This window comes from Cryobacterium arcticum (assembly GCF_001679725.1).
Classification (GTDB): Bacteria; Actinomycetota; Actinomycetes; order Actinomycetales; family Microbacteriaceae; genus Cryobacterium; species Cryobacterium arcticum_A.
Genome location: NZ_CP016282.1, coordinates 3257989 through 3373331, shown reverse-complemented (window position 1 = coordinate 3373331; position 115343 = coordinate 3257989). Strand labels below are relative to the sequence as shown.

Genomic DNA, 115343 nt, shown 5'->3' with positions numbered 1-115343 from the left:
CGCCGTAAGAAAGTGTCATTCGAAAAATCGAGCGGGTCGCCGGCATCGAGTCGTACTCGTGCTCGCGCGGCCATCGATAAGAAGAGGGCGTTCTACGACGCAGTGAGCGCAACTACGAACTCACAAGTACGTCTACTCTAGCGGATGCTGTCAAGCAGACAGCAAAAAACCCCCTCAAACAGGTGGTGACCGGGTCTTTCGGCCCTAGCCCCGCGGAGTGTAGAGCTCGCCGACCGGGATGTCGACGGTAACGATGTTGCCCGCCTGCGGCAGCGGGCACGCCCACATCGGGTCGTACGCGCAGGACGGGTTGTAGGCGAAGTTGAAGTCGAGGATCAGGCTGTCGTCGCCGACGCCGGGGCCGAGGTCGGCGCCCTTGATGGTGTCGAGCAGGTAGCGGCCGCCGCCGTAGGTGCCGCCGGACTTCCCCGCGAGGCCGTCCTTGAGTGGCAGGAACAGGCCGCCGCCGTAGCTGGCGAGGCGCCAGACGTCGAGCGAGCCGATGTAGGGCAGCCGCACGGTGCCCACCAGGTCGAACGGCACGACGCCGTCGGTGCCGGTCTCCACCTTCATGCGCAACGGCTCCTCGGTGCGGTGCACCTCCACCTCGAACCGCCAGTCGGGATCGTACGCGGCGATCGTGAGGCCCGTGAACGCGGCCCGGTCGTCGGGCAGCAAGGGCGAGGCCGGATGCCCGGCGAAGAGTTCGTCGCGCCCGGAGCGCCAGAGTTCGTGACCGGCCGAGGGCTTGCGCACACTGAGCTGGCGCACCCCGCCGTAAAGCCCGAAGACGCGGCGGCGCCAGTCGGCGATCTGCAGGGCTCCGATGGATGAACTCATGTGCTCAGGCTAACCCGTCCTCCCGGTCGGACGGCTCGGCGGCGCGATCGGCGGGCTCGGCGGCGTGCTCGCCCGCGCCCGCGCCCGCGGCCACGAAGGCGGGGTCGTCGGCGCCCAGGTCGTAACGCCAGGTCGGTGCAAGGGCCTTGAGCCGCAGCATCCGCAGCTGCCAGAACGCCCAGAGGCCCGGCCACACGGCCAGGGTCGCCGGCCCTGCGGAGAAGATCAGCTGGTCGCGGTACAGGGTCTTGCCGGTGCCGGCCGGGTCGGGCGAAATGGCCATGCTGTGGTCCCAGTGAGTGACGGCCTTCATGGCGCCGGAGACCCCGTTGCCGGTGTCGTGCACGATCCGCACGCCGTTCTTGGTGGTGCGCATGTTGAGCCGGATCATCTGTTCACCGAGCGGCACCAGGCCCAGGCCGCTCATGGTCACCGGGTGTTCGCCGGGGGACCAGGTGGTGGGGAAGCCATCCGTCTCGAGGGATTCGACGCTCATCAGCGGCGCGCTGACCTCGCGGAACACGGCGGGGCTGGCCAGCGCCCGCCAGGCGGCGTCGGGGGTGCAGTCGAGGATCTCTTTGAGCAATACACGCATGCCCTCAGTCTGTGCTGTCAGAGCAATGCACTACAACTAGTACGTGGCGATTCGGTACTGGCTCGGGGTGGTGCAGCAGGAGTATGTGCTGCGCAGCGTCGCTATGGGCCTGGCCCAGGTGAACTTCGCCGCCCGCGAACTGCTCGAAGACATGAATGAATCCGACGGGCTGGTCTACTACTCGCCGAAGACGCAATTCGAAGGCGACCGGCTGCGCGAGTTCACGGCCATCGGCTACGTGAGCGACAACGCCGTGGTGCAGGTGGGCGTCTCCGGCAGCGAGTACCGGCCCTGGCGGCGCAAGGTGGCCTACGACCCGGATGCCGAGCCCGCGTCGATCCGGCCCCTGCTCAAGGTGCTCGACCTCACCCGGGGCGACCCGAACTGGGGTCTGAAGCTCCGCCGCGGCCTATTGGAGATCAGCCGGCACGACTTCGAGCTCATCCGCGCCCAGATGCGCCGCCCCAGCGCCGACGACCGCCGCCGCTAGCCACGACGCGCCCATCCCGCTGCTCGAGCCGATTCCGGTGCGACCCCGTCTCGCTGGTCGAGCTTGTCGAGACCCGGTGAGCCGATCCCGGGTGCGTGCCCATCTCGTCGGTCGAGCTCGTCGAGACCCCGCGAGCCGATCCCGGGTGCGTGCCCATCTCGTCGGTCGAGCTCGTCGAGACCCCGCGAGCCGATCCCGGGTGCGTGCCCATCTCGTCGGTCGAGCTCGTCGAGACCCGGTGAGCCGATCCCGGGTGCGTCCCCATCTCGTCGGTCGAGCCTGTCGAGACCCCGCGAGCCGATCCCGCTGCGCCCCGAAAGACCCCCGGGACCGGCCTGCCACCAGCCCTTCCACCAGCTTCGCTCAATAGGATGGCGGCATGACTGATGCTTTGTGGTGGCTCCCGTCCGTCATCGTCCTCGGCGTGGTCGTGGGCGTCATCTGGCTGTTCGTGTCGGCATCCCGGCGCAAGGGTCGCAGCATCCGTGCCGCCGAGACCGCGGAGACCACCGAGCGGGCGCGCACCGCGGCGATCAGCCTGGTGCGGGCCGACGACCTCATTGAGGCCGCCACCGACGAGCTCGGTTTCGCCCAGGCGCAATTCGGCGAGCGGGCCACCGCCGACTTCGCCGCCGCGCTCGACGTGTCCAAACGGCAGCTGCGCGAGGCTTTCGCCCTGCAGCAGAAGCTCGATGACGGCGTGCCCGACACCGACACTCAGATCCGGCAGTGGACCGAGCAGATCACCCGACTCGCCGACGAGGCCACCGGCCGCCTGAACGCGCAGACCCGCGAGTTCGACAGCAAGCGCGTGGTGGAGCAGAACGCGCCGGTGCAGCTCGAGCAGCTGCGTCGCCGCCTCGACCGGGCCACCGACCGTCTCGCCGGCGGCGCCGCCACTCTCGACCGCCTCGCCACCACCTACTCCGCGTCTGCGCTGGCCGCCATCAGCGGCAACGTCGAGCGGGCCCGCACAGCCATCGACGAGGGCCGCCGGGCCGCGGATGCCGCCGACGCGCGCCTCGCCACCGGCGCCACCGACCCCGTCGGCGACCAGGTCAGCGCCGCCGAGCACGGGCTCTTCACCGCGACCACGCTGCTGGACGCCATCGAAACCGGCGAGGACCAGCTGCACGTGGCCTTCGCCAGCCTCGGCACGGCCCTCGCCGGGGCCGAGACCGAGCTGGCCGAGGCCCGCGCCCTGCGCGACCGGCACGAGGAATCCGAGGCCAGCACCGAGCTGAACCGGGTGATCGCCGCCGCCGATGCCGTGGTGGCGGAGTTGCGCCGTCCCGGCCGGGTGAGCGATCCCGCCGCCGACCTCGCCCGGTTGCGCGAAGCCCTCGACGGGCTCGACGTCACCCGCTCCGAGGCCCGCAACCGGCAGTTACGACTTGACAACGCCCGCGAGGCCTTCGTGGGCGCCCGGCTGGCCGCCCGCAGCCAGATCGGCATCACCCGCGACTTCATCACCGCCAACCGGGGCCGGGTGGGCGCCGACGCCCGCACCCGCCTGGCCGAGGCCGAACGCCAGCTCGCGCTGGCCGAGGCCGAGGCCGACCCGGTCACCGCGCTCGACGCCGCCCGCCGGGCCATGACCCACGCCACCGACGCCGACGCCCTGGCGCACTACGACGCCCGGTGACGGCTTTTCCCGCCGCCGGAGCCCGCCGGCCGGTATTCTGAACGGGTGAGCGACGCCCAGCCCCAGATCAAGTACCAGGTCCGATTCGACTGGGGTCTCGCGGGCTTCCATGCCCTCGCGGCCGAGGCCGACGTGGTCGTGCTCGCCGACGAATTGCCTCCGGTGGATGCCGCGCACAGCTTCCCCACCCCGGTCGCCTCCCACACCGTCATCGTGGCCGACCTGGCCACGAGTGCACTCGTGGCCGACTGGGCGCTGGCCCGCCAGACCGAGAAGGGTGACCGTTTCTCCGTGGCCGTCATCGCCGTGGGGGAGCGCCGCGCCGACGGCAGCATCCGCTTCGCCATGGAGGACCAGCTCGCCGCCGGCGCCGTGATCGATGCCCTCGCCGAACGCGGCATCGACCACTGCTCCCCGGAAGCCGCGGCCGCCGCGGCGAGTTTCACGGGGCTCAAGCGCGCCGTGAAACACCTCGTGAAGGCGTCCGAAACCGGGCAGGCCCTCGTCGCCGCCGAGGCCACGGCCCCCACGGATGCCCCCGCCGCGACGGCGACCCCGGCCGTCACCGTCGTCACCGATTTCGTCTTCCCCGCCTGACTTCGTGCGGCGTCGTCGGGAATGCTCGCCGGCTCGCCCGCGTTGCACCCGGCACGCGCGTGCCTGATTGCGCGGCCCCGCAGCATCCGCTGCACCACCCAGTGAAGGAGCCCCTCATGAAGGCAGTACTCAACGGCACGGTCGTGGCCGAAGCCCCCGAGAACGAACTCATCAAGATCGAGGGCAACTGGTACTTCCCGCCGTCGAGCGTCAAGGACGAGTTCCTGGCGCCCACCGACACGCCCTACACCTGCTCCTGGAAGGGTGAATGCCAGTACTTCACCGTGACCGACGGCGTCTCCACGGTGGTCGACGGCGCGTTCAGCTACCCCACGCCCACCCCGAGCTCGTTCGACCGGGTTGGCCAGGACTACAGCGGCTACGTCGCCTTCTGGAAAGACCTCAAGGTCATCGACTAAGAGCCCCCGTCGCACGGCCCCGCGCCGTTAGCGTTTCGGCACGCCCGCGGCAAGCGGATGCCTGGACCCGTCGGCCACCCGGCACGGATGCGCCCGGCAAGGATGCACCCAGCACGGATGCGCTCACCCGGGTGCGCGGCCGCGCTCAGAACCGCACGAACCGCTTGAGGGCCTCGTTCGCGAGCCCGTAGCCGAGCACCATCGCGAACAGGGCCAGCAGTAGCGCCGGCGGCACCGCCACGAACTGCGCCAGCGCGCCCAGCGGGGTGAAGGTGAGCGTCACCGTGGCGGCCGCCACGAGCAGGCTCACCCAGAAGAACACCCCGTCCGGGCGGCTGCGCCACGCCGGGCGGCTGGTGCGCAGGGTCATCATCGCCACGAACTGGGTGAGCCCGGACTCGATGAACCAACCCGTGCGGAAAGTGGCGGCATCCGTGTGGAACACCCAGCGCATCAGCGCGAAGGTGGCCAGGTCGAACACCGTGCTGAGCAACCCGAACATGATCATGAACCGGGTCACCTGGCGCATGTCCCACACGCCGGCGATCTCGAGCCGCTCGTGGTCGACGTTGTCGCGTGACACCAGGGTGTTGGGAATGTCGGCCAGGAAGTTCAGCAGCAGGATCTGACCGGGCAGCATCGGCAGGAACGGCAGCGTCGCCGCGGCGACGACCATGCTCAGGATGTTGCCGAAGTTGGCGCTCGACGCCACCCGCACGTACTTGAGCGTGTTGGAGAAGGTATGCCGGCCGAGCCGCACCCCGGTGGCCACCACCGCGAGTTCCTTGGTGAGCAGCACCACCGCGGCGGCCTTCTTCGCCACGCTCGCCGCGGTGTCCACCGAGATGCCCACATCCGCGCCGTGCAGGGCGGTGGCGTCGTTGATGCCGTCGCCGAGGAACCCCACGGTCTCGCCCGCATCGCGGAGCGCCGCCACGATGACCTCCTTCTGGCTGGGCTCGACCTCGGCGAAGATGCTCGTGCGCGACACCAGCTCGTGCACCTGCGCCTGGCCCAGGCCCGCCAGGTCGGCGCCCACGGCCACCCGGCCGGCGTCGATGCCCAGCTGCGGGGCGAGCGTCGCGGCCACGTACCGGTTGTCGCCGGTGAGGATCTTGGTGCGGATGCCCAGCGCCGCCAGTTCCGCCAGCGACGCCCGGGCGTCCTCCTTGACCGGGTCGAGGAAGGCGAGGAACCCCTCGAACACGAGGTCGTGTTCGTCGACCACCTGCAGCGGCCGGTCCGAGTCGACCGGGGCCGTGGCCAGCCCGATGACCCGGTAGCCGTCGGCGCTCAACCGGCGAAAGCGGTCGGCGATTTCCGCCCGGATCGGATCGAGCGGGCGGATGCCGTCGGCCGTGTCCACGCGGGAGCAGCAGGCCAGCACCCCGTCGAAGGCGCCCTTGGTGATCATGGTGCGCTGCCCGGCGACCTCGGCCACCACTGTGAGGCGTTTGCGGGTGAAGTCGTAGGGCACCTCGTCGAGCGACACCGCGCCAGGCGGCAGCGGCCGGCGGGCCAGCACGGCCAGGTCGAGCGGGTTGGGGTACCCCGACTGCAGGCCGGCATTGAGCGCCGCGAGGTCGAGCATCCGTTCGCTGGGCTGCCCGGCGGCGTCGAGGGCACGGTCGACCCGCACGCTGCCGGCCGTGATGGTGCCGGTCTTGTCGGTGCACAGCACGCTCATGGAGCCCAGGTCTTCGATCACGTCGAGGCGCTTGACGATCACGTCCTGCCGCGCCATCCGCCGGGCGCCGGCGGCCAGGCTCACCGAGACCACGACGGGCAGCATCTGCGGGGTGATGCCCACCGCCAGGGCCAGCGCGAAGAGCAGGGAGTCGATCAGCGGCCGGCCGAGCACCAGGTTGATCAGGAGGATCGCGGCGACCATGACGACCATCACGCGCAGCAACAGCATGCCGAACGCCCGGATGCCCGTTTCGAAGCTGGTGGGCTCAGCCCGCGTCTCCAGCGCCGTGGAGATGTGCCCGAAGGTGCTGTCGGCGCCCACCAGCACCGCGATGGCCACCGCCTTGCCGCTCACCACGCTGGTGCCGTTGAAGAGGATGTTGCTGCGTTGCGCCAGCGGGGTATCGACGGGGAGCGGGCCGCCGGCTTGTTTGGCCACCGGGAAGGATTCCCCGGTGAGCGACGATTCGTCCACCTGCAGGTCGTCGGTCTCCACGAGGCGGCAGTCGGCGGGCACTATGTCGCCCGCACCGAGCACCACCCGGTCGCCCGGCCGCACCGCATCGGTGGGCAGGTCCACCAGGGCATCGCCGTGTTGCACGCGGACGGTGACCGCGACGCTGGCGAGCAGGTTCGCCACGGCGTCGGCGGCCCGGCCTTCCTGCCAGGCGCCGAGCGCAGCGCTGAGCACCACGATGAGCAGGATCACCCCGCCGTCGACGTTGTCACCGGTTGCGGTGGCGATCAGGGCCGCCACGAGCAGGATCATCGTGATCGGGCTGGACAGCTGACGGAGCACGATGCCGGCCCAGGACCGCAACCGGGAGTGACCGCGGGCGCGGGCGAGGGCGAGGGGTGCGGCGATCGCATCCGGAGCCGGGAACAGCCTCGCGACCTCGTCGACGGTGAGCGCCCAGAAGCTGGCCGCCGCGGGGTCCGGCGGGGTGCGCCGAGGAGTGTGGGTGGGGCGGGTTGTTGTCACTCGAGGCTCCTGACGGATGCGGACATGCTCAGCGTACGCTCGCCCCGGCCCCGCGCCCGGGGCGGTGGCTCCCGCGGAAGCTGCCCCATCGCAGCGACAGCCAGGCGGCCAGGCCCAGTGGCAGCGGCAGCCAGTACTCCAGCAGCCGCCAGCCCAGCACCCCCAGCAGCGCGGCCTCGCGCGGGGCGCCGTACGCGATGAGGGCCGGCACCATCACGGCCTCGACGATGCCCAGGCCTCCCGGGGTGAGCGGCAGCATCGCGACGATCGTGCCGAGCCCGTAGACCGTGAGCAGCGGACCGAACGCCAGCGGATAGCCGAACGCGGCCAACAGCACCCATAGGGCGGCCGCATCCAGCAGCCAGTTCGCGGCCGACAGCAGCACCACCACGAGCAGGCGGCGCGGATGCGTGGCCAGCAGCCGGATCTGACCGCCCAGGGTGCGCACGAACGACTCCGCTCCGGACTCGGTCACGAGCGGCAGTCGATGTGCCACGGCGCGGGCCACCGTGACCGATCGGGCCGGGTGCCGGGTGAGCAGCCACACCCCGAGAGCCGCGGCGGCCAGCAGGGCGAGCACCGCGATGCCGGCGACCCGGTAGTAGAGGTTGTCCGAGAGGGTGCGTAGCGACAGGGCCACACCCAGGGCGAAGAGGGCGCCGAGGGCCAGGTTCGACCCGGTGAGCTGGATGGTCGCGGCCGTCAGCGCGTTCTCCGGCCGCACGCCTGCTTGGCGCAGAAACCGGTACCGGGCCGCCGCGGCCGTGGCGCCGCCGCCGGGCACCGCGTTCCGGATGCTCAGATCGGTGAGGTCGATGCGCAGCAGCGTGCGGAAACGCGGCGTGGGCGGCCCGATCATCTCGGCCGACAGGGCGCTGTAACACAGCAGCGAGGCCAGCTCGAGGGTGAGCGCGGCCAGCACGAGCGACGGCGAGATCGAGCCGAACGACTCCAGCGCCCGTACCCCGCTGGCATACTGCGGCACGAGCACGACCCCCACGATGACGAGCAGCAACAACACCGAGGCGACGATGACCAGCGGATGCCGGCGCCGCGCGGTTGCCGCCGGGTGGGGCGTCTCGGTGCCGGGGCCGTGCGCATCCTGCTCGGGCCCGCCAAGTTGGGGGTCGGCAGGCTCGGGCTCGCTGGGTTCGGGCCCGCCAGGTTGGGAGTCGGCGGGCTCGGGCACACCGGGTTCGGGCACCAGGTCCGCGTCGTCGGTCATGGCCCACTCCCACGCACACGGTGGCGGTCGGGATGCGGCTCGCACGCGTGTGCTCACGTCACAGTCTCCACCCGCGCGCGCCCCGCCGCATCCGTTGCGAACTGTTGCCCGTGCGGACTTTTCCGCCCGGTGCGCCCGGGCACATTTGTCCGCAGTGGCACCAGTTAGACCCAGAACGAGGTGGGGCGGATGCCGGCGCCTCGGCGAGCGACGCGGCTCAGCGCGCCGCGGCGGCGGCCTTGCGGCGGGCTGCGGGGGTGATCTCGCGCCGCACCCAGGTGATCACGTGCGCGGCGGTGAAGCCGCGCCCGCAGAGGCCGCAAGCCAGCGGCCGGGTGGGCTTGCGGTACCGGTAGTGCGTGTGGCCAGCCGAGCAGGTGCCCACCCAGGGGGCCAGGTCGTCGGCGATCTCCCCGTCGTGGGTGCGTTTGCCGTCGTAACCGAGGCCGGCGGCCACGCTGCGCCAGGCCGGACCGTGGCCGGCCCGGGCACCGGCCAGGGCATGCGCCACCTCGTGCAGCAGGATCTGGTGGATCTCGTCGTCGCCGTACCGGGCGGCGAGGTAGCGCGACACCGTGATGCGCTTGAGGGTGAAGTTGCACAGCCCCGCCCGCTTCTTGGCGTTGTCGAAATCGAACGTCCAACTGGGGTCGAGGTGCAGGGCGATCAGCGCGTCGGCCCAGCGGCGCACGCGCACGAGGTCGGCCATCAGGGCGCCACCTGCACCTGGTAGAGGCGGTCGTCGCCGGGGGAGGGGGAGCCGCGGCCATCGGTGTTGTTCGTCACGAACCACAGTGTGCTGCCGGGGCCCGACACCACGTCGCGCAGCCGGCCGAAGCTGTTCACAAACCAGTCGTCCACGGTGCCTGTGGAGGAGTCGACCCGCCACATCCGCTCACCGCGCAGCGCGGCCAGGAACAGGGTGTCGCCGACGCTCGCGAGCCCGCTCGGGCTGGCCTCGTCGGTGGACCACTGCTGCACCGGGTCGGTGAACCCGGCCGTCTGGCCGATGCCCTCTACCTCGGGCCAGCCGTAGTTGGCGCCCGCGGTGATGAGGTTGAGCTCGTCCCAGGTGTTCTGGCCGAACTCGCTGGCCCAGAGCTGCCCGGTGGAATCCCAGGCCAGACCCTGCGGGTTGCGGTGCCCATAGGAGTACACCAGGGTGCCGAACGGGTTGTCCGCCGGCACCTCGCCGGTGGGCGTCATCCGCAGGACCTTGCCGCCCAGCGAGTCGAGGTTCTGCGCGTTGCCGGTGTTGCCCGCGTCGCCGGCCGTGGCGTAGAGCATGCCGTCGGGTCCGAACCCGAGCCGGCCGCCGTTGTGGTTGCCGGCCGCGGGGATACCGGTCAGCACGGTCTCCGGCTCGCCCAGTCCGAGACTGCCCGCGGCGCCGGTGACCGGCATCCGCACGATGCGGTTGTCGGATGCGGCGGTGAAGTACGCGTAGACCCACCCGGAGTCCTCCGGCAGGTACGCCAACCCGAGCAGCCCGCCCTCGCCGTTCGGCACCACCCCGGCCACGGTCGCGGCGTCGCGCAGGCTGCCGTCGGGCAGCAGTTCCCGCACGAGCGCGGTGTCGCGTTCGCTGATCAGCGTGGCCCCGTTGGGCAGCCGCAGGATCGACCACGGGACGTCGAGGCCCTCGGCGATCACGACCGGGTCGCCCACCGGATGCACCGGCGCGGGCGCCGCATCCGGGGCCGTGCTGCTCACCTCAGGAGTCGGCTGCGCCGGGGTGCTCGAGCTGACGCTGGGACGTGGGGCGCTCGCCGCGCAGGCGCAGAGCAGCGCGACCGTACTCGCGGCCACCAGGCCGCCCCAAACTCGTCTGTGATGCATCACCTGAAGAATGCCATGAAAGGCAGGGAAACCACCAAAATCAGGGCTACCTCGGATGCAGGACCGTTCGCTGCACCTCCTGTGGCCGGCTGCGCCCCTATAGCGGGCGCGGTGGCCCACACGGGGTGCAGCGAATGTGCGGGCGACGCCATCCGGCGCATCCGGGCAGCGGTGCAGCGAGTGCCCGCGCGAGGCGCGGCGCGAAGCCGCGACTCAGCGGTCGGTGCGGCGCTCGCCGATGAAGGACTCCACCACGGCGACCGCGATCAGCGCGCTCTCCAGCTCGTCGGGGGATGCGCCGGCCTTCTCGCGCAGGAAGACCGCGGCGGTGAAGTCGGTGAGGGCTCCCTCGAGTTCGTCCTGCTCGAACTGCACCTTGCCCCGGGTCTCCCGCGCGAACGCGGCCGTGAGGTTCCACTCGTGGGTCTCCGACTCGAGCACGCACTGCGTCAGCTCGGCGGCGGCCTCCTCGAGCTTGCCCTGAAACTGCATCACCTGGGCGCGACGGATGCGGCACAGCACGAAGTCCTGCCGGTCACCGGTGAACCGCGCCTGGCGCAGCGCCTGGTTGGCGATCTCGAAGGCCTCGTCCAGGCGGTCGAGCAGGCGTAGCAGCGTGACCTTCTCGTTGAGGGCAGACAGGCTGCGGAGTTTGCCGAGATCGTCGAGTCGTTCGGCGGCGGCGGGGAGATCGACTTTTTCCCGGAGGGTGACGGCGTCGTAGCCAGTGATGATGGTCAGGATGATGTCCTTGACTGGGCGGCCGAGGGGTGCCGCGGGTGAGATCGGGTTCCTTTCAAGGGTAACCGGCTCCGGGCGCACCAGCTTCCGCCAGCGGGGTGTGCCGTGATGTTTCCCTCCCGGAACGCCCGGTTCGCAACGCGCACAGGGGCTCGGATTCATCCGCTTCGATCATCGGCGCAATCGGCCGTTGACTGCCGACGCGCACGTTGTCCTGCCCGGCCCCAGAACCTGAGAAAAACTCAGGTTAGGCGTAGGGTGTGCACGCAGACGGGCGACGTCATCGACGTTGGCACTCTGTGCGCCCGTCCCGGTGGGATAACGAAAGGCCGAACCATGCACACACTGTCACGGGAGGGGCTGGGACTGCGCGCGATGGTCCTCACGATGGCCGCCGCCCTCACCATCACTCTCGTCAGTGCGGGCGACCTGCCTCACGCCAACGCCGCGCCACAGACCTCGAACCTGCCAACCCTGAACATCACCCTGAGCGACGCGGATGCCTCGCACAACACTCTGAGTTACGTGCACGCCTCCAAGGACAACAAGGTTGCCACAACGATGACGGTCGAGGACCCTGCCGGGGTGAACAGCATCTCGGTCCCCGCTGTGGGCGAGATCAAGGGCCGGGGCAACCACACCTGGAAACTCGACAAGAAGCCGTACCAGATCAAGTTCGCGCAGAGTACGGCACTTCTGGGCATGGCCTCCGCCAAGACCTGGATTCTTCTCGCGAATGCCGCCGACGCCTCCCTGATGCGCAACAAAGCGGCCTTCGAACTGGCCACTGCCATCGGGCTGGCCTACTCGCCGGAGTCGAGGTGGGTCGACCTCCGCGTCAACGGCACGTACCTGGGCAACTACCTGGTCAGCGAGAAGACCGAGGTCAAGGCGAACCGCGTTGACCTGGCCGACCCGATGGGCGTCATGGTCGAGTTGGACAACAGCTATGGACAGGCGGAACCATTCAAATTCCAGACTGCGACCAGCAAGTCCCTCTTCGTCCTGAAAGACGCCAAGGCCGGCGTTCCGGATGCGGGTTCGCTTCCGGCCGAGACCCTGACCGGCTGGAACGACATCCAGAACACTCTGAACAAGGTGGATGCGATCCTCGCCGCGCCGCAGGTCGACTGGGGTGCGTTGAGCGCCCTGATCGACGTGGACTCGTTCGTCAAGTTCTACTTCGTGCTCGAACAGACGGCGAATCCCGAGATCACGATGTCGAGCATCTACTTCTACAAGGACGGCCTGGCCGGCAAGCTGTTCGCCGGACCGGTGTGGGATTTCGACACCGCCTTGGGCAACTTCGACCGCGCCCGGCACCTGGGTTCGGACCCGCAGGCCGACTACGCGAAGAACGCGCAGTTGCTGCAACAGAACGGCAACGGGTTCTTCTTCGACCTGTTCCGTTCCAAGGACTTCGTCAAGCGCGCCAACGAGCTGTGGCAAGCGGGCATCTCCAACGAGGTTGGGCTCATGCCGGCCAAGATCACCCGCTGGGAGAGTGAGATCTCGGCCTCTGCCGCGCAGAACTTCGCCGTCTGGCCCATTCTCGGCACGCCGACGCTCCTGATCCCCGGCGGCAAGGACTATCACAGCACCTACGCCGGCGAGGTCGGCTACCTCCGCGACTGGGTCACCACGCGAACCACGATGATGATCAAGGAGCAGGGCCCCACCCCGATGCTCCGATTGCGGGCTCACCTGCAGGACATCGGCTGGCAGCGGAAAGTGAACACCGGCCAGGTCGCCGGCACGATCGGCCAGGCCAGGCGGATGGAAGCGTTCATCCTCGAAACACCGGACTCCCCGGCCGTCGCGAACATCCAGGCCACCGCGCACGTGGAGAACATCGGCTGGACGGGGTGGAGCGATACGTCCAACATCGGCACGACCGGTCGGGGCTTGCGGATGGAGGCGATCCAGTTCCGCCTGACCGGTGATCTGGCTGCCCAATACGACATCTCCTACCGGGCGCACGTGCAGAACGAAGGCTGGCAGTCGTGGGTGACCAACGGTGCGACAGCAGGCACGACGGGTCAGGCGAAGCGGGTCGAGGCGATTCAGGTGCGGTTGCTGGCCAAGGCGACACCGACGCTTCCAGCGCTTCCGTAGTCACCACAGTCTCCACCTGAAACACGCATCGGTGATGAGCACATGAAGATGATGAAGAAGGTCCGCGACCGCCGTACCCGCCGCACTTCCGCGGGCGCTGCGGCGTGCGCGGCAGTCGTGCTGGCACTGGCCGGTTGCGTCGCGCCCCCGCCGGCTCTTTCCGACCCCAGACCCTCCGACATCCCGCAGCCGTCCCCGCCGGCGGCGACCCGGTTGGCGCTGATCTCCGACTTCGGCACGTGCGACGCCGGCGAACAATGGACGGCGGATCAAGCCGTCTCCTGGGGCGTGGACGCCATCGTGACGGCCGGAGACAACAGCCAGGGCGTCGAAGGCTGTGCTCCCTACACCGAATCGGTCTGGGGCTACTTCGACCGGGGACGGGACGGGCAGGGCATCCCCCCGCTGTGGCCCACCCTCGGCAACCACGACTACACCGATGAGGGTGCCGGGCTCGACGCCTACCGAGCGGCGTTCCCCTATCTCGACACCACCGCAGACGCCGAGCAGCGCTGGTACACGCAGGATGTCGGAGACGTCACCCTGTTCGTGCTGGACAGCGAGACCACCCCAGCGGAGCTGGACACCCAACGGGCCTGGCTGCGGGAGGAGCTGACCGACCAGCGTGCCAGCCGACCGGATGCCTGGAACGTGGTGTTGTTCCACCGCCCCGCGTACACCTCCGGCGTGCACGAGGACAACCGCGAGATGCGACCCACCGCCGGCTGGGACTACGCCGGGTGGGGTGCGGATATCGTGATCGCGGGCCATCAGCACATCTACGAGGACGTGGTGGTCGACGGTCTGCACTACCTCACCGCCGGCCTCGGCGGCACGGCCAACTACCGTGAATGTCCGGCCGAACTGCGAGAGGGCAGCCGACTGTGTCTGGACGGGACCGGGGCGAGCGTGATCGAGGCGACTGGCGACCAGTTCGTACTCCAGTACTTCCAGCCCGATACGGAGGGCACGGCCACGCTGGGGGACACCATCCGGCTGAACCGCTAGCGCGAGGGTAACTGTTACCGGTGCGGGCAAGTGCACCCGGTGTGCGGGGTGCAGTAGTCCGCACCGGGACCAGTCGGGGACCGTCAGTTGCCGATTTGGAAGACCGTTCGGCCGGGCAGCGGGGACGGCGTGGCCGTCGCATCCGTCGCCACCGACGCTGTCGCCATGAACTGGGCGAGCTCGGCGCCCTCGACCACTTTGGCCGGATGCGGGCCGCCCGCGAGCAGCCGCGGCACCCAGTGCAGGTCGAGCGGGGTGTGCGCGGCCACGAAGACGATGTTGCCGAACCGGCGCCCCTTGAGCACCTGGGTCTCGGCCAAGCCGATGACGTGCCCGAACACTGCCGACAGGGTCGCGGCCTGGGCGCGCGCGAAAGCGAGCCCGGGACCATCCGCCACGTTCACGGCCAGAACGCCGCGCGGCGAGAGCAGCGGAGCGGCCAGCTCGTAGAACTCCCGGCTGGTCACGTGCGCCGGGGTGCGGGCGCCGGAGAAGATGTCGACCACCACGAGGTCCACGGATCCATGCAGCCCGGCGGGCAGTTTGCCGAGCACCTCGCGGGCGTCGCCGTGCCGCACCCGCAGGTTGGCGCGCTTGTCCCAGGGCAGCTCGGCCCGCACGAAATCGATGAGATCGCTCTCGATCTCCACCACCTGCTGCCGGGACCCTGGCCGGGTCGCCTCCACATAGCGGGGGAGTGTGAGCGCGCCGGCGCCCAGGTGCACGGCCGTGATGGCCTCGCCCGGGTCGCCGATCAGGTCGATGACATGCCCGATGCGCTGGATGTACTCGAAGAACAGCTCGTCGGGGTTGTCGATGTTCACGTGCGACTGCGGGGTGCCGTCGACCACGAGCTGGTAGCTGCCCGGCGTGAAGCGATCGGGCTCGAGCACGGCCTGGTGCCCGCTCAGTTTCAGCGTGATCGTCGGATGCTCGTGCTCGCCCCTGCTCATGCCCCCAGTCTGACAGCCCTACCAGCCACCCTTAAACCGGGTTATACCTGAGAATCTGACGAAGGTCAACATTCGAGTAGACATGGCGAGTCAGAGCGCATATAGTTGACCTTTGCGCTCCCAGATTTAACTCTGCCTTCATATTGCGGTCGGCTTTGCGTGCTCAAGCCACCTTGCAGCACATTACTGCGCCGGATGTCCTCATATCGCGGATAGACATCCCAGCTGCAGGATCTGTGGAGTCCATACCAAATTACTAACAGTGATTAGACCTGACGGGGTCCACGGAGGTTACTTCCTTGGCTGCTGCGCGCAACGCAACCACCAATTCACCCAAGAACGGACGAGCCGCTGGCCGTCTTTCGTTCGCAAAGATCACCGACAATCTCACGGTTCCCGATCTGCTCGCTTTGCAGACCGAAAGCTTTGACTGGCTCGTTGGCAACGACATCTGGAAGGCTCGCGTCGCCGAGGCACAGGCGGCCGGTCGACAGGACCTGCCCACCCGTACCGGCCTCGACGAGATCTTCGAGGAGATCTCGCCCATCGAGGACCTCAGCGAGACGATGCAGCTGTCCTTCACCAACCCGGAGCTCGAGCCGGAGAAGTACACCATCGACGAGTGCAAGGAAAAGGGCAAGACCTATTCCGCACCGCTGTACGTGAACGCTGAGTTCATGAACCACCTCACCGGTGAGATCAAGACCCAGACCGTGTTCATGGGCGACTTCCCGCTGATGACCCCCAAGGGCACCTTCGTGATCAACGGCACCGAGCGTGTCGTCGTGTCGCAGCTGGTGCGTTCGCCCGGTGTGTACTTCAACCGCGAACAGGAGAAGACCTCCGACAAGGACATCTACTCCGCCCGCGTCATCCCGAGCCGTGGTGCTTGGCTTGAATTCGAGATCGACAAGCGCGACCAGGTCGGCGTTCGCATCGACCGCAAGCGCAAGCAGTCCGTCACGGTGTTCCTCAAGGCTCTCGGCCTCACCTCCGAAGAGATCCTCGAAGAATTCAAGGGCTTCGCGTCCATCGAGCTCACCCTTGAGAAGGACAACATCCTTACCAAGGAAGAAGCCCTCAAGGACATCTACCGCAAGCTGCGTCCGGGCGAACAGGTTGCTGCCGAGGCCGCGCGTGCGCTGCTCGACAACTTCTTCTTCAACTCCAAGCGCTACGACCTGGCCAAGGTTGGTCGTTACAAGATCAACCGCAAGCTGGGCCTCGAGGCGCCGCTGAGCGACTCCGTCCTCACGCTCCAGGACATCCTGGCCACGATCAAGTACCTGGTTGCGCTGCACGACAACCAGACCACGATCCGCGGCACGCGCGACGGCGTCGAGACCGACATCCGCATCGACATCGACGACATCGACCACTTCGGTAACCGTCGTATCCGCGCCGTCGGCGAGCTCATCCAGAACCAGGTTCGCACCGGCCTGTCCCGCATGGAGCGCGTCGTTCGCGAGCGCATGACCACGCAGGACATCGAAGCGATCACCCCGCAGACCCTGATCAACGTGCGCCCCGTCGTCGCCGCGATCAAGGAGTTCTTCGGTACGTCTCAGCTGTCGCAGTTCATGGACCAGAACAACCCGCTCGCCGGACTGACGCACAAGCGTCGCCTGTCCGCGCTGGGCCCGGGTGGTCTATCCCGTGACCGCGCCGGCGTCGAGGTGCGAGACGTTCACCCGTCCCACTACGGCCGCATGTGCCCGATTGAAACCCCGGAAGGCCCGAACATCGGCCTGATCGGTTCGCTCGCCTCGTTCGCGCGGATCAACGCTTTCGGTTTCATCGAAACCCCGTACCGTCGTGTCATCGACGGTGTCGTCTCCACGACGATCGACTACCTCACCGCAAGTGAGGAAGACGAGTACATCGTCGCGCAGGCCAACGCCCCGCTGACCAAGGCTGCCCGCTTCGCTGAGGGCCGCGTTCTGGCCCGTAAGAAGGGTGGAGAGGTTGACCTCTTCCCCGCAGAAGACATCGGCTACATGGATGTCTCGCCGCGCCAGATGGTCTCCGTCGCGACCTCGCTCATCCCCTTCCTTGAGCACGACGATGCTAACCGTGCACTCATGGGTGCCAACATGCAGCGTCAGGCTGTGCCGCTGCTGCTCAGCGACAGCCCGCTGGTCGGAACCGGTATGGAGGGCTTCGCGGCCATCGACGCCGGCGACGTGCTCACCGCACAGAAGTCCGGTGTGGTCATGGAGGTGTCGGCTGACGTCGTCACCATCCAGCTCGACGAGGGTGGAACGCAGGACTACTACCTGCGCAAGTTCAGCCGCTCCAACCAGGGCACCAGCTACAACCACCGCGTCATCGTCAACGCCGGCGACCGTATCGAGGCCGGCGAGGTCATCGCCGATGGTCCCGCTACCGACCAGGGCGAGCTCGCACTCGGTAAGAACCTCCTCGTGGCATTCATGTCATGGGAGGGTCACAACTTCGAGGACGCCATCATCCTGAGCCAGAACCTGGTGAAGGACGACGTTCTCTCCTCGATTCACATCGAAGAGTACGAAGTTGACGCGCGCGACACCAAGCTGGGCAAGGAAGAGATCACCCGCGACCTGCCGAACGTCTCCCCGGATCTGCTCGCAGACCTGGACGAGCGCGGCATCATCCGCATCGGTGCCGAGGTTCGCCCCGGCGACATCCTCGTGGGCAAGGTCACGCCGAAGGGCGAGACCGAGCTTTCCGCCGAGGAGCGCCTGCTGCGCGCGATCTTCAACGAGAAGAGCCGCGAAGTTCGCGACACCTCGCTGAAGGTTCCCCACGGTGAGCGTGGCACCATCATCGGTGTCAAGGTCTTCGACTCGCAGGATGGCGACGACGAGCTCGGCTCGGGCGTCAACCAGCGCGTTGTGGTCTTCATCGCCCAGAAGCGCAAGATCACCGAGGGTGACAAGCTCGCCGGTCGTCACGGCAATAAGGGTGTCATCTCCAAGATCCTGCCGGTCGAGGACATGCCGTTCCTCGCCGACGGAACCCCGGTCGACATCATCCTGAACCCGCTGGGCATCCCCGGTCGAATGAACTTCGGCCAGGTCCTGGAGACCCACCTCGGGTGGATCGCCAAGCAGGGCTGGCAGGTTGAGGGCAAGCCCAAGTGGGCCGGCCGTCTGCCCGAGGCCGCGCACAGCGCCGCACCGAACACCAAGGTCGCGACCCCGGTGTTCGACGGTGCGCTCGAGGAGGAAATCGCCGGTCTGCTGGACTCGACGACTCTGACTCGCGACGGCGACCGCCTGATCGACTCCACCGGAAAGACGCAGCTGTTCGACGGTCGCTCCGGCGAGCCGTACCCGATGCCCATCGCGGTCGGATACATGTACATCCTGAAGCTGCACCACCTCGTCGACGACAAGATCCACGCACGTTCGACGGGCCCGTACTCCATGATCACGCAGCAGCCGCTGGGTGGTAAGGCGCAGTTCGGTGGACAGCGTTTCGGTGAGATGGAGGTGTGGGCGCTCGAAGCATATGGAGCCGCTTACGCCCTGCAGGAACTCCTGACCATTAAGTCGGACGACATCCTCGGCCGCGTCAAGGTGTACGAAGCCATCGTCAAGGGCGAGAACATTCAGGAACCCGGTATCCCCGAGAGCTTCAAGGTTCTGATCAAGGAAATGCAGTCGCTGTGCCTGAACGTCGAGGTGCTCTCGGCCGATGGAACCGCAGTCAGCCTGCGCGACACGGATGACGAGGTCTTCCGCGCAGCGGAGGAGCTGGGCATCAACATTTCCACCCGGTTTGAGTCGTCGTCAATCGACGACATCTAAGCCTGGCCACTGACGAATACTCGAAAACTTTCCAAGGAGAGAAATTGCTCGACGTAACAACATTTGACGAGCTTCGCATTGGCCTGGCCACCGCTGACGACATCCGTCGTTGGTCGCACGGTGAGGTCAAGAAGCCCGAAACCATCAACTACCGCACGCTCAAGCCCGAAAAGGATGGCCTCTTCGGAGAGCAGATCTTCGGACCGTCCCGCGACTGGGAGTGCTCGTGCGGCAAGTACAAGCGAGTGCGCTTCAAAGGCATCGTCTGTGAGCGCTGTGGCGTAGAGGTCACGAAGTCGTCTGTGCGCCGTGAGCGCATGGGCCACATCGAGCTCGCCGCCCCCGTCACGCACATCTGGTACTTCAAGGGTGTGCCCTCGCGTCTCGGTTACCTGCTGGACATGGCTCCGAAGGACCTCGAAAAGGTCATCTACTTCGCTGCCTACATGGTCATCGAGGTCGACGAAGACGGTCGCCACCAGGACATGCCTGGGCTGGAGAACGAACTGCGCCTCGAGATCAAGACCCTCGAAGGTTCACGCGACTCCCGCATCGCCGACCGCCTGCAGCGCCTCGAAACCGACCTCGCAGCACTGGAGGCCGAAGGCGCCAAGAGCGACCAGAAGAAGCGCACCAAGGACGCCGCCGAGAAGGAGATGTCCCAGGTCCGTAAGTCGGCCGACGAGCAGATCGCTCACCTCGAGCGTGTGTGGGAAGACTTCCGCACCCTCAAGGTCGGCGACCTGAAGCCGGAAGACTCCGTCTTCCACGAGCTCCAGGACCGCTTCGGCATGTACTTCGAGGCCTACATGGGCGCCGAGGCCATCAAGAAGCGCCTTGAGGCGTTCGACCTGGTCACCGAGAGCGAAAACCTGCACCTGCAGATCGCCGAGGGCAAGGGTCAGAAGAAGATCCGCGCCATCAAGCGTCTGCGCGTCGTCAACGCCTTCATCATGACCGGCAACTCGCCGGCCGCGATGGTGCTCGACGTCGTGCCGGTCATCCCGCCGGAACTGCGCCCGATGGTGCAGCTCGACGGTGGCCGCTTCGCGACCAGCGACCTCAACGACCTCTACCGTCGTGTGATCAACCGCAACAACCGTCTGCGTCGTCTGCTTGACCTCGGTGCCCCCGAGATCATCGTGAACAACGAGAAGCGGATGCTGCAGGAGGCCGTTGACGCGCTGTTCGACAACGGTCGTCGTGGCCGCCCGGTCACGGGTACCGGTAACCGCGCCCTCAAGTCCCTGAGCGACATGCTCAAGGGTAAGCAGGGTCGATTCCGTCAGAACCTGCTCGGTAAGCGCGTTGACTACTCTGGCCGTTCGGTCATCATCGTCGGCCCGCAGCTGAAGCTGCACCAGTGTGGTCTGCCCAAGCAGATGGCTCTGGAGCTCTTCAAGCCGTTCGTGATCAAGCGCCTGATCGACCTGAGCCACGCTCAGAACATCAAGGCCGCCAAGCGCATGGTCGAGCGGAGCCGCCCGCAGGTTTGGGACGTGCTCGAGGAGATCATCCGTGAGCGCCCGGTTCTGCTGAACCGTGCACCCACGCTGCACCGCCTCGGTATCCAGGCCTTCGAACCTCAGCTCGTGGAGGGTAAGGCCATCCAGCTGCACCCCCTCGTCTGTGCGGCGTTCAACGCCGACTTCGACGGTGACCAGATGGCTGTGCACCTGCCGCTGTCGATGGAGGCCCAGGCCGAAGCGCGCATCCTGATGCTCGCCTCGAACAACATCCTGAAGCCGTCCGACGGTCGTCCGGTGACCCTGCCCACACAGGACATGATCATCGGTCTGCACCACCTGACCACGCTCAAGGAAGGCGTCACCGGCGAAGGCCGCGCGTTCACCTCTGTCTCGGAGGCCATCCTGGCCCACGACCAGAAGTCGCTCGACCTCAACGCCAAGGTGCGCATCCGCATCACCGACCTGTACTTCACCGAGGGCACTCAGCCCGAAGGTGTCGAGCTGGTCGATGGTCAGGCTGTCGGCACCGTCCTGGTGAACACCACGCTGGGCCGCGCCATCTTCAACGAGGCGCTGCCGGCTGACTACCCGTACTTCGAGAAGGTTGCCGACAAGGGCACCCTCTCGGCCATCGTGAACGACCTGGCAGAGCGGTACCCGAAGGTGGAAGTAGCGGCAACGCTCGACCGCATCAAGGACGCCGGCTTCTACTGGGCCACCCGTTCCGGTGTGACCGTCGCGCTCAGCGACATCCTGACGCCTCCGAACAAGAAGGAGATCGTCGGCACGTACGAGAAGATGGCCGCGAAGGTTCAGACGCAGTTCGAGAAGGGTCTCACGACCGACCTCGAGCGTCGTCAGGAGCTCATCCAGATCTGGACCAAGGCGACCGAAGACGTCGCCGCGGCCATGCAGGCGAACTTCCCGGCTGACAACACGATCAACCGGATGGTCACCTCTGGTGCTCGTGGTAACTGGCTGCAGGTGCGAAACATCGCCGGTATGCGTGGTCTGGTTAACAACCCGAAGGGTGAGATCATCCCTCGCCCGATTATCTCGAGCTACCGCGAAGGCCTGTCCGTCGCCGAGTACTTCATTGCTACTCACGGTGCTCGTAAGGGTCTGGCCGACACCGCTCTGCGTACCGCAGACTCCGGGTACCTCACGCGTCGTCTCGTCGACGTCTCGCAGGATGTCATCATCCGCGAAGACGACTGCGGCACGACCAAGGGTCTCGACCTGCCGATCGCCACGAAGGATGCCGCGGGTAACCTCTCGCGTCACCCCAACGTGGAGAACGCGGTTTACGCTCGCAGCCTGGCCGCCCCCGCGGTCAACGCCAAGGGCGAGGTCGTTGCTGACGCCGGAGACGACGTCGGTGACGTGATGATCGAGAAGCTGGTTCTGGCCGGCGTCGAGAACATCAAGGTGCGCTCGGTGCTGACCTGCGAGTCTGCTGTCGGTGTGTGTGCGGTCTGCTACGGCCGTTCGCTCGCTACCGGCCTGCTCGTGGACATCGGAGAGGCCGTCGGCATCATCGCCGCACAGTCGATCGGTGAGCCCGGCACGCAGCTGACCATGCGTACCTTCCACACCGGTGGTTCCGCATCCGCAGACGACATCACCCAGGGTCTGCCCCGGGTGCAGGAGCTCTTCGAGGCGCGTACCCCCAAGGGCGCATCGCCGATCGTCGACGTTGCTGGCCGCATCACCATCGAGGACACGGATCGTAGCCGCAAGGTGATCCTGACCCCCGACAACGGTGACGAAGCTATCGCCTACCCGGTGCTCAAGCGTGCGACCCTCCTCGTTGAGGATGGCCAGCACGTGGAGCTCGGCACGCAGATCATCATCGGCGCCGTCGACCCGAAGGAAGTTCTTCGAGTCAAGGGTGTCCGCGCGGTGCAGAAGCACCTCGTCGGTGGCGTGCAGGATGTCTACCGTTCGCAGGGCGTGCCGATTCACGACAAGCACATCGAGGTCATCGTTCGTCAGATGCTTCGCAAGGTGACTGTTGTGGAGCACGGCGACACCGGCCTGCTGCCGGGCGAGCTCGTTGACCGGTTGAAGTACAACGAACTCAACCGCACCGCGCTCACCGAGGGCAAGAAGACGGCTTCGGCTCGTCAGGAAGTCATGGGTATCACCAAGGCTTCGCTGGCAACCGAGTCCTGGCTGTCGGCCGCTTCCTTCCAGGAGACCACCCGGGTTCTGACCCAGGCGGCCATGGAAGGCAAGAGCGACCCGCTGATGGGCCTCAAGGAGAACGTGATCATCGGTAAGTTGATCCCGGCCGGTACCGGTCTTCCCCGCTACCGCGACGTCAACGTCGAGGCAACGGATGAAGCCAAGGCTGAGCGTTACCCGAACCGCATCTTCACCGATGATGCAGCGTTCACCGAGGGTGACCTGAGCTTCGTCGACTTCGACAGCTTCTCGTCGGACGACTTCACCCCCGGTACGTACAACTAACCGAGGTTGATTCCCGGATGGCCCCCTGCTTCGGCAGGGGGCCATTCCCCGTTAACCCGCGGATGCCCGCCGCTCGACTGTGTTCTCGTCGGTCGAGCTCGTCGAGACCGCGCGCCCCGACCTGCGTGCCGTTCCCAATTCGTCGGTCGAGCCTGTCGAGGCCCCGCAACCCGTCCTGCCGTCCGTCCCCGATCGTCGGTCGAGCTTGTCGAGACCCCGCACCGTCCTGCGGTCCGCTCCCGATCGTCGGTCGAGCTTGTCGAGACCTCGCAACCACGCCGTGAACGTGACGAACCGCCGTGGGACAGACAGTGCGGACTAGGTCGCGCAACTAGGAGTCATGAACACACGGCGGCTCAGAGACATAATGCTCCACGCCGCACCATCGCGCAATCGCATCCGCTCGCCCGCCTCCCACCCGGGCGCACGCGCCCCTACCTTCCGCTACCTCCCATGCCTCCCGAGAGCTGGGGCGAGGGCAACCTGGGCAGTCCAGCTCGGCCGCTAGGCTGGGGGAAATTCTTCGAGGGGGATCACCGCATGGGTGCTGCAACGTTGCCGACCGGGTCGCCGTCCCGGCGTCCGCTTTGGTTCGCGCTGGGCGCGGTGGGGGTACTGCTGGTGGTGGTGCTCATCGTGGTGCTCGTGGTCTGGCGCGGCGGGGCCGGCACCCCCGGCGGTAACGCGGCGGAGGACACCCGCCCCACCCCCACCACCTCGGCCGAGCCGCTCGCCGTGGCCAGCGCCACTCCCACACCCAGCGCGCCGGCCGGCCCGCATCCCACCACCTGCGAGTCGATCTACAGCCCCGGCATGCTGTCGACCTTCAGTCAAACCCGCACCCTCAACCCCGAGTGGGCCACTGACCCTGCCCTGCCCGCCCAGGTGGGCACCACGGATGCACAGCTCACCACGGTCATCGAGGGCGCCGAGCACCTCACCTGCGTCTGGGGTGCTGAGGAGGGCGGGTCCGGCAGCGGTCTCACCACCAACGTGGTGTTCGTAACCGCCGCGCAGTCCGAGGCGGTGCACCAGCGGCTCAACGCCCTCGGCCAGAACTGCTACGAAGAGGCTGGCGGCATCCGCTGTGTCATCGAAACCGCCAAGGACGCCGATGGTTACGCGGGCGAGTCGCACTTTCTGCGCGACGGCATCTGGCTGGCCACGCATTACGTGAGCACCGGACCGGATGGCTACACCCTCGACATGGTCAGCACGATCTGGGCCGGCGCCTAACCACCAGCCTCCTCTGCCCCGGCCGGGCTATGCTGTGCGCAAAATCCTCCGCGAGGCGCACAGGGAGGCCGGATGCCGTCGCACGCAACGCCCACCATCACCCCGGGCCGAACCTGGGTGCTGCTCATCCTGGGCGGCATCGTCACGGTGTTCGTCGTGTTCGCGGCGATCTACGTAGTCAACCTGCCACGGCCGGCGAACACCCCCGGTCTTGACGCGGGTGCCCGGCCCGCCCCGACGGAGTCGCCCGCCCCCGAGCCCGTCACCTCACCCACCGCCGTCGTCGCGCCGGGCACGCCGCAGCCGAGCTCCTGCGCCGAAATCTACAGCCCCGCCATGAAGCAGGCGTTCGGCGACCTCGTGCTCAACCCCAAGTGGACCACCCAACCCGGCGCCGACGTGGGCGACGGCGCCTACGACCCAGAGCTGGTGGCCGTGATCACCTCCTCCGAGCACCTCACCTGCCGGTGGGCCAGCCCGGCCGGGCCATCGGGCAGCGGCGTCGACACGAGCGTGGTGTGGCTGAGCCCGGAGCAGACCACAACCGTCACCGAACGGCTGGCCGAGCTGGGTTACGGATGCTACGAGGAGCTCGGCGGGCTGCGCTGCCTCACCGAGAGCGAGACCGGAGGGCTGCTGGTGGGGGAGTCGCACTTCCTCCGCGGCGGCGTCTGGCTCGCCACCCGCTACACGAACGCCGGCCCCGACGGCTACACCCACGACATCATCAACACCCTCTGGGCCGGCACCTGACCTGGTACCCCCGCCCCGACGTCGGTCGAGCTAGTCGAGACCCGGTGACGTCCCCGTGGGTCGTGCCCCCACGTCGGTCGAGCTAGTCGAGACCCGGTGACGTGCCTGTGGGTCGCCCCCCACGTCGGTCGAGCTTGTCGAGACCCGGTGACGTGCGCGCGGGTCTTGCCCCCCCACGTCGGTCGAGCTTGTCGAGACCCGGTGACGTGCCTGTGGGTCGCCCCCCAGGTCGGTCGAGCTTGTCGAGACCTGGTGACGTGCGCGCGGGTCGTGCCCCCACATCGGTCGAGCTTGTCGAGACCTGGTGACGTGCGCGCGGGTCGTGCCCCCACGTCGGTCGAGCTTGTCGAGACCTGGTGACGTGCGCGCTCAGCGCGTCATCCGTTCGTAGGCCGTTCGTTCACGCGCGCGAGTCCGAAGAGCGACGTGCGGGGCCTCGACAAGCTCGACCACCGAGTGCGGACGCGGGCGGGCCCAGGGGTGTACCCACCGCTGGCGCGCCCCAACCACCCCCTGTTGCGGGACTGTCGGGGGCGCGACGGGCGGCGATAACGTGAGCTGTCACCAGAGACACCTCGGGCACGGTCGGCCGACTCGGCCACTCATCTCGAGCTTTTCGCAGCAGCACGTTCGTTAGGGGGAGGGTCGTATGGCCACCCTGACGGAAATCCTGATCCTGCACGGCCTGTTGCCGATCGAGCACCTCGACAAGCTCATGGCGGGCGACCCCGCCGACGAAGCCGCGGTCCGCGCGCTGGTCGACTCCGGCGTCATCACGGAGATCCAGTTCGCGAAGGCGAAGGCCGATCAGGCCGGTCTCCCGTTTGTGGAGCTCATGGAGTACCCGGTCGACCGCCTGGCCGTTTCGCTCGTCACCGCCGCGATGTCCAAACGCCACCTGGTACTGCCGATCACCATCGAGGCCGGACGCCTCGTCGTCGCGATGGTCGACCCGGGCAACGTCTTCGCGATCGACGACGTGCGCGAGGCCGCGCACATGCGCATCATCCCCGTGGTCGCGGAGCGCAATGACCTGCTCGCCGCCATCGCCCGCTATCACCGGGCCGACGACGAGCTGAGCAACCTCACCACCACCATGGAGGAGGAGCAGGCCCCCGTCGAGAGCACGGCGTTCGGGGTGTCCGACTCGCAGGACGACGACGCGCCCATCGTGCGGTTCGTGAACCTGCTGGTGAGCCAGGCCATCCAGGACAAGGCATCCGATATTCACATCGAGCCCGGTGAGCACAGCCTGCGGGTGCGTTACCGCATCGACGGCGTGCTGCACGAGATGCAGCAGGCGCCCAAGAGCATCCAGAACGGTGTGATCTCCAGGCTCAAGATCATGAGCGATATCGATATCGCCGAGCGACGCAAACCGAAGGATGGCCGCATGTCGGTCAGTCACGCCGGCCGTCAGATCGACCTGCGCGTGGCGACCCTCCCCACGGTCTGGGGCGAGAAGATCGTCATGCGAATCCTCGACAACTCCAGCACCACCATGAGCCTGCACGACCTCAACCTGCTCGACCACAATTACGCGGCGTACCAGAAGTCGTACACCAAGCCGTACGGCATGATCCTGGTCACCGGCCCCACCGGGTCCGGCAAGTCCACCACGCTGTACACCACCCTCCACTCCGTGGCGCGGCCCGAGATCAACGTGATCACGGTCGAAGACCCGGTGGAGTACCGCATGAAAGACATCAACCAGGTGCAGGTGAACGTCAAGGCCGGCCTCACCTTCGCCAGCGCGCTGCGCTCGATTCTGCGCAGCGACCCGGATGTGGTGCTGCTGGGTGAGATCCGCGACCACGAGACCGCGCAGATCGCCATCGAGGCCTCGCTCACCGGCCACCTCGTGCTGTCAACCCTGCACACGAACGACGCCCCGAGCGCCATCACCCGGCTCACCGAGATGGGCATCGAACCCTTCCTGGTGGGCTCCGCGCTCGACTGCGTGGTTGCCCAACGGCTCGCCCGCCGCTTGTGCGACCGTTGCAAGCAGCCCGTCGAGCACACACCGGAGCACCTCGCCGCCCTGCACTTCGGGGTCGACCCGACACGGCCGCCGCCCGTGCTCTATCAACCGATCGGGTGCCAGAACTGTTCGAAGACCGGCTACCGCGGGCGCATCGCTGTGCACGAGGTCATGACGGTGTCCGAAACCATTGAGCGTCTCGCTGTGGACCGCGCCTCGAGCGCGGACATCGGCCGGGCCGCCCGGGCGGAAGGCATGATCACCCTCCGCGAAGACGGGTGGGAGAAGGTCCGGATGGGCCTGACCTCAATCGAAGAGATTCTACGAGTCGTCGCATAGCGCTCGCGCATGCCGAAGGAGAACAGCATGGACAAGCCAATTTACGAGATTCCGCCCATCGAACCCGGCGCGAATGTGTCGTGGTGGGACGCGATCGCCGCCGACGACGAAGCGGCAGCTACGGCCGCCGGCGACCAGGCTGTGACGGATGCGCCGCCGTCGGGCACCGCCGCCACCGACCTTCCTCCCGCCCGCAGCGCCCGGGAGAATCCTCCGACGGTGCCCTTCGACGCCCTGGTGCTGGGCACGGCACCCGCGCCGCCCGCGTACCAACCGCCGATCACCCCTGCCGACCACCAGCCGGCAACCGCAGTGCTGCCCGAACCGGCCTGGCCGCCGGCGCTGGTCCACGCCCCGGAGCCCACCTGGCCGCCGGCGCTGGAGCGCCTCCCGGAGCCCAGTTCCGATCCCGAGCCGGCCACAGTGCCGATCACGCCCCAATTCAGCACCACGGCCGAGGAACGCGTCTACGCGCCCGGCTCCCGGCACCTGCCGACCGGCCGGCGCGCCGCCATCCCGGTGCAGGCGCCCGAGACCGCCGCGGCGGTGCGCACTCCCGCCCCGCCGCACTTCGGACCCGACGGCCGACAGGCCGACGCCGATCTCATCGACGCCCTCACCCTGGTGCTGGAGATGGAGGCCTCGGACCTGCACATCACGGTGGGGGCTCCGCCGACCATGCGCATGGACGGCGCCCTGCGCCCCATCGAGGGGTTGCCGGTGTGGATGCCGGAGAAGGTCAACGCGGCCCTGTACAGCATCATCTCGATCGGTGACCGGGTGCGCTTCGACGAGGAGCGCGAACTCGACTTCGCGTACACCGCCGCCGGAGCCCGGTTCCGGGTGAACTTCTACCACCAGCGCAACTCCATCGGAGCGGCGTTCCGCCTCATCCCGCGGGAGATCAAGCCGCTCCGGCAGCTCGGCGTTCCCGAGTCCGTCGGCCGCTTCTCGCTGCTGCCGCGTGGTCTTGTGCTGGTCACGGGCCCCACCGGATCGGGCAAGTCCACCACCCTGGCTGCCATGGTCGATCTGGCCAACAGCACTCGGCCCGACCACATCGTCACCGTGGAAGACCCGATCGAGTTTCTGCACAAGCACAAGAAGTCGCTGGTCAACCAGCGGGAGGTCGGCCACGACACCCACAGCTTCGCCGCCGCCCTCAAGCACGTGCTGCGCCAGGACCCGGACATCATCCTGATCGGCGAGCTCCGCGACCTGGAGACGATCTCCGTGGCCCTGACCGCGGCCGAGACCGGCCACCTCGTCTTCGCCACCCTGCACACCCAGGACGCCGCCCAGACCATCGACCGCATGATCGACGTCTTCCCGCCGCACCAGCAGGGCCAGATCCGCACCCAGCTCGCAGCGACCCTGCGCGGTGTGGTCTGCCAGACCCTGGTCAAGAAGGCGAACGACAAGGGCCGCGTCGTGGCCACCGAGATCTTGGTCACCACGCCGGCCATCGCCAACCTCATCCGTGAGGGCAAGACGCACCAGATCACCTCGATGATGCAGGCCGGCAGTGCGGAGGGCATGCACACCATGGACCAGCACCTCGCCGACCTCGTCGACTCCGGCCAGATCACCCGTCAGGCCGCGATGGATAAGGCGCACGACACCGAGAGTCTCACCCAGCTCATCAAGCGCGCCGAGTCTCCCACGGATGCGCCGTCGAACAACATGGGCAGCGGTGGCGTCGACTACGGCGACACCTACTCCATTCCGCAGCGTTGATGTCAGCCGTTCAGCCGTGGGTCTACACGGGCCGCGATAGCAAGGGCAAGACGGTCAAGGGCAAGCTGGATGCGCCGAGCGAGGGGGCCGTTGCGACCCGCCTCAGCACCATGGGCATCTCGCCGATCTCCATCACGGAGTCGACCGAGGGCACCGGCCTCAACCGCGAGATCACGATCCCGGGCTTCAGCCGCGGAGTCGGTCTCAAGGACCTGGCCATCATGAGCCGGCAGATGGCCACCATGATCGGCTCCGGCCTGTCGCTGCTGCGCACCCTCAACATCCTGGCCGAGCAGACCGAGAGCAAGCCGCTGGCGAGAATTCTCGCCCAGGTGCGCGACGATGTCGAGACCGGGGTCTCGATCTCCGAGTCGTTCGCCAAACACAGCGAGTCCTTCCCGCCGATCATGATCAACATGGTTCGCGCCGGTGAGACCGGTGGGTTCCTGGATCGAGCGTTGGAATCCATCGCGGTCAACTTCGAAAAGGAAGTCAAACTTCGCGGCACGATCAAGTCTGCCCTGACCTACCCCGTGATCGTTTTGGTTATGTCGCTCGTATCCGTTCTGATCATGTTGATCTTCATCGTCCCCATCTTCGACGATATGTTCAAAGGGCTGGGCAGCTCTCTCCCATTGCCGACTCAGATTCTCGTCAGCGTGTCGAAATCAATGATCTATGTAGTGCCTGTCCTCGTCGTCGTCGTGGTGGTCTTCAGCGTCTGGTGGAGCAAGAACAAGAACACCGAGCGCGTTCGCATGTCCCTCGACCCGATAAAGCTGAAAATTCCGGTCTTCGGCAGCCTGCTTAGAAAGATCGCTGTGGCGCGATTCAGCCGCAACTTCGCCAACATGATCGGTGCAGGTGTCCCCATTCTGCAAGCGCTGAAGATCGTGGGTGAGACCTCGGGAAACTGGGTAATCGAGAGCGCCCTCGTCAAGGTGGCGGAATCGGTGCGCCAGGGGCAGTCGATCGCCGCGCCCCTCCTTTCGCAACCCGTCTTTCCACCAATGGTCACTCAGATGATCGCGGTGGGTGAAGACGCCGGTTCGCTCGAAACGATGTTGACGAAGATCGCTGACTTTTACGACCAGGAGGTGGAGTCGTCGACTGAGCAACTCACGGCCGCAATAGAGCCGTTGATGATCGCGTTCCTCGGTGTCGTGATCGGAGGAATGGTGATTGCGCTCTACATGCCGATTTTCAGCATCGCAGGAACGATCAAGTAGTAGCCGGTGGCCCGCTCTGGACCCCCAGAATTGGGGGCTGGCCAGCATAAAATACCCCTCTTAGTTGGGTCGTGGCTGAGAATGTCCTGCAAATAACATGAGAGCCCGAGCGGGTCCGACCGCTAGTTCACTGTCATCTATCCGAATGGAATACCGTGCTCTCTCGCAGCCTCGCCGCCCTCAACCGCCGCCGAACCAACCCTGACGAAAACCAGAAGGGTTTCACTCTGATCGAGCTTCTGGTTGTGGTGATCATTATCGGAATCCTCGCCGCCATCGCGGTCCCGGTCTATCTGGGCGTGCAGAGCAGCGCGAAGGATTCCGCTGTCACGGCTGAATTCGACAGCATGAAGACGGCAGCCATCGCCTTCCAAACCACCTCGACGACACAAGCCCTCCCGGCTAACCTCGCAGCCATCGCCGGCACCATTGTGCCTAACGCGACAAACTACACGACTGCGCCAGTCCTGAGCACCTCCGGTGGTACTCCCCCTACCGCTTTCTGCATAATCGGGCAGGCGACCAACGGCCACTGGGTCAAGGTCACAGGGACCACCTCTCCAGTAGTCACGCCAGCGGCTGCCACGTGCCCGTAACCATCTAGCCAATCCGGGTGGGGTGCCGTCACAAAGGCGCCCCACCCGGTCCTTATGGATTGCGATTCAGCGCAGAACCGCGCAGCTTCGGTCACAGTCGCAGTGTTCCATTCGGGAGGAGAGCCAGCGTGCACAGCATGCAGAATGCCGGACGAACGCGCTCCGTACACGCCGACGATGGGATCTCTCTCATCGAGATCATGGTCGCCATGATGATCTTCTCGATCATCGCGTTGGGCATCGGCTACGCCATGATCTCCACGTTGACAATAGCCAGAGACAACAAGTCCCGTGAAATCGCGGCTGGTATAGCCGCTTCAGAGATCGATAGCGCTCGTGCGATCGGTGACCCCTTCGCGGTGCTTGACGTAGCGGCGCATACCGTCACCACCGCTGCAGCGGAAACCTATACGGTGACCCGCATCACGGCCTGGGTTACGCCGGCCGGCTCCTCGACAACGTGCGGAACGGGTGGCGGTGCACTGCAATACAAGCGGATCACGATCACGGTGTCTTGGCCCAAGATGCGGTCGGCGGATCCCGTTACCAGTGACACGCTGCTAGCTCCCAGCTCCCGCATCAACGATCCTGCCAAGGGCACACTGCTTATCTCGGTGAAGGATTCCCGCGGACTCGGCAAGCCAGGCGTGACCTTCACCGCAGTTTCCCCGACGGGATCCTTGGTTACCACGCCGACAGACGCCGACGGCTGTAGTTTCGTGCTCCAGGCCTCGCCGGACGATTACACTGTGAAGCTCACGGGAACGGGCATGGTCGATTCCACCCAGGCGGCCAATCCAGCGATCACGCTACCGGTAGCGGCTGGATCCTCCACCTCTTACTCGTTCCAGTACGACGCGGCCGCCACTTACAACGTTCACCCCGCCTTCAACGTACCCACGCCGCTGCCAAAGATCCCAACGAACCTCGACTACAGCTTCATCAACAGTTACGGCGCCTTTGTTATGCGGGCTCCCACGAACAGCGTGAAGATGCATCCATACCCGGTTGGGTACCAGACTATTGCCGGCAAATACGCCGCGACGGCGTGTCCGACAGTCGACCCGGAGGCCTGGGCGCCGGATACCACGGTGACTCCGGCAAAGGTCGGAGTGCGGCAACCGGTTAGGCAAGTTGACCCAGGCGCGGCTGCTGACATTTACGTTCCGATGGGGGCAGTCGTGCTTTCGGGTGGGCCCAGCGCTTACCTGACGGCCGTCTCACAACCCGACGTTCCCATTGCCGGCGAGCCCGTTTGCGCGTCATCCCCGACGACCACGATGACCTATTCCTTCGGCAGCATTGTGCCGTCAGCCTCGGGTTCGGTCCGAATCGCCTTGCCCTTCGGCTCGTGGAAGCTTTACACCAGTACAAGCCCGACCGGAACGCTGACGTTGATTCCGAATTCTAGGATCACTTCATTCCTCACCACTGGGCGGTCTGTGTCCCCTCCAGCAGATGGCCTGTTCGCACTGGACGCTCGATGAGTGCCCACCCAGCCGCGATACTCAGGCGGATCAGGCACGCGCCCCGGCCCGCCGAATCCGATCGGGGTATTACGCTCATTGAGCTCCTTGTCAGCATGATGCTTCTCGGGTTGATCATGGCGATGGTGACCGGGCTGTACCTAAGCATGTCCAGGTCAGTGTCGTTGGGCCAGTCCATGGACGGAAGCACCAGGGTCGCCTCGAATGCGGCGAACGAACTCAGCCAAGTACTCAGATTCGCCACTACGCTCAAGGTCGCCGGTGTATCGGCTCCGAGCCCGGCGTTCGTTGCGGCTGGCCGCGAGAGCGTCACCTTCTACAGCAACGTGGACGTCAATGCCGCTGCGAGCGTGACAGTCCTGCCATCGAAGCCGACCCGCGTGAAATTTGAGATCGACGCGACGACGCGTTCATTGGTGGAGAGCCGGTGGACGGCGACTGCATCAGGGGCGGCCTGGATCTTTGCGGCCCCCGCCACTACGGCCAACTCGAGTGTCAACCTAGGGTCACGTTATATAGCTCCGGGGGCTGGGACTCCACTATTCAGCTATTTCAACCTTGCCGGCGGCGCGATCGCAACGCCGGCCACCGGCAGCATGTCAGATGCCGACATGGCACTGATCAGATCGATTCGAATCACCGTCCGCGTGCAAGGTACGAGCGGTCCGTCCGCCGGTCCGGTTCTCGTGGAGAACACCATCACGCTTCCCAACCTGGTGGTGCGCCCATGACCGATCAACGAAGCCGATTCCTCTCACGATTGAGGGGAAACGACGAAGGCGTAGCTCTGGTTGCAGTCGTCGGACTCTCCATCATCATGCTGCTGCTCGCGGCCATGGCGCTCAGCTTCTCGGCACGAGGAATGGTCAAGGCGCGCAACGACCAGGACTGGAACGCTGCCCTCTCGGCAGCGTATGCGGGTGTCGACGAGTACAGCAGCAGGTTGTCGAACGATAGCACTTACCAAAGATTCGGAAACCCGGCGGCGCCATTCACGATTGCCACGGGCAGCGCCGCGACTGTGGACATGCCGGCCGTCGGCGATGAGAACGAAGCCTTCGGCACTGGGGTTTCGGGAACATGGGGCGGGGTTGTCGGCACTTCTGGCCGCGCTGCCTTCCGCTATGAGGTCGACAATTCTCAGTATTCGAGCTCCGGCATCGTGCGCATCCGATCGACCGGAAAAGTCGGCCAAGTCACTCGAAGTATTGTCGCCAACCTTAAACAGAAAGGCTTCATCGATTTTCTGTACTTCACCGACTACGAACTGAGCGACCCGCAGATCACCGGGAGCACCACCTGTACGACAGCGCAGATTACCTACGCTCCGCACAACTCTCATTGCACAGAGATTCAATTCGGTACTGACGACTTCTTCTACGGCCCTGTCCATTCCAACGACCGCCTTCGAATCTGCGGCTCGAACTTTTCTGAGGGCGTTTCGACGAGCACGACACTGAGCCCCAAGTTCGTGAACACCTGCTCAGACCCGATCTCGTGGGGTGTGGGCTCGGCACCGAGCTACTCCGCGCCCCTCACCCTGCCGCCAACGAACGGTGCAATGGCGAATGAGACTCGAGTGGACCTACCCGATGACGTTCCGCGCCCCGGGTGTATGTACACCGGGCCGACAACGATTACGTTCCTACCGAGCGGCCAAATGCGGGTTGTGTCGCCATGGACAAAGTTCACCCGGCCATCTCTCACCACAGGAATCGGCAGCCAGAACCCCGTCGAATGCGGAGTCCTAGCCGACCTGAATTCCACCGCCGGGGCGCTGGTGACCGTGCCAAATCAAAATCTCATTTTCGTGCAGACGGTGCCTCCAGCCGCTACCGATCCCAATTCCTGGACGGGTACACCGGCAGGCTTCTCGTGCACAGGATCCGGTACGACCTCCGGCTGGAAATTCGGAACGGTTCAGTACCCGCTGACCGGTGAAGTCGTGCCGCCGACCTCGACCTCGGCGCTTCCGGCCTATCAGTGCCAACGGGGTGACGCTTTCGTTCAAGGGCAAGTCAAAGGGGCAGTGACGGTCGCCGCCGACACGTTCATCTATGCCACCAGTAACATCACCTACGTCGACCCGGCTTCGGACATGTTGGGACTTGTCGGCCAGGACGCAGTCTGGGTGTGGAATCCCATGACGTCGTGCTCGTATAGCGGAGGGATCCGTGACGATTGCACACCGATGACAAGCATCGGGGCGCCACCCGCGGGAAACCGCGAAATCGATGCCGCGATCTTGTCAGTCGGGCATACCTTTCAGGTGCAGAACTACGACACCGGACTCGGCGGCCGGCGGGGCGTGCTTACTGTCATCGGCGCAATCGCACAGACCTATCGCGGTACGGCAGGGACATCGGGCAGTAACCCGACCGGATACACGAAGAACTATCACTACGACACGCGCCTGAAAGAGACAGCGCCGCCTAAGTTTCTGGCGCCAACGTCCACTACCTATGGCGTGACCCAGTACGTCGATGTTGCTACAGCCTTCAAGGCCGACGGGAGCGTGATTCCGTGACCGCTGTGGCTGACGCTGGTCTGAGCGGGCTCCTCATCGTGCTCTTTGGCGTGCTGGGACTTCTTCTCGGGTCGTTTCTCAATGTGGTCGTCTACCGGCTGCCGAATGGGATCTCGCTGATCGCACCTCCGAGCGCATGCCCACAATGCGGTTCGGCAATCAGGCCTGTCGACAATGTGCCAGTTCTGTCTTGGCTTCTTCTCCGGGGGAGGTGTAGGGCATGTAAGACAGCCATCTCGAGGAGATACCCGCTGGTCGAACTGGGCACGGCAATCGCATTCGCAACAATTACTGCGTGGGCGCTGAGCGGGACGGAGGCGAGCCTGCTCGTCGGGATACTCACGCTTGTTGCCTTTCTCTACCTTGCCTGTGTGAGTCTCGCACTGGGGCTCATTGACCTTGACGTGCATCGGCTACCCAATTCGATCGTCCTGCCAGGGTATGTAGTGGGACTGGCCCTTCTTGGCACGGCCTGCGTGGTGAGTGGCGATTTTGATGCCTTGCTGCGGGCGGGCGTTGGGCTGGGCGCTCTATGGGGCGCCTATCTCATCATGGCCCTGTCGTATCCCGGCGGCATGGGATTCGGCGACGTGAAGCTGGCCGGTCTATTGGGCCTCTTTCTCGGTTATTTGGGCTGGGGGCAACTCCTAGTCGGGGGTTTTGCCGCGTTCCTGCTCGGCGGAACGTTCGCCCTGGCACTACTAATCTCGCGCCGAGCGAACCGCAAGAGCGGTATCCCTTTCGGTCCTTGGATGCTGGTTGGGGCCTGGGTTGGCGTCTTTTTTGGGGCGTCGATATGGAGTGGCTATTTGTCCTTACTGGGAGTGGCGTAGCAATGAGTATTGTGAACAAAGGAGCAGGCACATGGCGCACAGCGTCGTAGGTATCGACATGGGCAGCTCGACTCTGCGGGGGGTGGAGGTGGCCGATCCGGGCACGGCGCGGCCGACCCTGCTGCGCTATCACCAAGTGTCGTTGCCCGAGGGGGCAGTGACCAACGGTGAAGTCGTCGAACCCAACACGGTCGCCGCCGCCCTCAGACAGTTGTGGACGGAGGGCTCGTTCAAGAGCAAGAACGTAGTGCTCGGCGTGGGGAATCAGCGGGTACTCGCCCGCGACCTCAGCGTGCCCAAGATGTCGCTCACCCGTATCCGGGAGTCCTTGCCGTTTGCGGTCCAGGAGATGCTTCCCATCCCCGTCGCTGAAGCGCTCCTCGACTTCTACCCGATTGCAGAAATCGACGGTGAGAACGGACCGATGGTGAGGGGGCTGCTTATCGCGGCAGTCAAGTCAGCCGTCATGGCAAACGTGGAAAGCACCCACCTTGCCGGCCTCACGACAGTTGATGTCGACCTGATTCCTTTTGCTTTGAGCCGGGTGTTGTTGTCCCGTCCGCGCGTGGGTGGCACGGTCGCCCTGATTGACATCGGTGGAAGTACCACCAGCGTTGTCATTGCCATTGACGGCGTTCCGCAGTTTGTACGAATCATCGCAACGGGCGGCAACGACATCACACAGGCTTTGCAGGCTGCCGCTGAAACGGGCGGAGAACACCCCGAGGAGACTAAACGACGGCTGGGACTGGCCACAGGCACCGTTGCGGCCGAGGACAAGAGATCAATCGAAGTGATCTACAAGGTGGCGAGCGAGCAACTAACCAGCTTGCGCAACACCATCAGCTACTTCGTCAACACCCGCCCGATCGATACTGTCCAGCAGATTGTCCTGAGCGGGGGCGGCGCCCACCTCCGCGGGCTTCCAGAAGCCCTCGCTGAGATGACCCGCCTTCCTGTGGAGGTGGCCGACCCGTTTCTCTCAATTGCTCTGGGAAAGGGGCTTACGCTCGAGGACTTACGCCACAATGCATCAGCGTTTACAGCTGCCCTGGGCTTGGCGTTGGGGCGGGCAGCATGAGCCGCTCGAAAGACAACAACCTGCTTGTCATCGGAGGCGAGCCTGCGGTCGACCTGCTGCCGCCCGAAGTGCACCGGCAGCGTAGGGCCAAAGTCGTCCGTCGGCACCTCGGGCTGGGTGTGATCGGAACCATCGCGATCGTCGTCGTAGCCACGGGGGCGTCGGTCGCCCTGGCGATGCTCGCCCAGTCCCAACTTGAGACTGAGCAGGCACTCACGGTGGTTCTCGCGAAACAGCAGGCAGACTACGCCGAGGTCAGGATCGTGCAGGGCGAGGTCGCCTTGGCGACGGCGGCCCAGCAGGTAGGGGTTTCCACCGAAATCGACTGGAAGAAGTACCTAGAGGGCGTGCAGGCGGTCTTGCCCGCCAGCGTGACGATCAGCACGGTAGCTATCGATTCGGCCACACCGCTCGCCGTGTACACCCAGTCGACAGCACCACTGCAGGGGGACCGCGTCGCAACCGTCTCATTCACGGCCAAGACTTCGGCATTGCCAGACGTGCCGACCTGGATGAACTCATTGGCGACGCTACCCGGGTACGCGGATGCCCTCCCAGCCACCGTCACCAGGTCCGAGAGTGGCGTGTACACAGCCACAATCACGATGCACGTGAACGACGCCGCGTATGCACATCGCTTCGCGGATGAGGAGAAGTGACCGTGGACAAGAACCGGATGTGGACCATTGGCTCCATCATCGTGATGGTGGCAGTACTCGTCGGAGGAGCATTGCTCGGAATCCAACCGCAGCTCACCGCGGCCGCCGTGGCCAACGCGCAACGAATGAGCGTAGAGGCGTCGAACGCGGGCCAGGCGTCAGTGCTCGACCAGCTGAAGAAGGATTTCGCGGGAATCGGCGACTTGAAAGCAGAGCTTGCACCATTGAGCGCATCCGTGCCCAACGGAAGCATGATGCCCGAGTTCATCGATCAGATCAACGCTCTAGCCGCCAGCACCCAGGTAAGCCTGGACGGCATCACCGTGGCGGAGGCCACCCCGTACGCCTCCGTTGAGGCCCCCGCCGCTGTGGTGGACCCCTCCGCCGTTTCGGCCACCTCGCCCGCCACGCCCGCCCCGACCGCCACTGATACTGTCGCGCCGAGGGCCGGTGTACCTCCGGTGACGAACGCGAAGATCAGTGGAGACAACTTCGCGTCTCTGGCGATGACGGTGACGGTGATCGGGCCATATGGAAACACCCTAAATTTCGTCAATGGCCTCCAATCCGGTCAGCGTCTCTTTCTTGTATCGGGACTCACCACGACGGCGAAGGACGTACCCGAAGGGGAGGCGAGCACGGGAGAAGTGACAGCGGTCATCTCCGGCCTCACCTACGCGCTCGTGACGCCCCAAACAGCTGAGGCACCCACGCCAGCCGGGTAGTCCGGTCAGGCGTCATTCACGCCTCCAAGTCCAGCGTCACTTCCCCGCCGCGCGCGCGGAGCTTCCGTCGACTTCGCACCTCGGATTGCTACAGTTGCAGCACAGAGCTACGGCCACGAGGCTCACGAGGAGTGCAGCATGACCGACACGACGCCCCCTGAGGGAAACAAGAACAACAACCCGGATGCGCCCACCACGCCCATCCATGACGACCAGTCCCCAGAGCCCACCACCGTGGCCGACCCCAGCAAGAGCGTCGACGAGACCGTGAACGAGCCCCACGTGGAGCCCGCGACCGAGACGTCCGCGACCGAGCCCGCCCCGTACGTGCCCGGCGAGCCGATCGACTACGAGCCGGCCCCGTACACCGCCGCCGACTCCGACGCGCCGACCGAAAAGGTCGAACGCCTCACCGCTGAGCCCGAGGCCACCCCGGCCGAGGTCGCTCGCGACGAGGCCGTCGCCCAGCAGAAGGACTACACGCCCGCGTACGTGCCCACGCCCGCCGCGGCCGGCCAGCCGCTCGTGCAGCAGCCGAGCGCCCAGCAGCCCAGCGCCGAGCAGTACACGCCGACCCAGCAGTTCGCGCCCACCCCGGTGTACGTCACGGCTCCGACGCCGCCCAAGACCGCGGGCAACCGCGCCGCGGGCATCCTCATCGGCCTGATCGCCACCGCCGTGTTCGCCGTGGTCTACGCCGTCGTCGCGTTCGTCATCTCCGCGTCGAGCGCCCCCACCGTCGCCGAGGCCACCGCCCGGTTCACCGACTTCCTGGTGCTGCCGGTGTTCTACATTCCGGTGATCTTCTTCTTCCTCGCCTTCGCCCTCCTGGTGGCGGTGCTCAACCGCGCCGGCTGGTGGGCCTACGTGCTCGGCGGCTTCCTCGTGGCCGTCGTCGTGTACTTCTCCTACATCGGCGGCGCCCTGCTGGCCGTGCAGGCGTGGAACCTCACCCCCGCCGAGGCCGGCCGGTTCGTGACCACCCAGTGGCTGAACCCCGGCGCCATCGCCGCGGCCATCGTGGCCCGCGAGGTGCCGATCTGGTTCGGCGCCTGGATCGCCCGCCGCGGTCGCAGCGTCACCGCGAAGAATGCCGCCGCCAAGGCCGAGTACGAGCGTCAGCTCGCCGAGGGACCGCAGCTCGCACGACCGGCCTAACCGCCGGCAGTGCGGGGGGAGCACATGCGCGATTATCAGAAGTACGCGACCATCGTCGCCGTTTTCGCGACGGTGCTGTACGCCGCGCTGCTCGTGGCCGGCTTCGGCCTGATCAGCCTGGCCACCAACCTCGACGTCATCGCTGACCGCTCCGCCGGCCCGCTCGTCGGCCCCACCATGGCCGCCGTCGCGGTGCTGCTGGTCCTGCTCATGCTGATCCTCCTCGGCGTCAACACCCCACCGGACAAGCAACGCGTCGTGGTGGGGTTTGCCGTTGCCACGGGCATCGCCGCTTACGGCCTGTTCATCGCCACCGGCGCCATCCTCGTGGCCGCCGGCAACGGCGACCCGTTCGGCGTGCTCATCTTCGCCTGGTCCATGCTCGCCAGCCCCTTCGCGCTCAGCGTGGGCGCGCTGGCGTTCATCGTGGCGCTCAGCTATTCGATCCTGCTCGCCTCGCACTACGGCGAACACGGCCGCCCCCTCTGGCCCTGGGAACGCCGCGGCGAGTAACGCCCGGCACCCGACGCACCACCGCACCCCGCACAGCTCTGCCTGCAACTTGAAATAGGGACCGAATGCGCCTCAAGCTCACCCTGGTTCGCCCCAACGGCGCCGCCAGCGACATCATCGTCACCGCGGATGCCGCCGCCACGATCAGCGAGATCGCCGGCACCATCAGCCGGGTGGATGCGCAGACCGTGCACTCGGCCGACCGGTACCTCACCCTGCGCGCCACGTTGCCCGGGCAGAGCGCACCGCTCACCCTGCCGCCGGACGGCCCGGTGGGGGAGGCCTGGATCGGCTCCGGCGCATCCGTGAGCCTGGCCGACGCCGGCGTGCTCTACCAGGCACCGTCCACGCTCACCCAACCGCCCGTCGCGCAACTGCGGGTGCTCACCGGTCCGGATGCCGGCACCGACTTCCCGCTCGCACCCGGCAGCCTCGTGCTCGGCCGCGACCCCGGCTGCGACATCGTGCTGAACGACAGCATGGTCTCCAAGAAACACGCGCGCCTGGAGATCGGCGAGACCGTGGAGGTCATCGACCTCGGCAGCGCCAACGGTGTGGTCGTCGACGGCGGCATCGTGGGCCGACTGCGCATCGCCAAGACCGAACGCCTGCTGCTCGGCGACTCCGAGGTGGAGATCAGCCTGGTCGCCGGCGCCGCCCCCGAGGCCGCGCCCAAGCCCGGCCCGATCTTCTTCAACCGCTCGCCGAAGGTGGAGAAGCGCTACATCGGCCAGGAGTTCACCGCACCGGAGGTGCCGGTGGAGAAAGAGCCGCAGCCGTTCCCGCTGCTGGCGATGATCACCCCGCTGCTGCTCGGTGGCGCCATGTTCGCGTTCACCAAGAGCCCAATCAGCCTGCTCTTCTGCCTGCTCTCCCCGGTGATGCTGATCGGCAACTTCGCCACCACCAAATCCCGCGACAAGCGCCGGCTGGCCAAGGCCATCGCCACCTTCGAATCCCGCCTCAAGGTGCTCACCGCACGCCTGGCCACGGAACGGGTCACCGAGTTCGACCTGCGGCTCAAGGAATCCCCGTCGACGCAGGAGGCTCACGAGCACGCGATGAACCGCGGCCCGCTGCTCTGGACGCGTCGGCCCGAGCACTGGTCGTTCCTCAACGTGCGGCTGGGCATCGGCACCATGAATTCCCGCAACACCATCAAGGACTCCAGCCGCGGCGACATGCTGCCCGAGTTCCAGGAGAAGCTCACCGAGGTCGTCGAGGCTAACCAGACCCTCGACGGTGTGCCGCTGATCGACAACCTCTACGACTCCGGCGCGCTCGGCATCGCCGGTTCGCCGGTGCAGGCGATGGGCTCGATCAACTCGATCCTCGTGCAGCTCACCGCGCTGCACTCCCCGGCCGAACTCGTCGTGGCGTCGCTGCTCACCCCGCGCTGGTCGCGCGAGCTGGAGTGGCTCAAGTGGATGCCGCACACCTCCTCCCCGCACAGTCCGCTCGAGGGCAGCCACCTCGCCGACAGCGCCGCCAGTGCCAGTGCCGTGCTCTCCGGCATCGAAGGCGTCGTCGAGGCCCGCCTCGCCCAGGCCAAGACCAAGCGTCGCGGCGCCATGGGGCAAACGGATGCGGCGCTCGAACGCGGCGGCGAGGTCGGCAAGGGTTCCGACGAGGGCACCAAGTCGCCCATCCCCGCGATCGTGCTGCTGATCTCCGACGACGTGGCCATCGACCGGGCCCGCCTCGTGCAGCTCGCCGAGATCGCCGCCGACGCCGGCGTGTATCCCATCTGGATCGGCCCGACGGTGGCGGCGCTGCCCGCCGTCTGCCGCACCTACCTGCACCTCGCCGACGAGGCCGGCCTGGCCACCGTCGGCTTCGTGCGCCTGGGCGAGACCATCGACAACGTCATCACCGAACAGCTCGACTCGGCCACCGCCCTCGAATTCGCCAAGCGGATGGCCCCGGTCATCGACGCCGGCGCGCTCGTCGCCGACGCCAGCGACCTGCCCCGCACGGTGTCCCTGGTCACCCTGCTCGGCCACGAGATGGTGGAGACCAGCGCCGCGGTCATCGACCGCTGGCAGCAGAACACCTCCATCCACGACCGCAGCGGCGGCACCCCCAAGCCCCGCCGGGCCGGCAAGCTGCGCGCCATCATCGGCTCCGCCGGTGTCGACGCCATGCACCTGGACCTCCGCACCCAGGGCCCGCACGCACTCGTCGGTGGCACCACCGGCGCCGGCAAGAGCGAGTTCCTGCAGGCCTGGGTGCTCGGCATGGCCGCCGAATACAGCCCCGACCGGGTCACCTTCCTCTTCGTGGACTACAAGGGCGGCTCGGCGTTCGCCGACTGCGTCACCCTGCCGCACTGCGTGGGCCTGGTCACCGACCTCAGCCCGCACCTGGTGCGCCGGGCGCTGACGAGCCTCCGCGCCGAACTGCACCACCGCGAACACCTGCTCAACCGCAAGAAGGCCAAGGACCTGCTCGAGCTGGAGAAGCGCGGCGACCCCGACAGCCCGCCCGCCCTGGTGCTGGTCATCGACGAGTTCGCGGCACTGGCCACCGAGGTGCCCGAGTTCGTCGACGGGGTCGTCGACATCGCGCAGCGCGGCCGGTCGCTGGGCATCCACCTGATCATGGCCACCCAGCGCCCCGCCGGCGTGATCAAGGACAACCTGCGCGCCAACACCCCGCTGCGCATCGCGCTGCGGATGGCCGACGAGTCCGACAGCACCGACGTGATCGGCACCAAGGACTCCGCGCACTTCGACCCGGCCATCCCCGGCCGCGGAGTCGCCAAGACCGGCCCCGGCCGGCTCGCCCAGTTCCAGTCCGCCTACGCCGGCGGGTGGACCAGCCGCGAACCCGAACGCGCCGGCATCGACGTGCACGAGCTGCGCTTCGGCGCCGAGAGCCGCTGGGAGGAGCCCCGCTCCACCGAGAACGTCGACGAAGACCGCGACCTCGGCCCCACCGACCAGCAGCGCCTGGTCACCACGATCGTGGCGGCCAACGCCGGCGCCGGCATCCCCGCGCCCCGCCGCCCGTGGCTCGACGAACTCGCCGCCGCCTACGACCTCAGCCTGCTGCGGCAGCGCACGGATGCCGAACTCCTCCTCGGCGTCTCCGACGTCGCCGAGCAGCAGCAACAGGTTTCCGCGTACTTCCGCCCCGACATCGACGGCCACCTCTCCGTCTTCGGCACCGGTGGCTCGGGCAAGTCGTCGGTGCTGCGCACCCTCGCCTGCGCCGCTGCGATCACCCCGCGCGGCGGACCCGTGCACGTCTACGGGCTCGACTTCGGCGCCGGCAGCCTGCGCATGCTCGAGCAGCTGCAGCACGTGGGCTCCATCATCATGGGCGACGACACCGAGCGGATCGTGCGGTTGTTCCGCACCCTGCAGGGTGAACTCGACCGGCGCAAGGCGCTCTACGCCGGGGCGAACGCGTCGAACATCAGCGAGTACCGGCAGCTGGCCGGGCAGCCGACCGAGCCGCGCATCCTGCTGCTCATCGACGGGTTCCCCAACTTCCGCAACGACTTCGAGATCACCGCGGGCCGCGCCCAGTGGTTCGACGTGTTCAAGGACATCCTCTCCGACGGCCGCCAGCTCGGCCTGCACGTGGCCCTCACCGCCGACCGGGCCGGCGCCGTGCCCGCGTCGATCTCCTCCGCCATCCAACGGAAGGTCGTGTTGCGGCTCGCCGACGACGGGTACGGCATGCTCGACGTGCCCAGCGACATTCTCAGCGTGAAGTCGCCGGCCGGCCGCGCCATCGTGGACGGCTTCGAAACCCAGATCGCCATCCTCGGCGGCCTCTCCGCCCAGTCGGCGCAGTCGGACGCCACCCGGCGGCTGGCCGAGGCCATGCGCCGTGCGGGCGTGGCCGAAGCGCCCATCATCGGCTCGCTGCCCAAGGAGTACCCGCAGGAGCAGCTGCCGGCGCGCGTGGGGGAGCGGGTCGTGCTCGGTCTCGGCGACGTCGACCTCGGCCCGGCCGGCTTCGAACCCAGCGGCACCCTGCTGCTGGCCGGCCCGCCCGCCAGCGGCCGCAGCACCGCGATCGAGTCGATCGCTCGCTCGTTCAAACGGTTCGAACCGGATGCGCGACTGTACTACTTCGGCAACGCCCGCTCGCCGATCTCCCGGCTGGGCCTGTGGACCGAGGCCGCGACCACCGTCGATGCCGTCGCGGCGCTGGCGAAGGACCTCGCCGCCGCCGTGGCCGACCCTGACACCGAGGGCCGCATCGCCGTGTTCGTCGAGAGCCTGGGCGACTTCCTGCAGTCCAGCGCCGATGGTCCGATCCTCGAGCTCACCCGGGCGGTCAAGCGCAGTGACCACTTCCTGCTCGGCGAGGCCGAGACCAGCGCATGGAGCTCCTCCTGGCCGCTGTTCGGCGAGATCAAGAACTCCCGCCGGGGCCTGCTGCTGCAGCCCGAATCGGTGGAGGGCGACATCCTGCTCAAGACCGCGCTGCCCCGACTCAACCGTTCCGAGTTCCCACCCGGCCGTGGGGTGCTCATCGCCAAGGGCAACTTCGTGCGGGTGCAGCTCCCCCTCCTGGCGTGATGCGGCCTGTTCGCGACCCCGTCGTCGGTCGAGCTTGTCGAGACCTCGTGGGCCGATCTCTCGTCGCTGCGCGGGATCTCGACAGGCTCGATCAGCGTGTGGGTCGCGACCACCTCATGGGTCGCGACCACCTCGTCGGTCGAGCTTGTCGAGACCTCGTGGGCCGATCTCTCGTCGCTGGGCGGGATGTAGACAGGCTCGATCAGCGTGTGGGTCGCGACCACCTCATGGGTCGCGAGCACCTCGTCGGTCGAGCTTGTCGAGACCTCGTGGGCCGATCTCTCGTCGCTGGGCGGGATCTCGACAGGCTCGATCAGCGTGTGGGTCGCGACTATCTCGCGGGTCGCGACCACCTCGTCGGTCGAGCTTGTCGAGACCTCGTGAGCCGATCTCTCGTCGCTGCGCGGGATCTCGACAGGCTCGATCAGCGTGTGGGTCGCGACTATCTCGCGGGTCGCGAGCACCTCGTCGGTCGAGCTTGTCGAGACCTCGTGGGCCGATCTCTCGTCGCTGCGCGGGATCTCGACAGGCTCGATCAGCGTGTGGGTCGCGACCACCTCATGGGTCGCGAGCACCTCGTCGGTCGAGCTTGTCGAGACCTCGTGAGTCGGCCTCGCGTCGCTGGGCGGGATCTAGACAGGCTCGATCAGCGTGTGGGTCGCGACCACCTCATGGGTCGCGACCACCTCATGGGTCGCGACCACCTCGTCGGTCGAGCTTGTCGAGACCTCGTGGGCCGATCTCTCGTCGCTGCGCGGGATCTCGACAGGCTCGATCAGCGTGTGGGTCGCGACCACCTCATGGGTCGCGACCACCTCGTCGGTCGAGCTTGTCGAGACCTCGTGAGTCGGCCTCGCGTCGCTGGGCGGGATCTAGACAGGCTCGATCAGCGTGTGGGTCGCGACCACCTCATGGGTCGCGACCACCTCGTCGGTCGAGCTTGTCGAGACCTCGTGGGCCGATCTCTCGTCGCTGGGCGGGTTTCGACAAGCTCCACCACCGCGACGCGACGGATGGGGACCGCTGCCCATCGAACCCGTTCGGGGGTCTTCGGTAGTGTTCAGGACAGGCAGCCGACCAGCGCGCATCCGTCGCGAGTGGCCCGGCCCGGCCGGAGAACAAGGGGGAACCGATCGTGAGTGATCTCATCATCAACCTGCAGCTGTTGCATCAGCTGCGCGACGACCTGGACGCCGTCGTGGCCGAATTCACCAACGCCGACGACTTCAGCGACGACGTGGCCACCGCCACCGGCCACGACGGCCTCGGCGGCCACGTCACGGACTTCGCCCACAAGTGGAACGACAAGCGCAAGGCCATGACCGAAGCCGTGGAGGGCCTGCAGAAGAAGATCAGCGGCATCACCGACGGCTTCACCCAGGTCGACGACGGCCTCGCCAAGGCCCTCACCGACGCCGCCCCGGCGGGGCAGCCCGGAGTCCCGGTCTAACCTGCCCGGTCTGACCCCACGGTCTGCCACTTCACCCGGCCCATCCGGCCGCCCCTGATCGTTTGTAGCCTGCAGAAGGAAACCCCATGACTGACAGCGAATTCCGCCCCCTGGAGGGCGACCCCGACCTGGTACGCAGCAAGGCGCAGCACTACTCCGAGATCGCCAACGCGATCGCCCGCTCGGTCAACACGCTCAACTCGATCAAGTCTGTCGAGGGCATGACCTCCAAGGCCATCGACGCGATCCGCGACGAGGCCGGCAAGGTGGCCGACGACATCGGCAAGGCCAAGGACCGCTACGCCGGCACCGCCTCCGCCCTGATCACCTACTCGGGCCAGCTGCGCATCGCGCAGGACGCCGCCACCACCGCCATCGCCCACATCGGTGACAAGGAATCCGCGGCCAGCACCGCCAGCCGTGCGGCGACCACCGCAACGACCAAGGCCGACAGTGCCACGCCCGAGACCGCCACGACCGAGCAGGCCGCGGCCGCCAAGGCCACGGATGCTGCGGAAGCAGCCGGCACCGCCCTCGCCGCCGCCCAGCAGGAGTGGCACGACGCCCTGACCGTGAAGAACCAGGCCGCCGAGACCGCCATCACAGCGATCATCGAGGTCGTCGACGGCAAGAAGAGCCAGGACCTCAACGACACCTGGTGGGACGACTGGGGCTCCAAGGCCCTCGACATCCTCAAGGTCATCTGCGACTGGGCCGGCGTGCTCGCCATCTTCCTGGCCTGGGTGCCCATCCTCGGGCAGGTGCTGCTGGTGCTCGCCGCGGTCGGCGCGGTACTCACCCTCATCGAGGCCACCGTCAAGGCCATCAACGGCGACGGCAGCTGGTGGGATGTCGCCGGTGCGGCCGCGGGGGCCGTGCTGTCGGTCTTCGGCGGCAAGATCTTCTCCATCGGCGCGAAGTACCTGCGCGCCTCGATGATCACCAAGGCCGCGTCGCGCCTGGACGGTGCCCCGGCGCTGACCCGCCAGCTCAGCGGCGTGGGCCGGCACAGCTCGGCCTACATGAGCATCGACGACGCCGCGGCCGCGGTGGCCAAGCCGTTCAAGGACTCGCTCGGCGAGGCGTTCAAGAAGTCGTTCAAGCCCGAGTTCACCCAGGGTGCCGGCCCAGCGCAGTTGCTGCGGGAGGCGGCCGAGAAGGCGCTGCCCACGCTCGACAATCTGGCGCCCACCAACCTGCTCAAGCTCAACACCGACCTGCTGGACTTCTACCGCATGGCGGCGAAGGCGCCGCAGCTGCTCGACGCGCCCATCGTCATCCAGGGCGTCATGCTGTCGGCCTACCAGCTGAACACCATGCACAAAGCCGTCGACAACCTGTTGGAGAACCCGCTCGACCCGTTCCTGGGCGATTACGCGGATGTCGTGAACCAGACCGAGAAGACCTTCGGGAGAGAGTAGACCGATGACCTCACGCACTCCCACCCCGAATCGCGACATCGTCGACCTCAGCGTGGACGCCGACCAGAGCTGGTACCCAGTGCCGCTCGGCGGCGCTGAGACCGCGCTGTGGGGCGAAACCCTCGCCGCCGACCTCACGCCGGCCGGCACCAGCCGCAACACCCTGGGCGGACAGCTCGAGGCCCTGCAGCAGCGTCTCGCCGGCATCGGCAACCCTCGGGTGAGCTGCGCCGTGTGGATTCCGTACCCCGAGTCGGGCCGGGCCTCCTGCGCGCTCGGCTTCGAACTCAGCGACCTCGGTGCCGGCCTCAGCGCCGACGCCGCGGCTGCCGCGTACCTGGCCGACCTGCAGGCCGACGAGGGCCGCCGCTACCCGGGCACCGAATACCTCAGCGTCACCACCTGGTCGGGCGAGGTGCCCGCCGGCCCGTTCGTAGCCGCGCACAACCTGGTTTCCCGGCGCGACCTCGGCGACGACGCCGCCACCATCGAGGAGCGCACGGTCTTCGCCGTGTTCCCGCCCGGCGCCGCCCAGCTCGTGCAGCTGGTGTTCTCCGCCGAGAGCGTGGGCGCTTTCGTCAACATGCCGCGGCAGACCGAAGAGGTCGTCGCCGCCCTCCGCATCGAACTCGAGGAGACCGCGTGACCCGCGAGGTAGTCAGCCCGGACCGCACCTATTCGATCATCCTGCCCGGCACCTGGGCGGTCATCCCGTTGCAGGACGAGACCGCGATGACCAAGCGCATCGTGGCCATGGTGAAGAAGCAGGTCGGCGGCGGCGACCGTGCCGCGCGCATCCGTCGGCAGACTCGCGACGAGTTCGTCAAGACCGCGCAACAGGCCCGGGATGCCGGCGCCACGTCGTTCGCGCTCTCACTGGAGCTCATGCCCGGCATCCCGTTTCCGGCGGCGCTGCTGTCGACGGTAGAGGCTTGGCCGTTGTTCGCCTCGGCCGAACTGAGTGTGACCGACCGGTTGCGCGCCGCGCTGCCCGGCGCCGTGCTGCTCGAACAGCAGAGCGGACCGGTGGCCCGCGAGGCCGAAACCGCCCAGCAGCGGGTGGGCGGCGAGAGCGTGCCGTCGCTGCGCGTGGTGTACTGGGTTCCCCGCCCGCACCAGGACGACCTGCTGCGTGTGACAATTTCCGCACCCATGGTGGAGAGCCCCGAGCTCTTCACCGAACTGTTCGACGCGATCGTTGACTCGATCACCTGGAAGGCCGACGCGCTATGAGCCACAGCACCACCTCGCCCGACACCACGACCGGCCGCAACACCCGCGGACTGATCCTGCTCTCGATCGGGGTGGTGCTCACCATCGCGGCGATCGTGCTGCTGGTGGTGACCGTGGTCGGCATCTCGTCGCTGCAGTCCGACGCGCTGGCCCGCATCAATGAGGAGAACCTCTCCTACCGGGCCGAGTTCGGCTTCGTCGAGCGCGAGCTCTCCACGCTGTCGGCCATGGTCGCCTTCCCGGCGGGGCTGCTCGTCGCCGCGGCCTGCTTCCTCATTCCCGGCTACCTGCGCCGCCGCGGCGTGATCGCCCAGCGCGACACCACCTTCTGGGCCGGCGGCTCCAACCGGGCCACCTTCAAGCCGCTGCCGCTCGGCCTGCACGCCGCGTGGCTGCTGGTTCCGTTGGCCGCCTGGGTGCTGCTGGTGTTCATCCCGGTACAGAACCTGCTCGGCGGAACGGCCTGGCCGGCGGGCCTGCAAGACGAGAACTCCACCGCTGTGTGGATGCTGCTGGCCTCCTACGGCGGACTCGCCGCCGGCCTCTTCGCGGTGATCCTCGTGTCGCTGCTCAAGAAGATCGTCTACACCGGCCACATCAGCCGGCACCCCGACGCCGTCGACGGCAGCGCGGGCAAGCGCACCTGGCGTTGGGTCACCTTCCGCTGGCGCTTCGACCTGTGGCTGGCGGGCCTGGGCGGGGCGTTCATCGGCCTCTGCTGGATCGCGCTCGGCTTTGAGGACACCCCGTTCTTCGTCACCACCCTGATCATCGGGCTGGCGCTGCTGGCCGCGGGCGTTCTGCTCGCGGTCAACTATTGGCGCGCCGGCGAGCCCCTCGGCAAGGCCGAGTCCTACTCCTAGCCCATGCGCCAGGATTCTCGGACGCGTTCGGCGAGCTCCGCGCGGCGCCGCAAGGCCGAGATCGCCAACCGTTCCCGAACGGTGACCTCCCAGACACCACCAAGCCAGCCGACCCCGTTCCGCGCGTCCACGCTGTACTGGGTAGGTGGAGGTCTGTGCCTCGCGGCCGTGATTCTTCTGATTGTGCTGGTGCTGCGCACCGCGGGCGGTGACGACCTGCGCGAGTTCTCCGGCGGGGAAAAATGGGGTGACAACCTCATCACCGCGCCGTTGCTCATCCTGATGCTCGCCGCCGCGCCGCTGTTCCTGGCCGAATATCATCGTCGCGGCCTGTGGGTTACCCGCGAACGGGGCTTCTTTCAGGGCGGCTCGAACGTGGTCGTGTTGCGGCCCGCCCGGCTGTGGTCGCGCGCGCTCTGGCTGCTGGTGAGCATCCTGGCCTGGGTCGTATTGATCGCGATCCCGGTTCACCTCGACATCACCACCGACGCCTTCGCCGACGCCGACTCCAGCCTCTGGACGCTGCTGGTGGCCCACGGCATCCTCGCGTCAGGGATGAGCGTGGTGCTGGTTTTCTCCTTCCTCAAGCGCATGACCTATGACCCACTCGCGGCCAGGTTCGGCTTCGGCATCGCTTACGGGTCGGCCAGTCAGCTGTTCTGGAGATTTGTGTCCTATCAGTTCAGATTCGAACTGTGGTTCGCTTTCGGGTGCGGGGCGGCCCTGGGCACGATCCCGCTGCTCTACCAGTCGGCCGCCGACGACTGCTACGTAGCCGGCTGCGTCTTGGCAGTCGATACTGGCTGGCTGGCATGGATCGTCTGGATCGCCGCCGGATGCGCAGCCCTGGCGCTGATCGGCTGCCTGAACGCCTGGCGCAGCGGCAAGTCGCTCTACAGCGGCGAATCCGTCTCCTAAGCAGCCCGCGCGCACCCAGGGGGACCGCATGGGGAGTGCTGCCCATTCCGTCCCCCAACAAGGGTTCGTTAGGTTATACATAGTCGGTCGGCCTGAGGGGGTTGGCCCCGAACGAATAAACAAGGAGCTCTTCTCATGGCGAATATGAACGTTACTTACAGCGAAATGCGCGACGCGTCCAAGAACCTGATCTCAGGCAAGGACGACCTCACCGCCAAGCTTTCCCAGCTGCAGAGCCTGGTCAACAACCTCGTCGCCGGCGGCTTCGTCACCGATGCCGCCTCGGGAGCTTTCCACACCTCCTACGAGCAGTTCACCAAGGGCACCACCGAGGCCGTCAACGGCCTCACCGGCATGTCGGAGTTCCTCATCCGCGCCGCGGACGCCATGGAGAACGTCGACAGCGAGCTCGCTCGCGGCATCAGCGGCTAATTCCGCCCGTGTGACCCAAGGCGTGACCGGTTTCCGGTCACGCCTTTGGTCAATCCGCACCCGCATCACCCGCACCACCCGCACCACCCGCACCACCCGCATCACCCGCATCACCCGCACCACCCGCACCACCCGCACCACCCGCACAGCACCACCACTCAGCACCATCAGCAGAACCCACACTGCAGGGAGACCGGATGTACGGCGACATGGCAGCGCTCGGCCGGCGATCCGCCGAGCTGCGCACCCTCGCCGCCGACACCCGCACCCGCGCCGGCGTCCTCCGTGCGGCCGTGGGCAGCACCTGGGTCTCGGCTGCCGCCGCCACCTACATCGAGCAGCTCGGCCAACGCGCCGGCAACCTCGACATCTCCGCCGCATCCCTTGAGGAAGCGGCCGAAGCGATCGACGCGCACATCCGCTCGGTCGAAGCCGTGAAGCAGGCCATCGCCGAAGCCGAGCAGTGGATCTCCGACCGCTGGAATGGCGCCGCCCGGCTGGTGGGCAACACGGTCGAGGTGATCACCGAGGGCGCCGAGAACGTCTTCGAGTTCTTCGGCACCGAGGTGCCCCGCGCCCTCGTGAGCGAGGCCGACGAGCTCGTGCGCACAGTGCGCTCCCTGCCGGCGCCGGGCTCGCCCGACTGGCTCGAGCTCGCCGACACCTTCCATCGACGGGGCTGGTAATGACCGTCACCCGCGCCACACCCCGCACCCCCACCAGCCCCGCCCGGTTCGGTCTCACCGTCGACCAGCTGCAGCTGCTGCAGACCCGCTGTCCGGGCCTCACCATCCCGCCGGAGTTCCACTCCGAGTGGAACGCCGACGTTCCCGCCGACGAACAAGCAGAGCGGATGCACGCCGCCGAGCTCGGCCTCATCGACCAGGGCCTGCTCCGCCCGGCGCCCGCGGGCGCCGACTTCGCCGCCCGAGTGCACCCGGCCGTGCTCGGCTTCCTCGGCCTGTTCACCGAGCCCGCCCTGCTGCTGGCGGTGCACTCCTGGGGCGGCAGACGCACCATCGTGCAGACCATCGCCGTGCGCGCCGGCTTCGCCGCGTCGCTCGTGCGCGGCCAACGCCTCGACGAGCACGGCACCCACCCCGTCAACGAAGACGCGGTCGAGCTGTCCGCCTTCCCCGTCACGGCCCTCATCCGTGAGGCCCTGCGTTCCCTCGTGCGGCTCGAACCCCGGGGGAGCGCACCCCGTGCCGCTGCTCCGGCCGCTGCCGTCGTGCTCCCGCTTGTCCTCGCGCAGGGCCTGATCGGCGCCCTCCGCACCGGCAACTCCGAGATCATCCATGCCGCTGCCGTCGAGGTGGGGCTGCCGAACGCCGGGCAGGTGGTCGGGCGGGCCGCATTCGGCATCGACGCCGGCTACAGCGTGGTCGCCAGGTCGCTCACCGGTGACACCCTCGCCGTGCACTGGTTCCGCAGCGCCGACGGCTGGTTCCAGCTCAGCGCCGACACCCCGCTGCTCAGCACCCCGAACCAGACAGGCACCCCGAGCACCCGAGACGTCGTCGACTCCAGCCGGGTGCGCCTCCAAACCACGACCCCGGCCGCCATCACGGCCCAGGTCACCACCGCTGTCGGCACGCTGCTCGGGGTGCTCCGTGGCTGACTCCACGATCACCGTCTCCGGGGGAGCGGGCGGCATCGGCGCGCAGCTCGACGACATGCGCACGGAATCGGCGCAGCTCAGCGCCATGGCCCAGCAGCTCGTCGACCAGTCCCTGGCCGCGGCGGGCATCGCCCTCGACGCCGACCTGCTCGCCTCCGCCATCCTCTCGCCGATCACCGCCGCGGCCGCCGAACAGCAAATCGTGTTCGCTACCGGCCAGATGCTCGTGTTCGCCACCGAGGCGGGTGTCACGGCCGTGTTCCTGGCCGGCGCCGTGGACGCCTACGAAGCCGTCGACGCGAGCCTGGCGATCCTCGCCGATGTGGCCGTGAACTCCGGCACTTTGGTCGTGGGAGTTATGGCGGTGCCCCTCGCCGTGGGTGCCGGCCTGCTCGTGGCCGCCGATGTGGCCGGCGTCTACGTGGGCGGGTACCTGGCCGAGGGCGTCTCCGCGCTCGGCGAGGGCGTCGACCGCACCCTGGCCAACCCCGCGCTGCTGCTCAACCCGGGCCTCGCGCTGGGCTCGCTGGTGGCCAATACGGCCGACGCCTACGACGTCGACACTGCCCAGGACGCGGTAAATGCGGAGCTGGCGAGCCAGCTCGCCCAGCTCAACGAACTCGCCGGGGAGAACGCCTGGGTGGTCGACCTCATCGCGCAGGGCGCCCCCGGGCTCCTCGCCGGCCTCACCCTGCCGCTCACCGTCATCCTCGGCCTGGCCGGCACCAACGTGCTGCTCACCCAGCTCACCGGGGTGCCGTGGCCGCCCACCAGCTATGAGCAGGCCCTGCAGGCCATCATCGGCGCCGGCAACCGAGGCGGGTACTTCGACGACGGGCCGCTGCTCACCGACGCCGACCTGTTCGAACCCCCGGCGATCGTCGGTCAGGAGGTCGTGGCGCCCACCAGCGTCAGCACCCTGTTCGAGGGATCGGCGCAGATCGACACCTTCGACGCCGTCGGCGATGACAAAGACAGCTTCGCGCGCATCCGCATCACGGAGGTGCCCGGCACCCCGCCCAGCTTCATCGTGCAGATCCCGAGTACCCAGGTCTGGGATCCGGCCGCGGGCAGCACTCCCAACGACGTCACCAGCGACACCCACGCCATGCTCGCCCAGCAGACGGCGCTCTCCAGCGCCGTGGATGCGGCCATGCAGCAGGCCGGCATCACCCCGGAGAACCCCGTCATGCTCCAAGGCTTCAGCCTGGGCGGCATCACCGCCGGACAGATGGCGGCGGATCCCACCCTGAACTACAACATCACCAACATCGTCACCGGCGGATCACCGATCGCCAATTTCGACATCCCCGCCGACGTGCAGGTGCTCGCCCTCGAATTCGACGAAGACCCGGTGGCCAAGCTCGACGGCAACAACAATCCCGATTCCGCCAACTGGTCGACCGTGCACGCCGCGGCGCCGTCACTGCCGACCGACAAGGGTGTGCCCGTGGGCATCGGCGGCGAGCAGGGCGCCCACAACGCCGACCGCTACGCGTTGACCGGCGCCGAAGTCGACGCCTCCACCGACCCCAGCATCACCGCTTGGACCGACTCCGCCGGCAATTTCTTCGGCACCGGCCAGCCCACCACGACCACCGACTACGGAGCGAAGCGCTAACCCATGCCCCCGTCCTCTCCCGCCTTCCCGCGCCCTCGCCGCCGCGCCCTGGTCGCCGTGCTGCTCGCCGGGTCCGTTCTGCTCAGCGGATGCGCCGGCCTGCGCCCACCTGCGGGCCCGGCCGCCGAGACTCCGGGGTCCGACGCGTCGGCGTCGGGCACCCCGGCCGACGCCGAGCGCAAGAGTTCCGCGGCCGTGGCCGAGCTCAAGCAGGTTCCCGGGGTGCTCGACGCCGTCGTCACCAGTGGACCCAACGGGCTGCCCTCGCAGATCGAACTCACCGCGGGCCTCAACCTCGAGGCCGGCTACGCGGGGGACCTGGCCGTGCTGCTGGACTACACCCTCGCCCAGGCCTGGTCGGTCACCGCGGAGGAGCCCACCACCGTGGTGTCGGTCGGGTTCCTCGGCGGCGACACCGCCATCGACCTGGCCCCGGTCGCCGCCGAGCTCGGCTGGACCGGTCAGGCCGGCCCCGGGCTCGACCTTTCGGTGGACGACCTCGCCGAGCGCTACGGTCCCTGGCCCGGCCCGGTACCCGACAAGCCCGCCGCCCTGGGCTGATCCGCTCCCGTCGGCACGCGTGCTGGCCGACTTGGGCCTTAGTCCCCGGCCGGACGGCGTCGGCCCGACTCGGTAGCTCGATACCATGGCGTAATGACCAGTGCCGAGTTCCTGCCGAAGCCGCGCGCGTGACGCGCACCGTACCCGCAACCATCGTCGACCCGTCCGAGGGTCCGCAGCGGGTGCCGCACAGCCGCTTCGAGAACGTGGTGGCCCTCTTCATCGGAACCTTCGCCGTCTCCTTCGGCCTCTACCTCCTCAAGGAGGTCGGCGTCGCCACCGGTGGCACCGCGGGCATCGCCCTGCTCGCCAGCTACGCCACCGGCTGGTCGTTCGGCGTGTGGTTCGTGCTGGTCAACCTGCCGTTCTTCGCCCTGGCGATCTGGCGCATGGGCTGGCGCTTCACCGTGAAGACCCTCATCGCCGTGGTGCTCGTCTCGCTCTTCTCCGAGGTGCATCCGCTCATGCTCGAGATCGGGGACATGAACCCGATCTACGCCACGCTGCTCGGCAGTTTGCTCGCGGGCATCGGCCTCATCGTGCTGTTCCGGCACCAGGCCAGCCTGGGCGGGGTGAACATCCTCGCTCTGTACTTGCAGAAGAGCCGCGGATGGCGTGCCGGTTACGTGCAGCTCGTCGTGGACGTGCTCATCGTGCTCGCGGCCTTCGCCACCCTGCCGGTGCCCATGGTGCTGCTCTCGGTGGTGGGCGCGGTCATCCTCAACATGATCATCGCCATGAACCACCGCCCCGACCGCTACTTCGGCTAACCGCGCGAGCCCCCTTCCGCCGGTTGAGCATGTCGAAACCAGGTGACCCCTCCGCTGGTTGAGCTTGTCGAAACCAGGTGACCCACACGCTGGTTGAGCTTGTCGAAACCAGGTGACGTGCGTCGAGAGGCCGGCTCGCGGGGTCTCGACAAGCTCGACCGACGAGGTGGCCGCGACCACACGCTGGTTGAGCTTGTCGAAACCAGGTGACGTGCGTCGCGAGGCCGGCCCACGGGGTCTCGACAAGCTCGACCGACGAGGTGGCCGCGACCACACGCTGGTTGAGCTTGTCGAAACCAGGTGACCCCCACGCTGGTTGAGCTTGTCGAAACCAGGTGACGTGCGTCGCGAGGCCGGCTCGCGGGGTCTCGACAGGCTCGACCGACGAGGTGGCCGCGACCACACGCTGGTTGAGCTTGTCGAAACCAGGTGACCCCCACGCTGGTTGAGCTTGTCGAAACCAGGTGACGTGCGTCGCGAGGCCGGCTCGCGGGGTCTCGACAGGCTCGACCGACGAGGTGGCCGCGACCACACGCTGGTTGAGCTTGTCGAAACCTGGCGACGTGCGTCGAGAGATCGGCTCGCGGGGTCTCGACAGGCTCGACCGACGCGTGGGGCTCGACCACACGCTGGTTGAGCTTGTCGAAACCAGGTGACGTGCGTCGCGAGGCCGGCTCGCGGGGTCTCGACAAGCTCGACCGACGAGGTGGCTTGCCGAATCCTGGTGACTCCGGCGCCCGCACCGACTAAACTCGACAGCCATGGATGCATCCATCGAGTCGCGGGTCGGCCGCGAGGTCGAGGCCTGGTTGCGTTGGGTTCCCAAGTGGCAGCCCGGAACGCACCGGGCACGCTCCAGACTCTGCCAGCACTGCTTCGGCTCCCCGGTGCTGCGCGCTGCCGGCCTCGACACGGATGTGCCGCACGCGGTGCAGCATCCGCTCTCGATGCGCATCAAGACGCTCATCGAAGACGAAGTCGACACTTACACCTCCCTGAACCTGCCGATGCTCAACCGCGAACTCGGGTTGATCGAACTGCGCCGGGAAGCACAGGCGGCGTATCACCCGCTGGAGGGGCTCGGCCCGGAGTTCGACGGCGTCGACATCGACCCGCCCGCCGACCCGAACGAGCCGTACCTGTTCATGTTCGAGGACTTCGTGCCGCCGCCCAGCGCGGACGACCCGGAGCTCGTTCCGCCGCCCCTGAGCGCGGAGGAGAAGGCGGCGCTGCGGGTGGAGATGCGGCTCGCCGACGACCACGCCCTGCTCGTGGGCAAGCAGGTCTGTGCGGCCCTGGTGGCGCACCGGCCCGAACTGCAGCAGGCCATCGCCCGGTTCGTTGAGCCGCAGGTGCAGGCGCTGCTGGCCGACCTGGGCAGCACGCTCGATCCGCACAGCACCTGAAGTCGGACGCGCTTGACCCGCAACCCCGGCGGGGTTAGCATTGACGGGTGTGCGCTTTGTCGTGCGCTTCAGTTATGCCGCTTCGTTGTTCCAACATCGGGTTGCACTTCAGTCGCCCCGACACTCCACGCAAACAGGGTTTGCTCTCCGAGCGGCCCCCACGGCATACCCACCAGAACGATCGAACGCGAGTTCGTGATGTCCGGAGGGTCCAGATGAACTCGATGAGCACTGTGAAGTGCGATTCGAATGCTTTGACATCAGTCAGCTGTCACCGTGCAGCAAAAACAAGGAGTTATTAGTGCCCACCATTCAGCAGTTGGTGCGAAAGGGACGCAGCCCCAAGGTCACCAAGACCAAGGCTCCCGCCCTGAAGTCCAACCCCCAGCAGCGCGGCGTTTGCACGCGCGTGTACACGACCACCCCGAAGAAGCCGAACTCGGCTCTCCGCAAGGTTGCTCGCGTCAAGCTGTCCAACGGTACCGAGGTCACCGCCTACATCCCCGGTGAAGGCCACAACCTGCAGGAGCACTCGATGGTGCTCGTTCGCGGCGGTCGTGTTAAGGACCTCCCCGGTGTTCGTTACAAGATCGTTCGTGGCGCCCTGGACACCCAGGCAGTCAAGAACCGCAAGCAGGCTCGTAGCCGCTACGGCGCCAAGATGGAGAAGAAGTAATGCCTCGTAAAGGCCCAGCGCCCAAGCGTCCCGTTATCGCTGACCCGGTATACGGCGCCCCCATTGTTAGCCAGCTGGTCAACAAGATCCTCCTCGACGGCAAGAAGGGCCTCGCCGAGCGCATCGTTTACGATGCACTCGAAGGCGTTGTTGCCAAGAACGGTGCGGATGCTGTTGTCACGCTGAAGAAGGCACTCGACAACGTGCGCCCGACCCTCGAGGTGCGTTCGCGCCGCGTCGGTGGTTCCACCTACCAGGTGCCCGTCGAAGTCAAGCCGCACCGCGCGAACACCCTCGCGCTGCGTTGGTTGACCAGCTACGCCAAGGCGCGTCGCGAGAAGACCATGACCGAGCGTCTCACCAACGAGATCCTCGACGCATCCAACGGCCTCGGCGCCGCAGTGAAGCGTCGTGAGGACACTCACAAGATGGCTGAAGCGAACAAGGCTTTCGCTCACTACCGCTGGTAGTCGCTACTCGCTGGTCGAGCTTGGCGAGACCTCGTCTCATCAAGCTCGGCCGGCGGTGCAGGCTCGTCCTGCAGCAAGCCTGTTCAACCTCATCTTTCACAACACTTCCGGAGGACACCCGTGGCACTTGACGTGCTCACCGACCTGAGCAAGGTCCGCAACATCGGCATCATGGCCCACATTGATGCTGGCAAGACCACCACGACCGAGCGCATCCTGTTCTACACGGGTGTGAACCACAAGATCGGTGAGACGCACGATGGCGCCTCCACGATGGACTGGATGGCACAGGAGCAGGAACGTGGCATCACGATCACGTCCGCTGCAACGACGTGCTTCTGGTCCGGCAACCAGATCAACATCATCGACACCCCCGGCCACGTGGACTTCACCGTCGAGGTGGAGCGTTCGCTCCGCGTTCTCGACGGCGCTGTCGCAGTGTTCGACGGCAAGGAGGGCGTTGAGCCCCAGTCCGAGACCGTCTGGCGCCAGGCCGACAAGTACGACGTGCCCCGCATCTGCTTTGTCAACAAGATGGACAAGCTCGGCGCCGACTTCTACTACACCGTCGACACCATCATCAAGCGCCTCGGCGCGAAGCCGCTGGTCATCCAGCTGCCGATCGGTGAAGAGTCCAACTTCGAGGGCGTTGTCGACCTCGTCGAGATGCGTGCACTGACCTGGCGCGGCGACTCCAAGGGTGACGTCGAGATGGGCGCCAAGTACGCCATCGAAGAGATCCCCGCCGACCTCGTTGAGAAGGCTGCTGAGTACCGCAAGCTGCTCCTCGAGACCGTTGCCGAGACCGACGACGAGCTCATGGAGAAGTACTTCTCCGGCGAAGAGCTCACCGTTTCCGAGATCAAGCACGCGATCCGTAAGCTCACGGTCGCCAGCGAGATCTACCCGGTCCTCTGCGGTTCCGCGTTCAAGAACCGTGGTGTGCAGCCGATGCTGGATGCCGTTGTCGACTACCTGCCGACGCCGCTCGACGTTCCCGCCATTGAGGCGCACGACGCTCGCGACGAAGAAAAGGTTGTCATGCTGCACCCGAACGCTGACGAGCCCTTCGCGGCTCTGGCGTTCAAGGTTGCTGTGCACCCGTTCTTCGGTCGTCTCACCTACATCCGGGTTTACTCCGGTCGTATCGACTCCGGTGCTCAGATTATCAACTCCACCAAGGGCAAGAAGGAGCGCATCGGGAAGATCTTCCAGATGCACGCCAACAAGGAGAACCCGGTCGGTTTCGTTACCGCTGGTCACATCTACGCGGTCATCGGCCTCAAGGACACGACCACCGGCGACACCCTGTGCGACCCTGCCCAGCAGGTCGTACTCGAGTCGATGACGTTCCCTGACCCGGTTATCGAGGTTGCCATCGAGCCGAAGACCAAGCAGGACCAGGAAAAGCTGGGTCTCGCGATCCAGAAGCTGGCCGAAGAAGACCCCACTTTCCGTACCGAGCAGAACCAGGAAACTGGTCAGACGGTCATCAAGGGAATGGGCGAGCTTCACCTGGACATCCTCGTCGACCGCATGAAGCGTGAATTCAACGTTGAGGCGAACGTCGGCAAGCCCCAGGTTGCTTACCGCGAGACGATCAAGAAGGCCGTCGAGCGTCACGACTACACGCACAAGAAGCAGACCGGTGGATCCGGCCAGTTCGCGAAGATTCAGTTCGCGATCGAGCCGCTTGAAATCACTGCCGACCAGTCGTACGAGTTCGTGAACAAGGTCACCGGTGGACGTATCCCGCGTGAGTACATCCCTTCGGTTGACGCCGGAATCCAGGATGCCCTCAACGTGGGTGTGCTCGCCGGCTACCCGATGGTCGGCGTGCGCGCGCTGCTGCTTGATGGCGCCGCTCACGATGTCGACTCTTCGGAGATGGCGTTCAAGATTGCCGGTTCGATGGGCTTCAAGGAAGCCGTTCGTAAGGCAAACCCCGTTCTTCTCGAGCCGTTGATGGCCGTCGAGGTGCGCACCCCTGAGGAATACATGGGTGACGTCATCGGTGACCTCAACTCTCGTCGTGGCCAGATCCAGACCATGGAGGACGCACAGGGCGTGAAGGTTATTCGCGCTCACGTTCCGCTGTCGGAGATGTTCGGTTACATCGGCGACCTGAGGTCCAAGACCTCTGGCCGCGCGGTGTACTCGATGACTTTCGAGAGCTACCAGGAGGTCCCGAAGGCTGTTGCCGACGAGATCATCCAGAAGAACAAGGGCGAATAACCCACCGGCCTTCGGGCCGAATCGCTTAGGCCTCCTGGCCCGAGTAACATAAGTACACAAATCCAGCAGTTCCACCGGGCGTAAACCAACGTCCGGTGGAGCCGAGAGTCCTGAGGAGGACCCACAGTGGCCAAGGCCAAGTTCGAGCGGACCAAGCCGCACGTAAACATCGGAACGATCGGTCACGTTGACCACGGAAAGACCACGCTGACTGCAGCGATCTCCAAGGTCCTTGCCGACACGTACCCGTCCAAGACCAACGTTCAGCGCGACTTCGCGTCGATCGACTCTGCTCCGGAAGAACGCCAGCGCGGTATCACGATCAACATCTCGCATGTTGAGTACGAGACCGAGAAGCGTCACTACGCACACGTCGACGCTCCCGGCCACGCTGACTACATCAAGAACATGATCACCGGTGCTGCTCAGATGGACGGCGCGATCCTCGTGGTTGCCGCTACTGACGGCCCGATGGCTCAGACCCGTGAGCACGTTCTGCTCGCCAAGCAGGTCGGCGTGCCGTCCCTGCTCGTCGCGCTGAACAAGTCCGACGCGGTCGACGACGAAGAGATCCTTGAGCTCGTTGAGCTCGAGGTTCGCGAACTGCTCTCCAGCCAGGGCTTCGATGGCGACAACGCCCCCGTCGTTCAGGTTTCCGCCCTCAAGGCGCTCGAGGGTGACCCCAAGTGGGTTGCAAAGATCCTCGAGCTCATGCAGGCAGTGGATGACTACTTCCCGGAGCCCGTCCGCGACAAGGACAAGCCCTTCCTGATGCCGATCGAGGACGTCTTCACGATCACCGGTCGTGGAACTGTCGTCACCGGCCGCGCCGAGCGTGGAACCCTCAAGATCAACTCCGAGGTCGAGGTTGTCGGCATCCGCCCGACCATCAAGACCACGGTCACTGGTATCGAGATGTTCCACAAGCAGCTCGACGAGGCATGGGCCGGCGAGAACTGTGGTCTTCTTCTTCGTGGCACCAAGCGCGAAGACGTCGAGCGCGGCCAGGTTGTCGTCAAGCCGGGTTCGGTTACGCCGCACACCGACTTCGAGGGCACCGCGTACATCCTGTCAAAGGATGAGGGTGGGCGTCACAACCCGTTCTACGCGAACTACCGCCCGCAGTTCTACTTCCGCACCACCGACGTCACCGGCGTCATCACGCTGCCCGAGGGCACCGAGATGGTCATGCCCGGCGACACGGTTGAAATGACCGTCGCGCTGATCCAGCCGATCGCCATGGAAGAGGGCCTCGGCTTCGCTATCCGTGAAGGTGGCCGCACCGTCGGCGCCGGAACCGTCATCAAGGTTCTCAAGTAATTCAGTAGTACTCCCGGCGGCTCGTTGATCGAGCTTGTCGAGAAACAACAGGGTCGGTCCTTCGGGACCGACCCTGTTGTCGTTAACCCCCGCCCGTCCGGTCGGGATCTCGACAAGCTCGATCAGCGTATGGGTCGCCCCCCCCCATCCCGTCGGTCGAGCCCAGCGCGCGGGCGCGCCCGTCTCGGTGGTCGAGCTTGTCGAGACCTCGTGGGCTGGTCTCGCGTCGCGGGTCGGGATCTCGACGAGCTCGATCAGCGCATGCGTCGCCCCCCGTCCCGTCGGTCGAGCCTGTCGAGACCCGGTCAGACAATTTCACCCCCAGCCTCCGCATCGCTAGCCGATGTGTCTACTATTTGGGTATGACGCTAGACAAACCGACAGACCGGCACCGCTGATGGCCGACCTGCCCGACCCCGAGTCGTCGCGGCCGGCCAAGCCGACCCTGGACTCCGTCGACCTGCACATCCTCCGGGAGCTCCGCGAGAACGGCCGCATCTCCATGGCGGCCCTGGCCGAAAAGATCAACCTGTCCCGCGCCAGCGCGTACAACCGCGTCGAGCTGCTCACGCGCGCCGGCGTGATCACCGGCTTCAGCGCCCGCATCGACCCGCGCCTGGTGGGCCTGGACATCTGCGCCCTGGTGTTCGTCACCGTGCACCCGCAGATGTGGAAGTCGTTCCGGGACGCCCTGCAGGGCATGCCCGACGTGGAGTACTGCTCCATCACCACCGGCGAGCACGACGCCATGATGCTCATCCGGGCCGCGGACGTCAGCAGCGTGCACGAATTCGTCACCGGGGTCGTCGCCATCCGCCCCGAGATCAAGGCCGTCGTGAGCGTCGTCGTGCTCGACGAGGTGATCCGCAAACCGTACCTGCTGCCCAGCGACATCCCACAGCGCCCGCAGCAGGCCGAACGGCTCGGCATGACCCGCTGGACCCGGCCCGCCGCCGAACGGGAATCGCTCCCCAGACAGTGAACCCCACCGGCGGCCCCCGCCACCCGGCCGGCCCAATCGTCTAACGCGGCCCGGCCGGGGAACCCGCCGGAATGGACAGAACCGGCACCTCCGCGGCCGGCACGCCAAGGTCGTCCAGCGGCCCCACGGCGCCCCGCGCGCGCAGTCTAGGCTCGGGGCGTGATCTGGACCTTCGACTACCCGCTCCGCACCGAGCGGCTCCTCCTGCGCCCGCACACGCTCGACGACCTCGACGACCTCCTCCTCTTCCACGGCGACCCCGACGTCACCCGGTACATCCCCTGGCCGGTGCGCGACCGCGCCGCCACCCTCGCCGCGCTCACCGCCAAACTGCAGCAGACGGATGCGCGCACCGCCGGCGATTGGATCGTCCTCGCCATCGAAGAGGCCGGCACCGTCATCGGCGAGATCCTGCTCAAGCGCACGTCCGACACCACGGCCGAGCTCGGCTACGTCCTCGCCGCCTCCGCACAGGGACGCGGTCTCGCTACCGAGGCCGCCGGTCACCTGCTGCAGGCCGCCGAACGCCGTTTCGGGGTCACCGCCGTCGAGGCCGTCGTCGAGGCGCCCAACGCCGCATCCGCCCGCGTGCTCAACCGCCTGGGCTTCACCCCCACCGTCTCCGCCCACCCGCCCCTGCTGTCGTTCCGACGGCTCAGCCTCGCCCCGAAAGAACCGGTTCCCATGCCTGCACCCGCCGCCGATCGTCCCCTCCAGCTCGACGGACTCAGCTTCCACATGATCTCCTCCACCGCCAGCGACGTGAGCGCGGAGGCCCCCACCCGGTTCCTCTACCGCCAGGACGGCACCCTGGTCTGGGGCGACTACACCGGCGACACCGTCACCCAGGGCCGCATGGTGGGCCGGATCGTCGACGACCGCATCGAGATCAGCTTCGCCCACGCCCTCGTCGCCGATGGGTCCGTCGTGATGGGTTCGGCCGTGAGCGTGGCCGAAGTGCGCGACGACGGCCTGGTCTACCTGGTCGAGGAATTCGAGAAGAACGGCCAGACCCACCAGAGTGTGTGCGTCCAGGTCGTGTAACACGCCCGAAACACGAGCATTCGTCTTATCGCCGCGCGCGCGTCGTCGGCTCTTGTAGACGTTCTGCCAACGATCGCCGGTGCCGCCGGAGCAATGTCCGGGCACCGCCGGTTCCGTTGGACAGATCGTCGGGCGATGTGGCAATCTCATCTAAACCGTCCGCGGTTGCTTGTTGCGACACTTTGACCCGTTTCATTCCAGGAGGCACTTCGTGCGTACGTCCCCCCGCTACACCGGCATCGCGATCGGCGCCGTCGCGGCGCTCCTGCTGGCCGGCTGCTCCGGCGGCAACTCCGCGCAGAACACCGACGACGCCTCCGGCGGATCCGTCGTGATCGACGCCGCGTTCTCGATCGAAACCGCCGACCCGGGCAACACCTACGACCCCACCGGCAACATGGTCGCCAAGGCGCTCTACGAGACCCTCGTCGACTTCAAGGGATCCGACGTCACCACGCCCATCCCCGGCCTGGCCGACTGGACCCAGAACGACGCCGCCACCGAGTTCACCTTCACCCTCGACGACGGCCGGGTGTTCTCCGACGGCAGCCCCATCACCGCCGACGACGTGGTGTTCTCCCTGCAGCGCATCCAGGGCATGGCCGACGCCAAGCCCGCCTTCCTGCTCGCCGGGGTGACCATCGAGAAGGTCGACGAGAAGACCATCAAGTTCACCACCGAAACCCCGCTGCTGCAGCTGCCCGCGATCCTCGCGAACCCGGCGCTGGGCATCGTGAACTCCAAGGTCGTGGAGAAGAACGGCGGCGCCACCGACGGCACCGACACCGCGCAGGCGTTCCTCGACGGCGAGTCCGCCGGCTCCGGCCCCTTCGTGCTCGACTCGCTCGACCTCACCTCGCAGGTCGTGCTCACCCGCAACGCCGAGTACAACGGCGACGAAGAGGCCTCCTACGACCGCGTCGTGATCCGCAACGTCACCGAGAGCGCCACCCAGAAGATCAACCTCGAGGGCGGCGACACCATGGTCGCCATGGACCTCAACGGCGACCAGGTCTCCAACCTCGCCGACAACCTCACCGTCGCGTCGGTGCCGTCCGCGCAGACGATCTTCCTCCTGGTCAACCAGAACGCCACCGTGGGCGGCGTCACCGCCAACCCCAAGTTCGCCGAGGCCGTGCGTTACGCGCTCGACTACGACGCCCTGCTCGAACTGGCCGGTACCGGTGCCTCCGAGGCCACCGGCGTGATCCCGCCCTCCTTCGCCGGCGCCCTGGCCGACGGCGTCAAGCAAGACCTCGCTGCCTCGACCGCCGCCCTCACCGCCTCCGGCTACACCGGTGAGACCGTGCGCCTGCAGTACCCGAACGACTACCCGGTCGGCGGCGTCGAGTTCACCCCGCTCGCCGAGCGTGTGCAGGCCCAGCTGAAGGATGCCGGCATCAACGTGGAACTGGCGCCCGCGCCGTTCACCACCGAGATCGACCCCTACGTGAACGGCACCGAGGCGTTCAGCATGTGGTTCTGGGGCCCGGACTACGCCGACACGGCTAACTTCCTGCCCTTCGCTCCCGGCCTCAAGGTCGGCCTCCGCGCCGGCTGGACCGCCGAAGCGAACCCGGAGATCGCCGACCTCGCCATGCAGGCCGCCGCCGCGACCGACCCCGACACCCGTGAGGCAATCTTCACCGACTTCGCCACCGCGATGCAGAAGGACGGCCCATTCGTTCCCCTGATCGTGCCCGGCTCGAACATCGCCACGGCCAAGACCGTCACCGGCGCCGTGTACAACGCGGTGTGGACGATGGACATCGCCGAGTTGAGCCCCACGAGCTGACCGCGTGACCCTGGACAAAACTGACGCTCGTCCGAGCCGGCGTAGCAGCAGGAAGGCGACGTCCCCCCTCGCCTCCTACCTGCTGCGCCGGCTCGGCACCTCGGTGCTGCTGCTGCTCGGCGTGACCATCGTCACGTTCGCCCTCACCAACCTCGTGCCCGGTGATCCCATCACCGCGGCACTGGGCGAGGGCGCCTCGAACAACCCCGCCACCGTCGCCGCGTACGTGGAACGGTACGGACTCGATCAGCCGCTGCCCGTGCAGTACCTCACCTACCTCGGCAACCTCCTGCAGGGCGATCTGGGCCGCTCGCTCACCACCGGCCGGGCGGTCACCGCCGACCTGGCCGTCGCGGTGCCGGCCACGATCGAGATCGCGATCGGCGCCATCCTGGTCAGCCTGGTCGTGAGCGTGGCCCTCGGCACCCTGGCCGCCTACCGCCGCGGCCTCGTCACCGACCAGGTGGTGCGGGTCGTGTCGCTTATCGGGCTGAGCGTGCCGACGTTCTGGCTTGCCCTCGTGGCGTTCAACCTCTTCTTCCTGCAGCTGGGCATCGCGCCGGGCTCCGGGCGGCTCTCCCCGCAGCTGAGCCCGCCACCCACCGTCACCGGGTTCTACACCCTCGACTTCCTGCTCAACGGCGACAGCGTGGGCTTCGTGGATGCGATGGCCCACCTGGCATTACCGGTGTTCGTGCTCTCCCTGTTCACCGTGGGCCTGCTCACCCGGTTCATCCGCACCTCGGTGCTCGAGGTACTCGACCAGGACTACGTGCGCGCCGCCCGCGCCAAGGGGCTCAGCGGCACCCGGGTCGTGCTCGACTACGTGCTGCGCGGCGCCTCCCTGCCGATCCTCACCGTGGTGGGCATCGCGTTCGGGTCGCTGCTCTCCGGCACTGTGCTCGTCGAGGCCGTGTTCGCCTGGCCGGGCCTGGGCACCTACGCCTACAACTCCGCCACCAGCCTGGACCTGCCCGGCGTCATGGGCGTGGGCCTGGTCGTGGGCGTCATCTACCTCCTGGTCAACTTCGTGGTGGACCTGCTGTACGGATTCCTCGACCCGAGAGTGAGGCTCGGATGATCCGCCGCCGACGCATCCCGATCCCACGCGCCTGGGTGAGCCCGCTCGCCATCATCGGTGTGGTCATCGCCGTCGCCTGGGTGCTCATCGCGGTCACCGCACCGCTCTGGATTCCCTACGCGCCCAACGCGCAGGTGCTGCCGCGCCTGCAGGCGCCCGGCATCGACACCCTGATGGGCACAGACTCCGTCGGCCGCGACGTGTTCTCCCGGCTGATGAGCGGCGCGAGCGTCACCATCCCGCTCGCCCTGGCCCTCGTGGCCGTGTCGCTCATCATCGGCACCACCCTCGGCGCCGTCGCCGGGTACTTCGGCGGTTGGGTCGACGAGGTGCTGATGCGCCTCACCGACCTGGTCATGGCGTTCCCCACGGTGATCCTGGCCATGGTCATCGCCGCCTCCCTCGGCCCGTCGCTGTTCAACGCCGTGCTCGCCGCCATCGTGGTGTCGTGGCCCGCCTACGCCCGGGTGAGCCGCAGCCTGGTGCTCAGCCTCCGCCAGCAGAACTACGTCATCGCCGGCCGGCTGCTCGGCTTTAGCCCGGTACGGTCGCTGCTCACCGACATCCTGCCCAACATCGCCGGCCCCGTGGTCGTGCTCGCGACCCTCGACGTGGGAACCGCCATCCTGCTGCTCAGCGGGCTGTCGTTCCTCGGCCTGGGCGCCCAACCGCCCACCGCCGAATGGGGCTCCATGATCTCCAGCGCCATCCAGAACTTCGACGCCTGGTGGATCGGCGTTTTCCCGGGCCTGGCCATCCTCACCGTGGTGCTCGCATTCAACTTCATCGGCGACTCGCTGCGCGACATCCTCGACCCGGTGTCCGGCGGGGCGCGGGAAGCGGCCGCCGCCCTCCCGGTCACGCCCGGGCAGCCGGCCGCACGGGAGGCCGTCGTATGAGCGCGCCCGTGCTGCAGATCGACGGCCTGACCATCAATTTCGGGTCCACCGCCGTCGTGCGCGGCGTCTCCCTCGACCTGCACGCCGGCCGGGTGCAGGGCCTGGCGGGGGAGTCCGGCTCGGGCAAGACGGTCACCGCGATGTCGGTGCTCGGGCTGCTGCCTCGCACCGCGACCGTCGCCGGGTCCATCCGGCTCGGTGACACTGAGATCGTCGGCCTCCGCCGGCGTGAGCTCAGCGCGGTACGCGGCCGCCGGGTGGCGATGGTCTTCCAAGACCCGTCGGCGAGCCTGCACCCGCAGCTCACCGTCGGTCACCAGCTCACCGACCACGTGCGCCGCCACCTCAAACTCAGCAAGGCCGCCGCCCGCAGCCATGCGGTCGAGCTGCTCACCCGGGTGCGGGTTCCTGACCCCGAGAATGCGCTCAAACGCTACCCGCACCAGTTCTCCGGCGGCCAACGGCAGCGCATCGCCATCGCGATCGCGCTCGCCTGCGACCCTGAGGTGCTGCTGGCCGATGAGCCGACCACCGCGCTCGACGTCACCGTGCAGGCCGGCATCCTGCACCTGCTGCGCGACCTGGCCATCGAACGCAACCTGGCCGTGCTGCTGGTCACCCACGACCTCGGTGTGATGAGCGCCATCGCCGACGACGTGGCGGTGATGCGCCACGGCCTCATCGTGGAATCCGGCACCCGCGAGCAGATCTTCCTCGCGCCCACCCACGAGTACACCCGGGCGCTGCTGGCTGCGATGCCCGACTCGGCGCCCGCGGTGCGCGCTGCCGCCGGCACGGATGCGTCCGCCCTCGATTTCCCCGACGAAGAAGGCACCTCATGAGCGCACTGCTCACCATCGATGACCTCGTCGTCGAGTACCCCGGCCGCGTCACCGTGCGCGCCGTCGACGGCATCGAACTGTCAATCATGCCCGGCGAGGTACTCGCCCTCGTCGGCGAGAGCGGATGCGGCAAGTCCAGCACCGCCCGGGCGGTCGTGGGCATGGAACGGCCCCAGTCCGGTTCCGTGCGCTACCGCGGCGACGCCGTTCCGCCGCTCGGCCTGCGCCGCCGGCCGCACCGGTTCACGGCCATGCAGATGGTCTTCCAAGACCCCAACTCCTCCCTCAACCCGCGCAAACGGGTCGGCGCGCAGATCGCGGACGGCATCGCCGCGGCCGTGGCGCGCGGCGCCGCCGGCTCCACCCCGGGGGAGTGGATCGAAGCGGTGGGCCTGAGCAGTAGCCTCCTCAACCGGTTCCCGCACCAGTTCTCCGGCGGCCAGCGGCAGCGCATCGCCATCGCCCGGGCGTTGGCCGCCCGGCCCGACCTCATCGTCGCCGACGAGCCAATCTCCGCCCTGGACGCCTCCAGCCAGGCCGCCGTCGCCGGCCTGATGCGCCGGCTCTGCCTCGACGCCGGCGCGGGCATGCTGTTCATCTCGCACGACCTCTCGGTGGTGCGGGTGATCGCCGACCGCACCGCGGTGATGTACCGCGGCAAGATCGTGGAGTCCGGCCGCAGCGAAACCATCTGGTCCGACCCGATGCACCCGTACACGCAGGCCCTGCTCTCGGCCATCCCGCATCCCGACGGCCGCGGCATCCTGCCCGCCGCCCCCGACCTCGAGGCCCCCGCCGCCTGGTCCACCCCCCTCCCCAAAGCCCTCAACCGCCCCTAGCCCCGCCCGCCAAAATCCGACCTGCGAGTCGCGCCCCCACGCCGGTCAAACCCGTCGAGCCCCCCCCCGCAACCCAATCTGCGAATCGCGCCCATCACGTCGGTCGAGCTTGTCGAGACCCCGCAAGCCAATCTGCGTATCGCGCCCATCCCGTCGGTCGAGCCTGTCGAGACCCCGCTGGCCGACCTGCATGTCGCGCCCATCCCGTCGGTCGAGCCTGTCGAGACCCCGCTGGCCGACCTGCGAATCGCCCCCACACGTCGGTCGAGCCCGTCGAGCCCCCGCACCCCACTCTGCGAATCGCCCCCACACGCCGGTCGAGCTTGTCGAGACCCCGCAACCCGATCTACCCTCTATAAAACGCCCCAGATCGGAGACCCCCATGAACCTCAACGACATCACCCGCAAGGCCCAGGACTTCCTCAAGACCGAAAAGGGCGAGTCCGTCTCCGACAAGGTCCTCGACGGCGCGGCCGACGTGGCGAACAAGGTCACCGGCAACAAGCACGCCGACAAGATTCAGAACGCCCGCGACACCGCCGACAAGCACCTGGGCCGCAACGACGGCACGCCCGGTACCGGCAGCACCCCGCCCGCCGACCGGAAGTAACCCCGCCCCGCAGCGGTTTACTGCAGCGTCGCCGTCAGCGACGGCCACTCGCCGGTGCCGCTGTAGCGCTCCACCCGTTCCACGATCACCCGGTCGTAGTCTCCGGCCTGCTCCCATTCCTCCAGGTCGGTCATCGTCACATCGGCGAAGAAGTTCGACAGCTGCGTGGGCATCTGGTGCAGCAGGAACGAGTCGCCGATGAGCAGCGTGCGCCCCTGAATCAGGGGCTTCGTCGCCGACGTCGAGGTGTAATGGTACTGCGAGGTGCCGGCGGCACCCTTGGTAGTCTCCAGCCGGGTGGTTACGCCGGGCCGCGCGAACGACGCAGTGGATGCGTGGTCGATGTCGTCCACGCCCATCATCCGGTTCAGGTCACCGACGTACGCGACGGGCTTCCCCTTCACCGGGTTGGTGAGATCATCCAAGATCGCAGGCGGCGCCTGCCCGTCGGCGACCAGCCGGTTCATCAACGCGTGGCTGAGCGCCATCGAGCCGGATGCGCTCCAGTGCGTGTCATTCCACAGGTACGCGGGCGAGTCCGGGGTGTCCAACGCGGCCACGTCATCCCACAGGGCGATGAACGGTAACCCGCCTTCGGCTTCCCAGGTCTCGAAGTGACTGCGCACGAAATCGCTGCAACGCAGCAGATCGGGCGAAACATCCAAGACCGGCCCACGGCGAATGGAGGTCTTGTCCGGCGCCACCGTGAACAACACGTACTTGCCGGCCGCGGTCATCTCGGCCTGATCCTGCTCCAGGCCGCTTTTCACCACCGCCAGGGACTCCTCGGTCTCCCGGCACGGGCGGGCCAGGTCCTCCACGAAGAACGGTTCCCGGTTGCTGCCGATCAGCACGGTCGACGTGGGGCTCCGCCCCAGACCGTGCACGGACAGGTCGCCTAGGCTCTCCGAGACCGCCGCTTGCGCGCCCAGCCGGTCCCGCAGGGCCGCGTCGATGCCCCGGTAGGTGGATGTCTCAGCCAACGCGTCCGCGGAAAGCACCGGGAAGGCCATCGGTTCCCGGTTCTGGGCCCCGGCGGTGTTGCCGGGCACCAGCCAGATGGCCAGCAGTCCCACGCAGAACACGGCCATCAGGGCGGTCAGCGCCCAGCGCTGCCAGCCGCGCGGCTCGGTGCTGGCGGCGGGGGAGAGGTCGGTGTCGGTCACGGATGCGCCTTAGAACTGGAAGTACAGGAACGGACTGAAGTCGGAGTGCAGCACCATCGCCAGGGTGACCACGAGGGCCAGCGGCACGAGCACCAGCGCGTTCTTCCACCGGAACGCGGTCAGGGTGCCCGGTTCGGACTGGCCGAAGACGGTCTGGAAGCCGGTGCGTTTCGCCGGCATCACGAAGCTGAGCGCCCCCACGACGAGGGCACCAATCGTGAACGGGGTGAGCGTGGCGAACAGGCCCGGCGACATGAAGTCCCACGGTCCGCCGAGCATCGCCTGCCAGATGTCCACGCTGGTGTGCAGCTCGAGTGCCCGGAACGGCACCCACGCGGCGATCACGAACAGCAGGGTCAGCGCGCGCCGCAGCACCACGAAGGACCGCACCTTGCGCAGCCCGGTCACCCGCTCAAACAGCAACGCCAGCGAGTGCAGCCCGCCCCAGATCAGGAACCCGGCCAGGGCGCCGTGCCAGAGCGACGTCAGCAGGAAGACCAGCAGCAGCGCGCCGTACTCCACCCAGACTCCGCGGCGGTTGCCGCCGAGGGGGATGTAGACGTAGTCGCGGAACCAGGTGGTGAGGGTGATGTGCCAGCGGCGCCAGAAGTCGGTGATGTTGCCCGCGGTGTACGGCGACCGGAAGTTCTCCGGAAACCGGAACCCGAACATCTGCGCCAGACCGATGGCCATGTCGGAGTACCCACTGAAGTCGAAGTAGATTTGCAGCGCGTAGGCCACGGCGCCCAGCCAGGCCCCGGTACCCGACATCAGGGTGGGGTTCGCCGCGTTGTCGAACATGGCGTTGGCCACTACGCCGCAGTTGTCGGCGATGAGCACCTTTTTCGACAGACCCCAGGTGAACCGGGTGATGCCGTAGCCCATCTGCCGCACGGTAATCCGGCGCACGGCCGTGATCTGCGCGCCGATCTCGGAGTACCGCACGATGGGGCCGGCGATCTGGTGCGGGAACACGAACAGGTAGAGCAAGTACGACGGGAACGACGTCGTCAGCGGCCGGCCGGCCCGGGCCGAGTCGATCACGAACGACAGGGCGTGGAAGGTGAAGAAGGAGATGCCGAGGGGGAGTGCCCAGGTGTTCGCCCCCAGGGTTGTCAGCGCGGAGGAGACCCGCGGGATCTCCAGCGTCGCCACCTGCGGCAGGTACTTGAACGCCACCAACGGCACCAGGATGATCAGCAGCGTGATGAAGGACGGAATGGTGATCTTGCGGGCTTCCCCGCCCGGCACCGCGTCCCGGCGCTGCCGCCGCAGAATGAGCCACGCGATGTACGCGCCGCCGAAGCTGGACAGGCTCACGAACAGAATCGCCAGAATCGCGCTGCCGGCACCCCACAGATAGAACAGGATGCTCGCGGCCAGCAACCAGGTGTTCCGCCACCGTGACGCCACGGGAATGGCGTGGTACACCAACAGCGTGATCGGTAGAAAGAGGAACAGGAAGGTAGGGCTGGAGAAGACCACGAAGAACAGACCGCCAATAGGATCACGGCTTCTGGGCAACACACGCTGCCGGCCGGAGTGCAACTCACTCTCGAGGCAATGGACCTGCCCCGGGCTCAGCCTAAAGGGCATGTCGTCGCCGTCGCCGAGCGACGCGGCTAGATTCTTGCCCCCATTCGGGGCGAGCATTCTGCGTCATCGCGCGCATAGGCTCCGGCAGCGGACTCCGCGCTACTGGTGATTGTGCGGCGGTCTACCTGTGGCAGGTGCGGAGTATGAATGGCGTGTGGCCTAGGCTGGAACGGCCGGGGCTCACAGGGGGAGCGATCAGCTGGTGCACGGAAATTCGGGTGCCACCGCAATAACCTCTGGGGGGACGCACCGCGAATGACTTCAACACAGCCAGCCAAACGCCGACGGTCGGGATTGCCTCCACTAAGAACTCGAACGTGGTGGATCGTGGGCGTTGGGGGCGCGCTCGCGCTCTCCCTGACTGGCCTTCTGGTTTTCGGTCCCTGGCTGCATGGTGAACCTAGCGCGCCGGCCGACACAGCGAAGCCGGCGGAGCCTGCAGCGGAACCGGTCTTGCCGGACGCTCCGACAGCGACGGTGCTGGCCGCTTTCTCAGACTGGAGCGAGTCGGGAACGGATGACCTAGGCGCTAAGTTCCTTGCCGAGGCAGGGGTCGCGGACAATGGCGGAGTCTCACTTCGGGTAGAGAGTGCCACTCCCTCGGATAACCCCGTCCATCGGTCACTCACCCAAACGATTGCGGTGCAGCCAGAGACCGAGTATGACCTGAGCGCACAAATAAGGTCTGTCGAGTATGGCGACGATACCCCGGCTCCGGCTGCAGACGTCTCGATCCAGATGGGCGGTCAAACCGTGGCTCAGCTAGAGCCGACGCCGGGGGAATGGTCAACGACGAAATGGGCCTACAAGACGGGCCCGGGCGAGACGACCGTGTTGCTTGAACTTCTGGTCGCCGGTCCCACCGACGCGCTTCAAATCGACGAACTCTCGATGACGTCGGCAACGGTAGCTGACAATGCCGTGCTCAACAGTTCATTCGAAACTTACGAGGCGCCCACGCAGATCGCGAATGAGTCATTGATTCTTGAGAGCGAGAAAGCAGCTCTCAGTGTCGCTTGGCGGACCGATCAAATCGCATGGACCGTCACGAAACCGTCTGGAGAAGTTGCTGCCGAGGGCGAAGTCTCCACTAGCAATGGGCTCGGCGTTGTCGATCTGAAGAGTCTTGCTCAGGGATACTATTTGGTCGCGTTGGCCAGTGTGCAGAATCCTGGCGACATGATCAATACAACCATCGCTGTTCTTGATCCCACCGAAGTTTCCTTTGATGACCGTTTCGGGATCGGCGTTCACTTTAGCCACCAGGTCCGGGACACGGCCCCACAGGTCGCGCGTCAAATCGGCTTTGGAAACATGCGCACAGACGCGACGTGGTCGTACGTTGAGAAGTCTCGAGGCGAGTACACCTTCCGAGCTGACGAGACTGCTGAGATGAACGCCTACGCCAGCGAAGGCATGGCGATCCTCCCTATCAGTGATTACGGCAACGACCTGTACGACGGAGGGCGCACGCCCAGCAGTCCCGAGGCGATTGAGGCGTTTGCAAACTACACCGACGCCATGGTCACTCACCTCAATGCCCCTTCGGTTGAGATCTACAACGAGTTCAATAATCCGCCTATGAATACCAGCGCCTGCGGCTCCAACGCCACGTGCTATTTGCCTCTTCTGGAAGCCAGCTATAACAAGGTGAAGGCTACAAACCCGGGAGTCAACGTCGTGGGACCGTCGATCGCACATAATGACGACGCCTGGCTGACCGAGCTTTACCAGGCGGGCGGCTTGAAGTACCTCGATGCAGTCAGTTTTCATCCGTACGACTATGGCTATTCCGGAGACCCGGAATTCCTAGTGGATAGCTTGCAACAGGCCGAGAACCGTATTAAGGAATACAACGGCGGGGTCGAAAAGCCAATCTGGCTGACCGAACTTGGTTGGTCAACCGCATCGCTTGGCGAAGACGCGCAGGCGAAGTTCCTGGTGAGGGCGGAAACCATCGCGCTGGCAAACAACGTTGAGAAGTACTTCTGGTACGACCTGGTGAACGACCAAACCAACCCGACTGACCATGAAGGAAACTTCGGGTTGGTGAAGCAGGCCACCGACGCAGTACCCGCCCTTCCCCCGAAACCTGCCGGGATGGCTCAGGCCCTTCTCATCAGGAAAGTTGCCGGCAAGGATTTCACGGTTCGTGATGAGGTAGGCGCATCCACGTACTCATACGCCTTCGGCGAGGGTAAGGACGCAAGCCGAGTGGCGTGGTCTCCAACTCCCGCCTCCGTCTCGTACAAGACGACAGGGGCTCTCACACTGACCTCCCTGAGCGGAGACGTCACAGTGGTCCAGTCCGTGGACGGGATGGTGAACATTCAGCTCACAGACGTGCCGATCTTCATTGAGGGAGCAGTGACGGCGGTTTCCGCAGTCACGCCGTAGCGCCCCTAAGCGGACAATCATACGAAGCCGGCGGTTCTCGGCAGGTTCCTGTCTGCCGATATCGTTAGTCAGCACTGCGCCGAGCCGGCTCAGCCAGGTTCGGGGCTACCCCAAATAGGAGATGTTTCATGAGCGGCGTCATCGTGCACGAGTGGCTCGCGACGAATGGCGGGTCAGAGAACGTAGTCGAAGTCCTTGCTTCGATATACCCTGATGCGCCTATCGTCTCTCTCTGGGAAGACCTCCCATCGCGCTTTCGAAGTGGACGAGTTACAGAAACTTGGTTGTCGAAGACCCCTTTGCGGCACCACAAGGCGCTGGCATTGCCACTTATGCCTCTTGTGTGGAGGGATCTACCCAGAATTGAGGCGGACTGGGTCTTGTGCAGTAGTCACCTTTTCGCGCACCATGCTAGGTTCCGCAAACAGCCTGAAGGAATGCGGAAGTTCGTCTATGTACATACGCCAGCTCGATACATTTGGACTCCCGAGCTGGATGGGCGAGGCAACGGCATCGTCGCCCGAGCCCTTTCGAGGCCACTAAAGGCCTTAGATCGAGGTCGTGCGCAGGAAGCGACGAGCATTGCCGCGAACAGCATGTTTATTCAGAAACGAATATCCGAGGCCTGGGGTCGGGATAGCACGGTCATTTATCCACCCGTGAATGTAGCTGATTTTGCGGCCGACCCATCCGAGCTGCTCACCGACGAAGAGCATGAAGTGTTAAAGGCACTGCCCACCACGTTCATCCTGGGTGCTTCGAGATTCGTTCCGTACAAGCGCCTCGAGGACGCGATTGCGGCAGGCTGGGCGGCAGATCTTCCAGTGGTCTTGGCGGGAGCCGGACCGGACGAGCAGAGACTCCGAGCCGTCGCAGGCCGGCGCCCTGGCACGGTGACGTTCGTAGCTCGACCGTCCTCGGCGATGCTCAACGAACTCTTCAGGCGGGCGCTCGTCTATGTTTTCCCCCCAGTCGAAGATTTTGGCATTATGCCCGTGGAAGTCATGGCAACCGGCACGCCAGTTGTCGCGAATGCAATCGGGGGAGCCGCAGAGAGCGTGCTCCACGGCGTCACTGGTGCTCTGGTTCAGTCCTTCGACAGCACCTCGCTTAAGGAAGCAGTCGAGATCGCAGCAAGTGCCAAGGCGCAAGACTGTATCGAGCGGGCGTGGCAATTCGATGTTGGTGTTTTCGAGGATCGTATTCGGGAGTGGGTAGGCGAATGATTGTCGTGGACACCAGGTGGTCGGGCAGAAACGGAATTGGACGGTACGCCAAGGAAGTGACCGAAAGGTTGGCGCTCGATTGGCAAGAGATCGAGCAGTCTGGCAGCCCGTCATCCCCACTTGATTTCGTCACGAAGTCGCTCAAGATCGAAGGCGACAAGCCCAGGGCGGTTTACTCCCCAGGTTATAACGGGTTTCTAAGAAGCGTTCCGCAAACAATCACCCTCCATGACCTGATCCATCTCGAGGGCCCAGGATCGGCGAAGTACCGCCCCTACTATGATTTCTTCCTGAAGCCCCTGATTAAGAAGAACGGGCACGTGCTGACAGTCTCTGAAACGTCTAAGCGCCACCTGGAGAACTGGATCGACGATTCCGACGTCAGGGTTGTGAACGCAGGAAATGGAAGCTCAGCAGCATTTGCCCATGCGGGCGAAGCTTTTGAATCATCCCGGCCATATTTTCTTTACGTAGGCAACCTTAAGAGCCACAAGAACGTTGAGACAGTCGTGGCGGCGATCGCTCAGATGGGCGAGTTCGATTTCTACGTGGTGACTTCAGAGAAGAACGCCCTTGAGGCGCTCTCAGAGAAGTACGGCGTGACGGACCGCGTCAGACTCTTTTCGAACATTGACGACACGCGCCTGGCGCAGCTGTACAGGGGAGCCCGGGCCACCGTCCAGCCATCTCTGCTTGAGGGATTCGGCCTGCCAGCACTAGAGGCAGCGCTGTGCGGCTGTCCTGTGGTCTTCTTCGACGGTTGCGAAAGTGTTAAGGAGATATGCGCAGGAGGAGGCCGCGCAGTATCCGATTCTGCGGATGTTCGCGAATGGGTGGAAGTCATGTCAGATATCCCGGCGGGGGAGCGGTTTCCCGCGCATGTGATCACCGCTGAGCAATACTCGTGGGACAGAGTTGCTCTTTCGGTCTCGAATCTCCTTGTAGAGCAGCACTTGGCCTAGCGACGCATCGTGGGGCGGCTTCATCCAAGGACCGCTAGAGACACTCCAGCGATTCAGCTGGTGCCTTTCTTAGAGCCAAAGCCCGGCTCCACTTTTGGAGGCTTCGATACCAGTCAGGTGGCCCAGTTACTGGCCCCGTTGCGAGGCTTCAACAGGCACGGGGGCCAGTTCGACAGTTCGTTGTTGCGCGATGCCAGCTCCTTTGCGATGGCTCCCGTAGACCCAGTAACGAAACACCACGAACCGGAAGACTGTGCCGAGCCCGATTCCCATGAAGTTGCCGGAGATGTTGTCCGCAAGAAGTGACGTGAATCCAAGGACGTAATGGGACACGTAGAGGCAGGCGATCTGGAAGAACATTCCGGCGACGGAAACGGCGGCATATTCGAGAAGTTCGAGACCTAGATCCTGGCGGCGGTGCTCACGAAAGGTCCAGAATCGATTCCCCACCCAGTTGAATAGGATCGAAATCGCTGCGGCAATCATGCTGGCGCCGAGTGGGCCTTGAACAAAATCGCCTCCCCCCAATACTCCTGAACGCAGGAGATTGAAGATGCCGACGTTCACCAAGAATCCTGCGCCTCCGACGACGCCAAATTTCAGCGCATATCGTGCTAAGCGGTTCCACACCTTGATCAAGAATTCGGTCACATTCGGCATTTTTACTTATTTCTCTCGATGGCTCGGCAGGCTCAGGAATGTGACCATAGACCCACTCCAAAGGGAAATTGGTTGGGTCTCGAAGTGCTAGCGTGAATAGTTTGGATTGCGAAATTAAAGTGCCATATTCTCAGGACACTCACCGCATCCGAGCCTACCGGGGGAGAACCATGCTGAGTGTCGCCATAGCCATACCGACGTACAACGAGGCCAATAACGTTGAGACGCTATTGGTTCGGATTGCTAAAGAGTGCGCCGAGGAGGGCGATGTCGCGGTGACCATTGCAGTCCTTGACGACTCATCGCCCGATGGAACGGCGCAACTAGTGCGAGATCTTGCGGGAAGGCTGGAGACTGACACGTTTCGAATTCGCGTAATCGTAAAGGCCGATAAGGCGGGGCTCGGAGCAGCGTACGTCAATGGATTTCGAATTCTCGTCAATGAGGGTTTCGATTACATAATGCAGATGGATGCTGATCTGTCCCACGATCCCGCATATCTAAAACAGTTCTTCGAACAAGCCAGAAAAGGAATGGACTTGATCGTGGCTTCTCGATATATTCCTGGAGGCGGTTCGCCGGATTGGAGCCTGTACCGCAGGTTCCTCAGTGCGGGAGGAAACATCTATTCCCGGTTAATGCTCGGCAACAAGCTCACGGATTACACCGGCGGTTACAACATGTACTCGCGTGCTGTTTTGAAATCCGCACGGCCCGAAACAATCACCGCAACGGGCTACGGATTCGTCATAGAGCTCAAGCACCGTGCGCTTCTGGCTTCATCCGCATCCGCGGAAGTACCAATCATCTTCCTTGACCGCACCCAAGGGACGTCAAAGATGCCGGCTGGAACCCTGCTCAAGAACTTCGCGCTCGTTTTTCGGCTGCGATTCGCAAGTGTCAATTAGCCCCCGCCGGTTCAGGGCCCCCGCGCGTCTGAATCGGCTGTGGGATCACCCGAGGGCCCTGTCCTGGGCGACAGAACTCGCTGGAGTTGGAATCGCTGCCGCAATAGCAACAATGCTCTTGGCGCGCCTTCTCACCGGCGCCTGGCAGGACATGTTTCTTCACAACGGCGATTCCATCGTGCTGCCAATGATCCTGCAGTCCTTTTCTCGTCAAGAAACATTTGAGTGGGTCTTCTCATCTCAACTGTTCTTCTTCCCTGAGATACCGCTATACGCGGTATCTGCTCTGTTCGCGCCAACCCCGCAAGCCGCGTTGGCTATCAACGCAGGTCTGAATTTGGTGCTTCTCTATGGGGCCCTCAGGTGGGTCGGCTCCATCCTTTCGCCGCAGCGATTCCCTCGCCACGCAATCGTGTTGAGCGCGCTTCTCTGCATAGGGCTGTTCGCGGTCTTCGTAGTCCTGGAGCGAGACCCTGTCGTTAACTCAACGGCGATGGCGACCTTTTTTCTCCTGACAACGTATTACTCCGGCTCTGTTCTCTCTGGGCTCGCCGTTGTGTCATTGAGCCTGTGGATGATCAGAAACCCCGTCATTGAACGTGGACAGTTCAGAGCCCTTGCCCCGCGCTCCGCCGCTGTCTTCGCGATCAGTTGGCTTACGGCGACTTCGAATCCCCTATTCCTGCTGCAGATTGCGGCTCCCCTCGCGGTCACCCTGTTGCTATTGCTTTTCATGGGTAGGGTCAACTGGATAGTCTTCTCCGTCGTAGTCGGCGTGCAAGCAGTCGCCGCTGCCGCTTCGTTGCTGACACGGAGGCTACTCGTCGCCTTCTATTCGACTGACGTTGCCGGCTATGTTCGAACGGATGAAATCCCGGCCAGCATGAAGGCCCTGAGTCAGGTAGTGCTGGACCTTCTTGATCGCAAGAGCGGGACCCTCAAGCTGGTTCTCTTGGTCGCGTTGATGTCCATCTCGGCGGGTTATCTTCTAGTGGCGCTATATGCGCAGGCAAGGCCGCAAATGGCCAAGCGGTTTTCTACAACTAAGGTGTTCATCGCGAGCTACGTGTCGATCACTGTTGTAGTCCTCTTGCTCGGATACATCGTTACAGGTTCAACAACTACGCGTTACCTCATTCCCCTCTTCATAATTCCGCTGCTTGGCGGAGTCGCGCTCCTGACGAGCGTTGGCGAGAGAATATTGCGTCGCTGGCCGCTGAGGGCTAATCGCGTGATCCTGTCAATGCTCGGAGTTCTCCTGGTGTTGGGTGGCGCTGGAACTGCCCTTTCGGCACCACGACTTGCGGAGGTCACAGCGTCCGAGGAATTTTCCTCCGCCGATTGTCTCGATTCATTTCTTGCCGGCAAAAGCGCGAATGGAGTGGCGTCCTTCTGGTCCAGCAGACCCATGGAGCTCTATGGTTCCCACACCGGCGTAATCCTCCAGGTCTACCCGGACAGTTTGTCCGCTCAAGCCTGGATGATCAATATGGCCTCATTTGTTGATCGAGATTTCTCATACGTGGTTGTCGACGGCACCTGGATGACGGCAGAAAACGTTCAGTCCCTCGGGAAACCCGCAGCCATCCACCAGTGTGGGTCCTACGACATTTACGACTATGAGGGAACCGAGGGTAAGAGTCTGCTGACAGGGTCAGTGCAGCGGAGCGTGCTCAGCATCCGCACGGAGCGCGGCTTCGACCATTAGAGAAGCCAGCGTGTAACCCTGCCGGAGCTTGAGTACGCGAACTGTCGACTCCCAGCGGCAGCCATTGTGAAGACCATGTTCTTTGTCGGGTCCTATGGGGATTGGGTCCGCGTCGGGATTCTCTCTCGAGAAACGCTGCGTTCGCAGAAAGCAGAGGGCGTTCGAGGCTGATGCGCGGCGAAAGAACAGTGGGCCGACCGGGCCGATAGTTCGCGGAACGGGCGCCTGCTCTGGACGGGCACGAATTCAGAGTCACTATAGGCGCCCGCAAGCCCTCGCGGCGAAGCCAAATTTGTCAAGACGATAGGCTACGAGTCAGACACGTTTCCCAGGGGGGGGGTCGGCTTCGAATGAGCAGGACCGTCATCGGCAGCATTAGCAGTGGCCGCCAAGTCGTTCGTTCGTGGGGGACGAAAGCTCAGACGTCCTTGTCGCCCTGGCTCCAGCGCCGGCGGTCGCAAGTCGCCCGAGTGAATCAGGGCAATCATTTGGCACGCAAAGTGAACTCCTCTTGCGAGCTATTAGTGCACGACCGAACACGGGGAATTCCTTCATGACCATACTCATTACCGGGGGCGCTGGCTTCATCGGAACTCGGCTACTTGCAGAGCTCGAATCAGGGTCCGAAGTGGTGATTCTCGATAGCCTTCACCCGCAGGTCCATGGCGAGGCCGCTGTTGAGCCGCACTTCGACGGCCGCGTGCGTTTCATCCGCGGAGACGTCACTGATCCGATCATGTGGGACGAGCTTCTGAAGTCCGTGGCGCCTAGCACCATCGTTCATTTGGCTGCTGAGACAGGAACTGGTCAGTCTCTTCTTCAGGCATCGCGCCACACCTATGTCAACGTTCACGGGACGGCCGTCATGCTTGACGCGTTGGCCCGCAACAATGTCCTTCCTCGGTCGATCATCCTGACATCGTCGCGCGCAGTGTATGGAGAGGGCGCTTGGGAATCCGCCGAGACTGGGGACCGCTTCTATGGCCAACCGAGAACGGCCCAGCAGCTTGAAGGCGCGCAATGGTCCCCTCTGGGCCCGGAGGGACAGACCGGAGAGCCGATTCCTCACGAGGCATTGTCCGTTGAGGCGCGACCTTCGAACATCTACGCGGCGACGAAGCTAGCCCAGGAGAACATCTTGATTTCCTGGTGTGCTTCCATGTCCGTCTCCTTGTCAATTCTCCGACTGCAGAATGTATACGGCGCAGGACAGGCACTGCGAAACCCCTACACGGGAGTTTTGACTGCATTTGCACGGCAGGCGCTGTCCGGCGAGGCAATTGACGTCTACGAAGGAGGAGGAATTGTCCGTGACTTTGTCCACGTCAGTGACGTTGTCTCTGCGCTGCACAGCGCAATCGATCGGCCGGTCGAAGGCGCGTACAGAATCGTGGACATCGGTTCGGGTGCTTCAGATACGCTCGCGCATTTCGCGACCGTGCTTACCGAAGTGGCTCAATCCCCCGAGATTAAGTTGAGCCACAATTACCGGCTAGGAGATGTGCGCGCCGCATTCGCGAGTAATTCGGCAGCCGAACGAGAGCTCGGGTATGACCCGAAAGTGAAGTTCAAGGACGGCGCCAGCGAACTTCTCAACTGGGCTAGATCGGAAATTTCACGTGGAAACTAGAGCTCCTAAGGTCGGCGTTGTCACAGTCACCTACAACAGCGAAACCGTGCTCCCGGACTTTCTCGATAGCCTCGCGCAGCAGGTGGGCGTGGAGCTCCGCCTTTACGCAGTCGACAACGATTCGCATGATGCTTCAGTTGCGATGCTTCGTGCTGAATCTCGATTGGGATTCGTGGCCATCGTTCCTAACGACTCAAACGTCGGTGTCGCCGTCGGTAATAACCAAGGAATCGAACTCGCGCTGCAGGATGGTTGCGACTGGGTCTTGCTTCTGAACAATGACACTGTGCTGCCGGGAAACGCTCTAGCGACCCTGGTCCAGGTGGCGGAAGAGAACGGTTTGAAGCTGCTGTCTCCGGCAATCGAAGCGACGGAGCCGGCAGGAACCATTTGGTATGGGGGCGGTAAGTTCGTGCCGCTGCAAGGGTTCCGGACCCTGCATGGGACAGCTGGGCAGTCTGTGTCACAGTTCCCAAAGGAATTGGTGAAAACGGGTTACGCTTCCACCTGCTGCCTTCTGGTGCACCCTGCTGTCTTCAAGTCCGTCGGCCTCATGGACCCTGTGTATTTTGTCTATTTCGACGACGTGGACTTCGCAGTCCGGAGCGTTGCCCAGGGTTTCGAATACTGGGTCACTCCCGAGGTCACCATCATTCACAAAGCCAGCAGTCTCACCGGGGGAAAGAGCTCGCCCTTCACCGTGAAGTGGGTGTCCCGAAACTGGCCCCTGATAGCGATCCGCCACCTTAACGTCGCGTCCAAATTCGTTGCTCTGTCCTATATTCAAGTTTGGATGTTTGCTCGCCTGGCACTCCGTCGAGACAGTGTCAACGTCTTCCGCGTAAGGCAGAGCGGTTTCCGCGAAGCGCTCCGAGTGGCATCAGCAGTACCACCGCCTCGTCTCTCCTACGAGGCGACGAACGGGCAAACGTCGGGGTCACGGTTGGGGGAGGGTGACGTCAGGGATGGAAGCGCTGCAGAAGCTTAGGCAAAGAAATGTCGTCGGACTCTTCAACAAGCTAGGTCACGTGTACTGGTCGCTGAAGTCAAGACTCTATTTCGCTCCTCAGTTTGGAGCCTTCGGCCGCGGTTCGATCATCAAGAAGCCGATGCTTATTGCTAACCCAGGCGGTATCCGCATTGGGGCACGTTGCAGTATCCGTGACGGAGCTCGGCTTGAGATCGTTGACCGTCCGGGACTGCCGATGGGCTCACTGATTCTCGGGAATGACGTCAACATCGAACAGAATGTGCACATTGCCGCGTGCAGTTCCATCGAAATTGCAGATTTAGTATGCATTGCGGCAGGTGCAGCCATTGTTGACACCACTCATCCCGTCGGCTTCCCGGATGATGGCAATAGGGCAACACAGATCAATATGGATGCCTCGCACGTACGGATTGGTCGCCGAGTGTTCATCGGCGTGAACGCGGTCATCTTGCCGAATGTGACCATCGGGGAGAACAGCATCATTGGCGCTGGGTCTGTGGTCACGGGGGACATCCCGGCGAACTCAATCGCTGTTGGAGCCCCCGCTCGAGTGGTTCGCACCCTGCCCGTTGATCGACCAAACACTCCGGTCGGTTGAGGTGGTGAGGGAGATACCGGTGAGTGAGGCCCCCACCGGACGGGTTCTGTTGTTGGTGAAAAACGCGCTCGCCAACATAGTTCGAGCGTTCTCATCCAGTGCAGTCACCGTTCTCCTTCCGCTCTGTCTGATCGTTGTGCTTGGGCACAGCGAGTATTCCGTGTGGGCGCTTATCTTTAGCCTCGGGGCGTTTGTCGTTTATTTCGACTTGGGTGTTCCCACGACGGTTCAAGCAATGGTTGGCAGAGCCATCAGTAGCGACGACCAACAAGCCGCCATCCGAGTCACTAAGTCTGGTTTGAAAACCAGCGGATTGGTATCTGCAATTTGCTTTGCAGCCGCTATTGGCGGCGCTTTGGCTTTCAGCCGGATCTTTCCAGATGTGCCGAGTCGGTTCGAATTGGATGCCACCGTCGCTCTAGTTGTGCTCGTAATCGGGCAGACCAGCAGCCTCATGGGCAACACAGTCTCGGCCTATTTCGCTGGACAGCAGAGAAGCTTCGTCCCCGCATTGATTCTTGCTCCGGCTCGAGTCCTTTCTCTCATTGTGGCTCTAGGCGCTGCCATAGTGTCGGGTGAACTGGTGGTAACCGCAGTGGGGTATGCGGCGCCGCTTGTCATCGGGACCATCGTGTTGTTTGCTCGTTTCCGAATGGAGGCGCGTAGAGCCGGCGTGGGGGAGAGCGAGCAGACAGTCAAGAACTATGGTGTTGTCGCGCTTATGCGCTACTCAGGGCCATTGGCCATCTGGGGACTGTGCATGCTCGTTACGAGCGGCGCCGGCGTCATCATGGTGGCCAGGTTCGACTACTCAGCGGTAGTACCTTTCTCAATCGCGGCGCTCATGGTTTCCGCGGTTGCTGGGCTGGAAAGTTCAATCACTGCTCCCTTGCTCCCAGAGCTGGCAAGAGTCCATGACCGGCACGGGATTGACCGTGTGTCAGTGCTCACCAAGTCGCTAAGCCAACTTAACGGCGTCTTCTTGTTCGCTGTCGTTGCTGGTCTTCTCATGATTTCACCGACGGTGTTGCCGCTTCTGGCTAAGAAAGCGGATGGCGACCTGATGGAGTATTGGCCAATCTTGGCGATCCTGCTGGTGGGTAACGCAATCCATCTAGCCGGAACACCGTTGAGCCTGGCGTTGATTGCGACAAAGACGCATACCAGAGCTGTTCTGCCCCCTGTGGTGGAGGCTGTCATCAGCCTTGTCCTAAGCCTGTGGCTGGGCATGCAACTGGGTGCGATTGGCGTGGCTCTGGGTATCTTCATCGCTGGAGTCGTCGGACTATGTCTATCTTTCACATGGTCGGTGAAGCTCTCCAGGGTACTCAAACTCCCAGCATGGGAGATGCTATCTGTCTCCGCTATCCGCCCCATCATCTTGATCCTGCCGGTCCCGGTCGTCACTACCATCGTGATCCTCCAAGGCGGACAAGGGACATGGTGGGGGTTACTAGTAGGTGTCGTCACCTTACTGGGCTGCTACTTGTTGCTATGGTTTGTCGCCTTGCCTGAAGAATCGCGACGTCAGACTGTACTCAAAGTCCGTCAGAGAATTTCCAAGCGTTGAACGCCTGGTTGTCCGCCGCTATTGGGGATCTGCGCGAAAGCTGCATAGCTTCGCAAGGTTGGGCGAGAAACAGGTGAGGGGGAACAGGATGTCCATGTCAAGACGCGTCTCGAGCGAGCCGATTGCCACAGAACAGACGGTGGTAGAGAAGGCGGTTGGGCTGCGCAGAGCGACGCTGACAGTGGCGGTCGTGCTCTGCTATATCGGTCTATTCACAGTCTCCTGGGATCGCCTCGGCAACCTGTCCGTCGGCGCTTTCAACGTCAAAATTAGCGTCGTCGCGTTCGGACTTTCATTGGTCCTCGCGGCTATCGCAACGCTCTCAGGTCGTAAGTTCTATCCGCCCAAGTCGATCCTTGCCCTCATGTCTGGGATCGTCTTGGTCATGATCGTTTCCAGCGCATTTTCGCTGGACGTGCGGGCGGCAGTCCTAAGCACTCTCACAGTGATCGCCGGAGCCCTGGTGCCTGCACTTGCTGTCTATGCCGCTGCATCTCTGGGCCGATTCGAAGACTTGCTCAAGTGGTTTGTTTGGGGCGCATTGTTTGCCTGCTTATTCGGGCTCTACCAGCTGGTCGCTTTCTACTTGGACCTTCCCCAATTTATCGAATATGAGGGACAGAGCGGCGGTCTCGGACGGATCGCATCGTTCAGCTACGAGCCCGCCTACCTGGGCTACTTCCTGGTGTTGGCGCTTGCAGCCGCGTGCGTGCGCGTATACCTGACGGGAGGCACCTGGGCTAGGTATGCGCACCTACTGCTCATCGTGGCGACACTGGTGCTTCTCAACAGCCGCGCCGTCTTTCTCACCATTCCTCTCCTCCTTGTACTCAGCTGGCCTGTCCTCAGGCGATTCATCTCGACGAAGCAAGTCCTCGTTTGTGCCTCATCCGCTTTGGGGTTGTTCATAGTGGTTTGCTTCGCGATCCCCGCAATACCCACGACGCTCTGGAACCAGTTCCTGAGTATCTTCAATCCGAACGAGGTAACCTCCAACGCGCCTCGGCTCCAGATATACGGGGCCGCAGTCGACATCGCCCGGGACCATCCATGGCTTGGGGTCGGCCCTTCAAACTTTGGGTTGTACATCCAGGGTCTGCAGTACCAGCAGTACGACGGAGTCTCGTTGAACAAGATGGTCACCAACAACATATGGTTGCAGGCCATGATGGACGGCGGGGTGTTCTTATTGCTCATCCAGCTTGCCCTTGCAATCTATGTGATCCTCAAGATTTATTTCTCAGGTAATAATTCCGCACGGCTCTTGGCCTCAGGTTGGCTGTCCGTTGTTGTCGTAGGAGGCATGGTTGTGTCCAACTTCTATGACGCCAAGCTGTGGGTGTTCTTGGCACTCGCCCTTGTCGCGGTGCGCATCGGAGCCGAACGGCCAACACAGTCACTTGGAGCAGCCCCAACCAGGGATGATCCTGCACTGCCGTAGCATGTCCTCTGAGGCCCGAAGCCAGGGTCAATGCCGGCCACGATCCGGCTTGTAGGCTGCCGACTGATTTCATACGCCACAGAGCTCTGCCTCTGGCGTCTATAGCAAATGGCGCAGATTACCCACTGCGAACTAGAAGACACTCACTTATTGGGGGAACATGTCTGGATTTGCACCACATGCCGGTATTCCGCGGAAGAGCCGAGTTCGCGAATGGCTCTCGGTTCTTGCGCTTCTCGCATATATCTCTGTCGTTCTTCTCGCGACGCTCTCGCCGACACCGCTCGATCAGGGTTACCAGGGTTCGATTGACAAAGTATTGACTGTTCTGCACCGCAACGGTGTTCCCGAGTGGTTCGGCTACAACAAGCTTGAGTTCTCCGCCAACATTTTCATGTTCATACCCCTCGGGTTCCTAATCACTCTGTTGCTTCCGCTCAAGATCTGGTGGCTTTCGATTGTCTTCTGCCCGGCGCTCTCCGGCGCGATTGAATTGTCCCAAGGAGCGTTTCTATCGGCGCGTTTTGCGAGCTGGGGTGACGTCGCATCAAATTCGATCGGAGCCTTGATCGGCATCATCGTTGCCGTGTGTCTGAGGCAACTCGTTTATCAGCGCGATGAGAAGCTCATAGAACTGGCGTTGTGGGAGCGGGGCCGGTCTAACCAGCTCCGCATCCCCACGAGCTGAATTCGGAGGTCGGGGAGGAAAGATCCGAGTGGGTGCGGTGGCGCGCTTTAACTCACTGCATCCCGTCTAGGGGCAGCAGCATTCTGTGCTCTAAGACGAAATGCTCTCCACGCTGAACAGTCACAACACGTGAGCGGCCGCATGACTCGTGAGACGCTGCGCTGAGCAGAGATACTCAAAATGCTGGCAGAGGACTTCCTCGCCTTCATCCACCGTGCCGCGGATGCTCCTAGTCTTGGCCAGATCGCGATTGCGCGCCTGCCTCAAAGCGAGCTAGTTGCACCCGGCGGACTCGATCGAGACCGAAGTGGGATTGATCATCGGGGTGCCGCGCACTTGAAGGCTTCCATACTGTCCGGGTTGACCCGTGAATGTCGCAGTCACAGCGGTTGTCTCGCCCGGAGCCAAGTCGGCTGTGAACTTAGCAACCGGCCGCCCAAGATCATTGGAGCCGGCGTCAACAACTGTCTCGATGCCCTCCTGATCGACTCGAGCGTCAGTGACGGTGGCGCCAACGGGGCCGTACACGAATACTTGAGTACGAAACTTTTCGGCACCAAAATTAAAGCTCTTGACGTAGTCAGGCAGGTCGTTGGCCTGGTCGACGGTGAGATTGGAATGGAGTGTGACCGTGGTTGTGAAAGTTGGAGTCTCCGCGGTGCAGACATCGCTCGTGGTCTGAGTAGCCGTCTGCAAGTAATAGTCAATCTTCGATGCCGAGGTGTCCCGGTAATACACACCTACGACAGTCGCGTCATCATTCGCAACGGGAAGGACGCCTTGGACTCGAGTGCCGTCGAACGCGGTTTGTTCCTCTGGGTTGGCACTCCACATCATTATGCTTCCTTGATCGACGCTATACGTGATGGCATCGATCATCGCCTTCATGTCGAACGAACCGCTCATGACCTTGTCCAGAACTGCAGCGGCAGCTTCGGAAAAGAAGCTGTCGACAACATCGCCCTCGGTGTAGCTGTTGTATCTGAAGTAGATTTCATTGACCAACAGGGACACGGCGTTATCGCTAGACAGCACATCGCCCGAGCTGAGGGTGATGGGGCCCGTGGCCTTGAGGATCTGGGCCAAGGCGAGTGGGTCCACTGAAATTACGCCGTCAACAGCCGTGGCCTTGTCTCGGAGCCAGTAGGCCTGGATGATCTTTGCCGCGGTTGGAAAGTCCGGCCTGCTCGTCGAAGTGTTCGAGTGAGTGAGTAGGTAGTCGCTGTACAGGTCGATCGCGCTCTGATCCACTGGTACGTCAACCGCAACCCCCTCAACGAAGTCGGCGCTGCTGGCCTGTCCGGCCACGGCGATTGCTCCGTCATTCGCACTCATGAGCGTGTAGGAAGCAGAACTGCCACCGAGTGCCGTTGACTCTGCGTTGTTCTGGAATGCCAAGACATACTTGCGCTCGCCTTCAGCACCGAGGGCTGCACCCGCAATGTTCACTAGGGGAGCCGCAGAGGTTAGGGCGGAGTCTGCCTGCGACAGAACGCCAGAGAGCTTTTCCACAGCGGCCTTGACCGGGCCGACGGTTCCACTCGCATCGACCGAGTTGACGCGGGCGAGCGACTGAGAAATAACGGTCTGAGCCGACGCGACTATCGTCTTTGCCTCGGCCAACGGCGTTAGGTCGAAACCCCCCGTGACGGGGTCCCTCGCGGTGATGTCAAAGGATCCTGCAAGGTCAACAGCAGGTACGGCGACCTCTTGCACTAGGTCATCGATACTTTCGGCGACCGCGCGCACTGCAGACAGATTGGTGCCCACGTAGGGAATCAGTTCGGCCGCGCGCCATGTCAGATCTGCAGTTCCGGCCGAAGCGCTGGAGGACTTCTGCTGCAGCTTCTGGCTGGTGGAGGAAACCGATGTGAAGTCTCCATTTCCTATCTTGGTCTGGAGTTCATCAACTAATACTTGAGACGCTTCGAGGTCCGTTTTCACCACAAGCACGCGAGTGGCGAGCCAGGTCACACAAGCGAGCAGCAAGATTCCGGCCACGATAAGGCCGATTCTCACCCTCTTTCTTGTTGTGGATTGCCGACGTTCGTGGCGTGCGTTGGCGCGGGCGGAGCGTACTGGTATACGCCTAGAGACTCGTGGATTCACAGGTCCACCCTAGATGAGCAAGCATGTGAGATTTGTTTAGGCGCACAGCTACCAGCGACAACCGCCCCCGTTTGGGGTACGCACATCATCGCTGAAAAGGCGCTGGGTGCCGGGCAATCTGTGGAACGATGAGTAACCTATGCACGCCAATCGCGGTTTAGGGCGGCCGGCTTGCACGCTGATGGGGGATCGAATGGCAGTGGGCGACACACGGACGGCCGGGGTACTTCGACGCCGATCGTGGCAACGTGCTTTTGCAGTGAGGCTGTTCACGACAGATGTGGTCGTGATCCTGGTCGCGGTCTTCGGCTCGCAGTTGCTTTGGTTCGGGCTGCAAACAGTGCCTCTGGCAACGCCGAACGGGATCAGCGTTGGCGCTAGTTACACGATGGTCTCGGTAGTTCTTGTGTTCGCTTGGATGCTTATGCTCGACGCCTTCGCCACGCGCGACCACAAGGTCATTGGTAGCGGCACGCTCGAGTACAAGCGCGTCGCGGATGCGACCATCCGGTTGTTCGGCCTGTTTGCCATCGTTGCTTTCCTTTTCCAAATCGACTTCGCCCGCGGCTACTTCCTCACGGCGTTGCCGGCCGGCATGCTGATGCTCATCGCCACTCGCTGGCGCTGGCGCCAGTGGCTGCGAGCCCGCCAGGCACGAGGCTTCTATCTGTCCCGGGCACTGCTCCTCGGCGAGCGGCTGAAATCTGTGCACGTGGCCGCGACCATCACCCGTACCCCCGGCTCCGGGCTCAAGCTCGTCGGAGCCCTCACGCGGGACGGCACGGTTGGCAAGGGCCCAGTGCACGGCGTGCCCATCGTGGGTGACTACGGCGACCTGATGGTCGCGGTCGACGAAACCAACGCTGACACCGTCATCCTCACGGGTGCCGACGAGATCAGCCCCGAAGACATGCGCCGGGTGGGCTGGGAACTCGAAGCCCGCGACGTAGAGCTCATCGTGGCGCCTGCGCTCACTGACATCGCCGGCCCGCGCATCCACTCCCGGCCTGTGGCCGGTCTGCCGCTCATCCACGTGAGCTACCCGCAGTTCGAGGGCGTTAAGCGCGTCACCAAGCGCACCTTCGACATCGTTGGCTCGGGGCTACTTATTCTGCTTAGCTCGCCCGGGCTCATCGCCGTGGCCATCGCTGTCAAGCGCTCCAGCCCCGGGAACATCGTCTACCGCCAGGACCGCATCGGCCGGCACGGCGCCACCTTCGGCATGTATAAGTTCCGGTCCATGGTGCAGGACGCCGACGACCAGCTGGAAAGCCTGCTCGACGCTCAGGGCACCTCGGACAAGCCGCTGTTCAAGGTCACGAACGACCCGCGGATCACCCCGGTCGGCAAGTTCCTGCGCAAGTACTCCATCGACGAACTGCCGCAGCTGTTCAATGTGCTGTTCGGCGAGATGAGCCTGGTGGGGCCCCGTCCGCAGCGCGCCGCCGAAGTGGCGCTGTATGATGACGCCGCGCACCGCCGGCTAATCATGAAGCCGGGTATGAGCGGGCTGTGGCAGGTCAGCGGCAGGTCCAACCTCAGCTGGGAAGACAGCATTCGTCTCGACCTTTACTACGTGGAGAATTGGTCGCTGACCGCCGACATTCTGATCCTCTGGAGGACCGTGCGTGCGGTTGTCACCCCGGACGGGGCTGTTTGAGTCAGTGGGTCGGCCGGGACGCCCCGTCCCAGGGGCGATATCGGAACCATCGAATCATCACCCACGGGCCCTCAATTCTTCCGATCTCCACTGGCCCATGAACTCCATTGCAGACGCTTGGCGATGGAAGTCAGGAATAGAAATCCCTAACTGCATTGCCCGGCGCGGCCGGATTGAGTCCGAGAGGTGTGGCAAGGAATATGGGATTTCGTCGATCTAGTCAGAGGGCAGGTGAACCGGCTGAAGCGCATAGTGCGCTCAACCTCCCGGTGATGGAACCCAAACACACCAAGGAGGCACGACGAGCCGACATCCAAGGGCTGAGGGCTATCGCAGTCTTGCTCGTGGTCGCAGATCACCTTCTCGGCAAGCCCGTCGGAGGCTTTATTGGGGTGGATATCTTCTTCGTCATTAGTGGGTATCTGATTACCGGGCTTCTGTTGAGGGAATATGCCAGGACAGGGCGTATCTCTTTCGCAGACTTCTACCGGCGCAGGCTAAAGCGCACGGTACCTGCGGCGTTCCTCGCCATCTGTGCCACGGTCGGAGCGGGCTATTTTGTTCTCACGAGCTATCAGTTCGGGCAGCTTCTCCAGGACGCCGGTTGGAGCTTTGGATTCGTCTCGAACTGGCGGTTCATAAGTGTCGGAACCGACTACCTACATGCTGGCGACGCTGTCTCCGCTCTGCAACATTTTTGGTCGCTTGCTGTTGAGGAACAGTTCTACTTCGTCTGGCCGGCCCTACTCGTGACCATTCTTCTAGTAGCTAGGTGGAGGCGCTGGAGCCCACAGAAGGCGGTGGGGATCGGTATAGCCGTCGTCGCGATTGTGTCATTCGCCTGGTCCTCATACGAGACGTCTTCAAGTCCCACATCGGCGTACTTTGCCACGCCCTCGCGTGTGTGGGAACTGGCCGTGGGAGGAGTCTTGGCCGCTCTCGCCACTCAAACGAGCAAGGTGCCAGCCGTTTGGCGAACGCCGATGAGCTGGGTAGGTATAGGTGTAATTGGGATAGCCGCGCTCCGGATTAATACGGAGAGTGCATTTCCCGCCCCCTGGGCCATTCTCCCGGTGCTTGGCGCTGCCCTGATTCTTGTTGCAGGGGAGGGTCACGTAGTTAGGGACGTCTACCCGCTCACAAACCCGATATCAATGTACGTGGGAAAAATCTCCTATTCCCTGTACTTGTGGCATTACCCAGTCATAATCCTGGGAGCAAAGCTCTTCCCCGACCGTGGCATTCTGTTCCTGACTCTTAGCGGGATCCTGATGCTTTTGCTGTCTGTCTTTTCGTATCACTGGGTTGAGGAGCCGCTGAGAACGCGTGCTTGGCGCGCGTCCGCGCGGTCAGGGAAATTTCAGCGTCCAACGAGAGTCTCCCTATCGCGCTCCCTACGGCTATTGACGGCTGTCGCTCTCGTCGCCGCCGCGATGGTTATTGCGCGACCAACGCCCTCGGTGAGCGCAGCGAATTTGGGCATTCTGGGTTCGAAGGCGCCGATGTCGGCAGTCGAAGCAACTCGCGCTGCGGCGGTTTCGGCCGCTCTAACTTCAACCGCTTGGCCCGAGCTGACCCCCGACCCTTCGCTCTTGGGCGACAAAGGTTTCGTGAGCGAGTGGATCAAGGACGGCTGTCTCCACGGAGGAGCGGACATTTCCGATCAGCAGAACGTTGAGTTTGCGGAGCATTGCATCTACGGCAACCCAAATGGCGCTCACGTGGCGGTGCTGTTCGGCGACTCCATCGGCATTAGCTACTTGCCGGCACTGAGAGAGGCCCTGCCGGATTGGCGCATAGAGGTGCTCACAATAGGGCAATGTCCCGCGGTGTTCACAAGTGTCGTATTGGGCGGTGGTGCCCCCTATCCTGTCTGTGACCAGTACCGGAAATGGGCCGTAGCGAGGATCGCAGGAATCGACCCGGACCTCGTCGTGACAGCAAGCTCGACTTTGTCCATCGAGCGCCTCGCTAGTGGCCTTCGCGGCCCGGCCGGCTACGCAGAGTGGCAAGTGGGAACTCAGGACATGGTCAAGGCCTTGTCGGCTTCTGCGGCGAGAGTCGTGGTGCTGGATCCACCACCGCTTGCGCGGTCACCTCAGTCGTGTGCAACCCGGCTGACCACACCACAGGACTGCGTTGCGGGAGTTACCACAGACTTCGTTGGGGTCGCCAATGCCCAGCGCGCGGGAGTCGATGCGGTCAACGCCATGAATGTCATCTATCCGAAGACACTTGGTTGGTTCTGTTCGGACGCCGGTCTCTGTCCGCCATATATCGGAACGACATCCGTACTCGCGGATGGAATGCATTTGACCGAGCGTGGTTCTCGCGAACTTGCACCACTCCTGAAGCCCTACCTTGTCGGACCGGAGTAGCGAGCGCTCTGAGGACTCGCACGCCGGATTCGAGGTCCGGCACAGCATGAGTGGGGCTGGATGCCGAGCGCGTCGCGGGGAGCCTCGGAGGGGTCGGCAGGCGGGCGTGCCGGGGTCTCCACTGGCTCGACCGGCGGGGTTTCGGGGAGCTCCGGACGGGTTCGAGGAGCGGGCCGGAACCGGGTCTCGACGGGGTTGGCGGAGCGGTCTTGACGGGTTCGATTCCTGGGTCTCGACAAGCTCGACCAGCGGGTTGAGTTCCGCGGAACTACGCGGATCGCGCGACACGCCCAACGCGACACGCCCGGGTTGCACAATGACCTATTCCTGTGGCAGACTCTTCTAGTTCAACACTTTCGGATCGCGCTGCTCGCGAGACCGGAATCACTACCAGGCAGTGCATAGCTCGCCCCTTGAGGGTCGGAGTTAGGCCGCGGGTAGCAGAACGAAGCTTAAATCAACTTTCAGGATGCGTGGGTAAAACCATGTCATCCGTCAGGCCTGGCCTGGGAAGTTGAGTCGAGAGAGTCGGATCCCCGGCTGGATCGAAATTGACAGATGAACAGTGGTGCGATAGCAGCAGTGCTACTACGGCGTCCAATGCAGCCCTCGGGATGTAAGAAGCCTTGACAAGAAAGAGAGTTCGACATGGCGGGACAGAAGATCCGCATTCGACTTAAGTCGTATGACCACGAGGTCATCGACATCTCGGCGCGCAAGATCGTCGACACCGTGACCCGTGCGGGCGCGACCGTCGTCGGCCCCGTGCCGCTTCCGACCGAGAAGAACGTGGTGTGTGTCATCCGTTCCCCTCACAAGTACAAGGACAGCCGGGAGCACTTTGAAATGCGCACCCACAAGCGTCTGATCGACATCATTGACCCGACGCCGAAGGCCGTCGACTCGCTTATGCGTCTCGACCTCCCGGCCGACGTCAACATCGAGATCAAGCTCTAGGGCCCGCGATGTCGTACGCAGATACCAAGACCACCAAGGGCCTCCTCGGCAAGAAGCTCGGCATGACTCAGGTGTGGGACGAGAACAACAAGCTTGTTCCCGTTACCGTCATCGAGATCGCGCCGAACGTCGTCACCCAGATCCGCACGAAGGACATCGACGGCTACGCCGGCGTTCAGATTGCCTCTGGCGCCATCGACCCCCGCAAGGTGAACAAGCCGTCCGCAGGACACTTCGAGAAGGCCGGCGTCACGCCGCGCCGTCACGTTACCGAGCTCCGCACCGCGGATGCCGCTGACTACACCCTGGGCCAGGAGCTCACCGTTGACGGTGTGTTCGTTGCCGGCACCAAGGTCGACGTCATGGGCACCTCCAAGGGCAAGGGCTTCGCCGGTGTTATGAAGCGTCACAACTTCAAGGGTGTTTCCGCTTCGCACGGTTCGCACCGCAACCACCGCAAGCCCGGTTCCATCGGCGCCTCCTCGACCCCCAGCCGTGTCTTCAAGGGCATGCGCATGGCCGGTCGTATGGGTGGCGAGCGCGTGACCGTGCTGAACCTCAAGGTTCACGCGATTGACGCTGACAAGGGCCTGATCCTGGTCAAGGGTGCCGTTCCCGGCGCCAAGGGCCGCCTCGTATTCGTCCGCACCGCAGTGAAGGGAGCGTAGTTCTTATGGCTACCGCACTCGACCTCATCGACGCCAACGGCAAGAAGGCCGGCTCCGTTGAGCTGCCCGCCGAAATCTTCGACGTCCAGACCAACATCCCGCTGATCCACCAGGTCGTTGTCGCGCAGCTCGCTGCCGCACGTCAGGGTACGCACAAGGTCAAGGGCCGCGGCGAAGTTTCCGGCGCCGGCCGCAAGCCGTTCAAGCAGAAGGGAACTGGTCGCGCTCGTCAGGGCTCGATCCGCGCCCCTCAGATGACCGGTGGTGGCATCGTCCACGGACCGACCCCGCGCAGCTACGACCAGCGCACCCCGAAGAAGATGATTGCCGCCGCGCTCAAGGGTTCACTCTCTGACCGCGCCCGTGGCGACCGCCTGCACGTGGTGACCGCGTTGTTCTCGGCCGAGACGCCCAGCACCAAGGGCGCCATCACGCTGCTCACCCAGATCGCCAGCAGCAAGCACGTGCTGGTCGTTCTCGAGCGCACCGACGAGATGACCCTCCGCAGCATCCGCAACCTCCCGACGGTGCACGTGCTGTCCTGGGACCAGCTGAATGCCTATGACGTTCTCGTCTCTGACGACATCGTCTTCACCAAGGGCGCGTTTGACGCGTTCGTGGCGCACAAGACCAAGAAGGAAGAGGTGTCCGCATAATGGCTACCCCCACTCAAAAGGACCCCCGCGACGTCATCATCGCTCCGGTCGTCTCTGAGAAGAGCTACGGCCTGATCGACGAAGGCAAGTACACCTTCATCGTGGACCCGCGTTCGAACAAGACCGAAATCAAGCTGGCGATCGAGAAGATCTTCAAGGTTGAGGTTGCTTCGATCAACACCATGAACCGCATCGGCAAGACTCGCCGTACGAAGTTCGGTCTTGGCAAGCGCAAGGACACCAAGCGTGCGATCGTCACGCTCAAGTCCGGTTCCATCGACATCTTCACGGCCGTCGGCTAAGCGGCCAGGACTAGAGGAATAAGAAATGGCTATTCGTAAGTACAAGCCCACGACCCCCGGTCGTCGCGGTTCATCTGTTGCGGACTTCGCAGAGATCACCCGTTCGACGCCCGAGAAGTCGCTGCTTCGTCCGCTGTCCAAGACCGGTGGTCGTAACAACCAGGGTCGCATCACGACGCGTCACATCGGTGGTGGCCACAAGCGCCAGTACCGTGTCATCGACTTCCGTCGTAACGACAAAGACGGCGTCAACGCCAAGGTCGCTCACATCGAGTACGACCCCAACCGCACGGCGCGCATCGCGCTGCTGCACTTCATGGACGGCTCCAAGCGCTACATCATTGCGCCGAACAAGCTGAACCAGGGCGACATCGTCGAGTCGGGTGCCGGTGCTGACATCAAGCCCGGCAACAACCTGCCGCTGAAGAACATCCCCACCGGTACCATCATTCACGCCATCGAGATCCGTCCGGGTGGTGGCGCCAAGCTGGCCCGCTCCGCCGGAGTGTCGGTTCGCCTGGTCGCGAAGGATGGCATCTACGCCCAGCTGCGCCTGCCGTCCGGAGAAATCCGTAACGTCGACGCCCGCTGCCGCGCCACCATCGGTGAGGTCGGCAACGCCGAGCAGTCGAACATCAACTGGGGCAAGGCCGGCCGGATGCGCTGGAAAGGCGTTCGCCCGACCGTTCGTGGTGTTGCCATGAACCCGGTCGACCACCCGCACGGTGGTGGTGAGGGTAAGACGTCCGGTGGACGTCACCCCGTCAGCCCCTGGGGCCAGAAGGAAGGGCGCACCCGCCACCCGAACAAGGAAAGCGACAAGCTCATTGTTCGTCGCCGTACCGTCGGCAAGAAGCGTAAGTAGGAGTAGACGATGCCAAGAAGTCTTAAGAAGGGCCCCTTCGTTGACGACCACCTGCTTCGCAAGGTTGTCAAGGCGAATGAAGCCTCAAGCAAGAACGTAATCAAGACCTGGTCGCGCCGTTCGATGATCATCCCCGACATGCTCGGGCACACCATCGCGGTTCACGACGGTCGCAAGCACATCCCGGTGTTCGTCACCGAGAGCATGGTGGGACACAAGCTCGGCGAGTTTGCCCCCACCCGCACCTTCCGTGGTCACGTGAAGGATGACAAGAAGGGTCGTCGCCGCTAACGCGGTGACGTGAAGGAGGAGAAATGGTGGAGTCGATCGCACGCGTGCGTCACATCCGCGTTACCGCCCAGAAGGCCCGTCGCGTTGTCAACCTGATTCGTGGCAAGCAGGCGCACGAAGCGCTGGGAATTCTGAAGTTCGCGCCGCAGGGCGCGTCCGACCCCGTGTACAAGCTGGTCGAATCGGCCATCGCGAACGCCCGGGTCAAGGCAGATGCAGCGAACGAGTTCCTGGACGAACAGGATCTGTTCATCTCCCAGGCATTCGTCGATGAGGGCACGACCCTCAAGCGTTTCCAGGCCCGCGCACAGGGTCGCGCATTCCAGATCAAGAAGCGTACGAGCCACATCACTGTTGTGCTCGCCACTCCTGAGGAGGGTACGAAGTAATGGGTCAGAAAGTAAACCCGTATGGCTTCCGTCTGGGAATCACGACCGACCACGTGTCGCGTTGGTTCTCTGACAGCACGAAGCCGGGCCAGCGTTACAGCGACTTCGTCGCTGAAGACGTCAAGATCCGCCGCCTGTTGAGCACCAGCCTCGACCGCGCCGGCGTGTCCCGCATCGAGATCGAGCGCACCCGCGATCGTGTCCGTGTCGACATTCACACCGCCCGTCCGGGCATCGTGATCGGTCGTCGCGGCGCGGAAGCAGAGCGCATCCGGTCCGACCTTGAAAAGCTCACCGCCAAGCAGATCCAGCTGAACATCCTCGAGGTCAAGAACCCCGAGCAGGATGCACAGCTCGTCGCGCAGGGCATTGCAGAGCAGCTCTCCGCTCGTGTGGCTTTCCGCCGTGCGATGCGTAAGGGCCTGCAGGGCGCCCAGCGCGCCGGCGCCAAGGGTGTTCGCATCCAGGTGTCCGGTCGTCTCGGTGGCGCTGAGATGAGCCGTTCGGAGTTCTACCGCGAAGGCCGTGTGCCGCTGCACACCCTGCGCGCGAACATCGACTACGGCTTCTACGAAGCCAAGACCACCTTCGGCCGCATCGGCGTGAAGGTCTGGATCTACAAGGGCGACATCACCAACAAGGAACTCGCTCGTGAGCAGGCCAACGCTAAGTCGTCCCGCCCCGAGCGTCGTGACGACCGTCCCCGCCGTGCGCCTCGCGCAGAGGGCGCGGCTCCGGTTGCAGCAGGAGTTGAGGCTAAATAATGTTGATTCCCCGCAGAGTTAAGCACCGCAAGCAGCACCACCCCGGCCGTACCGGCCACGCAACCGGTGGTACCACTGTTTCGTTCGGCGAGTATGGCATTCAGGCCCTTACCCCCGCTTACGTGACCAACCGTCAGATCGAGTCCGCTCGTATCGCCATGACGCGTCACATCAAGCGTGGCGGCAAGGTCTGGATCAACATCTACCCGGACCGCCCGCTCACCAAGAAGCCGGCCGAAACCCGCATGGGTTCCGGTAAGGGTTCCGTCGAGTGGTGGGTCGCGAACGTCAAGCCGGGCCGCGTGCTCTTCGAGCTTTCCGGTGTCTCTGACACCGTTGCTCGCGAAGCGCTCACCCGCGCAATTCACAAGCTGCCCCTCAAGGCACGCATCATCAAGCGCGAGGAGGGCGACGCATAATGGCGATCGGATCCAAGGAGCTCGCCTCAGTCGAGCTCGACACCTTTGAAAACGAACGACTGTTCGACGAGCTGAAGAAGGCCAAGGAAGAGCTGTTCAACCTGCGCTTCCAGTCGGCCACCGGCCAGCTCGAAAGCCACGGCCGCCTCCGCGCGGTCAAGCGGGACATTGCACGCATCTACACGGTTCTCCGTGAGCGCGAGCTGGGCATTCGTGCCACTCCCGTCGCAGTCGAGGCTCCGGCCAAGGCTGAGAAGAAGACGACCAAGAAGGCCAAGGCCAAGGACGCATCCACGGATGCTCCCGAGGCTGACGCCGTCGAGACGAAGGAGGCCTAATCATGGCGAAGACTGACGAAACGGTCGTCCCCGCCGAGGCTCTCGTGCGCGGCTACCGCAAGACGCTGCGTGGTTACGTGACCAGCGACAAGATGGATAAGACCATCGTTGTCGAGGTCGAAGACCGCGTGAAGCACCCCCTGTACGGCAAGGTCATCCGCCGTACGTCCAAGCTGAAGGTTCACGACGCGGAGAACACCGCCGGCGTCGGCGACCTGGTCCTGATCAGTGAAACTCGCCCGCTGAGCGCCACCAAGCGCTTCCGCCTGGTCGAGATTCTCGAGAAGGCCAAGTAAGCGCTCGCGCTTACTTGATAGAAGGAGTTAGAAAGTGCTTCAGCAAGAATCACGACTCAAAGTTGCCGACAACACCGGTGCCAAGGTCCTGTTGACGATCCGTGTTCTCGGTGGCTCCGGCCGTCGTTACGCCGGACTGGGTGACGTCATCGTCGCCACCGTCAAGGACGCCATCCCGGGCGGCAACGTCAAGAAGGGTGACGTCGTCAAAGCCGTCATCGTTCGCGTCAAAAAGCAGACCCGTCGTCCAGACGGCTCGTACATCAAGTTCGATGAGAACGCCGCAGTGATCTTGAAGGCTGACGGAGACCCCCGTGGTACCCGTATCTTCGGACCGGTCGGTCGCGAACTCCGCGACAAGAAGTTCATGAAGATCATTTCGTTGGCACCGGAGGTTATCTAAATCATGGCCAGAATCAAGAAGGGTGACCTCGTAGAGGTCATCACCGGCCGCACCCAGGCTCGCGGCGGAGACCGTGGCAAGCAGGGTCGTGTGCTCGAGGTACAGGTTGAGAAGAACCGTGTTCTCGTCGAAGGCATCAACTTCGTCAAGAAGCACGTTCGTGTCGGCCAGACCCAGCGCGGCTCCAAGACCGGCGGCATCGAGACCGTGGAAGCATCGATTCACGCTTCCAACGTCGCTCTGGTCGACCCGGAGACCAAGAAGCCGACCAAGGTCGGATTCCGCCTCGAAGAGGTAACGAAGGACGGCGTCACCAAGACGGTCCGCGTTCGTTACGCCAAGAAGTCAGGTAAGGACCTCTAATGACTGACATCGCAACCGACGCAAAGCCCGTCGTCCTGCCGCGTCTGAAGCAGAAGTACCGCGACGAGATCTCCAAGAAGCTCGCCACGGAACTCGGCTTCACCAACGTCCACCAGGTGCCCAACCTGACGAAGATCATCGTCAACATGGGTGTCGGCGAGGCAGCACGCGACGGCAAGATCATGGATGGCGCCGTCGCCGACCTCACCAAGATCACCGGCCAGAAGCCGCAGGTCACCAAGGCACGCAAGTCCATCGCGCAGTTCAAACTGCGTGAAGGACAGCCCATTGGCACGCACGTCACACTTCGTGGCGACCGCATGTGGGAGTTCCTCGACCGGCTGCTCAGCCTCGCCCTGCCCCGTATCCGCGACTTCCGCGGCCTCTCGGACAAGCAGTTCGACGGCGCCGGCAACTACACGTTCGGCCTCACGGAGCAGGTTATGTTCCACGAGATCGACCAGGACCGGATCGACCGTGTTCGCGGTATGGACATCACTGTTGTGACGACCGCCAAGAACAACGACGAGGGTCGCGCGCTGCTCAAGGCGCTCGGCTTCCCGTTCAAGACGGCTGAGAACTCCTAAAAAGTTTCACCCCCGGGGGCCGGACAACCGTTCGGCCCCCTCCACCACCACAGGTCGTCATCCGCGTAACGGGTGAACGAAACCAGGCGAGAAAGGCACCACAAAATGACAATGACAGATCCGGTCGCAGATATGCTGACCAGACTGCGCAACGCTAACTCGGCGTACCACGACACAGTGTCGATGCCGCACAGCAAGCTCAAGGCGCACATCGCAGACATCCTCAAGGCACAGGGTTACATCTCTGCCTGGGATGTCAAGGATGCAGAGGTCGGAAAGACCCTCACGCTGAACCTCAAGTTCGGCCCCAACCGCGAGCGTTCCATCGTCGGCATCAAGCGGGTTTCCAAGCCCGGCCTGCGCGTGTACGCAAAGTCGACTGAGATCCCCACGGTTCTCGGCGGCCTCGGCGTTGCCATCCTGTCCACCTCCAGCGGTCTGCTCACCGACCGCCAGGCTGAGAAGAAGGGCGTAGGCGGAGAAGTTCTCGCCTACGTGTGGTAGCCGACAATGTCACGTATTGGAAGACTTCCGATCGAGATCCCCGCGGGTGTCACGGTCGAAGCTAACGGCCAGGCCGTTAGCGTCAAGGGTCCGAAGGGCGAGCTTGCGCTCACCGTCGCGAACCCGATCGAGGTTCAGATCGTCGATGGCCAGGTTCTGGTCACTCGTCCCGACGACGAGCGCGCTTCGCGTTCGCTGCACGGACTGACCCGTACCCTGATCGCCAACCAGATCATCGGCGTCACCGTGGGTTACACCAAGGGACTCGAGATCGTCGGTACCGGTTACCGCGTCGCGCAGAAGGGCACCTCCGTTGAGTTCGCCCTCGGCTTCTCGCACCCGGTCCTCATCGAGCCGCCCGTTGGTATCTCCCTGACCGTCGAGGGCGTTAACAAGCTCACGGTCAGCGGTATCGACAAGCAGGCCGTCGGCGAGGTTGCCGCAAACATCCGTAAGATTCGCAAGCCTGAGCCCTACAAGGGCAAGGGTGTGCGTTACGCCGGCGAGATTGTTCGCCGCAAGGCCGGAAAGAGTGGTAAGTAACCATGGGTCTCGGAACTAGAGGAAAAAGCAAGTCGGCTGCCCGCGGACGCAGGCACGCACGTCTTCGCAAGAAGATCGAGGGGACCGCGCTTCGTCCGCGTCTCGTCGTCACCCGTTCGGCTCGCCACGTATTCGTGCAGGTCGTTGACGACAGCAAGGGTTTCACCCTCGCGTCGGCGTCGACTCTCGAAACTGACATGCGCACCTTCGATGGTGACAAGACCGCCAAGGCCCTCAAGGTCGGCGAGCTCGTCGCAGAGCGTGCGAAGGCTGCCGGCATTGAAGCAGTCGTATTTGACCGTGGTGGCAGCAAGTACGCAGGACGCGTCGCAGCCATCGCCGAAGGAGCTCGAAAGGGAGGGTTGGACCTGTGAGCACTGAATCCAGCAGCACAGCAGCAGCGAAAGAAGCAGACGTCGTCACTGAAGTTCCGGTGGAGACCGCAGCTTCGACTACGCCGCCGCAGAACGAGCCCCGCGAGGCTCGTCGTGGTGGCCGTGAGCGCAGCCCGAACCGTGAGCGCGGAAGCCGTGACGCCGAGAAGAGCCAGTTCCTCGAGCGCGTCGTCACGATCAACCGTGTTTCCAAGGTGGTCAAGGGTGGTCGTCGCTTCAGCTTCACCGCTCTGGTCGTCGTCGGAGACGGTAACGGCCTGGTAGGCGTTGGTTACGGTAAGGCCCGCGAGGTCCCGACCGCAATCAGCAAGGGCGTCGAGGAAGCGAAGAAGAACTTCTTCCGCGTTCCCCGCGTCGGCCTGACCATCCCGCACCCCGTTCAGGGTGAAGCCGCTGCCGGAGTCGTTCTTCTCCGTCCGGCCGCAGCAGGTACCGGCGTTATCGCCGGTGGCCCGGTGCGCGCCGTACTCGAATGCGCTGGCATCCACGACGTGCTGAGCAAGTCGCTCGGTTCGTCGAACACCATCAACATCGTGCACGCCACGGTGGAGGCCCTGCACCAGCTCGAAGAGCCGCGTGCGGTTGCGGCTCGCCGTGGCCTTTCCTACGAAGACGTGGCCCCGGCCCGTTTTCTGCGTGCCGATGCGGCTGCAGCAGCAGCCGCCGCAAGCGCGAAGGCAGGTGCCTAATGGCTCAGCTGAAGATTACGCAGATCAAGTCCAAAATTAGTGAGAAGCAGAACCAGCGCGACACGCTTCGCAGCCTGGGCCTGCGTCGCATTGGCGCCGTCACGATCCGCGAGGACAACTCGCAGAACCGTGGCTACGTCAACACCGTTGCTCACCTGGTGAAGGTCGAGGAGATTGACTAATGGCTGACGAGAAGGAAGCGACCGAGAAGGTCGCAACCAAGCCCGCCGCTAAGAAGGCCGCCGCCCCCAAGGCGACGACCACGAAGGCTGCTGCAGCCAAGGCTCCGGCCAAGACTGCTGCCGCCAAGAAGGCCGCCGCGCCGACTGAGCCCACTGAGGCCCGTCCGCAGGTGCTGAAGGTTCACCACCTTCGCCCCGCGCCCGGATCGAAGAAGGACAAGCAGCGCGTTGGCCGTGGTGAAGGATCCAAGGGTAAGACCGCGGGTCGTGGCACCAAGGGCACCAAGGCACGCTACACCGTGCGTATCGGCTTCGAGGGTGGGCAGATGCCGCTGCACATGCGCACCCCGAAGCTGCGCGGGTTCAAGAACCCGTTCCGCGTGGAGTACCAGGTTGTAAACCTGGAACGCCTGGCCGAGCTGTACCCGACCGGCGGCGATGTAACCATCGAATCGCTGGTCGCCAAGGGTGCTGTTCGTGACAACGAGAAGGTCAAGGTTCTCGGCAATGGTGACATTGCGGTTAAGCTGACTGTTGCAGTCGATAAGGTCTCCCGCTCAGCTGAGCAGAAGATCGTCGCAGCAGGTGGCTCGATCAAGTAGTAAGACCCGTAGACGAGATCGAGCTTGTCGAGCCTGCTCAGCGACTAATGCGCTGACGCTGTCTCGGCAAGCTCGTTCTTTGTTACTAACTGGAGGCCTTTTTTGTTTAGCGCCATTGCGCGGATATTCCGCACGCCGGACCTTCGTAAGAAGATCGGGTTCACCCTGGGCATCGTCGCCCTGTTCCGTCTGGGCTCGTTCATCCCCGCCCCATTCGTGGACTTCGGCAACGTGCAAGCCTGTCTTGCAGCGAACCAGGGAACGAGCGGCCTCTACGAGCTCGTGAACCTGTTCAGCGGTGGCGCCCTGCTGCAGCTGTCCGTCTTCGCACTGGGGATCATGCCGTACATCACGGCCTCCATCATCGTGCAGCTGCTGCGCGTGGTGATTCCCCACTTCGAGACCCTCTACAAGGAGGGCGCGGCGGGCCAGTCCAAGCTCACCCAGTACACGCGTTACCTCACCATCGCCCTCGGCATCCTGCAGTCGACGACGCTGATCACCGTCGCCCGCAGCGGCGCCCTGTTCGGCACCTCGGCCTCCTCCGAGTGTTCGCAGCTGATCACCAACGACGCCTGGTACGCCATCATGCTGATGGTCATCACCATGACCGCCGGCACCGGCGTCATCATGTGGATGGGTGAGATGATCACCGAGCGCGGCATCGGCAACGGCATGTCCCTCCTCATCTTCACGTCGATCGCCGCCCGCTTCCCGAACTCGCTGTTCTCGATCGGCCAGCAGAACGGCATCGACATCCTCCTCATCGTCCTGGCCATCGGGCTGGTCGTTGTGGCCGCCGTGGTGTTCGTCGAGCAGTCGCAGCGCCGCATCCCGGTGCAATACGCCAAGCGCATGGTGGGCCGCCGCACCTATGGCGGCAACAACACCTACATTCCGATCAAGGTGAACATGGCCGGCGTTGTGCCCGTCATCTTCGCGTCGTCGCTGCTGTACCTGCCGGCGCTGATCGCCCAGTTCAACCAGCCCGCCGCGGGCACCGAACCGCTGGCCTGGGTCACCTGGATCACCAACAACCTCACCAAGGGCGACCACCCGCTTTACATGGCGATGTACTTCCTGCTCATCGTGGGCTTCACCTACTTCTACGTCGCGATCACCTTCAACCCCGAAGAGGTCGCCGACAACATGAAGAAGTACGGCGGATTCATCCCCGGCATCCGTGCCGGCCGGCCCACCGCCGAGTACCTCGACTACGTACTCACCCGCGTGACGCTGCCCGGTGCTCTGTACCTCGGCCTGATCGCACTGCTCCCGCTGATAGCCTTCTCGGCCATCGGCGCCGACCAGAACTTCCCGTTCGGTGGCGCCAGCATCCTCATCATCGTGGGTGTCGGCCTGGAGACCGTGAAGCAGATCGACTCCCAGCTGCAGCAACGCCACTACGAAGGGCTTCTGCGATGACCCGACTTCTCGTGATCGGCCCGCCCGGTGCGGGCAAGGGCACCCAGGCCGTGCGTCTGGCCGAGGCCTTCGGCGTTCCCGCCATCTCCACCGGCGACATCTTCCGGTTCAACGTGAAGAACGAAACCGAGCTCGGCGTTCAGGTCAAGGCGTTCATCGAGGCCGGCAAGTACGTGCCCGACTCGCTGACCAACGAGATCGTCGCCGACCGGCTCAAGGAGCCGGACGCCCTGCAGGGCTTCCTGCTCGACGGGTACCCGCGCACCACCGACCAGGTGCTCGAGCTCGACCGCCTGCTCGACGCCGAGGGCACCTCGCTCGACGCCGTGGTGCAGATCGTCGCCGACACCGATGAGGTCGTGGCGCGGTTGCTCAAGCGCGCTGCGGAACAGGGCCGCGCCGATGACACGGCCGACGTCATCCGCCACCGTCTCGAGGTCTACGAAGAGCAGACCGCCCCGCTGATTGACCTGTACGACAAGCGCGGCGTGGTCGTCACCATCGACGGCCTCGGCGCTGTCGACCAGGTCACCGACCGCATCGTGGCGGCGCTGGCCGAGCGCGGCCTGCACGCCGTCGGGCCCACCGACGCGGTTGCGGCCTCGGCATAAATTGCTGTGATTGGGCGTCGGCTTCGGTCGGCGCCCTTTCGTTTTTCCCCCGGACGCCTTCCGACGCCCGCTTTCGCACGACGACTTAGTTTGCAGGTATGACCGTGGCCCTTCGCCGCTCCATCTACAAGACTCCGGCGCAGATGCGCCTCATGCTGGCCCCCGGCCTGGCGACCGCTGCGTCGCTCGTGGCGGCCCGCGAAGCGATGCGGGCGGGCGTGACCACGCTGGCCCTGGATGCGGCCGCTGAAGCCGCCATCGTGGCCCTGGGCGGCCGGCCCAACTTCAAGCTCGAGCAGGGCTACTTCCACACCGTGTGCGCCTCGGTGAACGACGACGTGGTGCACGGCATCCCGAACGACCGTGTTCTCGGTGCCGGCGATATCGTCTCGATCGACAGCGGGGCCATCATCGACGGCTGGAACGGCGACGCGGCGTTCACCTTCGTACTGCCCGACCCGTCGCGGCCCGAGGTCGTGGCCGAGCGCGAGGAACTCTCCCGCGTGACCGAGCAGTCGCTCTGGCACGGCATCGCCCGGCTCGCCGAGGCGCGTCACCTCAACGAGGTGGGCGAGGCGATCGAAGACTACATCGAGTCGCAGGGCAGCTACGGCATCCTCACCGACTACGTGGGCCACGGGATCGGCAAGTCGATGCACGAGGCGCCGCCGGTGTTCAACTACCGGGTGCGCCAGAAGGGCCCGGACGTGAAGCCCGGCCTGGTTGTGGCCATCGAGCCGATGGTGGTGCTCGGCGACATCGAGACCTACACCCGCGACGACGACTGGACCGTCGCTACCAGCGACGGCAAGGCCGCCGCGCACTGGGAACACAGCGTGGCCGTGCACAAGGACGGCATCTGGGTGCTCACCGCCGAAGACGGCGGCGCCGCGGGCCTGGCCCAGTTCGGCATCACCCCCACGCCCCTCGCCTAGCCGCGGTCTCGTCGGTCGAGCTCGTCGAGACCCGGTGACGTTGTCTGCGTTGGTCCCCGTCTCGTCGGTCGAGCTCGTTGAGACTTTGTGACAGCGTCCGCGCTGGTTCCCCCCTCGTCGGTCGAGCTCGTCGAGACCCGGTGACTGTGTCCGTGTTGGTTCCCCCTCGTCGGTCGAGCTTGTCGAGACCTGGTGACGGTGTCCGCGTTGGTTCCCGCGTCGTCGGTCGAGCTTGTCGAGACCTGGTGACCCGGCCTGCGTTCGTCCCCACCTTGCTGGTCGAGCTCGTCGAGACCTCGTGAGCATCGTCGCGAATGCGTGCGGCTCACGGGATCTCGACAGGCTCGATCAGTGTGTGGGTCGCGTTGGTCTCGACCGTCGAGGTCGTCGAGACCGCGTGACGGTGTCTACGGTCGTCTCCCCGTCGTTGGTCGAGCTCGTCGAGACCTCGCGAGCGTCGTCGCGAACGCGTTCGGCTCGCGGGATCTCGACAGGCTCGATCAGCGTTTGGGTTGCGTAGGTCTCGGCCGTCTCGTTGGTCGAGCTCGTCGAGACCGCGTGACGGTGTCTACGGTCGTCTCCCCGTCGTTGGTCGAGCTCGTCGAGACCTCGCGAGCGCCGTCGCGAACGCATTCGGCTCGCGGGATCTCGACAGGCTCGATCAGCGTTTGGGTTGCGTAGGTCTCGACCGTCTCGTTGGTCGAGCTTGTCGAGACCTCGTGCGGGTTGTCGCGAACGCGTTCGGGTTGCGGGATCTCGGCAGGCTCGATCAGCGTTTGGGTTGCGTAGGTCTCGACCGTCTCGTTGGTCGAGCTTGTCGAGACCTCGTGCGGGTTGTCGCGAACGCGTTCGGGTTGCGGGATCTCGGCAAGCTCGATCAGCGTTTGGGTCGCGTCGGTCTCCTCCGGTGCGTGGGTAACTGGTCGGATGCCAATCGGCTCGATCAGCGGATGTGGCCCTACGGGTGCTGTGGCCGGCTTAGGCCGGGCAGATCACCGAGCCTGCCCTCGATGAGGGCTCTGCGCTTGGCCCTGCTCCAACCTTGAATTTGCTTTTCCCGGGCGTAGGCATCCGCGATGCTCTCGCTTTGTTCGCAGTAGACGAGCCGTACAGGACGACGCCGCCGGGTATAGGCGGCGCCCTGGTCGGCGGTGTTGTGTTGTGCGACGCGTCTGTCGAGATCCCAGGTGCTCCCGACGTAGAACGAGCCGTCGGCGCACTCGAGGATGTACATGAATGGCATGCGATGAGGGTGCCAGGGTGCTGAGGGCTCAAGGGATGTCCGACGCTGGTCTGTGGAGAACTCGGGCGGACGCGGAGGGATGAGGGACGCATCCGTTGGGCTGTTGGGTCGCGAGGTCTCGACGAGCTCGACCAGCGAGGTGGGGCTCGACCGACGGCGTGGGGACCAATGCAGACAGGGTCGCGAGGTCTCGACAAGCTCGACCAGCGACGGGGGCTCGAACGGCGGGGTGGGGCGACCGGCCGGGGTGGGGCGGAGCGGGGGCTAGGTGTCCATTACGTGGACGAGCTCGTCGATGAACGAGGCGAAGTCCACCGAACGCTTGATCAGGCGCTGCACCTCGAGGCGGTCGGCGAAGACCTCCACGAACTGGTCGAAGACCGCCTGGAAGGTGCTGCGCCCCGCGGCGCTGAACGCGATGAGGGCCACCACGTTCACCCGGTTGTCGCCCCAGTCCATCGGGGCGTCGTTGATCACGATCGCGATCGAGGTCTGCTTGGCACTCATCGACATGGCGTGCGGCACCGCGAGGTTGTCGGTGAACGCGGTCGACGACATCAGCTCGCGCTCGATGGCGCCGTCGACGTAACTCTGGTCGATGATGCCCTTGGCCGTCATCCGCTCGCCCAGGGCGGTGATCATGGCCACCTCGTCGCGGGCGTAGAAGTTGCGGGAGAACAACGACTCGTCGAAGAACTGCAGCAGGTCGTCCTTCAGGCGCGCGCGCCGGCGCATCCGCCGCACCCGGCTGGCGTGCTGACGGATGCGGTCCACATCGCCCTGGGTGAGGAACGGCTGGATCACGATGACCCCGTCGGAGTGCAGCTGGGGGTCGATGGTGGTGAGCACCAGATCGGCGTCGAGCGAGTCCCAGGCCACATCGGACCGGGTGATCACCGCGACCACCTCGAGGTCGTCGCCGAGCACCCGTTCGATGCGTTCGCGCAGCAGCACGTGCATGTCGTAATAGTTGGGGCACACGATCGCGCAGGTCACCAGCTCCACCCGGCGTACCTGCTGCTCGAGGTGCGCGCCCACATGCATGGCGATGTACGCGATCTCGTCGTCGTTGATCACGATCTGCTCGGCACGCTGCAGCTCGCTGGCGATGTACACGGCCAGCTCGTAGATCAGCGGGTACGAGGTTTTGATCGACCGGGTGAGCGGGTTGCGGGAGTACGACTTGTCGTGCGCCCGGTTGATCAGGTTGCGCACGTGCAGGGTGAGCCGCACGATGAAGTCGTCGTCGTCGAGGTCGACGAGGTACTCCTGGCTGGCCCGGTCCACGATCGCGCGCATCGCGGCGAGCTCGGCCGGCTGCACGTAGCTCTCGATGAGGGTCTCGGCGGGCTGGTCGTGCCCGGGGGTGATCACCCGGGTAGTGAGCAGGAAAGCCAGGTACGCCAGGTCGCCGCTGCCCAGGCACACGTCGAAGTGCGTCATGATCAGGCCCGACAGCGACGTGGCCAACTCCGACGGCGGTTCGGTCACGGCCGGCGCGGGGGAGAGGTTCTTGCTCACCCGGTCGATGGCGATCGCCACGTGCAGCAGCACGTTGTTGATGCCGTACTCGTTGACGAAGTAGCCCTGGCCGTCGAGCAGGTCGATGAGGTCGGTCTTGAACGCGCTGAGGCTATCGGCGCCGGCCTGGCCGGACGTGAACTCGCGCTGGATGGTCTCGAGGTCGATCATGCCGCGGGCACTTTCCTCGCGGAACATGCGGCTGAGCAGCTTGCGCCGGTCGGTCTCCGAGCCGGTGAGGGTGACGACGCTGCCGTGCCGCACGAGCGTGAGCCCGGAGTCGGGCAGCAGCAACCGCACCCGGGCCAGGTCGGCCTCCACGGTGGAGTCGCTGACGAAGTTCTCGGCGGCCAACTCGTACACGTCGAGGCCGTCGACCTCCTCGGTGAGCCGGCGCACCAGCTGCGACAGACGCTGCTGCGGGGTGTCCGCTTCGGTGTCGCGGGGGCGCGCGCGGTGCTCGGCGGTGAACGCGGAGAACTCGTCCCGGTTGATGCGATACCCGGCGGTGCCCGATTCGATCACGGTCAGCGGATGCGCCGCGGCCTTGACCGCGGTGACGTAACTGCGCACGCTGCGCGGGGTGACGCCCAGGCGGTCAGCGAGTTCGCCTGCCGTGATCCAGCCCGACGTCTGGGACAGATAGTCCAGCATCCGTGCCTGTTTATCACTCATAGTGCGCAACTCCATTGTCTCAAGAGTAGTCAAGCAGAGAGTACAGCCCGCAACAGCAGGCATTTTGTTTGTTTCCGCAGGGTGCGGAAAAGGCTCTGGTGGTGCCCGCGGGGCGGAAAGAGGACAGTAGGTGTTGCATTCAGAAGTTCGATGGAAGGAATGAATCAATGAAGATTCTCGTCGTATGTGGTGCCGGTGCGTCCAGCGCATTCGTGGCACACCGCTTGCGTGTGACCGGCAAGCAACGTGGGCTCACCCTCACCGTTGTCGCCGGAAGCGAATCGGACCTGCCGGGCTCGCTCGACACCGTCGATGTTCTTCTGGTCGGCCCACACCTCGCTCCCCGCTTCGACCGCCTCAGCACTCAGGCGAAGAAGCTCGGCGTGGGAGTGGCCCTGTTGCCCAAGGCGGTCTTCGCGGCCCGCGACGGCGACCTGGCACTCGACCTGGCCGTGGATGCCGAGCACGAACGGTCGTGGGTCTGACAGTCAGACGCCACCCCGTACCACCCCTGATTGTTGTGCCGGCGGCTGCCGGCCGCCCGCACGAAGCCGGGACCTCGACTGAGGCCCGGTGACAATCCCGCACGTTGGAAAGGCTTAGGCGTACGAAATGGCTGAACGCACCGTACTGATCGGATCGACCCACGGGCTGCACGCTCGCCCCGCGAAGCTCTTCACCAAGGCCGCGGCCGCCGCCGGCACCCCCGTCACCCTGCAGAAGGGCGACGGCAAGGCCGTCAACGCCGCCAGCATCCTGGGCGTCATCGCACTGGGCATCAACCACGGCGACAGCGTCACCCTGGCCACCGACGGCGACAACGCCGAGACGGTGCTCGACGAACTCGCCGCCCTTCTTCTCACCGACCACGACGCCTAAGCGGAGCTGCTGACCATGCTGGAACTGCAGGGAATCGGAATCGGCCAGGGTGTGGCCGTCGGCCGCGTGCTGCGCATGCCCGAACCGCTGCCCGAGCCCGTCGACACCCGCAGCACCCTCGACCCCGATGCCGAACTGGCCCGCGCCACCACATCGATGCACGTTGTGGCCGAAGACCTCGAGGCCCGGGGCGAACGCGCCGGCGGTACTGCCCAGGAGGTGCTCGAGGCCCAGGCCATGATGGCCGAGGACCCCTCCCTCATCGACGAAGTCACCGCCCGCCTGCACAAGCACCAGACCGCCGAACGCGCCGTGTTCGAAGCCTTCTCCGCCTTCCGCGACCAGCTGCTGGCCCTCGGCGGCTACCTCGCCGAACGCGCCGCCGACCTCGACGACGTGGCCCAGCGGGTCATCGCCGACCTCGCCGGCCTGCCCGCCCCCGGCGTGCCCGACCCCGCCGAACCGTTCGTGCTGGTAGCCCGCGACCTGGCCCCGGCCGACACCGCGCTGCTCGACCTCACCAAGGTGCTCGGCCTCATCACCATCGACGGCGGCCCCACCTCGCACACCGCGATCCTGGCCCGCGAGAAGTCCATCGTGGCGATCGTGGGCACCCACGCCGCCGCGCAGCTCGCCGACGGCGACGAGGTCATCATCGACGCCGCCAACGGCATCGTGCTCGTGGCCCCCACCGACAAGCAGATCGCCGACGCCCGGGCCCGCATCGCCGCCCGCGCCGCCCGCGCCCTGGCCCCGATCGGCCCTGGCAAGCTCGCCGACGGCACCAGTGTTCCGCTGCTTGCCAACCTCGGTTCAGCGGATGGCGCCGAGCGCGCCGTCGCCCTCGGTGCAGAGGGTGTGGGCCTGTTCCGCACCGAGTTCCTCTTCCTCGACTCCACCTCCGCGCCCACCGTGCTGCAGCAGCAGGGCGAATACGAGCGGATGCTGCGCGCCTTCCCAGGCAAGAAGGTCGTGGTGCGGGCGCTCGACGCCGGCGCCGACAAGCCGCTCGCGTTCCTCAACGACGCCGACGAGGAGAACCCCGCCCTGGGCCTCCGCGGCCTGAGGGCGCTCCGCGCCAGTGAGGACATCCTGCGCGAGCAGCTCACCGCCCTCGCCGAGGCCGCCAAGACCACCGAGGCCGATGTCTGGGTGATGGCACCCATGGTGTCCACCGTGGAAGAGGCCGACTACTTCACCACTCTCGCCCACGACCTGGGCCTGAAGACCGCCGGCGTCATGGTCGAGGTGCCGTCCGCGGCTCTCATGGCCGACCGCATCCTGGCGCACACCGACTTCGCGTCGATCGGCACCAACGACCTCACCCAGTACACCCTCGCGGCCGACCGGATGCTCGGAACCGTCGCCGGGTTCCAGGACCCCTGGCACCCCGCGGTGCTGCGCCTGGTGGGTGAGGTGGGCGCCGCCGGCGCTCAGGCGGGCAAGCCCGTCGGTGTCTGCGGCGAGGCCGCGGCCGACCCGCTGCTCGCCGTGGTGCTCGTGGGCCTCGGCGCCACCACCCTGTCGATGTCGGCTGCCGCCCTCGCCGACGTTCGGGCCTCCCTGGCCGACTTCACTCTTGAGCAGGCGCGGCACCTTGCCGCGGCCGCTCTGTCCGCCGACGGCGCAGCATCCGCTCGCGCCGCGGCAACCGCAATCGCACACAGTTACACCAGCTCCGACCCCAGCAGCACGGCCCCTACCGTGCTTACCCACCCCGAGAGAGGTACACAGAAATGACAACGACGTCTGTCACCGAGAAGAAGGGCGCGAGGGTCCACGTTCAGGCCTTCGGCACCTTCCTGAGCGGCATGATCATGCCCAACATCGCGGCGTTCATCGCGTGGGGCATCATCACCGCCTTCTTCATCCCCACCGGATGGACCCCCAACGAGACCCTGGTCACGCTGGTCGACCCGATGATCTTGTACCTACTGCCGTTGCTGATCGCCAACACCGGCGGCCGGATGGTCTACGGCACCCGCGGTGGAGTGATCGCCTCGATCGCCACCATGGGCGTCATCGTCGGCAGCTCGATCCCGATGTTCATCGGCGCCATGATCGTCGGCCCGCTGTCCGCGTGGATCCTGATGAAGGTCGACAAGATCTGGGCCGGCAAGATCAGGCCCGGCTTCGAGATGCTGGTGGACAACTTCTCCGCCGGTATCCTCGGCTTCGCCCTGGCCCTCGGTGCGTTCTTCGGAATCGCCCCGCTGGTCACCGGACTGAGCGCCTTCCTCGAGTCGGTCGTTGACTGGCTGATTGCCAACGGCCTGCTGCCGATCGCGTCGATCTTCATCGAACCCGGCAAGATCCTCTTCCTCAACAACGCCATCAACCACGGCGTGCTCACCCCCATCGGTGTGCAGCAGGTCCAGGAGAGCGGCAAGTCCGTCCTCTTCCTGCTCGAGGCGAACCCCGGCCCCGGCCTGGGCATCCTGCTCGCGTTCACGTTCTTCGGCGTGGGCCTGGCCCGCGCGAGTGCACCCGGTGCGATCATCATCCAGTTCCTCGGTGGTATCCACGAGATCTACTTCCCGTACGTGCTGATGAAGCCGATGATGGTGCTTGCTGCCATCGGTGGTGGCATGACCGGTGTTGCCGTGAACGTCGCCTTCCAGACCGGCCTGCGCGCCCCCGCCTCGCCCGGCAGCATCATCGCCGTGTTGGCTCAGACCCCGGCCACCGACTTCGTCGGTGTGATCCTCTCGGTTCTCGCCTCCGCCGGTGTCTCCTTCGCGATCGGTGCGGTCATCCTCCGCTCCAGCCGCAAGAAGGACCTCGCCGCTGAGAACGACAACGAACTGGCCGCCGCCATCGCCAAGACCGAAGCCAACAAGGGCAAGTCCAGCTCCGTGCTGAGCAACCTGGGCGGCTCGGCCGCCACCGGAACCGCTGTGAAGAACATCGTCTTCGCGTGCGACGCTGGTATGGGCTCGAGCGCCATGGGGGCCTCGGTGCTCCGCAACAAGATCAAGAAGGCCGGCATCGAAGGGGTCACGGTGACCAACCAGGCCATCGCGAACCTCGACGGAACCGCCGACCTCGTGATCACCCACCAGGACCTGACGGACCGCGCTCGGGGCAAGAGCCCCAAGTCGGTGCACGTCTCGGTGGACAACTTCATGAACAGCCCCAAGTACGACGAGGTCGTGGAATCTCTCCAGGGCACAAGCGAGGAAGTGACTAAGTAATGACCCAGAGCATTCTGGAACCGCAGAACGTGGTGGCCGCGGGAACGGCCACCACCCGGGACGACGCAATCCGGGAGGCCGGCGCACTGCTGGTCGCCGCCGGGGCGGTCAAGCAGGAGTATGTCGACTCGATGTTCGAGCGCGAGAACTCCGTCTCGACCTACATGGGTAACTTCCTGGCGATCCCGCACGGCACGAACGACGCGAAGGAGTCGATCGTGCGATCGGCTCTCTCGCTCGTGCGTTACGCCGAGCCGATCGACTGGGACGGCCAGCCCGTCAAGTTTGCGGTCGGCATTGCCGGACTGAACAACGAACACCTGGAGATCCTCTCCAAGATCGCCGTCGTCTTCTCGGACGAGGACGAAGTACAGAAACTGATCGACGCAGCAACGCAGGAAGACATCTTCGCGTTGCTCGAGGAGGTAAACGCAGAATGAAAGCCATTCACTTCGGCGCGGGCAACATCGGCCGCGGTTTCGTCGGGCTCCTGCTTCACGAGGCCGGTTATGAGGTCGTCTTCGCCGATGTGAATGCTCCTCTCATTGAGGCTCTGCAGGGCGCACCGTCCTACACGGTGCACGAGGCGGGGGAGACGCCCACCGACAAGCTGGTCGACAACTTCCGCGCCATCAACAGTTCCACCCACGAGGCCGATCTCATCAACGAGATCGCCACGGCCGACGCGGTCACCACCGCCGTCGGACCGAACGTGTTGCGTTTCGTGGCTCCGGTCATCGCGGCGGGCCTGGCCCGCCGCGATGCCGGCCGCCCGCCGCTGGCCGTGATGGCCTGCGAGAACGCGATCAACGCCACGGATGTGCTCGCCGAGCAGGTCTGGGCGAACGTGCCCGACGGCGACCGCGACGCCCTCGCCAGCCGGGTGGCCTTCGCGAACACGGCCGTGGACCGCATCGTTCCCGGCCAGGCAGCGGATGCCGGTATCGACGTCACCGTCGAGGCCTTCTACGAGTGGGTCATCGAAAGCCCCGCCTTCGGCGACACCCCGCCGGTGATCCCCGGCGCCACGTTCGTCAAGGACCTCGCCCCGTACATCGAGCGGAAGCTCTTCACGGTGAACACCGGGCACGCCACGGTGGCCTACCTCGGCACCCAGGCCGGCGTCTCCAAGCTCTCCGACGCCCTGCTGGTGCCCTCGGTCGCCGACGGTGCCCGACGGGTGCTCGAAGAGACCAGCGCCCTCCTGGTGGCCAAGCACGGCCTCGACGAAGACACCCAGCGCGCCTACCGGGAGAAGATCCTCGGTCGGTTCGCCAACCCGTCGCTGCCCGACACCGTCGAACGTGTCGGCCGCCAGCCGCTGCGCAAGCTCAGCCGGCACGAACGCTTCATCGGCCCGGCCGCCGAGATCGCCGAGCGGGGCACCCGCCCCGTGGCGCTGCTCGAGGCCATCGCCGCCGCGCTGCGCTTCAACGTGGCCGACGACGAGCAGAGCGTCGAACTGCAGCGGATGCTCGCCACCGACTCGGCCGAGACCATCGTGGCCGACGTGTGCGGGCTCGAGCCCACGCATCCGCTCTACGCGGACGTGCTCGAGGTTGTCCGCGGAGCCGTCACCGCATCCTGAGTGCTGTCCCACCGTCCCTC

The 115343-nt window shown here is 65.0% G+C and carries 106 protein-coding genes and 1 pseudogene; 92 read left to right on the top strand and 15 right to left on the bottom strand.

Going from position 1 to position 115343, the window contains the following annotated elements; translation table 11 throughout:
* Nucleotides 1-204: 204 nt before the first annotated feature.
* Both PA27867_RS15295 and PA27867_RS15290 read right to left on the bottom strand, forming a co-directional pair.
* The gene (locus PA27867_RS15295; RefSeq protein WP_066597769.1) at nt 205-840 is read right to left on the bottom strand and encodes a DUF1684 domain-containing protein; all 636 of its coding nucleotides are present in this window, start codon (nt 838-840) and stop codon (nt 205-207) included.
* 4 nt (nt 841-844) lie between these two features.
* The gene (locus PA27867_RS15290; RefSeq protein WP_066597766.1) at nt 845-1435 is read right to left on the bottom strand and encodes a hypothetical protein; all 591 of its coding nucleotides are present in this window, start codon (nt 1433-1435) and stop codon (nt 845-847) included.
* A 43-nt stretch (nt 1436-1478) separates the two neighbouring features.
* On the opposite strand from PA27867_RS15290, the gene PA27867_RS15285 reads away from it, so the two are divergent.
* The 4 genes from PA27867_RS15285 (at nt 1479) to PA27867_RS15270 (ending at nt 4586) form a co-directional block, all read left to right on the top strand.
* Nucleotides 1479-1925, top strand: a complete 447-nt coding sequence (locus PA27867_RS15285; RefSeq protein ID WP_236900732.1) for an EVE domain-containing protein — start codon at nt 1479-1481, stop codon at nt 1923-1925.
* Between the two features lie 379 nt (nt 1926-2304).
* Entirely contained in the window at nt 2305-3570 is a 1266-nt protein-coding gene (locus PA27867_RS15280) for a hypothetical protein (RefSeq protein WP_066597764.1), read from the top strand.
* A gap of 45 nt (nt 3571-3615) precedes the next feature.
* Complete coding sequence (locus tag PA27867_RS15275; RefSeq protein ID WP_066597760.1) at nt 3616-4167, top strand: hypothetical protein; 552 nt, start codon at nt 3616-3618, stop codon at nt 4165-4167.
* A 116-nt stretch (nt 4168-4283) separates the two neighbouring features.
* The gene (locus tag PA27867_RS15270) at nt 4284-4586 is read left to right on the top strand and encodes a DUF427 domain-containing protein (protein ID WP_066597759.1); all 303 of its coding nucleotides are present in this window, start codon (nt 4284-4286) and stop codon (nt 4584-4586) included.
* Nucleotides 4587-4731: 145 nt separating this feature from the next.
* Here the strand turns inward: PA27867_RS15270 and mgtA are convergent, their stop codons facing one another.
* The 5 genes from mgtA to PA27867_RS15245 all read right to left on the bottom strand — a co-directional run bounded on the left by mgtA (nt 4732) and on the right by PA27867_RS15245 (nt 11143).
* The gene (gene mgtA / locus PA27867_RS15265; RefSeq protein ID WP_066597758.1) at nt 4732-7257 is read right to left on the bottom strand and encodes a magnesium-translocating P-type ATPase; all 2526 of its coding nucleotides are present in this window, start codon (nt 7255-7257) and stop codon (nt 4732-4734) included.
* A 28-nt stretch (nt 7258-7285) separates the two neighbouring features.
* Nucleotides 7286-8482: a lysylphosphatidylglycerol synthase transmembrane domain-containing protein gene (locus tag PA27867_RS15260; protein WP_066597757.1), complete on the bottom strand. Its 1197-nt coding sequence runs from the start codon at nt 8480-8482 to the stop codon at nt 7286-7288.
* A 217-nt stretch (nt 8483-8699) separates the two neighbouring features.
* Entirely contained in the window at nt 8700-9191 is a 492-nt protein-coding gene (locus PA27867_RS15255; protein WP_066597755.1) for a SprT-like domain-containing protein, read from the bottom strand.
* On the bottom strand, nt 9191-10195 hold the full coding sequence (locus PA27867_RS15250; RefSeq protein ID WP_236900731.1) for a PQQ-dependent sugar dehydrogenase: 1005 nt from the start codon (nt 10193-10195) through the stop codon (nt 9191-9193). Before PA27867_RS15250 ends, PA27867_RS15255 begins: the two co-directional genes overlap by 1 nt.
* A gap of 339 nt (nt 10196-10534) precedes the next feature.
* Nucleotides 10535-11143: a hypothetical protein gene (locus PA27867_RS15245; protein WP_236900730.1), complete on the bottom strand. Its 609-nt coding sequence runs from the start codon at nt 11141-11143 to the stop codon at nt 10535-10537.
* 255 nt (nt 11144-11398) lie between these two features.
* Between PA27867_RS15245 and PA27867_RS15240 the strand changes: the two genes are divergently transcribed.
* Nucleotides 11399-13177, top strand: coding sequence for a CotH kinase family protein (locus tag PA27867_RS15240; protein ID WP_066597751.1), 1779 nt, complete (start codon nt 11399-11401; stop codon nt 13175-13177).
* 42 nt (nt 13178-13219) lie between these two features.
* Nucleotides 13220-14185 carry a metallophosphoesterase family protein gene (locus PA27867_RS15235; RefSeq protein WP_066597750.1) on the top strand — a complete coding sequence of 322 codons (966 nt, stop codon included), beginning with the start codon at nt 13220-13222 and terminating at the stop codon, nt 14183-14185.
* 83 nt (nt 14186-14268) lie between these two features.
* Here PA27867_RS15235 and PA27867_RS15230 read toward each other — a convergent pair whose 3' ends face one another.
* The gene (locus tag PA27867_RS15230) at nt 14269-15138 is read right to left on the bottom strand and encodes a spermidine synthase (RefSeq protein WP_066597749.1); all 870 of its coding nucleotides are present in this window, start codon (nt 15136-15138) and stop codon (nt 14269-14271) included.
* A gap of 299 nt (nt 15139-15437) precedes the next feature.
* Here PA27867_RS15230 and rpoB point away from each other — a divergent pair, with 299 nt between their 5' ends.
* From rpoB to PA27867_RS15140, 19 genes and pseudogenes are all read left to right on the top strand, one after another.
* Nucleotides 15438-18929, top strand: coding sequence for a DNA-directed RNA polymerase subunit beta (gene rpoB / locus PA27867_RS15225; RefSeq protein WP_066597748.1), 3492 nt, complete (start codon nt 15438-15440; stop codon nt 18927-18929).
* Between the two features lie 44 nt (nt 18930-18973).
* Nucleotides 18974-22870 carry a DNA-directed RNA polymerase subunit beta' gene (locus tag PA27867_RS15220; RefSeq protein WP_066597746.1) on the top strand — a complete coding sequence of 1299 codons (3897 nt, stop codon included), beginning with the start codon at nt 18974-18976 and terminating at the stop codon, nt 22868-22870.
* A gap of 540 nt (nt 22871-23410) precedes the next feature.
* Nucleotides 23411-24106: a hypothetical protein gene (locus PA27867_RS15215; RefSeq protein ID WP_157109255.1), complete on the top strand. Its 696-nt coding sequence runs from the start codon at nt 23411-23413 to the stop codon at nt 24104-24106.
* 72 nt (nt 24107-24178) lie between these two features.
* Nucleotides 24179-24859 carry a hypothetical protein gene (locus tag PA27867_RS15210; RefSeq protein WP_066597742.1) on the top strand — a complete coding sequence of 227 codons (681 nt, stop codon included), beginning with the start codon at nt 24179-24181 and terminating at the stop codon, nt 24857-24859.
* A 649-nt stretch (nt 24860-25508) separates the two neighbouring features.
* Nucleotides 25509-27179: a GspE/PulE family protein gene (locus tag PA27867_RS15205; RefSeq protein WP_066597740.1), complete on the top strand. Its 1671-nt coding sequence runs from the start codon at nt 25509-25511 to the stop codon at nt 27177-27179.
* Nucleotides 27180-27206: 27 nt separating this feature from the next.
* Entirely contained in the window at nt 27207-28916 is a 1710-nt protein-coding gene (locus PA27867_RS20780) for a type IV pilus twitching motility protein PilT (RefSeq protein ID WP_084021217.1), read from the top strand.
* Nucleotides 28916-30145 (top strand): type II secretion system F family protein, encoded by a 1230-nt coding sequence (locus tag PA27867_RS15195; RefSeq protein WP_157109254.1) that lies wholly within the window; start codon nt 28916-28918, stop codon nt 30143-30145. The genes PA27867_RS20780 and PA27867_RS15195 overlap by 1 nt, the downstream gene beginning before the upstream one ends.
* Nucleotides 30146-30300: 155 nt before the next feature.
* Complete coding sequence (locus PA27867_RS21340; protein WP_066597738.1) at nt 30301-30741, top strand: type II secretion system protein; 441 nt, start codon at nt 30301-30303, stop codon at nt 30739-30741.
* Nucleotides 30742-30878: 137 nt separating this feature from the next.
* Nucleotides 30879-32228: a type IV pilus modification PilV family protein gene (locus PA27867_RS15185; protein WP_236900924.1), complete on the top strand. Its 1350-nt coding sequence runs from the start codon at nt 30879-30881 to the stop codon at nt 32226-32228.
* A pseudogene (locus PA27867_RS21395) lies at nt 32225-32350 on the top strand (prepilin-type N-terminal cleavage/methylation domain-containing protein); the annotation flags it as partial. The gene PA27867_RS15185 and the pseudogene PA27867_RS21395, both read left to right, overlap by 4 nt.
* 54 nt (nt 32351-32404) lie before the next feature.
* A complete protein-coding gene (locus tag PA27867_RS15180) occupies nt 32405-32959 on the top strand; it encodes a hypothetical protein (RefSeq protein WP_236900729.1) in 555 nt (184 codons plus the stop codon).
* A complete protein-coding gene (locus PA27867_RS15175; protein ID WP_066597732.1) occupies nt 32956-34755 on the top strand; it encodes a hypothetical protein in 1800 nt (599 codons plus the stop codon). Before PA27867_RS15180 ends, PA27867_RS15175 begins: the two co-directional genes overlap by 4 nt.
* Nucleotides 34752-35588: a prepilin peptidase gene (locus PA27867_RS15170; protein WP_236900728.1), complete on the top strand. Its 837-nt coding sequence runs from the start codon at nt 34752-34754 to the stop codon at nt 35586-35588. The genes PA27867_RS15175 and PA27867_RS15170 overlap by 4 nt, the downstream gene beginning before the upstream one ends.
* A 31-nt stretch (nt 35589-35619) precedes the next feature.
* A complete protein-coding gene (pilM, locus tag PA27867_RS15165) occupies nt 35620-36669 on the top strand; it encodes a type IV pilus assembly protein PilM (RefSeq protein WP_066597730.1) in 1050 nt (349 codons plus the stop codon).
* Nucleotides 36666-37328 (top strand): hypothetical protein, encoded by a 663-nt coding sequence (locus tag PA27867_RS15160; protein ID WP_066597727.1) that lies wholly within the window; start codon nt 36666-36668, stop codon nt 37326-37328. The genes pilM and PA27867_RS15160 overlap by 4 nt, the downstream gene beginning before the upstream one ends.
* Entirely contained in the window at nt 37325-38053 is a 729-nt protein-coding gene (locus PA27867_RS15155; RefSeq protein WP_157109253.1) for a hypothetical protein, read from the top strand. The genes PA27867_RS15160 and PA27867_RS15155 overlap by 4 nt, the downstream gene beginning before the upstream one ends.
* 138 nt (nt 38054-38191) lie before the next feature.
* Nucleotides 38192-39211, top strand: coding sequence for a hypothetical protein (locus tag PA27867_RS15150; protein WP_066597724.1), 1020 nt, complete (start codon nt 38192-38194; stop codon nt 39209-39211).
* A gap of 24 nt (nt 39212-39235) precedes the next feature.
* Nucleotides 39236-39724 (top strand): DUF6121 family protein, encoded by a 489-nt coding sequence (locus tag PA27867_RS15145; protein WP_066597722.1) that lies wholly within the window; start codon nt 39236-39238, stop codon nt 39722-39724.
* 65 nt (nt 39725-39789) lie between these two features.
* Nucleotides 39790-44262 carry an FtsK/SpoIIIE domain-containing protein gene (locus tag PA27867_RS15140; RefSeq protein ID WP_066597720.1) on the top strand — a complete coding sequence of 1491 codons (4473 nt, stop codon included), beginning with the start codon at nt 39790-39792 and terminating at the stop codon, nt 44260-44262.
* 632 nt (nt 44263-44894) lie between these two features.
* On the opposite strand, the gene PA27867_RS15135 is transcribed toward PA27867_RS15140, so the two are convergent.
* Nucleotides 44895-45077 carry a hypothetical protein gene (locus tag PA27867_RS15135; RefSeq protein WP_066597718.1) on the bottom strand — a complete coding sequence of 61 codons (183 nt, stop codon included), beginning with the start codon at nt 45075-45077 and terminating at the stop codon, nt 44895-44897.
* Between the two features lie 320 nt (nt 45078-45397).
* On the opposite strand from PA27867_RS15135, the gene PA27867_RS15130 reads away from it, so the two are divergent.
* From PA27867_RS15130 to PA27867_RS15010, 25 genes are all read left to right on the top strand, one after another.
* Nucleotides 45398-45712 carry a hypothetical protein gene (locus PA27867_RS15130; RefSeq protein WP_066597716.1) on the top strand — a complete coding sequence of 105 codons (315 nt, stop codon included), beginning with the start codon at nt 45398-45400 and terminating at the stop codon, nt 45710-45712.
* 86 nt (nt 45713-45798) lie between these two features.
* Entirely contained in the window at nt 45799-47133 is a 1335-nt protein-coding gene (locus tag PA27867_RS15125) for a putative T7SS-secreted protein (RefSeq protein WP_066597714.1), read from the top strand.
* A gap of 4 nt (nt 47134-47137) precedes the next feature.
* Nucleotides 47138-47779 (top strand): hypothetical protein, encoded by a 642-nt coding sequence (locus tag PA27867_RS15120; protein WP_066597712.1) that lies wholly within the window; start codon nt 47138-47140, stop codon nt 47777-47779.
* Complete coding sequence (locus PA27867_RS15115; RefSeq protein ID WP_066597710.1) at nt 47776-48366, top strand: hypothetical protein; 591 nt, start codon at nt 47776-47778, stop codon at nt 48364-48366. Before PA27867_RS15120 ends, PA27867_RS15115 begins: the two co-directional genes overlap by 4 nt.
* Entirely contained in the window at nt 48363-49229 is an 867-nt protein-coding gene (locus PA27867_RS15110; protein ID WP_066597708.1) for a hypothetical protein, read from the top strand. The genes PA27867_RS15115 and PA27867_RS15110 overlap by 4 nt, the downstream gene beginning before the upstream one ends.
* A 3-nt stretch (nt 49230-49232) precedes the next feature.
* The gene (locus tag PA27867_RS15105; RefSeq protein WP_157109252.1) at nt 49233-50147 is read left to right on the top strand and encodes a hypothetical protein; all 915 of its coding nucleotides are present in this window, start codon (nt 49233-49235) and stop codon (nt 50145-50147) included.
* Between the two features lie 135 nt (nt 50148-50282).
* Nucleotides 50283-50579, top strand: coding sequence for a WXG100 family type VII secretion target (locus PA27867_RS15100; RefSeq protein WP_066597704.1), 297 nt, complete (start codon nt 50283-50285; stop codon nt 50577-50579).
* 197 nt (nt 50580-50776) lie between these two features.
* Nucleotides 50777-51265 (top strand): hypothetical protein, encoded by a 489-nt coding sequence (locus tag PA27867_RS15095; RefSeq protein WP_066597702.1) that lies wholly within the window; start codon nt 50777-50779, stop codon nt 51263-51265.
* A complete protein-coding gene (locus PA27867_RS15090; RefSeq protein WP_066597700.1) occupies nt 51265-52200 on the top strand; it encodes a hypothetical protein in 936 nt (311 codons plus the stop codon). Before PA27867_RS15095 ends, PA27867_RS15090 begins: the two co-directional genes overlap by 1 nt.
* A complete protein-coding gene (locus PA27867_RS15085) occupies nt 52193-53821 on the top strand; it encodes a hypothetical protein (protein ID WP_066597698.1) in 1629 nt (542 codons plus the stop codon). Before PA27867_RS15090 ends, PA27867_RS15085 begins: the two co-directional genes overlap by 8 nt.
* Before the next feature lie 3 nt (nt 53822-53824).
* Nucleotides 53825-54382, top strand: a complete 558-nt coding sequence (locus PA27867_RS21225) for a hypothetical protein (RefSeq protein ID WP_066597695.1) — start codon at nt 53825-53827, stop codon at nt 54380-54382.
* A 128-nt stretch (nt 54383-54510) separates the two neighbouring features.
* Nucleotides 54511-55152, top strand: coding sequence for a YitT family protein (locus PA27867_RS21220; protein ID WP_236900727.1), 642 nt, complete (start codon nt 54511-54513; stop codon nt 55150-55152).
* A 761-nt stretch (nt 55153-55913) separates the two neighbouring features.
* Nucleotides 55914-56558 carry a hypothetical protein gene (locus tag PA27867_RS15070; RefSeq protein WP_066597689.1) on the top strand — a complete coding sequence of 215 codons (645 nt, stop codon included), beginning with the start codon at nt 55914-55916 and terminating at the stop codon, nt 56556-56558.
* A gap of 301 nt (nt 56559-56859) precedes the next feature.
* Entirely contained in the window at nt 56860-57234 is a 375-nt protein-coding gene (gene rpsL, locus PA27867_RS15065; protein ID WP_055811472.1) for a 30S ribosomal protein S12, read from the top strand.
* Nucleotides 57234-57704, top strand: a complete 471-nt coding sequence (gene rpsG / locus PA27867_RS15060) for a 30S ribosomal protein S7 (protein WP_066597688.1) — start codon at nt 57234-57236, stop codon at nt 57702-57704. The genes rpsL and rpsG overlap by 1 nt, the downstream gene beginning before the upstream one ends.
* A gap of 120 nt (nt 57705-57824) precedes the next feature.
* Nucleotides 57825-59939 (top strand): elongation factor G, encoded by a 2115-nt coding sequence (fusA, locus tag PA27867_RS15055; protein WP_066597686.1) that lies wholly within the window; start codon nt 57825-57827, stop codon nt 59937-59939.
* A 126-nt stretch (nt 59940-60065) separates the two neighbouring features.
* The gene (gene tuf, locus PA27867_RS15050) at nt 60066-61259 is read left to right on the top strand and encodes an elongation factor Tu (RefSeq protein ID WP_066597682.1); all 1194 of its coding nucleotides are present in this window, start codon (nt 60066-60068) and stop codon (nt 61257-61259) included.
* Nucleotides 61260-61656: 397 nt separating this feature from the next.
* Nucleotides 61657-62241 carry an Lrp/AsnC family transcriptional regulator gene (locus PA27867_RS15045; RefSeq protein ID WP_084021214.1) on the top strand — a complete coding sequence of 195 codons (585 nt, stop codon included), beginning with the start codon at nt 61657-61659 and terminating at the stop codon, nt 62239-62241.
* A 159-nt stretch (nt 62242-62400) separates the two neighbouring features.
* A complete protein-coding gene (locus PA27867_RS21105) occupies nt 62401-63285 on the top strand; it encodes a GNAT family N-acetyltransferase (RefSeq protein WP_066597681.1) in 885 nt (294 codons plus the stop codon).
* Between the two features lie 211 nt (nt 63286-63496).
* On the top strand, nt 63497-65080 hold the full coding sequence (locus tag PA27867_RS15035) for an ABC transporter substrate-binding protein (protein WP_066597679.1): 1584 nt from the start codon (nt 63497-63499) through the stop codon (nt 65078-65080).
* A 4-nt stretch (nt 65081-65084) separates the two neighbouring features.
* Nucleotides 65085-66161: an ABC transporter permease gene (locus PA27867_RS15030; RefSeq protein ID WP_236900726.1), complete on the top strand. Its 1077-nt coding sequence runs from the start codon at nt 65085-65087 to the stop codon at nt 66159-66161.
* Nucleotides 66158-67060, top strand: coding sequence for an ABC transporter permease (locus PA27867_RS15025; protein WP_084021213.1), 903 nt, complete (start codon nt 66158-66160; stop codon nt 67058-67060). The genes PA27867_RS15030 and PA27867_RS15025 overlap by 4 nt, the downstream gene beginning before the upstream one ends.
* Nucleotides 67057-67902: an ABC transporter ATP-binding protein gene (locus PA27867_RS15020; RefSeq protein WP_066597677.1), complete on the top strand. Its 846-nt coding sequence runs from the start codon at nt 67057-67059 to the stop codon at nt 67900-67902. Before PA27867_RS15025 ends, PA27867_RS15020 begins: the two co-directional genes overlap by 4 nt.
* The gene (locus PA27867_RS15015; RefSeq protein WP_066597674.1) at nt 67899-68741 is read left to right on the top strand and encodes an ATP-binding cassette domain-containing protein; all 843 of its coding nucleotides are present in this window, start codon (nt 67899-67901) and stop codon (nt 68739-68741) included. Before PA27867_RS15020 ends, PA27867_RS15015 begins: the two co-directional genes overlap by 4 nt.
* Nucleotides 68742-69123: 382 nt before the next feature.
* On the top strand, nt 69124-69351 hold the full coding sequence (locus PA27867_RS15010; protein ID WP_066597672.1) for an antitoxin: 228 nt from the start codon (nt 69124-69126) through the stop codon (nt 69349-69351).
* A 17-nt stretch (nt 69352-69368) separates the two neighbouring features.
* Here the strand turns inward: PA27867_RS15010 and PA27867_RS15005 are convergent, their stop codons facing one another.
* Nucleotides 69369-70517: an alginate O-acetyltransferase AlgX-related protein gene (locus PA27867_RS15005; protein ID WP_066597671.1), complete on the bottom strand. Its 1149-nt coding sequence runs from the start codon at nt 70515-70517 to the stop codon at nt 69369-69371.
* A 9-nt stretch (nt 70518-70526) separates the two neighbouring features.
* Nucleotides 70527-72002, bottom strand: coding sequence for an MBOAT family O-acyltransferase (locus PA27867_RS15000; RefSeq protein ID WP_066597669.1), 1476 nt, complete (start codon nt 72000-72002; stop codon nt 70527-70529).
* A gap of 753 nt (nt 72003-72755) precedes the next feature.
* Between PA27867_RS15000 and PA27867_RS14995 the strand changes: the two genes are divergently transcribed.
* The 3 genes from PA27867_RS14995 to PA27867_RS14985 all read left to right on the top strand — a co-directional run bounded on the left by PA27867_RS14995 (nt 72756) and on the right by PA27867_RS14985 (nt 76698).
* Nucleotides 72756-74510 (top strand): glycosyl hydrolase, encoded by a 1755-nt coding sequence (locus tag PA27867_RS14995; protein ID WP_167550850.1) that lies wholly within the window; start codon nt 72756-72758, stop codon nt 74508-74510.
* Between the two features lie 437 nt (nt 74511-74947).
* Complete coding sequence (locus PA27867_RS14990) at nt 74948-75736, top strand: glycosyltransferase (RefSeq protein WP_236900725.1); 789 nt, start codon at nt 74948-74950, stop codon at nt 75734-75736.
* Nucleotides 75733-76698 (top strand): glycosyltransferase family 4 protein, encoded by a 966-nt coding sequence (locus PA27867_RS14985; protein ID WP_066597661.1) that lies wholly within the window; start codon nt 75733-75735, stop codon nt 76696-76698. Before PA27867_RS14990 ends, PA27867_RS14985 begins: the two co-directional genes overlap by 4 nt.
* A 126-nt stretch (nt 76699-76824) precedes the next feature.
* Here PA27867_RS14985 and PA27867_RS14980 read toward each other — a convergent pair whose 3' ends face one another.
* Nucleotides 76825-77349: a GtrA family protein gene (locus tag PA27867_RS14980; RefSeq protein WP_167550849.1), complete on the bottom strand. Its 525-nt coding sequence runs from the start codon at nt 77347-77349 to the stop codon at nt 76825-76827.
* Nucleotides 77350-77528: 179 nt separating this feature from the next.
* On the opposite strand from PA27867_RS14980, the gene PA27867_RS14975 reads away from it, so the two are divergent.
* From PA27867_RS14975 to PA27867_RS14945, 8 genes are all read left to right on the top strand, one after another.
* Complete coding sequence (locus tag PA27867_RS14975; RefSeq protein ID WP_066597659.1) at nt 77529-78266, top strand: polyprenol monophosphomannose synthase; 738 nt, start codon at nt 77529-77531, stop codon at nt 78264-78266.
* Between the two features lie 118 nt (nt 78267-78384).
* Nucleotides 78385-79974, top strand: a complete 1590-nt coding sequence (locus PA27867_RS14970; RefSeq protein ID WP_157109251.1) for a hypothetical protein — start codon at nt 78385-78387, stop codon at nt 79972-79974.
* Nucleotides 79975-80527: 553 nt separating this feature from the next.
* Complete coding sequence (locus tag PA27867_RS14965; protein WP_157109250.1) at nt 80528-81604, top strand: NAD-dependent epimerase/dehydratase family protein; 1077 nt, start codon at nt 80528-80530, stop codon at nt 81602-81604.
* Nucleotides 81594-82592, top strand: coding sequence for a glycosyltransferase family 2 protein (locus PA27867_RS14960; RefSeq protein WP_084021210.1), 999 nt, complete (start codon nt 81594-81596; stop codon nt 82590-82592). Before PA27867_RS14965 ends, PA27867_RS14960 begins: the two co-directional genes overlap by 11 nt.
* The gene (locus PA27867_RS20310; protein WP_084021209.1) at nt 82570-83193 is read left to right on the top strand and encodes an acyltransferase; all 624 of its coding nucleotides are present in this window, start codon (nt 82570-82572) and stop codon (nt 83191-83193) included. The genes PA27867_RS14960 and PA27867_RS20310 overlap by 23 nt, the downstream gene beginning before the upstream one ends.
* 19 nt (nt 83194-83212) lie before the next feature.
* Nucleotides 83213-84763, top strand: a complete 1551-nt coding sequence (locus PA27867_RS14955; RefSeq protein WP_157109249.1) for a hypothetical protein — start codon at nt 83213-83215, stop codon at nt 84761-84763.
* Nucleotides 84764-84821: 58 nt separating this feature from the next.
* Nucleotides 84822-86204 (top strand): O-antigen ligase family protein, encoded by a 1383-nt coding sequence (locus PA27867_RS14950; RefSeq protein WP_157109248.1) that lies wholly within the window; start codon nt 84822-84824, stop codon nt 86202-86204.
* 160 nt (nt 86205-86364) lie between these two features.
* Nucleotides 86365-86892 (top strand): VanZ family protein, encoded by a 528-nt coding sequence (locus tag PA27867_RS14945; RefSeq protein ID WP_084021207.1) that lies wholly within the window; start codon nt 86365-86367, stop codon nt 86890-86892.
* Nucleotides 86893-87165: 273 nt separating this feature from the next.
* Here PA27867_RS14945 and PA27867_RS14940 read toward each other — a convergent pair whose 3' ends face one another.
* The gene (locus tag PA27867_RS14940; RefSeq protein ID WP_208857262.1) at nt 87166-88866 is read right to left on the bottom strand and encodes a DUF4012 domain-containing protein; all 1701 of its coding nucleotides are present in this window, start codon (nt 88864-88866) and stop codon (nt 87166-87168) included.
* A gap of 274 nt (nt 88867-89140) precedes the next feature.
* On the opposite strand from PA27867_RS14940, the gene PA27867_RS14935 reads away from it, so the two are divergent.
* The 25 genes from PA27867_RS14935 (at nt 89141) to map (ending at nt 106223) form a co-directional block, all read left to right on the top strand.
* Nucleotides 89141-90661: a sugar transferase gene (locus PA27867_RS14935; protein ID WP_236900724.1), complete on the top strand. Its 1521-nt coding sequence runs from the start codon at nt 89141-89143 to the stop codon at nt 90659-90661.
* 272 nt (nt 90662-90933) lie between these two features.
* The gene (locus PA27867_RS14930) at nt 90934-93039 is read left to right on the top strand and encodes an acyltransferase family protein (protein WP_066597639.1); all 2106 of its coding nucleotides are present in this window, start codon (nt 90934-90936) and stop codon (nt 93037-93039) included.
* 648 nt (nt 93040-93687) lie between these two features.
* On the top strand, nt 93688-93996 hold the full coding sequence (gene rpsJ, locus PA27867_RS14925; protein WP_035834607.1) for a 30S ribosomal protein S10: 309 nt from the start codon (nt 93688-93690) through the stop codon (nt 93994-93996).
* Between the two features lie 8 nt (nt 93997-94004).
* Nucleotides 94005-94664 (top strand): 50S ribosomal protein L3, encoded by a 660-nt coding sequence (gene rplC, locus PA27867_RS14920; protein WP_066597637.1) that lies wholly within the window; start codon nt 94005-94007, stop codon nt 94662-94664.
* Between the two features lie 5 nt (nt 94665-94669).
* Nucleotides 94670-95320, top strand: coding sequence for a 50S ribosomal protein L4 (gene rplD, locus PA27867_RS14915; protein ID WP_066597635.1), 651 nt, complete (start codon nt 94670-94672; stop codon nt 95318-95320).
* A complete protein-coding gene (rplW, locus tag PA27867_RS14910; RefSeq protein WP_066597633.1) occupies nt 95320-95622 on the top strand; it encodes a 50S ribosomal protein L23 in 303 nt (100 codons plus the stop codon). Before rplD ends, rplW begins: the two co-directional genes overlap by 1 nt.
* Nucleotides 95623-95647: 25 nt before the next feature.
* Nucleotides 95648-96487, top strand: a complete 840-nt coding sequence (gene rplB, locus PA27867_RS14905; RefSeq protein WP_066597631.1) for a 50S ribosomal protein L2 — start codon at nt 95648-95650, stop codon at nt 96485-96487.
* Between the two features lie 9 nt (nt 96488-96496).
* Nucleotides 96497-96778 carry a 30S ribosomal protein S19 gene (gene rpsS / locus PA27867_RS14900; RefSeq protein ID WP_066597628.1) on the top strand — a complete coding sequence of 94 codons (282 nt, stop codon included), beginning with the start codon at nt 96497-96499 and terminating at the stop codon, nt 96776-96778.
* A 23-nt stretch (nt 96779-96801) separates the two neighbouring features.
* Nucleotides 96802-97167: a 50S ribosomal protein L22 gene (gene rplV, locus PA27867_RS14895; protein ID WP_066597626.1), complete on the top strand. Its 366-nt coding sequence runs from the start codon at nt 96802-96804 to the stop codon at nt 97165-97167.
* The gene (gene rpsC / locus PA27867_RS14890; RefSeq protein WP_066597624.1) at nt 97167-97931 is read left to right on the top strand and encodes a 30S ribosomal protein S3; all 765 of its coding nucleotides are present in this window, start codon (nt 97167-97169) and stop codon (nt 97929-97931) included. The genes rplV and rpsC overlap by 1 nt, the downstream gene beginning before the upstream one ends.
* Entirely contained in the window at nt 97931-98350 is a 420-nt protein-coding gene (rplP, locus tag PA27867_RS14885) for a 50S ribosomal protein L16 (protein WP_066597622.1), read from the top strand. The genes rpsC and rplP overlap by 1 nt, the downstream gene beginning before the upstream one ends.
* Nucleotides 98350-98688, top strand: a complete 339-nt coding sequence (gene rpmC / locus PA27867_RS21335; RefSeq protein ID WP_066597620.1) for a 50S ribosomal protein L29 — start codon at nt 98350-98352, stop codon at nt 98686-98688. Before rplP ends, rpmC begins: the two co-directional genes overlap by 1 nt.
* Nucleotides 98689-98690: 2 nt before the next feature.
* A complete protein-coding gene (gene rpsQ / locus PA27867_RS14875; protein ID WP_066597618.1) occupies nt 98691-98984 on the top strand; it encodes a 30S ribosomal protein S17 in 294 nt (97 codons plus the stop codon).
* Between the two features lie 34 nt (nt 98985-99018).
* Nucleotides 99019-99387, top strand: a complete 369-nt coding sequence (gene rplN / locus PA27867_RS14870; RefSeq protein WP_066597616.1) for a 50S ribosomal protein L14 — start codon at nt 99019-99021, stop codon at nt 99385-99387.
* A 3-nt stretch (nt 99388-99390) separates the two neighbouring features.
* Nucleotides 99391-99750, top strand: a complete 360-nt coding sequence (gene rplX / locus PA27867_RS14865) for a 50S ribosomal protein L24 (protein WP_066597614.1) — start codon at nt 99391-99393, stop codon at nt 99748-99750.
* Nucleotides 99750-100337, top strand: coding sequence for a 50S ribosomal protein L5 (gene rplE, locus PA27867_RS14860; protein WP_066597611.1), 588 nt, complete (start codon nt 99750-99752; stop codon nt 100335-100337). The genes rplX and rplE overlap by 1 nt, the downstream gene beginning before the upstream one ends.
* A 105-nt stretch (nt 100338-100442) precedes the next feature.
* Nucleotides 100443-100841: a 30S ribosomal protein S8 gene (rpsH, locus tag PA27867_RS14855; RefSeq protein ID WP_066597609.1), complete on the top strand. Its 399-nt coding sequence runs from the start codon at nt 100443-100445 to the stop codon at nt 100839-100841.
* A 6-nt stretch (nt 100842-100847) separates the two neighbouring features.
* Nucleotides 100848-101384: a 50S ribosomal protein L6 gene (rplF, locus tag PA27867_RS14850; protein ID WP_066597607.1), complete on the top strand. Its 537-nt coding sequence runs from the start codon at nt 100848-100850 to the stop codon at nt 101382-101384.
* 2 nt (nt 101385-101386) lie between these two features.
* Entirely contained in the window at nt 101387-101758 is a 372-nt protein-coding gene (rplR, locus tag PA27867_RS14845; RefSeq protein WP_066597603.1) for a 50S ribosomal protein L18, read from the top strand.
* The gene (gene rpsE / locus PA27867_RS14840) at nt 101755-102468 is read left to right on the top strand and encodes a 30S ribosomal protein S5 (protein ID WP_084021204.1); all 714 of its coding nucleotides are present in this window, start codon (nt 101755-101757) and stop codon (nt 102466-102468) included. The genes rplR and rpsE overlap by 4 nt, the downstream gene beginning before the upstream one ends.
* A complete protein-coding gene (gene rpmD, locus PA27867_RS14835) occupies nt 102468-102650 on the top strand; it encodes a 50S ribosomal protein L30 (RefSeq protein WP_066597599.1) in 183 nt (60 codons plus the stop codon). Before rpsE ends, rpmD begins: the two co-directional genes overlap by 1 nt.
* Nucleotides 102650-103252, top strand: a complete 603-nt coding sequence (rplO, locus tag PA27867_RS14830) for a 50S ribosomal protein L15 (RefSeq protein WP_084021203.1) — start codon at nt 102650-102652, stop codon at nt 103250-103252. Before rpmD ends, rplO begins: the two co-directional genes overlap by 1 nt.
* A 102-nt stretch (nt 103253-103354) precedes the next feature.
* Nucleotides 103355-104677, top strand: a complete 1323-nt coding sequence (gene secY, locus PA27867_RS14825; protein ID WP_066597596.1) for a preprotein translocase subunit SecY — start codon at nt 103355-103357, stop codon at nt 104675-104677.
* Entirely contained in the window at nt 104674-105288 is a 615-nt protein-coding gene (locus PA27867_RS14820) for an adenylate kinase (RefSeq protein WP_066597594.1), read from the top strand. Before secY ends, PA27867_RS14820 begins: the two co-directional genes overlap by 4 nt.
* A 98-nt stretch (nt 105289-105386) precedes the next feature.
* On the top strand, nt 105387-106223 hold the full coding sequence (gene map / locus PA27867_RS14815) for a type I methionyl aminopeptidase (RefSeq protein ID WP_066597592.1): 837 nt from the start codon (nt 105387-105389) through the stop codon (nt 106221-106223).
* A 958-nt stretch (nt 106224-107181) separates the two neighbouring features.
* Here map and PA27867_RS14810 read toward each other — a convergent pair.
* Together PA27867_RS14810 and PA27867_RS14805 are read right to left on the bottom strand one after the other, a co-directional pair.
* Nucleotides 107182-107457 (bottom strand): GIY-YIG nuclease family protein, encoded by a 276-nt coding sequence (locus PA27867_RS14810; protein ID WP_236900723.1) that lies wholly within the window; start codon nt 107455-107457, stop codon nt 107182-107184.
* Nucleotides 107458-107730: 273 nt separating this feature from the next.
* Nucleotides 107731-109662 (bottom strand): BglG family transcription antiterminator, encoded by a 1932-nt coding sequence (locus tag PA27867_RS14805; RefSeq protein ID WP_066597589.1) that lies wholly within the window; start codon nt 109660-109662, stop codon nt 107731-107733.
* A 167-nt stretch (nt 109663-109829) separates the two neighbouring features.
* On the opposite strand from PA27867_RS14805, the gene PA27867_RS14800 reads away from it, so the two are divergent.
* From PA27867_RS14800 to PA27867_RS14775, 6 genes are all read left to right on the top strand, one after another.
* Nucleotides 109830-110147, top strand: a complete 318-nt coding sequence (locus PA27867_RS14800) for a PTS sugar transporter subunit IIB (RefSeq protein ID WP_066597588.1) — start codon at nt 109830-109832, stop codon at nt 110145-110147.
* Nucleotides 110148-110274: 127 nt separating this feature from the next.
* Nucleotides 110275-110541, top strand: coding sequence for an HPr family phosphocarrier protein (locus tag PA27867_RS14795; protein WP_066597586.1), 267 nt, complete (start codon nt 110275-110277; stop codon nt 110539-110541).
* A gap of 15 nt (nt 110542-110556) precedes the next feature.
* On the top strand, nt 110557-112281 hold the full coding sequence (gene ptsP / locus PA27867_RS14790; protein WP_066597584.1) for a phosphoenolpyruvate--protein phosphotransferase: 1725 nt from the start codon (nt 110557-110559) through the stop codon (nt 112279-112281).
* Complete coding sequence (locus PA27867_RS14785) at nt 112278-113735, top strand: PTS mannitol transporter subunit IICB (RefSeq protein WP_066597582.1); 1458 nt, start codon at nt 112278-112280, stop codon at nt 113733-113735. The genes ptsP and PA27867_RS14785 overlap by 4 nt, the downstream gene beginning before the upstream one ends.
* Nucleotides 113735-114175, top strand: coding sequence for a PTS sugar transporter subunit IIA (locus PA27867_RS14780; protein WP_066597579.1), 441 nt, complete (start codon nt 113735-113737; stop codon nt 114173-114175). Before PA27867_RS14785 ends, PA27867_RS14780 begins: the two co-directional genes overlap by 1 nt.
* Nucleotides 114172-115323, top strand: a complete 1152-nt coding sequence (locus tag PA27867_RS14775) for a mannitol-1-phosphate 5-dehydrogenase (protein ID WP_066597577.1) — start codon at nt 114172-114174, stop codon at nt 115321-115323. The genes PA27867_RS14780 and PA27867_RS14775 overlap by 4 nt, the downstream gene beginning before the upstream one ends.
* Nucleotides 115324-115343: the final 20 nt, after the last annotated feature.

Bases quoted from the DNA above. Each gene is read 5' to 3' on its own strand.
- PA27867_RS14965 (WP_157109250.1), top strand. From the start codon at position 80,528: ATGACCATACTCATTACCGGGGGCGCTGGCTTCATCGGAACTCGGCTA.
- rpsG (WP_066597688.1), top strand. From the start codon at position 57,234: ATGCCTCGTAAAGGCCCAGCGCCCAAGCGTCCCGTTATCGCTGACCCG.
- PA27867_RS15175 (WP_066597732.1), top strand. From the start codon at position 32,956: ATGACCGATCAACGAAGCCGATTCCTCTCACGATTGAGGGGAAACGAC.
- PA27867_RS15210 (WP_066597742.1), top strand. From the start codon at position 24,179: ATGCCGTCGCACGCAACGCCCACCATCACCCCGGGCCGAACCTGGGTG.
- PA27867_RS15095 (WP_066597702.1), top strand. From the start codon at position 50,777: ATGTACGGCGACATGGCAGCGCTCGGCCGGCGATCCGCCGAGCTGCGC.
- PA27867_RS20310 (WP_084021209.1), top strand. From the start codon at position 82,570: ATGGAAGCGCTGCAGAAGCTTAGGCAAAGAAATGTCGTCGGACTCTTC.
- PA27867_RS15020 (WP_066597677.1), top strand. From the start codon at position 67,057: ATGAGCGCGCCCGTGCTGCAGATCGACGGCCTGACCATCAATTTCGGG.
- PA27867_RS15025 (WP_084021213.1), top strand. From the start codon at position 66,158: ATGATCCGCCGCCGACGCATCCCGATCCCACGCGCCTGGGTGAGCCCG.
- PA27867_RS14820 (WP_066597594.1), top strand. From the start codon at position 104,674: ATGACCCGACTTCTCGTGATCGGCCCGCCCGGTGCGGGCAAGGGCACC.
- PA27867_RS14810 (WP_236900723.1), bottom strand. From the start codon at position 107,457: ATGTACATCCTCGAGTGCGCCGACGGCTCGTTCTACGTCGGGAGCACC.
- PA27867_RS14975 (WP_066597659.1), top strand. From the start codon at position 77,529: ATGCTGAGTGTCGCCATAGCCATACCGACGTACAACGAGGCCAATAAC.
- PA27867_RS15235 (WP_066597750.1), top strand. From the start codon at position 13,220: ATGAAGATGATGAAGAAGGTCCGCGACCGCCGTACCCGCCGCACTTCC.
- PA27867_RS15110 (WP_066597708.1), top strand. From the start codon at position 48,363: ATGAGCCACAGCACCACCTCGCCCGACACCACGACCGGCCGCAACACC.
- rplE (WP_066597611.1), top strand. From the start codon at position 99,750: ATGACTGACATCGCAACCGACGCAAAGCCCGTCGTCCTGCCGCGTCTG.
- PA27867_RS14780 (WP_066597579.1), top strand. From the start codon at position 113,735: ATGACCCAGAGCATTCTGGAACCGCAGAACGTGGTGGCCGCGGGAACG.
- PA27867_RS15280 (WP_066597764.1), top strand. From the start codon at position 2,305: ATGACTGATGCTTTGTGGTGGCTCCCGTCCGTCATCGTCCTCGGCGTG.
- rplC (WP_066597637.1), top strand. From the start codon at position 94,005: ATGTCGTACGCAGATACCAAGACCACCAAGGGCCTCCTCGGCAAGAAG.
- pilM (WP_066597730.1), top strand. From the start codon at position 35,620: ATGGCGCACAGCGTCGTAGGTATCGACATGGGCAGCTCGACTCTGCGG.
- PA27867_RS15270 (WP_066597759.1), top strand. From the start codon at position 4,284: ATGAAGGCAGTACTCAACGGCACGGTCGTGGCCGAAGCCCCCGAGAAC.
- PA27867_RS15150 (WP_066597724.1), top strand. From the start codon at position 38,192: ATGACCGACACGACGCCCCCTGAGGGAAACAAGAACAACAACCCGGAT.
- PA27867_RS15240 (WP_066597751.1), top strand. From the start codon at position 11,399: ATGCACACACTGTCACGGGAGGGGCTGGGACTGCGCGCGATGGTCCTC.
- rpsQ (WP_066597618.1), top strand. From the start codon at position 98,691: ATGGCGAAGACTGACGAAACGGTCGTCCCCGCCGAGGCTCTCGTGCGC.
- rplO (WP_084021203.1), top strand. From the start codon at position 102,650: ATGGCTGACGAGAAGGAAGCGACCGAGAAGGTCGCAACCAAGCCCGCC.
- PA27867_RS15230 (WP_066597749.1), bottom strand. From the start codon at position 15,138: ATGAGCAGGGGCGAGCACGAGCATCCGACGATCACGCTGAAACTGAGC.
- PA27867_RS14985 (WP_066597661.1), top strand. From the start codon at position 75,733: ATGATTGTCGTGGACACCAGGTGGTCGGGCAGAAACGGAATTGGACGG.
- rpsC (WP_066597624.1), top strand. From the start codon at position 97,167: ATGGGTCAGAAAGTAAACCCGTATGGCTTCCGTCTGGGAATCACGACC.
- PA27867_RS15125 (WP_066597714.1), top strand. From the start codon at position 45,799: ATGACTGACAGCGAATTCCGCCCCCTGGAGGGCGACCCCGACCTGGTA.
- ptsP (WP_066597584.1), top strand. From the start codon at position 110,557: ATGCTGGAACTGCAGGGAATCGGAATCGGCCAGGGTGTGGCCGTCGGC.
- PA27867_RS15120 (WP_066597712.1), top strand. From the start codon at position 47,138: ATGACCTCACGCACTCCCACCCCGAATCGCGACATCGTCGACCTCAGC.
- PA27867_RS15090 (WP_066597700.1), top strand. From the start codon at position 51,265: ATGACCGTCACCCGCGCCACACCCCGCACCCCCACCAGCCCCGCCCGG.
- rplV (WP_066597626.1), top strand. From the start codon at position 96,802: ATGGTGGAGTCGATCGCACGCGTGCGTCACATCCGCGTTACCGCCCAG.
- rplD (WP_066597635.1), top strand. From the start codon at position 94,670: ATGGCTACCGCACTCGACCTCATCGACGCCAACGGCAAGAAGGCCGGC.
- rplP (WP_066597622.1), top strand. From the start codon at position 97,931: ATGTTGATTCCCCGCAGAGTTAAGCACCGCAAGCAGCACCACCCCGGC.
- PA27867_RS15185 (WP_236900924.1), top strand. From the start codon at position 30,879: ATGCAGAATGCCGGACGAACGCGCTCCGTACACGCCGACGATGGGATC.
- PA27867_RS15140 (WP_066597720.1), top strand. From the start codon at position 39,790: ATGCGCCTCAAGCTCACCCTGGTTCGCCCCAACGGCGCCGCCAGCGAC.
- PA27867_RS15100 (WP_066597704.1), top strand. From the start codon at position 50,283: ATGGCGAATATGAACGTTACTTACAGCGAAATGCGCGACGCGTCCAAG.
- PA27867_RS15195 (WP_157109254.1), top strand. From the start codon at position 28,916: ATGTCAGCCGTTCAGCCGTGGGTCTACACGGGCCGCGATAGCAAGGGC.
- PA27867_RS14795 (WP_066597586.1), top strand. From the start codon at position 110,275: ATGGCTGAACGCACCGTACTGATCGGATCGACCCACGGGCTGCACGCT.
- rplB (WP_066597631.1), top strand. From the start codon at position 95,648: ATGGCTATTCGTAAGTACAAGCCCACGACCCCCGGTCGTCGCGGTTCA.
- PA27867_RS15070 (WP_066597689.1), top strand. From the start codon at position 55,914: ATGGATGCATCCATCGAGTCGCGGGTCGGCCGCGAGGTCGAGGCCTGG.
- PA27867_RS14945 (WP_084021207.1), top strand. From the start codon at position 86,365: ATGTCTGGATTTGCACCACATGCCGGTATTCCGCGGAAGAGCCGAGTT.
- PA27867_RS15105 (WP_157109252.1), top strand. From the start codon at position 49,233: ATGCGCCAGGATTCTCGGACGCGTTCGGCGAGCTCCGCGCGGCGCCGC.
- PA27867_RS15010 (WP_066597672.1), top strand. From the start codon at position 69,124: ATGAACCTCAACGACATCACCCGCAAGGCCCAGGACTTCCTCAAGACC.
- PA27867_RS15015 (WP_066597674.1), top strand. From the start codon at position 67,899: ATGAGCGCACTGCTCACCATCGATGACCTCGTCGTCGAGTACCCCGGC.
- rpmD (WP_066597599.1), top strand. From the start codon at position 102,468: ATGGCTCAGCTGAAGATTACGCAGATCAAGTCCAAAATTAGTGAGAAG.
- PA27867_RS15205 (WP_066597740.1), top strand. From the start codon at position 25,509: ATGGCCACCCTGACGGAAATCCTGATCCTGCACGGCCTGTTGCCGATC.
- PA27867_RS14805 (WP_066597589.1), bottom strand. From the start codon at position 109,662: ATGAGTGATAAACAGGCACGGATGCTGGACTATCTGTCCCAGACGTCG.
- PA27867_RS14990 (WP_236900725.1), top strand. From the start codon at position 74,948: ATGCGGAAGTTCGTCTATGTACATACGCCAGCTCGATACATTTGGACT.
- rpsJ (WP_035834607.1), top strand. From the start codon at position 93,688: ATGGCGGGACAGAAGATCCGCATTCGACTTAAGTCGTATGACCACGAG.
- PA27867_RS15045 (WP_084021214.1), top strand. From the start codon at position 61,657: ATGGCCGACCTGCCCGACCCCGAGTCGTCGCGGCCGGCCAAGCCGACC.
- PA27867_RS14785 (WP_066597582.1), top strand. From the start codon at position 112,278: ATGACAACGACGTCTGTCACCGAGAAGAAGGGCGCGAGGGTCCACGTT.
- PA27867_RS15255 (WP_066597755.1), bottom strand. From the start codon at position 9,191: ATGGCCGACCTCGTGCGCGTGCGCCGCTGGGCCGACGCGCTGATCGCC.
- rplF (WP_066597607.1), top strand. From the start codon at position 100,848: ATGTCACGTATTGGAAGACTTCCGATCGAGATCCCCGCGGGTGTCACG.
- PA27867_RS15145 (WP_066597722.1), top strand. From the start codon at position 39,236: ATGCGCGATTATCAGAAGTACGCGACCATCGTCGCCGTTTTCGCGACG.
- PA27867_RS14935 (WP_236900724.1), top strand. From the start codon at position 89,141: ATGCACGCCAATCGCGGTTTAGGGCGGCCGGCTTGCACGCTGATGGGG.
- PA27867_RS20780 (WP_084021217.1), top strand. From the start codon at position 27,207: ATGGACAAGCCAATTTACGAGATTCCGCCCATCGAACCCGGCGCGAAT.
- PA27867_RS14930 (WP_066597639.1), top strand. From the start codon at position 90,934: ATGGAACCCAAACACACCAAGGAGGCACGACGAGCCGACATCCAAGGG.
- rpmC (WP_066597620.1), top strand. From the start codon at position 98,350: ATGGCGATCGGATCCAAGGAGCTCGCCTCAGTCGAGCTCGACACCTTT.
- PA27867_RS15215 (WP_157109255.1), top strand. From the start codon at position 23,411: ATGGGTGCTGCAACGTTGCCGACCGGGTCGCCGTCCCGGCGTCCGCTT.
- rplW (WP_066597633.1), top strand. From the start codon at position 95,320: ATGGCTACCCCCACTCAAAAGGACCCCCGCGACGTCATCATCGCTCCG.
- rpsS (WP_066597628.1), top strand. From the start codon at position 96,497: ATGCCAAGAAGTCTTAAGAAGGGCCCCTTCGTTGACGACCACCTGCTT.
- PA27867_RS15180 (WP_236900729.1), top strand. From the start codon at position 32,405: ATGGACGGAAGCACCAGGGTCGCCTCGAATGCGGCGAACGAACTCAGC.
- PA27867_RS14800 (WP_066597588.1), top strand. From the start codon at position 109,830: ATGAAGATTCTCGTCGTATGTGGTGCCGGTGCGTCCAGCGCATTCGTG.
- PA27867_RS14775 (WP_066597577.1), top strand. From the start codon at position 114,172: ATGAAAGCCATTCACTTCGGCGCGGGCAACATCGGCCGCGGTTTCGTC.
- rplR (WP_066597603.1), top strand. From the start codon at position 101,387: ATGGGTCTCGGAACTAGAGGAAAAAGCAAGTCGGCTGCCCGCGGACGC.
- PA27867_RS15160 (WP_066597727.1), top strand. From the start codon at position 36,666: ATGAGCCGCTCGAAAGACAACAACCTGCTTGTCATCGGAGGCGAGCCT.
- map (WP_066597592.1), top strand. From the start codon at position 105,387: ATGACCGTGGCCCTTCGCCGCTCCATCTACAAGACTCCGGCGCAGATG.
- PA27867_RS15260 (WP_066597757.1), bottom strand. From the start codon at position 8,482: ATGACCGACGACGCGGACCTGGTGCCCGAACCCGGTGTGCCCGAGCCC.
- rplX (WP_066597614.1), top strand. From the start codon at position 99,391: ATGGCCAGAATCAAGAAGGGTGACCTCGTAGAGGTCATCACCGGCCGC.
- rpsH (WP_066597609.1), top strand. From the start codon at position 100,443: ATGACAATGACAGATCCGGTCGCAGATATGCTGACCAGACTGCGCAAC.
- PA27867_RS15295 (WP_066597769.1), bottom strand. From the start codon at position 840: ATGAGTTCATCCATCGGAGCCCTGCAGATCGCCGACTGGCGCCGCCGC.
- PA27867_RS21225 (WP_066597695.1), top strand. From the start codon at position 53,825: ATGCCCCCGTCCTCTCCCGCCTTCCCGCGCCCTCGCCGCCGCGCCCTG.
- PA27867_RS15290 (WP_066597766.1), bottom strand. From the start codon at position 1,435: ATGCGTGTATTGCTCAAAGAGATCCTCGACTGCACCCCCGACGCCGCC.